This is a genomic window from Clostridium sp. AF32-12BH (genome assembly GCF_003477935.1).
Lineage (GTDB): Bacteria > Bacillota > Clostridia > Lachnospirales > Lachnospiraceae > Brotaphodocola.
The window spans coordinates 1-113803 of the sequence record NZ_QUEH01000003.1 but is presented as its reverse complement, the minus strand read 5'-3'; the positions used below and the strand labels follow the sequence as shown (position 1 = coordinate 113803).

The window sequence follows — 113803 nt, the reverse complement described above, 5'->3', positions numbered from 1 at the left end:
CTGGTGGCAGATGCAGAAGAAGCGAAGCAGATTTATGCGGAAAACTGCACCAAGCCGGTGTTTCAGAACGTGCATCTTGCGTATCTTTCCTGGCAGGATATTCTCCTTGGTCTGGACCAGCTACCTGTCGTGACCCCATACGAAAAGACGATGATCGGGGATTTGAAACAGCTGCTTACGGAAAAAGGATTTGTGGCCTTTGACGGCTTTACATGGTCCAAGACGGAAGTGGAGGAGACGTTGTATTATGACTTCGGGTGAAAATATACATAATGCGTTTTTGGTGGTATTCCAGACGTTAAAAAGTATTGAAAAGCTTATGAAAAAATGCAGGGCAGAGCTGGATGAAGAACGGTACTACATGCCGATGGAGCGCTTCATGCGCTACAGCTCTGATCTTACCTGGGAGGGCTGGATCTATTGGAGCTTTATTCTGTTATTCCAGAGAAAGGAAGACGGGCCAGTCATGGAAAATGGCTGGATCAACGGGCCGGTTTATGCAGTGGAGATTAATGTAGACCCGGATACCTGCGAAACTCCGCAGCTGATCGTGGCGAGAATGGATTTTGACGGTATCCCGTCCTGGTCGAAGGGCTGTTCCCCAGCGAACCATACGCTGTTTTACAATGCGATTCATGAGGAAGAACTGCAGTCTTTCTGGGGACTTTCCCGTGTGATAAAAAAGAATTATGAACTTACGGATGTGAAGCAGGGCAATTACAAAGAAATGATTTTTGGAACGATAGAAACTCTGAGTCAGGATACTTAAGAAAAGAAGGTGACAAGCCGTGGATACAGGTCAGAAAATGCGCCGTTTGCAGAGCCGGTTATATACAGGCGGATTCGGGATCATGCTGTTTTCCGTGTGGTCCGGCATCCGGGATATCCAGATTTTGTTTGAAAAATATGAGAAATTGTGAGGCATCTTATGATTATACAAACTGGAATGAGAACAGACATTCCGGCATTTTACAGCGAATGGTTTCTCAACCGGTTAAACGCTGGATATGTTCTGGTACGAAACCCATACAACGAGAACCAGGTGACAAGATACAGCCTGTCGCCGGATGTGGTCGATCTGATCGCGTTCTGCACAAAGAATCCGGCGCCGATGCTGCCGCACATGGATGCATTAAAACCATATGGGCAATACTGGTTTGTAACGATCACGGCTTATGGAACTGACATCGAACCGCATGTACCGTGCAAAGAGGCCGTGATGGAAGATTTCAAACGACTGTCAGAATGCGTGAGCGTGGACAGCATCGGCTGGCGGTACGATCCTGTTTTTCTCGATGAGGAACACACGGTGGCATGGCATATCTCTGAATTCGAAAAGATGGCAAGGACACTGGCTGGTTACACAAAAACCTGTGTGATCAGCTTCCTTGATCTTTACCGGAAAGTAGAGCGGAATTTCCCGGAAGCCAGGAATGTCCCCCAAAAAGACCGGATCGCGATCGGAAAAGAACTGATCCGGATTGCGGCGCAGTACGGAATGACGGTCAGACCCTGTGCTGAGGGAACGGAACTGACAACGTATGGGGCTGACTGTTCGGGCTGTATGACGATCCAGACCTTTGAGACGGCGTTGCATGCCAGTCTGGATGTGCCGAAGAAATATCAGAACCTGAAAAACCGGAACTGCGGATGCATGCTCACCGCGGATATTGGAGCTTATGATACCTGTGCACATCTGTGCCGTTACTGTTATGCCAATTCCAATCTGGCACTGGTACGGGAAAACAGGAAAAAACATGATCCGAACTCCCTGTTTCTGATCGGACATGCGATGCCGGGAGATGTGATTCATGAGGCAGAACAAAGAAGCTGGATTGACCGGCAGTTGAAACTGGAATGGTAGAGGAGAGGTTTGAAGAATGGATCGAAAGGAATTGATTAGCAAAATAAAGAAATATCAACCCTTCAATGAGCAGGAAGAGATGGATAAGGCGCTCATATTGAATTGGATTGAAACACAGGAAAATGCATTCTCAAGGGAAAACGCGGTGGCGCACATGACGGCTTCGGCTTGGGTGGTGAACAAAGAACGGAGTAAGGTCCTGATGATATACCACAATATTTACAACTCCTGGTCCTGGTTGGGCTGGCATGCAGATGGCGAGACAGATCTGCTTGCCGTTGCAGTCCGGGAAGTGAAGGAAGAAGCCGGAATCACGAATGTCCGCCCTGTGTCCGATGAAATCTTTTCCCTGGAGTCCCTTACGGTAGACGGACACGTAAAAAAGGGACGTTATGTATCCAGCCATCTGCACCTGAATGTAACCTATCTGCTGGAAGCAGATTCTGAAGAAGCTGTTTCGGTAAAGGCGGATGAGAACAGTGGTGTGGCATGGTTTACACCAGGAGAAGCTCTGAAAAAATCCACAGAGCCCTGGTTTGTAGAGCATGTATATGGGAAGCTTGTGAAAAAACTGAAGAACGAAGAAAAATATCAGAAATAAAGTCAGCCCAATCCTTTTTATGAACAAAAGGGTTGGGCTGTCTGCTATGCTTCCGGCTTCAACGAATCCGTTTGCGTAAAGCCAGGCACGGAGACTTTTCCGCATCAAACGATTTATCTGCAGGGCAGAAGATTTTTATGAAGAAAGATTCTGGATTGCCTTCCGGTTATAGACCAGATGCAGATACATGGCATCCTGTGCACGGAGCGGATCGTGGGCAGAAATCGCATCGGCGATTTCCCGGTGGGTTTCTATGGTTTCCGTATAGAGAGAATTTTCGGTTGTTTTTACAAAAAGAGGGATGGAACTGTTGATTACGGGAATGAGTCTTGGCACAACTAAATTTTTGCTGCTGAGTGCGATGGCAGTGTGAAACTCGATATCCTTTTGCGTGTGGTCCTTCTGTGCTGTCAACAGGTCCTCCACCTCATCGCACAGCCGGTTGATCTTTGTAATGTCAGTGTCATCTGCATGCGCGGCTGCCATGGCTGCAATGGAAGGTTCTAAGAGAAAGCGGACTTCCAACAGGTCGTGGATCAGCTTCTTTTTGTCTCCGATAAAGAGAAAACCAAGCGGATCCTCTACCATTCCGGGAGAAGTTGCAATGTAGGTACCGGATCCCTGGCGAATCGTAACAATATTTCGGGAGGCAAGCAGTTTCATGGCTTCACGGATGGAACTTCGCCCTGCATTCAGACGGTTAGAAAGAACCGTCTCATTAGGAAGTTTATCTCCAGGCTGTAGGTTTTCCTCCAGAATCAGTGAGATGATATCTTCAGATATTTTTTGCGGAAGATTTTTTTCTTCGAGATTCGTCATATGATTACTCCATTTCTGATCTTTTCGTTGCTGCGATTTCTAATCTTATTTATGATATCTTTTTTTTAATTCCATGTCAAAATGTTATTGTGCACGAAAACAAGAACGAAACTTTGGATATAATTACGGATTGCATAATTGAAGTTCAGCGTATATGATAAAAACATCAGATGATTTTGAAAGAGATAAGAACAAAATGAGTATTATGGAATCAATATAAATAAATAGGTCCGATGTATTTTGAATAAACGGGAGGAACAATATGAAACTAATCAGTCAGGAAATGAGAAAGCTTGCACCGGAATTGGACCCGCTTCGGATTGGGACAGGATGGAAAAAAGAAGATCTCGGCAAAGTTCAGATCATGGTTGAAAGCACCTACGGAGACAGTCATCCAGGCAGCGGACACTTAAACCAGCTTGCGGAGGAGGTGCGAAAAGGGATTGCAGAGGAAGGTGGATTTGGAGCCCGCTATTATTGTACGGATATCTGCGATGGAGAAAGCCAGGGTACGGATGGCATCAATTACAGTCTTGCCAGCCGTGAAATGATCGCAAATATGATTGAGATTCATGCCAATGCCACGCCGTTTGACGGGGCGGTATATCTTTCCAGCTGTGACAAGGGTGTACCTGGAAATCTGATCGGACTTGCCAGAGTGAATGTTCCGTCGGTCTTTGTGCCGGGCGGAACCATGAGTGCAGGTCCGGATATGCTGACCCTGGAGCAGCTTGGCATGTACAGCGCAAAATACGAACGTGGTGAAATCGATGAAGCAACGCTCGACTGGGCAAAATGCAATGCCTGTCCGAGCTGCGGAGCCTGCTCCTTTATCGGGACCGCTTCTTCCATGCAGATCATGGCAGAGGCATTGGGGCTAGCGCTTCCGGGCACTGCACTTATGCCTTCCACCAGTCCGGATCTGCTTTCTTTCGCAAGAGAAGCAGGACGCCAGGCTGTAAGACTTGCGAAGATGGAGCATATGCGCCCGTCGGATCTTGTGACCATGGACAGTTTTGAAAATGCGATCCTTGTGCATGCCGCGATTTCCGGAAGTACCAACTGCCTGCTCCATATTCCTGCCATTGCGCACGAACTTGGTTTTGAAATTACGGGAGAAACCTTTGACCGGCTGCACCGAAATGCGAGATATCTTCTGGATATCCGTCCGGCAGGACACTGGCCGGCAGAATGCTTTTACTATGCAGGCGGAGTTCCGGCTATTATGGAAGAAATCAAAGAACATCTGCATCTGGATGCAAGGACCGTTACTGGAAAGACACTGGGAGAGAATCTGGAAGAACTGAAACACAATGGTTTTTACGAGACGTGTGCGAAGTGGCTTCAGAAATTTAACGAGCGCTATCATACAGAACTGAAAAAAGAAGATATCATCCGTCCGTATGAGCATGCGATCGGAACCGACGGAAGCATTGCCGTACTTCGCGGCAATCTTGCACCGGAAGGCGCAGTCATCAAGCATACGGCATGTCCGAAAGAAATGTTTCGTTCGGTACTTCGTGCAAGACCGTTTGACAGTGAAGAAGAATGCCTGGATGCGGTATTGAAGCACAAAGTGCAAAAAGGAGATGCGGTGTTTATTCGTTATGAGGGACCAAAAGGAAGCGGAATGCCGGAGATGTTTTATACATCGGAGGCAATCAGCAGTGATCCGGAGCTTGGCAGGAGCATTGCCCTGATCACGGACGGTCGTTTTTCCGGCGCATCGACCGGACCGGTGATCGGACATTGCAGTCCGGAGGCTGTAGATGGAGGTCCTATCGCGTTGGTAGAAGAGGGAGATCTGATCGAAATTGATGTGATGGAACGGAAGCTGAACATCATCGGTGTTGCAGGAGAACGAAAATCGATGGAAGAAATCGATGCAATCCTTGCAAAACGCCGGGCAAACTGGAAACCGAGAGAACGGAAATACAAAAAGGGTGTTTTGCGTCTGTTCAGCGAGCATGCGGCAAGCCCGATGAAAGGTGCTTATCTGGAATATTGACGTACGAAAGCCCCATCTTTTGAGAAATGAAAAAGATGGGGCTTTGACTTTGCGATCAGCGAAGCAGTTTGCGGAAAGCCGGGCGCAGGGTTTCTTTCATAGCGCACCATTTGTCTGCCAGGCAGACCAGCCAGGCTTCCCTGCATCCTGGGGGAATGGGAGTAAGCGGAAACATGTGGCGTGCAATCATGTTTTCCTCCCGCTTATTGAGCTTGTAGTCACGAAGCGCATTTCGCAGCGCTGTGTTCGGATGATGAAAGCCGTGGAGACGGTGCGATGCATCGTTTTCGTGCCAGTCGTACAAAAAATAATCATGCAGCAGAGCGCCCTTTACGAGGGAAACTTCATCCAGCGGAATGTGCCATTTTTCCATGAGGAAGAGGCTGACATACGCAACGTGAATGCTGTGCTGGTAGATGGTCGTGCAGCCATGCTGCATGGCTTCTTTTTCTTCATAAAATCTTCCCTCGTGCGCAAGCTCCCGGATGGTGTCAGCCAGCAGCTTTTGCCGTCTTGGGGACAAAGAATTTCCTGTTTTCATGTGGTGCGGATCACCTCGTAAATTGATTTTGGCAACTGTTTCTGGTATATCCGTAAACAGTTACATGTTTCTTCGTTTTGTATTATACTGATTTTTATAAAAAATGCAATGAGGGGCAGATTGGCATTTCGGAAAAATAGAAAATGAAGTATAATGGAGATAATGAAGCAGAAATCAGGAGGACGCAGATGGGAAATTATTTGAATCCAGACAGCAGCAAATTTGAAGAAGCTGTGAATTCGGATATTTACGTTGATAAGACAGGGTTACTGGCTTACACCAATTCTGTTTTGCATACGATGCAGAAATATATTTGCATCAGCCGTCCGCGACGTTTTGGAAAATCCACTGCGGCAAATATGCTGACGGCATACTATAGCCGTGGATGCGACGCGGAGAAACTGTTTTCACAATTTGAGATTGCAAAAGATCCTGGATTCAAAAAACATCTGAATCAGTACAATACGATTTCGGTTAACATGCAGGAAATTTTAAGCAGAAGCCACAGCATTCATGAACTGACCGAGCGCTTCAGTAAGCTGGTTATCCGTGATCTGAAGCAGGAATACCCGGATGTGGACTATTTTGACGATACAGACATGATCGAATGCATGCAGGATGTGTATTCCCAGAAAAAACAGGCTTTTATCGTGATTCTGGATGAATGGGACTGTATTTTCCGGGAGTACAAGGAAGATAAAAAAGCACAGGAAAAGTATCTCGATTTCTTAAGAGATTTCTTAAAAGATAAAGCTTATATTCATCTTGCGTATATGACAGGAATCCTTCCGATCAAGAAGTACGGAACGCATTCGGCGTTAAATATGTTTGATGAATTTTCCATGATCAATCCGGGACCGTTGGCAAAGTATGTTGGCTTTACAGAAGATGAAGTGAAAAAGCTTTGCAAACAGTTTCAGATGGACATGGCAGAAATAAAATGCTGGTATGATGGCTATTCTTTTGAAAAAAACATTTCGATTTACAGTCCACGCTCTGTTGTAAGTGCTATGCGCTTTCGAAAAATAGGAAATTACTGGAATCAGACGGAAACGTTCGAAGCACTGAGAATCTATATTGACATGAACTTCGAAGGATTGAAGGATGATGTGTTAAGCATGATCGCTGGAAATGCGGTTCCCGTCAATATAGGAAATTTCTCGAATGATATGTCAACTTTTCATTCGGAGGACGATGTCCTGACACTTTTGATTCATTTGGGATATGTTTCTTATGATTATGACAGCAGGACAGTCAAAATTCCAAATGAAGAGGTGCGGGCAGAGTATGTGAACAGTGTATCCGCGTCGGCATGGGGTGAAGTATCCAAGTCGTTAAAAAATTCGGCAGATACGCTGGAAGCCATCTGGCAAAAGAGACCAAAGCAGGTGGCAGAGGCAATCAGTCAGGCTCATTTTGAGACATCACATATTCAGTACAATGATGAAAATGCACTGAGTTACACGATTTCACTTGCCCTGTATGCGGCGAGAAATTTTTATGTCACTTACAGAGAGTTTGCAGGTGGAAAAGGGTTTGCAGATCTTGTGTTTGTGCCAAGAAAAAAATTTCCGGAAAAACCGGCAATGGTGGTGGAATTGAAGTGGGATAAAGATGCGGCTGGTGCGATCGCCCAGATCAAAAAGAAAGAATATTGCAGGAGTTTAGAAGAATACAGAGGAAATGTACTGCTGGTTGGTATCAATTACAGCAGAAAAACAAAAGTTCATGAATGTATCATTGAGGAATGCGAAATGTAATCAAGAAAAGCCGTCCGAGGGTTCGAAACCTGGACGGCTTTTTGCGTAGCAATCATCTTTTATGCAACTGTTTTTATCCGGTCACTTCTGGCAGCACCAGCTTCGGCTCTGCCATCAGGGAGTAATTGGTATGATAAATGACAAATCCAGGAGCGCCTCCGGCGGCTTTTTTCACGTGTTTTCGTTGGATATAGTCGATCTCGACCTTATCGTTGTCCCGGCCTTTGGAGTACCAGGCAGCCAGTGCAGCAGCTTCTTCAAAGGTGCGGTCCGGCAGCTCTTTTCCTTCGGTGCGGACCACAACATGGGATCCCGGAATGCCTTTGGCGTGAAACCACCAGTCGTTGCCGTTTGCAATCTTGAAGGTAACTTCCTCATTCTGGTAGTTGTTTTTTCCAACATAAATATCGAAGCCGTCAGTGGAGCGGTAGTGGTACGGGCGGCTGGTGATCTTCGGCTTTTTCGCTCCGTACGGGCGCTTTTTCACAAAGCCAAATTCCATCAGCTCTTCCTTGATCTGCACCAGATCGTCTTCTTTCAATGCGATATCCAGAGCCGTGCTGATGGATTCCAGGTGATCGATTTCCTGTTTTGTTTCCAAAGTCAGGTCGCTTAACGCTTCGTAAGTACGCTTTAATTTATTGTACTTGGCGAAGAATTTCTGGGAGTTCTCTTGGGCGGAAAGCTGTGGGTCCAACGGGATTTTGACTTCCTCATTGGTGTAGTAATTCAGGCATTTCAGCTTTTTTTCCCCACCCTTTAATTCGTATCCGTAGGTGTTTAACAGCTCGCCGTATACCTTATATTTGTCGCGCTTTTCCGTGTCTTTTAACTGTTTTTCCTGCAGGTCATATTTCTTGTAGTTTCGCTCCAAGGCAGTCTGGACGATCTTACGGAGATCGACCGATTTCTGACGGATGCGGGTAACGGCGTTTTTCTCGGAATAGTAGCAGTCTAACAGATGGCTGATCGAGTCAAACTTCTTTTCCTGGTAATCGCCGGATTCATAGCAGGTCAGCGGGACAGAGGCAAATTCGACCGGTTCCTCGCCGCGGTAGATGATGTTCGGTGTGAAGGTTCCGGTTTTGACATCGTCCATCAGCAGTGTGAACATGTGGTACAAATGGGTCAGTTCTGCCGGAGTCAGTTCGTTAGCAGAGCGGTCACCGTCCACAGAAGCCATGTGGCAGATCTCCGTGCCGATGATCGGGCTGATGCCGGTGAGCTTCTGGTACAAGGCTTTCTGCACCGGAGCCGGGGTGGAACCGATCACACGGACAAAGTTCTCCTCCGAGATGGTAAGCGGGTCTTCCTTGTCTGTGGTGTGCGGGATGAAATACATCCGGCCTGGCAGTACCTCGCGCACAGAGCTGACCTGTGCAGAAACGTGTTTGATACTGTCTAAGATCGTGCCGTCTTCCTTGCAGAAGATGATATTGCTGTGCTTGCCCATCAGTTCCACGATGAGGCGTTTTCGCTGAAGGTCGCCAAGCTCATCTAAGTGCTCAATCTTCAATTCGATGATACGCTCCAGTCCCGGCTGGGAGACCTCAACGATGCGGCCGGTTCCGATGTGCTTGCGCAGCAGCATGCAGAAGTTCGGTGCGGTCAGGGGACTTGGTTTGTTCGTCTCTGTAAAATAGACCAGCGGCAGACTTGCGCTGGCGGAAATGGAGAGACGCAGGGTTTCCTTATTATTTTTTACCGTGAACAAAAGCTCATCTTTTTCCGGCTGGGCGATCTTGTTGATCTTGCCGCCCTCCAGTTTGTTGCGGATATCATGAACCAGGTTCGCGATTACGATTCCATCAAATGCCATATTAAATATAAAACTCCTTTCCATATAAAATGGAACTTGCCCTGTGCCGAAAACAGGGGCAGTTACGATTCTTCCAATTATACAGGAAGAAAACGAAATTTACAAGTTAGCGTTCAAAGACAGAGATTTTCAATTCAGAACCCCAAATTTCTGGGCACGCATGCGGGAACACCAGCTTTACAAGAACGTGGAAGTGGGGTGAAAAATTACAAATTGAGGTATTTCAGGCAGCATGATATAATCGAAAAAATGAAAGAAAAGATCCGAAAAATACAAAAATCTGGATTTATGATATATTTGTGAGTATGGAGGAAGGATAATGGAAAAATACGATTTCAAATATGAAACGAATGGGCAGACACGTATACAGCTCAGCGTAATAAAAGGCAGTTCTTATCGTTATCTGTGGCATGAAGAATTGGAACTTATGGCGGTTCTTTCCGGTGAACTGGAATATTTTGCCAGTCAGAAATCATACCATTTAAAGGCTGGTGACATGCTCTTTTTTCCTTACAATTGCGGACATTCTATCATTTCCAGGGAAGCGGAAAACCGGACGCTCAGTCTGAAACTTCATCCCAGAGTGCTTACGGAGTGGGGCGTTTACGGAGTGGGGCGTTTACGGTACATCAGAAACGCAGGCTATTTACATACCGGCAGAAACATCAGACTGCCTTATGAGGTACCGGGAGTGGATCGTGGACATCTATGAATGTTTCAAAAAACAAACTCCTGTCCGGTATAAAATGGCAGAATCCCTGGCGTGCCTTTTATTTGTTGATCTTTTGGAGCGACACGGACGGCTGGAAACAGAAAAAGCAGCAGATGTGGGAGGCGGAAACAGGAATCAGTATATGCCCCAGATCGATGCCTATATCCGGGAACATCTGACGGAAAACATTTCGTTGACCCAGCTGGCTGCACATGTGGGATATAACAAAACATATCTCAGCGGACAGTTTCGGCAATGGTTCGGCTTCCGGCTGTCTGATTATGTGAAACAAATGCGGCTTCAAAAAGCAATTCCGCTTCTGGAAGAACAGAAAAAGACCATTCTTGAGATTGCACTTGCGTTCTGGGAAACAGCAGTGATGCTGCCATGTCAGAAATCAATTTTGGAGATCATATCGTTGGAATGTTTACCGTAAGCGACTTTCCGGATCTTCTCTCCAGAAGTCATGTGCTCCCGCTGATCATCTTTGCGGTATTTCTTGGAAGTACGGTTTCCGCAATGGGGGATGAGGGAAAGCCAATTGCGGAAGGTCTTACTAAGATTGCATCCGTATTTTACAAAATGATCGGCATTCTGATGAAAGCAGCTCCGATTGGTTTGGCTGCGTATTTTGCAGATTTAACCGGTACCTATGGATCTTCTCTTATGGGAACCTATTTCCATGCGATCATCATGTATTACCCGACGTTGTTTTTGTATATGCTGGTGTTCTTTACGCTGTATACGTTTTTTGCAGGTGGAACGAAGGGGGGAAAAGCGTATTTTAAAAACATTCTGACTCCGGCTTTAACTGCACTGGGAACCAGAAGTTCTGCAGCAGCGATTCCGGGGCAGATGGAGGCATGCGACCGGATCGGAGTTCCGCGGGAAGTCAGCTCGGTTGTGATCCCGATGGGGGCAACCTGCCATATGGATGGTTCCTGCATGAGCAGTATTTTCAAAATTACGGTAATGTGCTATGTGTTTAACCGTCCACTGAATGGAATTTCAGATATTGCATTTGCATTTTTTGTGGCAGTATGCAGTTCCGTAGCCATGTCTTCCGTACCGGGAGGCGGAGCCATTGCGGAAACCATGATCATTTCCCTGTTTGGATTTCTGGCAGAAGGGTTACCGATCTGTATCATGCTGTCACAGCTGTGCGATGCGGCAACCACACTGGTAAACTCCAGTGGAGATACAGCAGCTTCCATGGTGGTTACCAGACTGCTGTACGGAAAAGACTGGTTGGAACAAAATTTATCTGGAAAACAGGAATGATGTATGGTATTCTAAATAGGATTTTTGTTTTAGTAAGATGAATCAATTACTAGGAAGAAAGAGGAAGTCAGCATGCATATCGGAGGATTGCTCGTTGGAATTTTTACATTTCTGATCATTGGAGCGTTTCACGGAGTTGTCGTGAAGACGGAATATTATTTCAGTAAGCGGGTATGGCCGGTTTTTCTGATACTTGGAATCTTTTTTCTGGTACTTTCCCTGCGGATTGCAAATACAGCAGCAGGAAGTATTGTGGCAGTACTTGGCGTGACGTTTCTCTGGAGTATTAAGGAGCTTTTCGAGCAGGAGGAGCGGGTGAAGAAAGGATGGTTCCCGGCAAATCCGAAACGGAAACAGAAAGATACCGATGCGTTTTGAGAGATTCCGGTATCAGTATCATAGGAAAAAGGTTTTTGAACCTAGCAGCATAACAGGAAAAAAGAAAAATGTCTTCTGACCAGATATGGAACAGATATCTGGCTTGAAGGCATTTTTTGATGTTCCATGCGGTCAAAAGGATGTCAAAACGAATTTCCGAATTTGAAATGCGAAGCCGTTGACTTGTTTTTCCATTTGAATTATAATGTAAGTTATCTATGGCAAAGGAGCAGACCACATCATGATAAAAAGCATGACCGGATTTGGTCGCTGCGAGATCGTTACCGCGGAATATAAAATCTCCGTAGAGATCAAGGCAGTCAACCACCGTTATCTTGACTTAAGCATCAAGCTGCCGAAAAAGTTCAACTATTTTGAGGCAGGCATCCGCAATCTGCTGAAGACTTACATTCAGCGTGGAAAAGTGGATGTATTTATCAACTACGAAGACTACACAGAAGAGAAAATGTGCTTAAAGTACAACAGTTCCCTTGCTGCAGAATATATGAACTGCTTCAAACAGATGGAAGAGCAGTTTGGCATCAAAAACGACATCACCGTGTCCGGACTTGCCCGCATGCCGGAGGTTCTGGTTATGGATCAGGTTGCGGAAGATGAGGACAAGATCTGGCAGGAACTTTCCGAGGCTGTGGAGGAGGCTGCAAAGAAATTTGTAGATTCCCGTGTTCAGGAAGGCGAAAAGTTAAAGACTGACCTGCTTGGCAAACTTGACTACATGGGCAGCCTTGTTGCTTTTATCGAGGAGCGTTCTCCGGTTATTTTAACAGAGTACCGCCAGAAACTGGAAGACAAGGTGAAGGAGCTTCTTGGCAGCACCCCGCTAGACGAGGGGCGCATTGCAACAGAGGTTACCATCTACGCGGACAAGATCTGTGTCGATGAGGAGATGGTCCGTCTTCACAGCCACATCGATGCGACCAGAAAGGAACTGGAAGCAGGCGGAAGCGTGGGAAGAAAACTGGACTTTATCGCCCAGGAGATGAACCGTGAGGCCAATACCACACTTTCCAAATCGAGTGATCTGGAAATCTGTGACAAGGCAATCGCCTTAAAGACAGAGATTGAAAAAGTCAGAGAGCAGATTCAGAATATTGAATGATATCAGGACCAAAAGGATTGTGAGAGCATGCAGTGTGAAACAATCTGGTATCATCCATCATGGAATAAGATAAGAATCGAGGATTGAGTATGAGCCGTAAGGGAATTTTAGCGGTTGTTTCCGGCTTTTCGGGAGCAGGAAAAGGAACTTTGATGAAAGCACTGCTTTCAGGGTATGCAGACCAGTATGCTTTATCCATTTCCGCGACCACACGCGGACCGCGTGAGGGCGAAGTGGACGGCAGAGAGTATTTCTTCAAGACAAAAGAGCAGTTTGAGCAGATGATCGCAGAAGACGCGCTGATCGAACATGCCTGCTATGTGGGAAACTACTACGGAACCCCGAAGAGCTATGTCATGGAGCAGCTGGAAGCCGGTAAAAATGTTATTTTGGAGATTGAAATCCAGGGTGCGCTTGCAGTCAAAGAGAAATTCCCGGACACTCTGCTTTTGTTTGTGACTCCGCCAAGTGCTGCGGAACTGGAGCACAGACTGCGCGGCCGCGGAACTGAGACCGAAGAGGTGATTAAAAACCGCTTAAAACGTGCCGTGGAAGAAGCTGAGTACATGGACCGTTACGATTACATTCTGGTAAATGACGATCTGGAAACCTGCGTAAAGGAAATGCATGAGCTGATCCAGGCACAGCGTCACAAAACCTCCCAGAATCAGGAGTTCATCGCAGAAATGAAAGAGGATTTAAAGCAGTTTTAATCAGTGAAAACTGTTTTTATCATAGAGTTTTACCGTTTCTATCCGGTAAAAATTTTAAAAGAAAACAAGATATCCCCCAGAAAGGAGTTTTATTATGTTACATCCATCTTATACAGATTTGATCAATGCAGTAAACAGCGAGGTTGAGCCGGGCGAGCAGCCAGTGGTACAGAGCCGTTATTCTATCGTGCTGGCAACTTCCAAGCGTGCAAGACAGATCATCGGAGGCGCTGAGCCGCTGATCGCAAAATCCGCAGGCAAGAAGCCGCTTTCCATCGCTGTGCAGGAGCTTTACGAGGGTAAGGTAAAGATCCTTGGTGAGAACGACGAGGATGAAGATGAGGTAAAAGCAGTAGAAGCTGCACCGGCAGAGGCAGTAGAAGCTGCAGAAAGTACCGAAGAGTAAGAATTTTGTCTGGAGACATTTTCCTCCGGAAAGCAGAAACAATGGCAGAAAACGGAAAACGAATTTTGCCGCGTAATACACAAAAAGAAAGGAGAAAGCCGTCTCATCGCACATGGAGATGGCTTTTTCCATAAAAACAGGAGTTATGAATTTATGAAAATATTATGTGTTTCCCTTGGCTGTGACAAAAACCTGGTCGATACCGAGATGATGCTCGGTCTTTTAAACCGGGATGGCCATACCTTCACGGACGATGAAAACGAGGCAGATATCATTGTGGTCAATACCTGCTGCTTCATCAATGATGCGAAGGAAGAGAGTGTCAATACCATTCTGGAGATGGCAGAGCTGAAAAAGACTGGAAAGTGCAAGGCACTGATCGTGACGGGATGCATGGCACAGCGTTACAAACAGGAAATCCTCGACGAGATCCCGGAGGTGGATGGTATTCTTGGTACTTCTACTTACGATGAAATTTCAAACGTATTAAAGCAGGCACTTGGCGGGGAAGAGCATATAAGCTGTTTCCACGATTTAAACGTACTTCCGGAGGTTGAGACCGAGCGTGTCATTACGACTGGCGGACATTATGCGTTTTTAAAGATCGCAGAGGGCTGCGACAAGCACTGCACTTACTGCATCATCCCGAGCCTGCGCGGCAATTACCGCAGTGTGCCGATGGAGCGTCTGTTAAAAGAGGCAAACCAGCTGGCTGACCAGGGCGTACGGGAACTGATCCTGGTGGCTCAGGAGACAACTCTTTACGGTGTTGATCTTTATGGAAAGAAAATGCTTCCGGAGCTGCTTCACAAGCTGGCAGAGATTCCGGGCATCTACTGGATCCGCATTCAGTACTGCTATCCGGAGGAGATCACCGATGAGCTGATCGAGGCGATCCGCACCGAAGAAAAGGTCTGCCATTACCTGGATGTCCCGATCCAGCATGCGAGCGACCGCATCTTAAAGCGCATGGGACGCCGCACCAACCAGGCACAGCTTCGCGAGATCATTGGAAAGCTTCGCGCGGCAGTTCCGGATATCGCACTCCGCACCACGATGATCGCTGGTTTCCCGGGTGAGACCCAGGAAGACCATGAAGAGGTTATGCGATTTGTCGATGAGATGGAGTTTGAGCGTCTGGGTGTATTTACCTATTCTGCGGAAGAGGATACTCCGGCAGCTACCTTCCCGGACCAGATCCCGAAGAAAGTGAAAGAGGAGCGCCGTGACGAGATCATGGAACTGCAGCAGGAGATTGCCTTTGAAAAATCCGAGTCTATGGTTGGACGTGTCCTGGATGTCATGATCGAGGGCAAGGTGGCCGATGAAGCTGCTTATGTGGGAAGAACCTACATGGATGCCCCGAATGTAGATGGATATATCTTTGTTAACAGTGGTGAACTTTTCATGTCCGGCGATTTTGTCCGGGTGAAGGTAACCGGTTCCAACGATTACGATCTGATTGGGGAGGTATACGATGAATCTGCCGAATAAACTGACGGTCATGCGGGTCATCATGATCCCGTTTTTTGTGATCAGCCTTCTTGCCTTTCATGGGGAAGTGCGTTTGCTCCGCAATCTTGCAGCGGCGATTTTTATCGTTGCGAGTCTGACCGATATGCTGGACGGAAAAATTGCCCGCAAGTACAATCTTGTTACGAACTTTGGAAAATTTATGGATCCGTTAGCGGATAAGCTGCTGGTCTGCTCTGCACTGATCTGTCTCATTGAACTGGGACAGCTTCCGGCGTGGATGGTCATCATCATCGTCAGCCGTGAATTTATCATCAGTGGGTTCCGCCTGATCGCGGCAGAGCAGGGCATTGTGATCGCTGCCAGCTACTGGGGCAAGTTTAAGACCACATTCCAGATGATCGCAGTCATTTTGATGATCGTGAATCTTCCGGTCCTGTATTTCTTAACGGTGATCTGCACCTGGGTTGCACTGGTGCTGACTGTCGTGTCGCTGGTTGATTATATTGCAAAGAATCATAAAGTGCTTACAGAGGGGGCAATCTAAATGGTAGTGGAACTGATTTCAGTCGGTACAGAGCTTTTACTTGGAAACATTGTAAATACCAATACCCAGTTTCTGGCAGAAAAATGTGCGCTTCTTGGCCTGACCATGTACCATCAGGTGACGGTGGGAGATAACCATGACCGTCTGGCGGAGGTGATCCGGACTGCGTTAAAGCGCTCGGATGTCATCATCCTGACCGGAGGCCTTGGACCAACGGAAGATGACCTGACCAAAGAGGTCTGCGCGGAGGTTATGGGATTTCCATTAGTGGAGGATCCGCACACCAGGGAGCGGATCGAGGAGTATTTCAAAAATAATATTTATAAGGTGATTTCAGAAAACAACTGGAAACAGGCGATCATTCCGGCCGGATGCATCGTCCTGGACAATGACAATGGAACGGCTCCCGGTCTGATCCTGGAGAAATACGGCAAGTCTGCGATCCTGCTTCCGGGACCGCCGAATGAGCTGTATCCGCTGTTTATGAATCAGGTTTATCCGTATTTACAGAAGCTTCAGCCGGAGGTGATCCGTTCCCAGATGGTAAAAATCTGCGGAGTCGGTGAGAGTCAGGTAGAAGATAAACTGCTGGATCTGATCGATAAGCAGCAGAATCCGACCATTGCAACCTATGCAAAGACTGGAGAGGTCCACATCCGCGTTACCGCAAAGGCAGTAAATGAGGAAGATGCCAAGAAATTGGTAAAACCGGTTGTAAAAGAAATCAAAAACCGTTTTGGTGACTGCGTTTACTCAACCAAGGAAGAAGAGACGCTGGAGCAGGCAGTAGTAAAGTTACTGAAAAAGTATGAACTGACCGTGACGACAGCAGAATCCTGCACCGGTGGACTGCTTGCAGGCCGCATCATCAATGTGCCGGGCGCATCTGAGGTGTATAACGAAGGCTTTATCACTTACTCAAACAAAGCAAAACGCAAATATCTGGATGTCAGCAAGAGCACGCTCAAAAAATATGGTGCAGTCAGCGAACAGACAGCACGGGAGATGGCAACCGGTGGTGTGTTTGCAACCGATTCCGATGCCTGTGTAGCCGTAACTGGTCTGGCAGGTCCGGATGGCGGAACCGAGGAAAAACCGGTTGGTCTGGTTTACATTGCGACCTACATGAAAGACAAAGTCAGCGTCGAGAAATACCAGTTTAAGGGCAACCGGGAGAAAATCCGGGAACAGGCGGTTGTAAAAGGACTGGATCTGTTACGCCGTTCCATTCTGGATAATTACCGGTAATATGTTAGCGCCGGACAGGAAATGACAGCCTGTTTCTTCGGAACACAGATGTGCAAACAAATCGTGCGGACGCGGAAACAGCGCAGTGCAGGAGGGATGCTATGCAGTGGTACGATCATTTATATGTGGGGAAGAAGGCACGCCGGCATCGCTATGCGATCATCCAGGGAATCCGGGAGGAAAAGCTGCAACCGGAGGTTTATGTGATTACATCCCCGCAAAATGGAGAAAATCTCTGTGATATCTATCCTTCTGCGATACTTCTTACCCCGGCAGAAAAGAAAAAAGAGCGCAAGATCCTGGGCATTGCCGTTACATACTGGGAAGCGCTGGAGGTAGTCCGCAGGATGGTAGATGATCTGTATCAGAAAACAGGAGAGGTATCGGCGGCATCCTTTGCCCGCTTTACAGGAAATGATGTATGATAGCGATTGTACTGGGAATCTTAAAACTGATCGGCATTCTGATTCTGATCGTACTGGGTCTGGTCCTGGCAGTCATTTTCAGCGTGCTGTTTGTGCCGGTCCGGTACCGGGCAGAGGGAAGCTGTCATGAATCCCTGAAAGGGAAGGCTTCCATAAGCTGGTTTCTTCACCTTATTTCGTTGACGGCTTCCTATGACGGAGACCTGCATGTGGATTTTCGGATCCTTTGGTTTCATCCGGGCCGGGAAAAGCCAGAGAAAGAAACGGCGGGAGAAATGCTGGAAGAAAACTCCCCACAAATTCCAGAAGAAAATTCAGAAAAAACTCTGGAAGAGAACGTGGCTTCTGCGAATACGAATCCGGAAGAACAAAAAAAGGATTCCGGGCAGGAATTGAAAGAACGGGTAGAGGCTGCGGAAGTGACGAAAACAGAACCGGATTTGCCGGATGTCCCAAAAGAAAACGAAACAGCATATTCTACGGAGAATGCTGGGAAAACAACGGAGCCCGAACAGAAAACAAAAGAGCATAAGTCGCGTCTGTCCATTCTGATGGAACGATTCCGCCGCTTCTGGATTAGCTGGAAAAAACGAATTTGCAGCATCCCCAGGAAGCTGCAAAGATTTGTGAAAAAGTTGAAACAAGGCAAACAACAGTGGGATGCCATCTGGAACTTTCTTCAGGACGAAGAAAATAAAGCGGCGTTTTGCCTGGCAAAGAAACAGATCTTTGGAATCATCCGGCATGTTTTGCCGCGGAAGATGGCAGGAAAACTTCGGTTCGGCTTCGGGGATCCGTATAGGACCGGACAGGTCCTTACCTGGATCAGTCCGTTTTACCCTCTGTATGGCCGGACAGTTCAGGTGACACCGGATTTTCTGGAAATCTGTCTGGAGGGAGAATTGAAACTGAAAGGATGTATCCGGCTTGCGACGCTTTTGTTTTTTGTATTCCGGATGCTTCAGAATAAAAATATCCGTTTATGGATTAAAAAATGGCGGGAGGCGTAAAGAAACAGCGCGCATTCCAAAAAGGAGGACAATACGATGGCAGAGAATCAATTTGTTTCAACAGTAGAAGCCCTGTTTAAGGGAATGGATCAGTTTGTGACAACCAAGACGGTGGTGGGAGATGCTGTAAAAGTAGATGATGCCATTATTCTGCCGTTAGTCGATGTGACCTGCGGTATGGCAGCGGGTTCTTTTGCGGATAACGCAAAGCACAATGGCGGAGGAGGCATGAGTGCCAAGATGAGCCCCAGCGCTGTCCTTGTGATCCAGAACGGTGTGACCAAGCTGGTCAACATCAAACAGCAGGATGCGGTGACCAAGGTTCTGGATATGGTTCCGGATTTTGTGAATAAATTTGTCGGTGGAAAACAGGAAACACCGGAGGTGTCAGAAAAGGCGATGGAGACTGCCAATGAGATGGCAGCTGCACAGGAAACTTCTGCCAAAGAGGAAGAAAATAAAAATGAAGTTCAGGCGGAGTAAAAATCAGGAGAGAACAGCCCTGCTGTCTGAAAATGTCTGTCGGAATTTCGTGTAAAAGACAATATGATAAGCCCTGGTTCATACCTTATGGAATCTGGCATATACTGATAAGGAAGAGCGGTTACTGTCTGCAAGGCATAGTTGCTGTTTGCACAATGCGTGTACAGCAGCCATATTTGCTGTGCAGACGGCAGCTATATCTTATCAGGAGGCCGCCATGAGGCGTGTTCTGGGGCTTATGCTTTTTTGTTTTGGAATCGGAATGACGCTTCTTTTGTTCATTCCGGAGACACTGTCGACGCTGATTTTTATTATCGGGTGTCTGACTTTGGGATATTATCTGTTCTGTTGCTAGATTGCAAAGGAAAACTACAAAAAGAACCGTTTTCGGAAGATGTATGTACAGAAGAGGGGGAAAAGAAAAAGCTGACAGAATGAACAACGAAAAAGAGGACATGTCAAACGACATGTCCTCAGCATTCAGTTCCAATTATGCTCTTTCAACTAAGCCAGAACGTAAGCAAGAAGTACATACATACATCTTCTTAGCTCCTCCATTAACTTTAACCTTAACGGATTTAACGTTTGCTTTCCAGATCGCGTTGGATCTTCTATGGGAGTGGCTCACGTTATTTCCGAAGTGAGCAGCCTTTTCACAGATTGCACATTTAGCCATGATTGCACCTCCTTAACCGGTACTTGGTCCCGTAAGGAACCACAACATAAAATATGATAGCAGAAAGTCATGGTTTTGGCAAGTGAAATTTTACATTTTTTGAGAAAATATTTTTTTATTTGTTCGATTTTCTGTTTTCGAGAAAACTCGTCATGGACAGCGGGAAAGATATATGGTATGATTAATTAGTTAAATCATGCCCTTTTTTATCCGGGCATTCAGAAAAATCATGTTGCCGGGCACGTATGTGTGAACAGCAACCATAAATTCAGATAGATATGGAGGGGTTTCTATGAAAGGACGCATCAATAACAAACTGGGCGAGATTCAGATTAGCTCCGATGTGATCGCCATGTATGCAGGCATGACGGCGGTAGAGTGTTTTGGTATTGTTGGTATGGCAGCTGTCAGCATGAAAGACGGTCTGGTTAAGTTGTTAAAGCGTGAGAGTCTGACTCACGGAATTACCGTAGAGGTGAAGGACAACCATATTTCCATCGATTTCCATGTGATCGTGGCTTATGGTGTCAGCATCTGCGCAGTATCTGACAATCTGATCGCAAGCGTAAAATACAAAGTAGAAGAATTCACCGGCATGGAAGTTGACAAGATCAACATTTATGTAGAAGGTGTACGAGTTATCGATTAAGGAGGACCTGACGGTGAGTGTAAAGGTAATTGACGCCCGTCTGATGCAGAAGGCATTTTTAGCCGGAGCAAAGGGATTAGAAGCAAAAAAAGAGTGGATCAACGAGTTAAACGTATTTCCGGTACCGGACGGCGACACCGGAACCAACATGACCATGACGATCATGTCCGCTGCAAGGGAAGTGGCAGCTGTACAGGAGCCGACCATGGATTCCCTGGCAAAAGCGATTTCTTCCGGTTCCCTGCGTGGTGCGAGAGGAAACTCTGGTGTTATCTTATCCCAGCTGTTCCGTGGATTTACCAAAGAGATCAAAGGAAAAGATGTAGTCGATGTAAAAACACTGGCCCAGGCATTTGTCCATGCAACGGAGACTGCCTATAAGGCAGTTATGAAGCCGAAAGAGGGTACCATCCTTACGGTGGCCAAGGGCATGGCAGATAAGGCTGTGGAAGTAGCAGAAGAGACAGAAGATGTTCTGGAATTTGGTGAGAAGGTTATCGAGCATGGTGACTATGTACTCAGCCAGACTCCGGAGATGCTTCCGGTCTTGAAGCAGGCTGGTGTGGTAGATTCCGGCGGACAGGGTCTGATGCAAGTATTGAAGGGCGCATTTGATGGTCTGAGCGGCAAAGAGGTCGATATCACCGTTCCGGGCGCAAAGGCAGCTGTGAACGTGCAGACAGAAGCGAAAGGCGCAGCAGCAACCGATATCGATACCGCACACATTAAGTATGGCTATTGTACGGAGTTTATCATCAATCTGGAAAAACATTACGACGAAAACAGCGAGCATGAGTTCAAGGCATATCTGGAATCCATTGGCGACTCCATCGTAGTCGTTTCTGACGATGATATCGTAAAGGTTCACGTTCACACGAACGATCCGGGTCTTGCAATCCAGAAAGCACTGACCTTTGGTTCCCTTTCCCGCATGAAGATCGACAACATGCGCGAAGAGCACCAGGAGCGTGTCATTCAGGATGCTGAGCGCAAGGCAGCAGAGCAGAAAGCGGAGGAAGAACAGAAAGAGACTGCAAAAGCTGAGCCGAGAAAACCGTATGGTTTCATTGCCGTATCCGTAGGCGAGGGTCTGGGCGAGATCTTTAAGGGCATTGGTGCAGATTACCTGATCGAGGGCGGTCAGACCATGAACCCGAGCACCGAGGACATGGTGAATGCCATCGAGCATGTAAATGCTGACACGGTTTATATTCTGCCGAATAACAAGAATATCATTCTGGCTGCAGAACAGGCAAAATATCTGGTAGCGGACAAGCAGATCATTGTGGTTCCGTCCAAGACGGTTCCGCAGGGAATCACGGCCCTCATCAACTTCATCCCGGACCAGACTCCGGAAGAAAATCTGGAGACCATGGTAGAGGAGATGGGGCGTGTGAAGACCGGTCAGATCACCTACGCCGTACGCAATACCGTGATCGATGACATGGAGATCCACGAGGGTGATATCATGGGAATCGGTGATCATGGCATGCTGGCAGTTGGTACCGATCTGGAGAAGACGACCGAGGATACTTTAAAGGCGATGCTGGATGAGGATTCTGAGCTGGTTACCGTTTACTATGGAAGTGATGTCACTGCAGAGGACGCAGAGGCTCTGATCGAAAAACTTCAGGCAAGCTGCCCGGATGTGGAGATTGAGCTTCAGGAGGGCGGTCAGCCGATCTATTATTATCTGATTTCCGTTGAGTAGTCAGAACAGGAACAACGCACAGCCGGAAGGAAAATCTAGGGTGTAAAGCGAATCTATAAGGGGAGTTGTCTTTGCGGATAACTCTCCTTTTATTTCAGAAATTAGGATCACAGAATGAGGAGAAGTGAACCATGAATCAGCAGCCGATTACAAGTCTGAAAGGAATCGGAGAAAAAACAGCAAAATTATTTTCCAAACTGGGTGTGGAAACAGTAGAAGAACTTTTGCATGACTATCCGCGTGCCTATGATGCCTATGAAGAGCCGGTTCCGATCGGAAACCTCCGGGAAAAAGGCGTGTTTGCGGTATCTGGGCAGCTGATGAAAACACCATCCGTGCGCCGCTTTAAAAATATTCAGGTCATCATTACGGATGTGCGGGATATGACGGGAACCCTGCAGTTGACCTGGTATAACATGGCGTATCTGCACAATGTCCTGCAGATGGGGCAGATTCTGGTATTTCGTGGCCGTGTGGTCAAAAAAAACGGGCGGCTGACCATGGAACAGCCGGAAGTATTCACACCGGAGCAGTACCGGGGCGTCATGCATTCCATGCAGCCGGTGTATGGACAGACAAAAGGGCTGGGCAATAAGGCAATCACCCGTGCGGTGCAGCAGGCTCTTTTGCAGCGGCAGATGGAGCGTGAGTATCTTCCGGAAGAACTTCGCAGCCGCTATGAACTGGCGGAATATAATTATGCCATTGAGCATATTCATTTTCCGGCAGATAAAAAAGAATTGCTGCATGCCAGAAAGCGCCTGGTGTTTGATGAGTTTTTGTTCTTCCTGCTTTCGGTGCGCCGGTTAAAGGAAAAGCGTCAGGATCTAAAGAGCCGTTATATCATCCCAAAATCACCGGAGGTTGACCGCCTTCTGGCAGCCTTGCCTTATGAACTGACCGGTGCCCAGAAAAAAGTGCTGGAAGAAGTGCGGAAGGATCTGGAGAGCGGTCTGGTCATGAACCGACTGGTCCAGGGTGACGTGGGATCTGGAAAGACCATTGTGGCGGTGCTGGCATTATTAGAGACTGCCATGAACGGATGCCAGGGAGCCATGATGGCACCGACTGAGGTGCTGGCAAAGCAGCATTACGAATCAGTCACGGAACTGTTTGAAATGTATGGCATTGGGAAACAGGTGGTTCTGGTCACCGGGTCCATGACGGCAAAGGAAAAACGTCTGGCCTACGAGAAAATTGCGTCTCATGAGGCGGATATCATCGTGGGGACCCATGCACTGATCCAGGAGAAAGTTCATTACGACCGTCTTGCCCTGGTCATTACCGACGAGCAGCACCGGTTTGGTGTGGGCCAGCGGGAAGCTTTGGGAAACAAGGGGAGTGAAACGGACCCGGAGCTGACACCTCATGTACTGGTCATGAGTGCGACCCCGATTCCACGGACACTTGCCATCATTCTTTATGGAGATCTGGACATTTCCATCATCGATGAGATGCCTGCGGAGCGTCTGCCCATCAAAAACTGTGTGGTAGATACCGGCTACCGGGACAAGGCTTACAAGTTTATTGCCCGCGAGGTGGCAGCCGGACGCCAGGCGTATGTGATCTGTCCGATGGTAGAGGAGAGCGAACTGATCGAGGCGGAAAATGTACTAGATTACACAAAAATTTTGCGGGAAAAGCTTCCGGCTGGCATTACCGTAGAGTATCTGCACGGCAAAATGAAAGGCAAAGAAAAGAATCAGATCATGGAGCGGTTTGCGTCTGGTGAGATTCAGGTGCTGGTTTCCACCACGGTTGTGGAGGTCGGTGTGAACGTGCCAAACGCAACGGTCATGATGATTGAAAATGCGGAACGTTTTGGACTGGCACAGCTTCACCAGCTGCGCGGACGCGTGGGCCGGGGCGCCCACCAGTCTTACTGTATCATGGTCAACTGCTCGGACCAGGACGGAACGCAGGAACGCCTGGATATTTTAAACCGCTCCAACGACGGCTTTTATATCGCTTCCGAGGATCTAAAGCTGCGCGGTCCCGGCGATTTTTTTGGCGTGCGTCAGAGCGGTGACATGGAATTTAAAATTGCGGATATCTTTACGGATGCAAATTTATTAAAAACCGTATCCGAAGAAGTAAATCGTATCCTGAAACAGGATCCAAATCTGGAGAGCGAAGAATATCAGCCACTGAAAGAACGGTTGGATATTTATCTGAGTAAGAGCTACGACAAACTAAATCTATAGCGTAGCCAGTAGCGTAGACTGTTGCAGGCTGGTCCCCGTCGGACTGTATTGTCAGAAAAAAGTAGTTGACAAATCTGAATTCGCGCATTATGATAAGTAGCAACAAAGACAAACCGATGAGAAAGAGGAGTAAGCACTTCGCTGATATCACAGAGAGCTGCAGGCGGTGGGATTGCAGTATGGAAGGGATTGCTGAATGGACTTTCGAGGGCAGATCTGAAACCGGGAAAACACGAAAACATTCGTAGCCATGGGAGTAGGAACTGACGGAAACCGCAACCGTTACCTGGCGGCGTATATGTTAGTATACGGGTGAGTGGGTGCAAACCAATTTGAGTGGTACCGCGGATTAAGTGATTCGTCTCAAATACAGAATGAAATCTGTATTTGGGACTTTTTTATTTTCCGGAAAGTGCGTCCTATGAAACTTTCAGGAAATACGATCCGGGAAAACACTTAGCAGGAACAGGCATCCGGCCTAAGGGTTGTCCTTGTAAAAAACAATGAAAAACCAGAACAGGCAAGGAGGATTTGATTATGAAAAAAAGTGTGAAAGTTATGGCAGCAGCAATGGCAGCAATGATGGCACTGGCAGGATGCGGCAGCAAGACCGCTGAGACAACTGCAGCAGATACCAAGGCAGCAGAAACCACGACACAGGCAGCAGAGGAAAGCAGTGCGGATGCAGCAGAGGCACCGGAAGTTGCAGAGGGTGAGTATACCGTAGGTATCGGACAGTTCGCGGAGCATGGTTCCCTGGATAACTGCCGCACCGGCTTTTTACAGGGCCTTGCAGATGAGGGAATCGTAGAGGGCAAGAACCTGACCGTCCTGTATGAAAACGCACAGGCAGACGGCGGAACCGCAAGCCAGATCATGAACAACTTTATTTCCAAGAAAGCCGATCTGATCTGTGCCATTGCAACCCCGATCGCGCAGAGTGCATACAGCGCAGCAAAAGATGCAGACATCCCGGTTATCTATACCGCAGTAACGGATCCGGTACTGGCAGAGCTTGCCAATGCAGATGGAACCCCGGTTGGTGAGATCACCGGTACCAGCGATAAACTTCCGGTAGAGAGCCAGTTAAAGATGATCCGCACCATGCTTCCGGATGCAAAGACCATCGGTATCATGTACAGCACCAGCGAGATCAATTCCGTTTCCGCAATTGAGGAATACAAGAAAGCAGCTCCGGAGTATGGCTTTGAGATCGTAGAGAGCGGCATTTCTTCCACGGCAGACATTCCGCTGGCAGCAGATGCACTGGTTGAGAAGGTTGACTGCATCAACAACTTAACCGATAACACCGTAGTCAGCTCCCTTCCGGTCATCCTGGATAAGGCTGCAAAGAAGAACATCCCGGTATTCGGAAGCGAGATCGAGCAGGTTAAGATTGGCTGTCTGGCAGCCGTCGGACTGGATTACGTCAGCCTTGGCGAGCAGACCGGCAAGATGGCAGCAAAGGTATTAAAGGGCGAGAAGAAAGCAAGCGAGATGAACTTTGAAGTCATTGAAGAGGCTGCTTTCTACGGCAACAACAAGGTGGCTGAAAACCTTGGCATCACCATTCCGGCAGAGCTTTCTGATAATGCGGCAGCACTGTTCGATGAAATCACAACAAACTAGGATGCAGAACATAACGGGGCAGACTCATCATCACACAAAGCAGGGCTGCCCCGTCCTGTGCGTTTAGAAATTCGGAGGAAACACATGTCTATCATCATTGGCGTCATTGAGGAGGGTCTGATCTACGCGATCATGGCACTCGGCTTATACATTACTTATAAAATCCTGGATTTTCCGGATCTGTCTGTGGACGGAACTTTCCCGATGGGAGCGGCTGTCACAGCGATGCTGATCCTAAAGGGCGTGCATCCGGTGCTTACACTTTTGATCAGCTTTGCGGCAGGACTCTTAGCCGGATGCATCACCGGCCTGATCCATGTAAAGCTGAAGGTGCGGGATCTTCTCTCAGGCATCATTATGATGACGGCACTGTATTCCATCAACTTAAGGATCGCGGGAAAGGCAAACCTGCCGATCTTCAGCAAGGAAACGATTTTTGAAAATGCATTTCTGGAAGCGGTTGTTTCGAAAGCCCTGGATCCGTATCTGGTCTGCATTATCCTGTTTGTGATCGTTCTGGTCTGCAAGGTTTTACTGGATCTGTTTTTAAAAACCCGCGCCGGGTATCTGCTCCGGGCGGTCGGCGATAATGAGGTGCTGGTTACTTCTCTTGCGAAAGATAAGGGAATGGTCAAGATTCTTGGCCTGGCCCTTGCAAATGGCTTTGTTGCCCTGGCTGGTTGTGTATACTGCCAGCAGAAAGGCTTTTTTGAGGTCAGCACCGGTACCGGAACCATGGTCATCGGCCTGGCGAGTGTGATCATCGGTACGAAGTTGCTGAAGCGCTTCCGTAGCGTGCAAGCAACGACGGCAGTTATTTTCGGTTCTATCGTGTACAAAGCCTGCGTATCCCTGGCAATCGCCCTGGGCATGGCAGCGTCGGATTTAAAGTTGATCACGGCAGTTCTGTTTTTGATCATTCTGGTTGCGAGCAACCGGAAAGAAAGGAAGGTAAAGGCACATGCTTGAGTTAAGCCATATCCACAAATACTATAACGCGGGCACGGTCAACGAGATGTGCCTTTTCCATGATTTTTCCCTCTCCATCGAGGATGGACAGTTTGTGTCGGTGGTGGGTTCCAATGGATCCGGCAAGACTTCCATGCTGAACCTGATCTGCGGCAGCATCCCATTGGATGATGGTCAGATCAGGATCGGCGGTCAGGACATCACCAATATGCCGGAGTTTAAGCGGCAGAGACGGATCGGCCGTGTGTACCAGAACCCGGCAATGGGAACCTGCCCGTCCATGACGATCCTGGAAAATATGGCACTGGCTGACAACAAGGGAAAACCGTTTAACTTACGCCCTGGCACGAACCGCCAGCGCATTGAATTTTACCGGGAACAGCTCCACATGCTGGGACTTGGCCTGGAAGATAAGATGGATGTGAAGGTCGGAGTGCTTTCCGGCGGCCAGCGTCAGGCTATGGCACTTTTAATGTCCACCATGACACCGATCGAGTTTCTGATTTTGGATGAGCACACGGCAGCGCTGGATCCGAAAACCGCAGACATCATTATGGAACTGACAGACAAGGTCGTAAAAGAAAAGCATCTGACAACCATCATGGTCACCCACAACCTGCGCTATGCGGTTGAGTACGGCAACCGCCTGCTGATGATGCATCAGGGCCATGTGATCATCGACAAGGCAGGAGAAGAAAAGAAACAGATTCAGATCGATCACATTCTGGAGAAGTTTAACGAGATCAGCATTGAATGCGGAAACTAACTGGATGTGTTGTGGAAGCTGCAATGTTGCGGTCCATGCGTTGCGTAAACGATCATAAATAATTGTTGGAAAATTTAGAATAGTTTTATAAACGGAATACACCTCTTTATGGTATACTGATACCAGTAGAAAGAGGTGTATTTTTATGAAATTAAAAACGCGTCTTGCCATTGCATTTGTCACGTTCAGTGTACTGCCTATTTTGTTTGTGGGGCTGATGCTGTCTGTGGGACGTCTGTTCATGGTTTACCGGATGGATCAGTTTGGTCCGGAGGTCAAGAGTATGATCGCCCAGCTTATGATCACAGCGGTACTCATGCTGATGTTTATCTGCGGTTCCCTGACAATCTGGGTTTACCGTTCTGTCCTGCGTCCGTTAAGTAAATTGCAGGAAGCGACCCGGAAAATCCGGGACGGCAATCTGGACTTTACCCTGGATATCGAGGAAGATGATGAAATTGGCGAGCTTTGCCAGGATTTTGAGGAGATGCGCATCCGGTTAAAGGAGAGTGCCGAGCAGAAAATCCAGTATGACAATGAAAATAAAGAGCTGATCAGTAACATTTCCCATGATCTGAAGACGCCGATCACGGCGATCAAGGGGTACGTGGAAGGCATTTTAGATGGTGTGGCATCGTCACCGGAAAAGCTGGACAAATACATCCGGACCATCTACAACAAGGCCAATGATATGGACCGTTTGATCGATGAGCTGACCTTTTATTCCAAGATCGATACCAATAAGATCCCGTACACCTTTTCCCGGATCAATGTAAATGGCTATTTTCGTGACTGCGCGGAAGAAGTCGGGCTGGATATGGAATCCCGGGGGATTGAGCTGGGATATTTCAACTATGTAAATGAAGACGTAGAGGTGATCGCGGATGCGGAGCAGATGAAGCGCGTCATCAATAACATCATCAGCAATTCGGTGAAATATTTAGATAAACCAAAGGGAATCATCAATATCCGCATCAAGGATGTGGGTGATTTTATCCAGGTTGAAATCGAAGATAATGGTAAGGGGATTGCGGCAAAGGATCTGCCGTATATTTTCGACCGGTTTTACCGCACGGATTCATCCCGGAATTCGTCCAAGGGTGGAAGCGGGATCGGACTTTCCATTGTCAAAAAGATCATTGAAGATCATGGCGGCCGCATCTGGGCGACCAGCAAAGAAGGAATCGGCACAGAGATGCATTTTGTGCTGAGAAAATATCAGGAGGTAATACAGAATGAGCAGCAGAATTCTGATCATTGAAGATGAAACCAGCATCGCAGAACTTGAGAAGGACTATCTGGAGTTAAGCGGATTTGAAGTAGAACTGGAGGAGCAGGGAGATGTAGGACTGGAGCGTGCCTTAAACGAAGATTTTGATCTTCTGATCCTGGATCTGATGCTTCCGGGCATGGACGGATTTGAAATCTGCAGACGGTTCCGCCAGGTGAAAAATACGCCGATTATCATGATTTCCGCAAAAAAAGACGACATCGACAAGATCCGTGGACTTGGACTTGGAGCCGATGATTACATGACCAAGCCATTTAGCCCGAGTGAGATGGTAGCGCGTGTAAAGGCGCATCTGGCCCGCTATGAGCGCCTGATCGGAAGTGGCAACCCGGGAAATGAGATTATTGAGATCCGTGGATTAAAGATCGATAAGACCGCCCGCAGAGTCTGGGTGAACGGAGAAGAGAAAAACTTTACTACAAAAGAATTTGATCTTTTAACCTTCCTTGCGCAGAATCCAAATCATGTATATACGAAGGAAGAGCTGTTCCGGGAAATCTGGGATATGGATTCCATCGGTGACATTGCTACGGTGACCGTGCACATTAAGAAGATCCGCGAGAAGATTGAGTTCAATACCGCAAAGCCGCAGTACATTGAGACGATCTGGGGCGTCGGGTATCGGTTTAAAGTATAAAAAGCGATATGTTATAACGATAGATCTATGGATTATGGATATAGAAGAAAAGCAGATATCGTTTTGGAAAAAAGGTATCTGAAAAAGAATGCAGAAGTACAGATGGAGGAAGAAACATGGGAATCCATGCGGGAATTTATATGGCTGCAGCCCTTTTGTCTGCGCCGGTTTTAACGGCAGGAAGTGGAGCAAACGCAGCAACAGGCACTATGCAGACTTCGGAAATGGCAGAACAGACTGATCATGAAGCAACGAAATTCGTGCAGGTAAGTTTTGACGCACCGGGCGGAAAAGAAAGCGGGGAGGCAGGAAATCAGATGGAAAATGAGACAGGTAGAAAAGCAGTGACCGTAGAAACTTCTGTTTCTGTGGGTGCGCAGGCAGCAGCTTCTGTCATGGCAGGAACAGCGGATGTATCCCGCTTCGTACTCCCGGAAGAAGCCCGGGTACTGGTCGTCGTGGAAGGAACCGGTGCTTCCAATTGCGATGTCTACGCATTTGAGCGGAGCAGCACAGCTGCGAACTGGGAAAAACGGGTGGAGACCACCGGTCATCTTGGCATGAACGGAATGAGCAATCACCGCCAGTCCGGCGATAAAACCACGCCGATCGGTGTGTTCAAAATGAACACGCCGTTTGGCCAGGCAAAGGCGGAAGCAGGCTTTCCGTCCGACTACATTCAGGTGGACACCTCCTATGTATGGGAAGACGATTCCAACCGTCTGATAAAAGGAAGCACGAAAGAGGGCGAACAGGTCGGAACCTCCGGTTATGCCGGATATTATGATTATGCCATTGACGCAGGCTTTAATCCAAATGGAATCAAAAACCATGGTTCCGCTTTGTTTTTACATTGCTCCGGAGAATTCAAGGATTCCACCTCAGGCTGTGTGGCCATTGACCGGGAACAGATGAAGCAGATCATGCAGCTTTATGGAAAATACGGCAGCGGCGCATCGTTCATTGCACAGGCACCAAAGGGAACGTTTGAGCAGATTTATAATACATACGGAGTGAATCAGGGGCTTTCACCGGAAGGGAACTTCTAGATTGCACGCGAAAAGAAAATTGACATTCCAATTTCCGTATGTTAGAATACAAAATTGTGCTGAAGAAGATTCAGAAACCATACTGAATCTTCTTTTTTTATGGAAATCGTATGCAAAAATCTGTCGGAGGCAGGTGGTTGCATGCCTGAGAACGCAGGATTCTCCCACAGGAATTGATCTGCGTGTTCCCCCCCCTGAAAACAGATTAGAATAGAATGAGGAAAATGAATGGAAACAGTAAAATTTGAAGAGTTACAGTTAGACGACCGCATCCTGCGTGCAGTGACCGATATGGGATTTGAGGAGGCTTCCCCGATTCAGGCAAAAGCCATCCCGGTAGAGATGGAAGGCCACGATATCATTGGACAGGCACAGACAGGAACCGGTAAGACAGCTGCGTTTGGTATCCCGCTTCTGCAGAAGATCGACCCGAAAAAGAAAAAACTGCAGGCGATCGCCCTTTGCCCGACCCGTGAGCTGGCTATCCAGGTGGCAGATGAGATCCGTAATCTTGCAAAATACATGCATGGAATCAAGATTCTTCCAATTTATGGAGGACAGGATATCGTGCGTCAGATCCGCGGTTTAAAGGACGGTACCCAGATCATCATCGGTACTCCGGGCCGTGTGATGGACCATATGCGCCGCAAGACCGTGAAATTTGACCAGGTACATACCGTTGTTCTGGATGAGGCAGATGAGATGCTGAACATGGGCTTCTTAGAGGACATGGAGACCATCTTAAGCCAGCTTCCGGAGGAGCGCCAGACGGTCATGTTTTCCGCTACCATGCCGGCAGCCATCCAGAAGATCGCGGAGAATTTCCAGAAGGATCCGCAGATTGTCAAGGTGGTAAAGAAAGAGCTTACCGTGCCGAAGGTAACCCAGTATTATTATGAAGTAAAACCGAAGACCAAAGTTGAGGTTATGTGCCGTCTGCTCGATATGTACGCTCCGAAGCTTTCCGTAGCATTCTGCAATACGAAGAAGCAGGTCGATGAGCTGGTGACTGAGCTGCAGGGACGTGGTTATTTTGCAGAGGGACTGCATGGAGACTTGAAGCAGGTACAGCGTGACCGTGTTATGAACAGCTTCCGCAACGGACGCACCGAGATCCTGGTTGCAACCGATGTGGCTGCCCGCGGTATCGATGTCGATGATGTTGAGGCGGTATTCAACTACGATATCCCGCAGGATGACGAGTACTATGTACATCGTATCGGACGTACCGGACGTGCAGGTCGCGAGGGTATCGCGTTTAACTTTGTGGTAGGCCGCGAGGTGTATAAGCTGCGCGATATCCAGCGTTACTGCAAGACCAAGATCATTCCGCAGGCAATCCCGTCTCTGGATGATATCACCGAGATCAAGGCAGAAAAGATCCTGGATCAGGCAAAGGAAGTCCTGACCGATATGGATTTAAGCCGTATTTCCCATATTCTGGAGAAAAAGCTGCTGGAGGAGGATTACACCTCGTTAGAGCTGGCTGCAGCACTGCTGCGTATGAACATGGGCGAAGAAAATGAAGACATCATTTTCGATAACCGTCCGGCAAGATCCTTAGATGATCTGGATTCCAGACGTGACCGCGGTGACCGTGGAAACGGACGCGGCAGAAGAGATGGTAAGGGCAAAGATGGAAGAAACAGCCGTGGCGGCAGAGGAAAGAATCAGGATGCCGATATGGCCCGTCTGTTTATCAACATTGGTAAGGATCAGAAAGTAAAACCGGGCGACATTCTGGGTGCCATTGCAGGCGAATCCGGTATTTCCGGACGTCTGGTAGGCAGCATCGATATGTATGATAAGTACACCTTTGTGGAAGTTCCGCAGGACTGCGCAGAGGAAGTGTTGGAGTGCATGAAGAATGCCCGCATCAAAGGAAAATCCATTCACATGGAACCGGCAAACGGCAGATAAAATTTCTGATATGGAATATAGAAACCGGATATTGACAAAGGCGCGTATGGAAAGTACGCGCCTTTTGTGGTAAAATATAACGAGCGCAAGAGAGCCAGGAACGTGCTTGCACGGTCATGGCGAACGGCGAGGCAAGCGAGTGACGTAAGTCACGAGAACGAGCGCAAGAGAGCCAGGAACGTGCTTGCACGGTCATGGCGAACGGCGAGGCAAGCGAGTGACGTAAGTCACGAGAACGAGCGCAAGAGAGCCAGGAACGTGCTTGCACGGTCATGGCGAACGGCGAGGCAAGCGAGTGACGTAAGTCACGAGAACGAGCGCAAGAGAGCCAGGAACGTGCTTGCACGGTCATGGCGAACGGCGAGGCAAGCGAGTGACGCAAGTCACGAGAACGACAGACAGGAGGAACGGACATGAAGCAGTTTGGATTTATCGGTATGGGCAACATGGGATACGCAATCTTAAAGGGACTTTTAAAGACAGTAGAGCCGGATCAACTTATCTTTTCCGCGCGGAACAAAGAGCATATGGAGCGTGTGTCTGCAGAAACGGGAGTTTCTTATGCAAAGGATAACGTAAGCTGCGCGAAAGAAAGTACCTGTCTGATCCTGGCGGTAAAACCGCAGCAGTTCGATCCTGTGATCGGCGAAATCCGCGATGTAGTCACTGAAAACCAGATCATCATTTCGATCGCACCGGGCATTTCTATTGCAAATCTCCAGGAGCGGTTTGGAAAAGCCTGCCGGATCGTTCGTGCCATGCCGAATACTCCGGCGTTGGTCGGGGAAGGCATGACGGGAGTCTGCTATGATAAAGCATTGTTTTCTGAAAAAGAGCAGCAGATGATTGAGACCCTGTTTACCTCTTTTGGGCGCATGACGGTTGTGGATGAAAAACTGATGGATGCTGTAGTCTGCGCCAGTGGCAGTTCTCCGGCTTATGTATACATGTTCATCGAGGCGCTGGCAGACAGTGCCGTAAAGTATGGGATCCCGCGTGCTGACGCATATAAACTGGTGGCGCAGACGGTGCTTGGCAGTGCAAAAATGGTTTTGGAGACCGGAGAACATCCGGGACTTTTGAAAGACAAGGTATGCTCACCGGGCGGAACGACCATTGCGGGTGTGGCAGCGCTGGAAGAATATGGTCTTCGAAATGCCCTGATGAAGGCAACGGATGCCTGCTATGCAAAGTGCAAGGGAATCCAGTAACCTGGAAGATCGGTGCAGATCGTGACACGGAACATAGAAAGATGACAGGAACCTGCTGAAAATGGCATGGAAAGGCTGAAAACAAAACTAGAAAAGAAAACAGGAAACAGAATCAGAAAAGACAATCAGATAACGAGAAGGAACGGAGGAAATCAGTATGAGCATGGATGAAAATAAGAGTCAGAATGCAGGACAGTCAAAAAATCAGGGAAAGATCGAACCAGTTATCCGTAAAGACCGCCAGCTGAAATATACCGGAACGATCTTAAAGATTTATGAGGATACGGTGATCGCGAACGGGCATGAAGCCCATTGGGATTTCATTCATCATGACGGGGCTGCTGCGGTAGTCGCAGTGGCAGATGACGGACAGCTTCTTATGGTTCGTCAGTACCGCAATGCGCTGGATCGGGAAACGCTGGAGATTCCGGCGGGCAAGCTGGATGCTCCGGATGAGCCAAAGATAGAGTGTGCTTACCGGGAACTGGAAGAAGAAACCGGATACCGCTGCGAAAACCTGGAATATCTGATGAGTTTGAATACAACGGTTGCGTTTTGCGATGAAGCAATCGATGTATTTGTAGCGCGAAACCTGATCCCGTCGAAACAGCATCTGGATGAGGATGAGGTGATCAATGTGGAACGCTGGAGTGTGGAAGATCTGCAGGAGCTTATTTATACAGGCAAGATGACGGATGCCAAAACTGTGGCAGCCATTATGGCGTATGCAGCAAAATATGGGAAGCAGGGAAAATAAGAATATTTGTAGCTGGGCACGCATGTGTGAACAGTAACGAATATTTTGTTCCCGTCTATGCATAGGTATAGAAAAAACAACGCAGCCCGGATGTTTCGAAGCAGATGGGCTGCATAGAAAAATGGTGGTGCCGCGGATGCGGACAGATCGTTCTGGAAGGATGTTTGCAGCGGCTGTGTTTTTTGGATGGCTGTTTGCTGTACTGTCATGCAATGGATTCTTTTATAAAAATATCATCAATTATGAGATACTATACAGGGGAATTACCGATTACTGGAGGCATGCGTCTATGCGCAACAGGACAGACCGGATTGTTCTGCTCCTGCTGCGTTTTCTGGAGATGACCGCTGTGTTTGCTGTTACCCAATGCCGTCATCGCAAAGCAGGAAGTCTGCTGCTTGCCGCGTTGTTCAGTTTTGCCGGTGGAATGAATTTTGTCATTTTCATCTGGAGCTGCGGATTGGCAGGAGGAATTTTGTTTCTGGTTTCCGGGTTTCCGCAGAATCTGGCATATCTGGTCTGCCTGTTTTTCCTTTTGTTCAGCGGATGGTCAGACCGGCCGGTGAAAAAAGACCGCCTGATCAGTATGACCGTGTTTTTGCTGGCTGTTGGAATCTGGATGGAACTTTATGTGAATCCTCTGCTGGTAAAATATCTGTAGGAGCCAGATGCCATTCCATTTGCAAATTGTTCAAAAAAAATACAAAGATTCGTTTACAACATGTTGAGATGAAAAAAATGCGTTCTCCAACATGTTGTATTTTTATGTTAATCTCATGAAAACAGGCAAAAATGTTGAAAATATGTGTTTGATTTTATAGGAAAATGCGGATATAATGATATTCATCATTTGGGGGAAATTGGGGTTTTAAGAACATGACGACAGAAATTGAGGCTTTTATCCATTATCTTGAGGATGTAAAACAGTCATCCAGAAATACGGTAGTATCTTACCAGAGAGACTTAAGACAGCTTAGGGAATATCTGGAACGGCAGGGAATCGAAGAACCATCCAGGGTGACGAAAACCAGCCTGAATTCCTATATTTCATACTTGCAGCGCAAGGGAAAGGCCACCACGACGATCTCCCGCATCCTTGCATCGACCAAGGCATTTTTCCATTATGAACTCATGGAAGGAAATATTCGCAGAGATCCGGCAGAACTCTTAAAGACACCCAAAATTGAAAAAAAAATTCCGGTGATCCTTTCGGTAGAAGAGGTAAACCGTTTGCTGGAGCAGCCGGAGGGATCGGGCGCAAAAGAAGTACGTGACAAGGCGATGCTGGAGCTTCTTTATGCAACGGGGATCCGGGTTTCTGAACTGATCGGCTTAAAACTCCAGGATGTGAATCTGTCTGTTGGATTCCTCACCTGCCGGGATGAGGAGAAGGAACGTGTGATTCCCTTTGACAGAAAGGTAAATCAGTATCTGCAGGCTTATCTTGACCGGGCAAGACCGGAACTTTTAAAGGGAAATGAGTCTTCCTGGCTTTTTACAAACTGTAGCGGAAAACAGATGTCCAGACAGGGATTTTGGAAAATTATAAAATATTATGGCGATAAGGCCGGTATTCAGGCAGATATCACCCCCCATACGCTGCGCCATTCTTTTGCTGCGCATTTGATCAGCAGCGGGGCAGATATCCAGGCGGTGCAGATCATGCTGGGGCATGCTGATCTGGCAACTACACTGGCTTATCAGAATTATATTCAGAAACAGCATTAAGCAATAATCAGTTACGGGCGCCGCGGATTGCGTGCGCCTGTTCTTGTTGCATTGCATATCGAGGAAGCGCCAGTGGCGCGTCTGCTGATTACATAGAAAGGAATCCTGATTTTATGGGAAAATCATTATATATCGCGGAAAAACCAAGTGTAGCCCAGCAGTTTGCGGATGCACTCAAGATTTCTGCGCGACGGTCGGACGGTTATATTGAGTCCGATACTGCGATTGTAACCTGGTGTGTGGGACATCTGGTTACAATGAGCTATCCGGAGGCTTATGACCCGGCGCTGAAACGGTGGAGTCTGCAGACACTGCCATTTTTGCCAAAGGAGTTTAAATATCAGGTGATCGATGGTGTGTCCAAACAGTTTTCAATCGTCAGCCGTCTGTTAAACCGGCCGGATGTGGATACCATTTATATCTGTACGGACTCTGGACGGGAAGGAGAGTACATTTACCGCCTGGTGGATCAGATGGCCGGTGTAAAGGGAAAAACCCGCAAACGCGTCTGGATCGATTCCCAGACAGAAGAGGAAATCCTGCGCGGCATTCGTGAGGCAAAGGATTGGAGCGAGTATGACAATCTGGCGGCTTCGGCGTATCTCCGTGCAAAGGAAGATTATCTGATGGGAATTAATTTTTCCCGCCTGCTGACGTTAAAGTATGGTCCGTCGATCTCTTCCTTTTTAAAGGCAGACCGGACGGTGCTTTCCGTCGGGCGTGTTATGACCTGTGTGCTTGGTATGGTGGTGCGCCGGGAACGGGAAATCCGGGACTTTGTCAAGACTCCATTTTACCGGGTGATCGGGACATTTTTGTCCCAGGATATGAAGTTTGATGCAGAGTGGAGAAGCGTGGATGGTTCCCGCTATTTTCAGTCTCCAAAGCTTTATAAGGAAAACGGATTCAAAAAGAGAGAGGATGCGGAATGCCTGATCGGTCAGTTGAAAGCAAACGATCCTCTTGTTGGCGTGTTAAGTAAAGTAGAGCGGAAGAAGGAGACCAAGAATCCGCCGCTTCTTTATAACCTGGCAGAGCTTCAGAACGACTGCTCCAAAATGTTTAAGATCAGTCCGGATGAGACGTTAAAGGTTGTGCAGGAGCTGTATGAGAAAAAACTGGTGACTTATCCGAGAACCGATGCCCGTGTCCTTTCTACCGCAGTGGCAAAGGAAATCACAAAAAACATCGGAGGACTGCGCAATTTTGAACCGGTAAAAGCCTTTGCCCAGGAAATTCTGGATCAGGGTTCTTATCAGGGAATTGCAAAGACACGTTATGTCAATGATAAACAGATCACAGACCATTATGCGATCGTGCCGACCGGACAGGGGTTTGGCGCTATGCGCAGCCTGTCTCCGTTGCCTCTGAAAATTTATGAAGTCATTGCGCGAAGATTTTTAAGTGTGTTTTATCCGGCGGCTGTTTACCAGAAATACGCGCTGGAGCTGACCTGCGGACAGGAACACTTTTTTACCAGCTTCCGGGTACTTACGGAACCAGGGTATTTGAAAGTGGCTGAGGTGGCAAAGCGGAAGAAGGCAGACGATACCTCTATATCGTCTGGTCAGAGTCCGGAAGGGGAAGGCGATGACAAAGAGGAATCCGAAACCAACAAAAAAGATCTGGAGAATCCGGCATTCATTGCTATGCTGGCATCCTTAAAGAAGGGGATGACACTCCCGGTAGAAGGATTTGCCATCAAGGAGGGAGAAACATCCCCGCCCAAGCGTTATTCTTCCGGATCCATGATTCTGGCGATGGAAAATGCAGGTCAGCTCATCGAAGATGAAGACCTCCGGGCGCAGATTAAGGGAAGCGGTATCGGCACCAGTGCGACCCGTGCGGAAATCCTGAAGAAACTGGTCAATATCAAATATCTGACTCTGAATGGGAAAACCCAGATCATTACCCCTACGCTTCTTGGCGAGCTGGTTTTTGATGTGGTAAGTGCATCCATTCGCCAGTTGTTAAATCCGGAACTGACGGCTAGCTGGGAAAAAGGTCTGACTTATGTGGCAGAAGGCTCGATTACGCCGGATGAATATATGGAAAAACTGGAACGCTTTGTGGCTGGCCGGACATACGGCGTGCTGCGTTTAAATAACCAGTATCAGCTGCGGGAATACTTTGAAGCAGCCGGGCAGAATTACAAAAAGAAGTAAAAAACGGAATTTTCCGTTCAGAAAATTTCTGTCTGCATGCAGGAACAAACAATCATCTTCCCTTACGGGGACAGGTGAAGATATATTAATAAAGAAAAGAGGAAATGATCATGAAAAAAGAAGAAATGAAGATCCGCGATCTGTATAGCCTGGAGAACACAATGGCAAGCGAATTGCTGGAACAGTTCACGTATCCATGGGAAGCTCTGGCGCATATTGGTGATTTTGTGGAACGTCTGGGCGCAACGCTGCCGAAAGAAGAGTATGCAAATCCGGCAGAGGGAATCTGGATCCACAAATCCGCTCACATTGCACCGACTGCAGGAATCATCGCTCCGACTATCATCGGACCGGAGGCAGAAGTACGTCACTGTGCATTTATCCGCGGTAAAGTTATTGTTGGTAAGGGTGCAGTCGTAGGAAACTCTACCGAGCTGAAAAATGTCATCCTGTTTGACGGTGTACAGGTACCGCATTACAATTACGTAGGGGATTCTATTTTAGGATATAAGGCGCATATGGGTGCCGGCTCCATTACCTCCAATGTCCGCTCTGACAAAGCTCTGGTGAAAGTACATGCCGAGGACGGTGACATCGAGACCGGTTTGAAGAAATTTGGTGCAATGATCGGTGACCATGTTGAGATCGGCTGCGGTTCCGTTCTGAATCCTGGAACCGTGATCGGAAAGAACAGCAGCGTTTACCCGCTTTCCAGCGTACGTATTGCAGTTGACGCAGATTCCATCTACAAACAGCAGGGTGAAGTTGCGAAAAGACAGTAAATAACAATATAAGTATATGACAAGGGCCGTGCGAGTTGCCGAAAGGCAACTCACACGGCCCTATTAAAGTGAATCAAATGGTTATTTGGTTCCGAAAATCCGGTCTCCGGCATCGCCGAGACCCGGGCAGATGTACGCGTTTTCATTTAAGCAGCGGTCTAAGTGTCCAACATAGATCTGAATATCCGGATGCGCTTCATGCAGGCGTTTTAATCCTTCCGGAGCTGCAATGACCGCCATGAATTTGATGTGTTTTCCTCCGTGTTGTTTGATGAAATCGACAGCAGCAACAGCGGAACCGCCGGTTGCCAGCATCGGGTCAGTGACAACGATCGTTCTCTGGTCGATCGGGGTTGGAAGCTTGCAGTAATATTCGTGAGGCTCGTGGGTTTCCTCGTCGCGGTAAAGACCGATGTGTCCGACTTTCGCGCTTGGAACCAGTGCCAGAATGCCGTTTACCATACCGAGACCGGCGCGGAGAATCGGGACAATTGCCAGTTTCTTTCCGGCAATCATAGGAGTCATGCAGGTTTCAATCGGTGTTTCGACTTCGACCTCTTCAGTAGGAAGATCGCGCAAGGCTTCGTAGCCCATGAGCATGGCAATTTCCTCAATAAGGGCGCGGAATTCGTTGGTTCCGGTGTTTTTATTCCGCAGAATTGAAATTTTGTGCTGGATCAGCGGGTGGGTAAAGATGGTTACGTTTTCCATAAGATAAAATCCTCGTCTTTCTTTTATTTATTTTCCGGGGTGTAAACCGCCAGAATATAATCTCCGATTGCATGGGCAACTGGAAGGGAGACATAGACAGAACCTTCAAACTCGTAACTGAAACATTCCGGGAATGTGCCGCTGTATGGGAAATCTGCATGCTGGAACAGATCGGTATAATAGGCCTGATCCATGGATGCAAGGAATTCTTTTGCGGCAGCTGCTATTTCAGCGTCTGCTTCCGGAAACGTACAGTCATCGGACAGAACGTAGGCAGCCAGAGTAGACGGATCGACCAGCTGGGACAGACCGATATCGGCGCCGGAAGACAGATTTACGGTATTGGTGTAGAATACGGCGGTTGGGTGCATACTGTCCGGACCTGCGCAGTCGCCTTCATAGCGGACCGTGATCCGGTTTTTGGTTGCGGAGAGAATTTTGCAGGTGATCGTTACGGTATCTTTGGTTTCATCGATTTCATAGGCTTTCAGGATGGAAAGCGCATTTTCTTTTAAGTGTGCGTTGATCTCTGCGTTTACCGAGGAGTCAGAAATGACCGGATATTGAATGGAGACATTTCCGTTCTGGTAGGTTTCTGTTTTGACTGACAGGGAAGAAGCTGTGGCCGAACCACCAGCCGAAGTTCCCTGGGACTGACCGGCGGCATGTTCGATTGCCGGTTCAATGGTGATTTCCTGTGCTGTTTGATTTTCACTGCTGTTCTCTTCGGAAGCAGTGGTGGCTGCAGGAGCAGTCTGTACGGTGGATTCTGCCGCCTGACTGCCTGACAGATCGATTTTATCGTGTTTCTTTTTACACCCGGTAGCCAGGCAAGCAGTGCCAAGAGCCAGAAGGGTGATGGTCATGGTGTATTTTAATTTCTTTGGTATCATAAGTCCTCCATTTTAGAAATGGATTCGCAGTCGTCGTGCGAGTCCTGTTTTTGTTTTATAGCAGAATGTACAGCAGACCGGACATTCTTCCATTCATTATAACGCAAAGTGGAGCGGAAATACAGGAGAAAAAAAGAAATAAGAATATTGTAAGAAGACGACAGGAAAATCAGCAGAAGAATTGCTGGCAGGTCTGGATATAAAAAGAAATAAAAAAGAAAGAGCCCTGAACAACTGAAAATCAACTGTTCAAAGCTCTTTGCCCCTGCCAAGGATGCCGGCAGCCGGACTCGAACCGGCACGAGGTCGCCCCCGTCAGATTTTGAGTCTGATGCGTCTGCCATTCCGCCACGCCGGCTTACTTACGCAAAAAATATTGTAGCATAAGTGCCGGAGCTTTGCAAGGGATTTTTAAAAATTTGTTGTTATTGGATATACAATTTAAATAAATAGCAATGCTTTCGCAGCTTTCCGATTAAAATAAATGTTCGAAACGTTTCATGGCTTCGATGGTGTTTTCATGATTGTTGAATGAAGTGAGGCGGAAGTAATGTTTGCCGTTTTCGCCAAAGCCTGCACCCGGGGTTCCGACTACCTGTGCATTTTCCAATAAGTAGTCAAAAAACTGCCAGGATTCCATACCATCCGGGCATTCAAACCAGATGTATGGGGAATGGATACCGCCAAAGAAACGGATATTTTTACGCTTTAAGGTATCTGCGATAATGAGTGCATTTTCCTGGTAATAGGCGATGTTTTCGCGGCACTGTGCCATGCCTTCTTCCGTGAAGACGGCAGCGGCGCCTTTCTGGATGATATAGGAGGTACCGTTAAATTTTGTGGACTGTCTGCGGTTCCACATAGCATGCAGGGACATCTCTTTTCCATTGGAAGCCGGGAAGACCAGTTCTCTCGGGACTACGGTGTAGCCGCAGCGGGTTCCGGTAAAGCCTGCAGTCTTGGACAGGGAGCAGAACTCAATCGCGCATTTTTTTGCACCTTCGATCGCATAGATGCTGCGTGGCAGCTCCGGGTCGGAGATGAATGCCTCGTATGCAGAGTCAAAGAGGATGACAGCGTTGTTAGCCAGGGCATAATCTACCCATTTCTTTAACTGTTCCTTATTGTATACAGCGCCGGTTGGGTTATTCGGGGAGCAGAGGTAGATGATATCTGCATGGACAGCCGGATCTGGCATTGGGAGAAAGTTGTTTTCTGCATTGCCGGATAAATAGGTAACTTTTTTTCCGTTCATGATGTTGGAATCCACGTAAACCGGGTAGACCGGATCCGGAATCAGAATCACGTTGTCGTTGTCAAACAATTCGGAAATGTTTCCGGTATCACTCTTGGCACCATCGGAAATGAAGATGTCAGCGGCATCGACAGAAACACCGTTACGGGCATAGTAAGCAGAAATCGCATCGCGCAGAAATTCGTAGCCCTGCTCCGGACCATAGCCTTTAAAGGTTTTGGCGGAAGCCATGGCATCGACTCCTTCATGAAGCCCTTTGATGGCAAGACTTCCAAGCGGAAGCGTAACATCGCCGATACCAAGGCGGATGATCTTTTTGTCTGGATGTGCTGCCTCGTAAGCAGCGACACGGTGAGCGATTTCCGCGAAGAGATAGCTTTCTTTTAAGTCCTGATAATGTTCATTTAATTTAGGCATGTGGGAACCTTCCTTTCGTATGACCGGCTGTATGTGGGGCATGCTCCTGCACGGCAATACGAAATTAGCAGCGGCAAACCGGTCTTCATAATGAAAGTAATTTTAACAAAGAATAAAAATCAAGTCAATCGGACGGAAAATAAATAGAGGAAGAAATTGAAAAATTAAGCGGAGTATTGTATGATGGTATGTATTCACAGGAACGAAAGTGAAGAAAATATGGTGGAATGCGGAAACAATGCATGAAATAGTATGGACTGGCGAAAACGTGCAGAACACCCAAAGGAAGAACAACAAAAACGATGGCAGGAGGTGACAGAATGTATTCATGCAGGGAAGCAGAAAAAATGGTCATGCCTTATATCAACCATCAGCTCGACGAGACGCAGCTGGAGCAGTTTTTGAAGCATGTAAAAAGTTGTCCGGCCTGCCGGGAAGAACTGGAAATCTATTATACGGTTTCCGTAGGCTTAAAGCAGCTGGATGAGGGAACCGGGGTTTACGACATTCCGGGTCTGCTGGAAGAAAGCATGGAGAATGCCTGGATTACAGTACGTACCGCGCGCTTGAGAAAGGTGATCTGTTATGCGGCGAATACGCTGAATGCAGCTTCTGTCCTGGTCATTTTACTGATGCAGCTTCGAATCTGGATTCAGCACTGAATTCGTTCTATATAAGGGAAAGGAAAAATCCATGGGAAAACTGGTTTTAATAGACGGGCACAGCATTTTAAACCGTGCGTTTTATGGTGTGCCGGAGCTGACAAATTCTGAGGGACTTCATACCAATGCGGTGTATGGGTTCCTCAATATTATGTTTAAGATACTGGAAGAGGAAAAAGCGGACCATCTCGCAGTGGCTTTTGACTTAAAAGAGCCGACCTTCCGCCACAAGATGTATGCAGATTACAAGGGCACCAGAAAGCCGATGCCGGAGGAATTAAGAGAACAGGTTCCGCTGATGAAAGAGGTACTGACGGCAATGGGAGTTCCGATTCTGACCATGGCCGGTTATGAGGCCGACGATATCCTGGGAACTGTGGCAAAGCGCTGCCAGGCAGAAGGTGAGGAGGTTTCCGTGGTATCAGGAGACCGTGATCTCTTACAGCTGGCCGATGCGCATATCAAGATCCGGATTCCGAAGACCAGCCGCGGTACCACGGAGATTCATGACTATTATCCGGAAGATGTAAAACGGGAGTATCAGGTAACCCCGATTGAATTTATCGATGTCAAAGCGCTTATGGGTGATACTTCCGACAATATCCCGGGTGTACCTTCAATCGGAGAAAAGACCGCCACGAATCTGATCGTGGCATATGGAAGCATTGAGAATGCGTACGCACATTTGGAAGAAGTAAAGCCGCCGCGTGCAAAAAAAGCACTGGAAGAGCATTTTGACATGGCGGTCATGAGCAAAAAACTGGCAGAGATCTGCATCACCTGCCCAATTGCCTTTGATTATGAGGATGCAAAACTGGAAAATCTGTATACGCCGGAAGCATACCAGTATATGAAGCGTCTGGAGTTTAAGTCTATTCTGGCGCGGTTCGATGTGCAGGAGATGGAAGGCAATTCGGTCGAAGAGCATTTCTGGAGTATAGAAGATCTATCCGGGGCAGAGCAGATTTTTGAAAAAGCTTTGACTGCAAAACAGGTGGGATGCCAGCTGATCCTTTCCGAAAGCGGAGTAGCAGGTCTTGCCATCTGCACGGGTGAGGAGGAGATCTATACCATTCCGGCAGCTGGCTTTTTAACCGGGAATTATCTGTGTGATCATGTGGAAACATTGATCGTAAACCGGGATCCGTCTTTGGAACCGGTAGCTGTGCTGGATTTAAAATCCCAGCTTCCGTATCTGAATCTGGATTATGGCAGTGCGGTTGTGGACATGGGTGTGGCAGGCTACTTATTAAATCCGTTAAAAGATACGTATGAGTACGATGATCTTGCGAGAGATTACCTTGGCATGACGGTGCCGTCCAGGGCAGACCTGCTTGGAAAGAAAACACTGGCAGCAGCGCTTGGGGAAGAACTGCCGGAGGCAGTGATCTGTGGCTGCTATATGGCTTATGTGGCATACAAAGCGTCCGGTGTTTTGCGGGACCGTCTGGAACAGGAGGGCATGTTAAAACTCTACCGGGAGATGGAGATGCCGCTGATCTACAGTCTGTATCATATGGAACAGGCCGGAGTCCGCGTGGACAAGGAACAGCTAAAGCAATACGGCGAGCAGCTGGAAGGGAAAATTGCCACGCTGGAGCAGGAAGTATATGAACTGGCCGGGGAGAAATTTAATATCAATTCCCCAAAACAGCTCGGGGAAATTCTTTTTGAGCGCATGCAGCTGCCGCATGGCAAGAAGACAAAAACCGGATATTCCACAGCGGCAGATGTGCTGGAAAAGCTGGCACCGGATTACCCGGTGGTACAGAAAATCCTGGAATACCGTCAGCTCACCAAGCTGAATTCGACTTATGCGCAGGGGCTGGCTGGTTTTATCCGGGAAGACGGCCGGATCCACGGGAAGTTTAATCAGACAATCACTGCAACGGGACGCATCAGCAGCACCGAGCCGAACCTTCAGAACATCCCGGTCCGTATGGAACTTGGACGTGCCATCCGCAAAGTATTTGTGCCGGAAGATGGATATGTGTTCGTGGATGCCGATTATTCCCAGATCGAACTTCGCATTCTGGCGCACATGTCGGGCGATGAACGTCTGATCAACGCCTACCGCGATGCCCAGGACATCCATGCCATCACGGCTTCCGAAGTATTCCATACACCGCTTGCTGAGGTAACGCCGCTTCAGCGCCGCAACGCGAAAGCAGTAAACTTTGGCATTGTATATGGAATCAGTGCATTCGGATTGAGCGAAGATTTAAGCATCAGCCGGAAAGAGGCGCTGGAATATATCAACAAGTATTTTGAGACGTATCCGGGCGTGAAAACATTTCTGGATGACCAGGTCAAACTTGGCAAAGAACAGGGATATGTCACCACCATGTATGGAAGAAAACGACCAATCCCGGAACTGAAATCCGGCAATTTCATGCAGCGTTCCTTTGGGGAGCGTGTTGCCATGAATTCCCCAATCCAGGGAACTGCCGCGGATATCATGAAACTGGCGATGATCGCGGTAGACCGGGAACTTCGGGAGAAGCATCTGCGTTCCCGCATTGTCCTGCAGGTCCACGATGAGCTTCTGGTAGAAGCCCATCAGGAAGAAGTGGAGCAGGTGGTACAGATTTTGACGGATAAAATGAAACATGCCGCGGACCTGAAGGTTTCCCTTGAGGTAGAAGCTCATGAAGGAAATAACTGGCTGGATGCAAAATAACGGGCAGTCTGGATCAGATGGCGGATACCGGCATTCTGCGGCTGACTGGTATTCCAGATCAGGTAAGTCTGAATCTGGGGCAGATCCGAAACCGGAATTTTTACAATGTCAGAATCCTCTTTTAAAACATGGTCGAATAAAAAAGAGCCTGCCGTTTTAAGACTAATTAGCTGGCGGATTGCTGCCAGCTGGTTTGTGTGGAGCAGTACATCGGGCGTTATTTGTTTTTTGGAAAACATTTTGTATAAAAACGTCGTGAGAAAAGAATCTTCTGCCAGCAGTGCAAGCGGAATTCCGGTGGTATCTGCCAGGGTTAGCGACGCCCGGTCCCTTAACGGATGGGTGGAAGAAAGATAAAGACAGATATGGACCGGAAGCAGTGGGCAGCTTCCATAAACAGAGGAAGGCGGCGAATCGGATGCAATGATCGCAGCATCGAGCATGCCATCCAAAACCATGGATTTGTTGGTTACAGAACCATTTTCAACCATCTGAATCCGGGCATCCGGGTACGCCTGATGGAACGATTGAACTAAAGCAGGAAAAAGCAGGATGGAAAGCATGGGGGAAACTCCGAGCCGGATATCCTGCTTTTTTGTACCCATTGCCATCATTTTTTCAGAAAAAAGGTCAGCGTGTTCCATCAGTGCAGCAGCTCCTTTTCGAAAAATTTCCCCTTCTTCGGTCAGAATCAGACCGCGGCTCTGGCGATGAAACAAGGTGATGCCGAATTCCTGCTCCAGGGATTTCATGGCAGCCGTGAGGCTGGGCTGGGAAACATGGAGTTTGCCGGCAGCCCGGGATATATTGCTGTATTCACATATGGTTAAAAAGTATTTCAGCTGAAGAAGTTTCATGGCAATTCTCCTTTTGATCATAACAAAAGTATAGTATACCGCGGTGGTGATTGCAAGATATGAAAAGATAAGATATAGAAAAAAACTATATCATGCAAAGATAAGGGTATTGGATTTTTTGGTACGCCTTGCCTACAATAAAGGCAGAAAACGAAAAGAAAAAGGGGGATGCGTAATGAGTGAAAAGAAAAAAGACAAGAGGATGCTCTGGACACTGTTTAAAACGTGTTTTCTGATCAGTGCCTGTACCTTTGGCGGCGGCATGGTCATTATCTCCATGCTCCAGAAAAAATTTGTGGAAGAACTGCATTGGATCAGCGAAGAAGAGGCAATGGACATGGTTGCGATCGCACAGTCCAGTCCGGGTGTTATGGCAGTCAATACTTCTATTATTATCGGGTATCATGTGGCAGGACTTACCGGCGCCATTTTGACTGTTTTTGGAACGGTACTGCCTCCAATGGTGATTCTGACCATTTTGTCAGCCTGCTATGTTCAGTTCCGCAGCAATTATCTGGTTGCACTGATCTTAAAAGGAATGCAGGCAGGCGTTGTCGCTGTTATGATGAATGTTTCCATCAGCATGCTGAAAAATGTGGTAAAGGATAAAAAAATGACATCCTGGATCATGCTGATCGGCGCAGCCATTGCAGCTGTCTGGTTCAAGGTGGATATCATTCTGATCATTCTGATATGCGGAGTTGCCGGAGGACTGCTTTCTTGGTGGGAATACCGGAATGTGACAAAAGAGGCATAAAGGAGGGGCGATATGTTATATTATAAACTGTTTGAAACATTTTTTCTGATTGGCTTGTTTAGTTTTGGAGGCGGCTATGCCTCCATGGAACTGATCCGCAGCCGTGTGGTTACCATGCAGCACTGGCTGACTGATACAGAATTTACCGATATCATTTCGATTGCCGAGATGACACCGGGACCGCTTGGAATCAACATTGCCTCGTTTGTGGGAACAAGAACGGCCGGGATTCCCGGAACCCTGATCGCGACACTTTCTTACGTTTTCCCTGCCATGGTGATTGTAATTCTGCTTGCGATCCTTTACGATAAATACCGCAGCTTAAGATATGTAAAAGGGGTTTTAAAAGGATTGCATCCGGCAGTAGCAGCTATGGTACTTGCGGCAGCTATTCGTCTTGCCGTCAATGCCTGGCTTGGCGGAGTACAGGCGCTGACCCGTGAGAATACCAACGTAGTTGCGGTCATTCTTTCCCTGATTTTTCTGTGCCTGCTGCAAAAGAAAAAACTTGGACCAATCCAGACAATTTTAGGCAGTGGAGTTGTCGGAGCAGTTATTTATGGATTACTGGGATCGGCTGTGTAAACAGCCGGTCTTTTTTCTTTGCGGGAAAAATGTTATGGAACACTCCCCAAAAGTATGCTATAATGTGACGAGCGCAAGAGAGCCATAAACGTGCGAGTACGTTGCCGGGCACGCTTGCGTGGACAGTAACGCACTCGCACGTTTATGGCGAACGGCGAGGAAATGAGAGACGAAGTCTCGAGGACGAGCGCAAGAGAGCCATTATAATTAAGAGAGGTTTTTTATATGAATAATACAAATCAGAATTCTGAAAATGTCAAGAATCCAAAGCTGGTAGCAGCACTCCAGGAAGTCTTAAAACACGACGATTTCCTGACCCGCAGCCATATGGCTGCAGCCTTAATGGAAGCACATCTGCTTTCTCCAATCCAGAAGCAGACGATCCTGACGGAGAAAAAAGGTCCGTCTACCTGGATCCGTTTTGAGGAGATCACGAATACACAGGGAGATAAATACTATCTTGCATTTACCGATATGGATGAATATTCCAAGTGGAATGAGGATGGCAGCCATGATCAGGCACTGATCATGACCATGGAAGATTTCGGAAATATCCTGATCCGCCAGGTGAATGATCTGAAGGGTTTTGTCATCAACCCGTATGGCGAAAATATCAGTATTTCCAAACAGCTTCTGTTATCCCTTCTGCAGCAGCATGAAACCAAAATGAGAGAGAAGATGGGCAACTAATATGATGGTACTTGGCCTCACCGGCGGAGTAGGAGCCGGAAAAAGCCGGATCCTTGAGCTGTTTTCCGAAGATTACGGCGCGCAGGTGATCCAGGCAGATCTTGTGGCGCGGGAACTGGAAGAACCCGGTCAACCCGGACTTACCGGACTGGTAAGTCTGTTTGGAAAAGAAATCTTAAATCCGGATGGGACGCTGGATAGGAAACGCTTTGCGGACCGGATCTTCGGAAATCCAGAAGCCTTAAAGCGGGTGAATGCCCTGATCCATCCGCTGACTTGGAACGAGATCCGGTGTCGGATCCGGGAAAGTCATGCAGATCTGGTAGTGGTTGAGGCAGCATTGTTCGATGAACGCAGCCGCAACATCTGCCAGTATCTTGTATACGTAGACACGGAGGACGAAGTCCGTATCCGGCGTCTGATGGAAAACCGCGGTTATTCCCGGAAAAAATGCCTGGATATCATGAAAAACCAGGCAGACCGGAGCCGCTTTGGAAAACTGGCAGATTTCGTGATCGACAACAGTGGGCCAATCGATGATGCCAGAAAACAGATCAGTCAGATGTTTGACCAGATCAAACAACAGGGAAAACAGATGCCGCCGGATGCCGCGGCAGAAAGATAAGGAAACATACCAATGAGATTAGTAAGTATTGCCAGCGGCAGCAGCGGAAACTGCATTTATGTGGGTTCTGAGAACACGCATATCCTGGTTGACGCAGGAATCAGCAACAAGCGTATTGAGCAGGGCTTAAATGAGATTGGCCTTAAGGGCTCCGAACTGAACGGCGTTGTGATCACGCATGAGCATTCCGACCACATTAAGGGACTTGGGGTGCTTGCACGGAAACATCATGTGCCGATCTATGGAACAGAAGAAACACTCAGAGAGGTAGCTGCCAATACCAAATTAGGGGAATATCCGAAGGAACTTCTGCATCCGGTCCTGCCAGATGCAGATTTTGAGATCGGTGACCTGACACTGGAACCGTTTTCCATCCACCACGATGCGGCAAATCCGGTAGCTTACCGGGTGAGCCATGAGAAAAAAAACGTGGCGGTGGCAACCGATATCGGACATTTTGACCAGTATACCATCGACCATTTAAAGGATCTGGATGTGCTTCTTTTAGAAGCCAACCACGATGTGAACATGCTGGAAACAGGGCCTTATCCATACTATTTAAAGCGCCGTATTTTGGGGGATCATGGGCACCTGTCCAATGAGAATGCGGGAAGGCTTTTGAACTATATTCTAAATGATAAATTAAAACATATTTTGCTTGGTCATTTAAGCAAGGAAAACAATTATGAGGCGCTCGCCTATGAGACGGTGCGCTTTGAAATTGATCAGGGGGATACTCCATACAAGGCGAAGGATTTTCCAATCGAGGTTGCAAAACGCGATGAAATGTCGCAGATTATCAATCTGTAGATCATAAATACTTTTATACAAACGGAGGATAGCCACATGAGCAAGGTAATTATCACAGTTGTAGGAAAAGACACCGTAGGAATCATTGCAAGAGTATGTACGTATCTGGCAGAAAAACAGGTCAATATCCTGGATATTTCCCAGACGATCGTACAGGATTATTTTAACATGATGATGATCGCAGATATGGAGCATGCAACAGGCTCTTTTGACGAGATTGCTTCAGAACTGGAAAAAGTCGGTGAGAAGATCGGCGTAGCCATCAAGTGCCAGCGCGAAGAAATCTTTACCAAGATGCACCGTATTTAATGAAATGCGGACAGTACCGGATGGATGTCAACAGAGCATCCCGGTGATTCCAAGACGGAAGAAAAGAGGATACAGCCATGCTGAATATGTTTGAAGTAATCGAAACCAACAATATGATCGAGCATGAGAAACTGGATGTTCGGACCATTACCATGGGAATCAGCCTGTTAGACTGCTGTGACGATGATCTGCAGGCTCTGAATGAGAAAATCTACAAGAAAATTACCACCTACGCGAAAAATCTGGTTTCTACCGGAGAAGAGATTGCGCGGGATTTCGGTGTACCGATCGTAAATAAGCGCATCTCGGTAACACCGATCGCTCTGGTTGGCGGCTGCGCCTGCAAAAAGCCGGAGGATTTTGTGACCATTGCAAAAACACTGGATAAAGCGGCAAAAGAAGTCGGCGTCAACTTTATCGGCGGCTACTCTGCACTGGTTTCCAAAGGTATGACCCCGGCTGAGGAAAACCTGATCCGCTCCATTCCGCAGGCACTGGCGCAGACAGAGCGCGTGTGCAGCTCCATTAATGTCGGCTCGACCAAGACTGGCTTAAACATGGATGCAGTGCGCCTGATGGGTGAGATCGTAAAAGAAACGGCCGAGGCAACCAGGGAAGATGACTCCCTGGGCTGCGCAAAGCTGGTCGTATTCTGCAATGCGCCAGACGATAACCCGTTCATGGCTGGCGCATTCCACGGTGTGACCGAGGCTGATGCGATCATCAACGTCGGCGTCAGCGGTCCTGGTGTTGTAAAAGTAGCACTGGAAAAGGCACGTGGCGAGAACTTTGAAGTGCTCTGTGAGACCATCAAAAAGACGGCATTTAAGATTACCCGTGTCGGGCAGCTGGTTGCACAGGAAGCTTCCAAGCGTCTTGGTGTTCCGTTTGGCATCATCGACCTTTCCCTGGCTCCGACCCCGGCGGTTGGTGACAGCGTTGCGGAAATCCTGGAGGAAATCGGTCTGGAGCGTGTAGGCGCACCGGGAACCACAGCAGCACTGGCGATGTTAAACGACCAGGTGAAAAAGGGCGGTGTCATGGCATCCTCCTATGTGGGAGGCTTAAGCGGTGCGTTTATCCCGGTCAGTGAGGACCAGGGCATGATCGATGCCGTATCCTTAGGTGCTTTAACGATTGAAAAGCTGGAGGCGATGACCTGTGTCTGCTCCGTAGGTCTTGACATGATCGCGATTCCGGGTGATACCCCGGCAACGACCATTGCAGGAATTATTGCAGATGAAGCAGCCATCGGCATGATCAACCAGAAGACTACTGCAGTCCGCCTGATCCCGGTCATCGGAAAGACCGTGGGCGATACGGTAGAGTTTGGCGGTCTTTTGGGCTATGCTCCGGTTATGCCGGTAAACAAATATTCCTGCGAGAAATTTGTAACCCGCGGCGGCCGTATCCCGGCTCCGATCCACAGCTTTAAGAACTAATAACAGAACCTGTCTATACCTGCAGGTGATTGACCTTGTGTGTGAGCAGCATTGGCTGCAGAAACACGGAATGATTTTAAATTATGGCAAAAGAAACGTTAACGTCCATGCTGGACTATTTTATCAATGAGCGGCTGAACCAGCTTGTCTTAAGCAATCCGGCCGAAAAAGATCATCTGCAGAAAGTAAAAGTGCGCCCTATGCTCATCAAGGGCGCACTGGTCTTTCAGGCAGAAGAATTTACAAAAACCCAGGCATTTCACAAAAATCTGGGTGCACAAGAACTGAAAAGCTATTTAGGCGACATGCTTTCCGGCACCTTTAAACAGGCGGAAGTTTTGTCGGAACTGGGAAGCGCCACGGTACTGGTCAGCAAAAAGGGCGCCATGACTGTGAAAACCAGAAAAAATCCTCCGGTAAAGATGCAGGCAGGAGAAACAAAGCTGCAGGCAGAAAAGGCGACGCTGCAGTCCGGAGAACGGAAGATACAGGCTGGAGAGGCGAACGGCAAGCCGGAAGCGGGGAAGGCCAAACCGGAAAATGCCAAGACCAAGCCGTCAGCTGCGAGCCTTCCGCCCGAACTGCTTGAAAAACTGCAGCACAACCGCCAGAAACGCTATGTGATCCCGGAGGGACATCCGGTGCCGTTTCTAGTCGATCTTGGTGTGCAGACGCAGGATGGAAAGATCGTAAAAAGCCGTTACGACAAATTCCGCCAGATCAACCGGTTCCTGGAGTTTATCGAGGATATCCTGCCAAAGCTGGATAAGACCAGGGAAAATGTCATCATCGATTTTGGATGCGGAAAGTCGTATCTGACCTTTGCCATGTATTACTATCTGCATGAGATGAAGGGCTATCCGATCCGCATCATCGGTCTGGATTTGAAAAAAGATGTCATCAGCCACTGCGGGAAGCTGGCCGAGCATTATGGGTATGACAATCTGAAGTTTTACCATGGCGACATTGCTTCCTATGAAGGAGTGGACCATGTTGATATGGTTGTGACTCTGCATGCGTGTGACACTGCGACTGATTATGCACTGGAGAAGGCCGTGCGCTGGGGCGCAAAGGTGATCCTGTCGGTGCCGTGTTGCCAGCACGAACTGAATAAGCAGATGAAAAACGATCTGATGGAGCCGGTGCTGCATTACGGGCTCATCAAAGAGCGGATGGCTGCACTCTATACCGATGCACTCCGTGCCGAACTGCTGGAGCAGCAGGGCTACCGGACGCAGATTCTGGAATTTATCGATATGGAGCACACGCCGAAGAATATCCTTCTGCGGGCCGTGTATGAGGGAAAACCAAAGCACAACGAAAAGGAAATTCAGCAGATTCTGGAGTTTTTGCAGATTGAACCGACGTTGTATCAAATTCTTGGCAAGTATAAGGACGAAAAGGCTGATGAAAGCTAAAAATAAACGATAACAATAAAGTGAAAAATCCGCTGCGGTTATGGGACTGCGGCGGATTTTTCATTTTACACGATAATCACCGATTTCGTGTATTCGTTGCGGATCTGACGCCCTTTACCAGCCAGTATTGCCTGATAGAGATGAGATGCAAAAAAGTCCGTTTCTAAAATGGCCAGGGCATCCGGTGTGAGAAGCTTTCCTGCATCGGCAGTTTTGGTGATCAGCGGAATCTGGCTCTTTTCACGCAGGTGGGACAGAAGCAAAGCAGAGGACTTTTGGAACCCCAGAATGCGGGCATACGGTGCATAATCCAGCGCACGTGCATGCGAAATCTGTTCACTGGTAATGCCAAGGAACAGATGCAGCAGCGCCCGGCTGATACGGGTGTAGGTGTAGCCTTTGGTTTTTAGGTGGTCGATTCGTTCTGTATAGGAACGAAACTGCAACACCTGCTTTGTGAGACGCGAAGCCAGCTCCGGGGACAGATCGGAAAATGTGCTGAACCCTTTTTGCTCCTGCGTCAGGGAAAGAAGACGGAAATTCAAAAGCGTTGTCAGATCGTCCGGAAAGACCGGGGCGTCCAGTGCGCCTTCGGAAATGAGGGCAGAGAGGGCGGCAGCAGGGATCTGGGAACGGAGCTTCTCTGTGATGGCGTCTGAATCAAAGTCGTTGTTCTGGATCAGACTTCGGATGGCAGAGGCAGATGCGAAAAAATGCGTGTCTGCCGGCGTTGCATCATTTTGTCTTGCTTTGGATATAGGAATCCGGTGAGAAGCAGAATCAGATGTGGAACTTTCTGGTGCGCTGCGGCGTGGTTCATCCTGCTCCAATTGTACGTCATGATATCCTGCTCCCTGTCTTTGTATGGTGACTGGTGTAACCAAACTGTTTCGTTTTTTCAACGCCTTTAAATACTCGATCGCGAGGATATTATTGGGGGAGGAAAGAAGCGCGGCAAGCTCCGGGTCTTTGGTGTATTCGGTTGTGGCAAGACTGCGAGCTGTGGGGTAGGTTTCTCCTTTTTTTAGATGCTCTTTGAAAAGCATTTTCCATGCCTCCGGCTCCTCAACCAGAATTTCCGCAGCATTCTGCAGCTTGTTTAAATTGCCGGATTCGCTTCCAAAACAAAGCAGATCGACGCCAAGTTTCTCTAACAGTGCCACGCCGCAGGAGGAAAAATCCTCCGCGCTGGAGGTGGCAAACAGGACCGGCAGTTCCACGACTAAGTCTGCGCCGCCGCATAAAGCCATGCGGGTACGGGTATATTTATCAAAGATGGCAGGTTCTCCCCGCTGGACAAAATCTCCGCTCATGGCAACGACCACGTAGTCTGCACCGGTCAGGCGGCGAAGCTCCTGAATCTGGTAATGGTGACCGTTGTGGAATGGGTTATATTCGGCAATGATGCCTGCGACTTTGACTGGAAACATGACTTCAGGATCCTTTCTGTTTTTTGGAGAAATTTTTCTACCGGTTAATACAAGCAATCATATCATAAGGCACTCTGATCTGCAACGGATGCAGATTCAGGTTTTTGAGAAGGACTTTGGAAAAATCCCCTTTCATTGTTTTACAAAAAGTGCAAAAAAATACAAAATACAGCTTGTCTTTTGCTTTTTAATCCGTATATAATAAGACTATATGCATTAAATCATGAAAGGGGTATTATTATGGGATTTATTGATGTAATCAAAGCCAAAGCAAAGGCAGATAAAAAAACAATTGTACTGCCTGAGTCCATGGACCGCAGAACCTGGGTCGCTGCAGAGAAGATTCTGAAAGAGGGTCTTGCAAACCTTGTTATCATCGGTACTCCGGAGGATATCGGCGCTCACAGCGAGGGACTGGATGTATCCGGTGCTACGATCATCAATCCGCAGACTTACGAGAAGACACAGGAGTATATCGACCTGTTCGTTGAGCTGAGAAAGTCCAAAGGCATGACTCCTGAGAAAGCAAAAGAGACCATCTTAAGCGACTACGCTTACTATGGCTGCCTTATGATCAAGAATGGCGATGCTGACGGTATGGTTTCCGGTGCCTGCCACTCTACCGCAAACACCCTTCGTCCGTGCCTGCAGGTGATCAAGACCAAACCGGGCACCAAGCTGGTATCCGCATTCTTCTTAATGGAAGTTCCGGACTGCGATCTTGGCAGCAACGGTACTTTCGTATTCGCAGACTGTGGTCTGAACCAGAATCCGAATCCGGAAGAGTTAGCAGCAATCGCAGTATCTTCTGCAGAGAGCTTCAAGATGCTGACCGGCGAGGAGCCGAAGGTTGCTATGCTGTCCCATTCTTCCAAGGGTTCCGCAAAGCATGCAGATGTTGACAAAGTTGTAGAGGCTACCAAGCTGGCTAAGGAGATGGCTCCGGAGCTTGCACTGGACGGCGAGCTTCAGCTTGATGCAGCAATCGTTCCGGAAGTTGGCGCTTCCAAAGCTCCAGACAGCAAGGTTGCAGGTCATGCAAACGTTCTGGTATTCCCGGATCTGGATGCAGGAAACATTGGTTACAAGCTGGTTCAGAGACTTGGCAAGGCAGAGGCTTATGGCCCGATGTGCCAGGGTATTGCAAAGCCGGTTAACGATCTGTCCAGAGGCTGCTCTGCTGACGATATCGTAGGCGTTGTTGCAATCACTGCAGTACAGTGCCAGAACCAGTAATTTAAGTTAAGTATTATAGGAGAATATCACATTATGAAGATTTTAGTTATCAACTGCGGAAGCTCTTCCTTAAAGTACCAGCTGATCGACATGACCGATGAGAGCGTAATCGCAAAAGGTCTGTGCGAGAGAATCGGTATCGAGGGCTCCAAGCTTACCCATCAGCCGGCTGGCAAGGACAAATATGTCGTAGAGAAAGACATGCCGACCCACACCGTTGCAATCGAGATGGTTATGGAAGCTCTTCAGGATGCCGAGCACGGCGTAATCAAGAGCACCGATGAGATCGCAGCAATCGGTCACCGCGTACTGCACGCTGGTACCAAGTACAGCGAGTCCATCGTTGTAAACGATGACGTTAAGAAAGTAATCCGTGAGTGCTTTGATCTTGGACCGCTGCACAACCCGGCTAACTTAATGGGTATCGAGGCAGCTGAGGCAGCTATGCCGGGCAAGCCAAACGTAGCAGTATGGGATACCGGTTTTGGTATGGCTATGCCGGAAAAGGCTTATCTGTACGCAATCCCGCACGAGTACTATGAGAAATACAGCATCCGTCGTTACGGCTTCCACGGCACCAGCCATATGTTCGTATCTGGCGAGGCTATCAAGTTCGGCGGACTGGATCCGAAGAATGCAAAGGTTATCGTTTGCCACTTAGGAAACGGCGCAAGCGTATCTGCTTCCATCGGCGGCAAGTGCGTAGATACCAGTATGGGTCTTACTCCTCTTGAGGGTCTGATCATGGGTACCAGAAGTGGTGACATCGATCCGGCTGTTGTACAGTTCATCTGCAACAAAGAGGGCAAGGACGTCAACGAGGTATTAAACATCCTCAACAAGAAGTCTGGTGTACTTGGCATGAGCGGCGGCATCTCCAGCGACTTCCGTGATATCGAGAAGGCAAAGGAAGAGGGCAACCACTTAGCAGCAGTGGCTTTGGATGCATTCGTTTATCGTGTAGCAAAATACATCGGTGCTTACACCGCAGCAATGAACGGCGTAGATGCAATCGCATTCACCGCAGGTGTTGGCGAGAACGATAAGGCAGGCAGAAAGGCTATCTGCGAGTACTTAGGCTACCTTGGCGTGAAGATCGATGACCAGGCTAACGATGTAAGAGGAAAGAACGCTGTTATTTCCGCAGCAGATTCCAAAGTCAAAGTAATGCTGATCCCGACCAACGAAGAGCTTGCAATCGCAAGAGAGACCAAGAGACTGGTAGAGGCATAATTTGGTTTTTGAAAAAATTAAAATATTTGTTGACAAAGCCGGCGCACCTGTGTATAATTACACAGGTGCGTATTAGGAGACTAATATGCTTATTAATTTGACAGAGCTGTTTTCCGTAGACGGAAAAGAGAAAGACTATACGTGCGATATCGATATAAACCAGCTTTGCACCAGCAAGGATGCATACGACATCGTATCCCGCAGTCCGGTTCAGCTGCATATCCGCAATCTTGGTGATAAGAAGCTTCTTCTCACCGGCAACGCGCAGGTAACCCTGCAGATGCCATGTGACAGATGCTTGGAGCCGGTCGACATTCTTTTTGAACTGGAATTCGACGAAGAACTGGATATGGCGAAGACCGAAAGCGAGCGTACAGAAGATCTCGATGAACAGCCCTATGTAAGCGGCTATAATCTGGATGTAGACCGGTTGCTCAGTAACGAACTATTGCTTAATCTGCCTATGAAGGTATTATGCAGGGAAGACTGCAAAGGAATTTGCAATAGATGTGGTGCGAACCTTAATCACACGGAATGTTCCTGTGACCGGAGTTCGCCTGACCCAAGAATGTCAGTAATCCAGGATTTATTTCAAAAGTTTAAGGAGGTGTAAACCATGTCTATCTGCCCAAAGAATAAATCTTCCAAAGCAAGACGTGACAAACGTAGAGCTAACTGGAAAATGAGCGCTATGAATTTAGTAAAGTGCAGCAAGTGCGGCGCTCTGATGATGCCTCACAGAGTCTGCAAGGCTTGTGGTTCTTACAACAAGAAAGAGATCGTTTCTGTAGAGAACTAATTAGAAATGGCTTAGAATCAAGGATTGAACAGTTTTGTTCAGTCCTTTTTTCATTTTTTAGGGGATTTGTAATCCAATCGTAACCCAATTCAAATGGGGATATGTGAATTGGAAGGTATGATATTGCAGGAAAGGGGAATCGTAATGTAATTATGATGTCAGAAGAAGCATATAATCGACTCATGAGAATTTGTGTTCTAAAATCGATAAATGCCGATTTGATGACGGCTGAAGAATTGCATGCAAAGCTTCAAAAAGGTTACGATGATGCGTTGGCGGGAAGAACACAGGATGCGGCAAGTGCATTTAGCAGATTCAGAGAAACTCAAGCTGAAAATAAATAATTTTTAAGAAAGAAAAGCATCAACAGAGACGATTTGTTGGTGCTTTTTCCTCGCATTTTTATATGGAATTTCGAGTAATGAAATATAGAATCACAGCAACCCCCGAATCCGGATCATAAGCCCCTGGTAAATTCCAACGGGTATATCGGAATCAAAGGAATACAAACACGGGTCGCTGTCGTGATCGTAGCAATATACAACAACCTTTTCTTTAGCTGGATCTACAATCCAGTATTCGCGGACACCAGACTGTGCGTAGATGACATTTTTGATTCCATAATCCAGTTTGCGGCTGGATGGGGACACAATTTCAAAAATCAGGTCTGGTGCACCGCAGCAGCCGCGGTCGGTCAGCTTATCTGGATCACAAATAACTGATATATCCACATGCGAAGAGTAATGAAAAATCATATTGATTTATAGAATGGAATCTAGTATATTTAATTACGAAATCAGTTTTTTAGCTGATGAAAAAAGGAGAAGTCATATGATTCATGTAGCTGTGGATGCTATGGGCGGTGACAATGCCCCGGGCGAGATCGTAAAAGGAGCCGTTCAGGCTGTCAATAAACGAAGCGACATTCATGTTCTTTTGGTCGGACAGGAAGAAGCGGTAAAAAAAGAGCTTGCTTCCCATACCTACCCGAAGGAGCAGATCACTCTGGTACAGGCTTCGGAAGTGATCGAGACGGAGGAGCCGCCGGTTAATGCAATTCGAAAAAAGAAGGATTCTTCCATTGTTGTTGGAATGAACCTGGTGAAGAACGGAGAGGCAGACGCGTTTGTATCAGCGGGCAGTTCCGGTGCCGTTCTGGTAGGCGGTCAGGTGCTGGTAGGCCGTATCAAGGGTGTGGAGCGTCCGCCGTTTGGTGCGCTGATTCCGACGGAAAAGGGTGTGTCCCTGCTGCTTGACTGCGGCGCGAACGTCGATTCCAGACCATCCCATCTGGTTCAGTTTGCACGTATGGGTTCTATTTATATGGAGCATGTAATAGGTATTAGCAAGCCGAGAGTCGGCATTGTCAATATCGGTGCGGAAGAGGAAAAGGGCAATGCCCTGGTAAAGGAAACCTTCCCGCTTTTAAAGGAGTGCAAGGACATCAACTTTACCGGAAGTATCGAGGCGCGGGAAATCCCGCATGGCGGAGCTGATGTCATCGTTTGCGAGGCCTTTACGGGCAATGTTATTTTGAAGCTTTATGAAGGAACCGGAGCAGCGCTGATTTCTATGGTTAAGAAGGGCATGATGAGCAGCCTGCGCAGCAAGATTGGTGCGCTGTTAGTAAAACCGGCGCTGAAGGAAACTCTGAAAGCGTTTGATGCAAGCCAGTATGGCGGTGCACCGATGCTTGGACTGAAAGGTCTGGTAGTTAAGACGCACGGAAGCTCCAAGGCAACCGAGGTCTGCAATTCGATCATTCAGTGTGTGACCTTCAAAGAGCAGCAGATCAACGAAAAGATCAAGGAATGTCTGGACCGCGAGGCACAGAGCGAGAAAAATGCAGAAGCGTAAAAATAAAGCAGCGCTGTCATGACAGAAACAAATTCAGTAAGTAAACAGTCCGGGCTTCGGGCAGTTACAATAAAAATTAAGAAAAGTTAGGAGAGGAATTATGGAGTTTGAGAAGTTACAGAACATCATTGCAGAGGTATTAAACATTGAGCCGGATGAGATTACCATGGATACTACATTCGTAGAGGATCTTGGTGCCGATTCTCTGGATATCTTCCAGATCATCATGGGTATCGAGGAAGAGTTTGACATCGAGATCCCGACTGAGGTTGCAGAGCAGATCGTCAGCGTTTCCGATGCGATCGAGCAGATTAAAAACGCACTGAATTAATTAATATAATAAAATGAAGGATGAAAGGGGCTGTGCATTCCTTGCGCGCCCCTTTCCCATAAATTTGCTCAAGGTATGGACCGCAGCAGATTGCGGTTACCATGGGCAGCAATATCAGACAAGGAGAAGCACATATGAATCGCGATCTAAACGAACTGGAGCAACGGTGCGGTTACACCTTTAAGGACAAAAACCTGTTTCACCGTGCCCTGACCCACAGCTCCTATGCCAATGAGCATAAAAAGGACAAGGCAGTCTGCAATGAGCGGCTGGAGTTTTTGGGAGATGCAGTGCTGGAAGTGGTTTCCAGTGATTTTCTGTATCACAAGTACCCGGAGAAGCCGGAGGGAGAACTTTCCAAGATCCGTGCGAGCCTGGTTTGTGAGCCGACGCTGGCTTACTGTGCGGCTGATCTGGAGCTGGGCAGCTACCTGCTCTTAGGAAAAGGTGAGGAAGCGACTGGCGGCAGAGAACGCAATTCCGTGGTTTCCGATGCTATGGAGGCGCTGATCGGTTCCATTTATCTGGATGGTGGTTTTGCTAATGCAAAAGAGTTCATTCACCGTTTCATTCTGAATGACATTGAGCACAAACAGCTCTTTTACGATAGCAAGACTATTCTGCAGGAGATGATCCAGGCCACTGCAGGGGCACATCTGGAATATGAGATTTTGCGTGAAGAGGGACCGGATCATCACAAGGTCTTTGAGGTGCGCGCACTGTCCGGCGGCGAAGAACTTGGCCGCGGAACCGGCCCGACCAAAAAGGCTGCGGAGGCTGTGGCCGCATACCACGGCATTTTGAAACTGAGAGGGAAAGCATGTATTTAAAGAGCATTGAGATACAGGGGTTTAAATCCTTTGCCAATAAGATCCTCTTTGAGTTCCACAACGGCATTACCGGCATTGTGGGACCGAACGGAAGTGGAAAGAGCAATGTTGCGGATGCGGTGCGCTGGGTTTTGGGTGAACAGCGTGCAAAGCAGCTGCGCGGCGGTTCCATGCAGGATGTCATCTTTGCCGGAACGGAAATCCGCAAGCCGCAGGGGTTCGCATACGTTGCCATCACGCTGGATAACTCCGACCACCAGCTTGCCATCGACTATGACGAGGTCACGGTTTCGAGACGTCTGTACCGTTCCGGTGAGAGTGAGTACAAGATCAACGGAAGTACCTGCCGTCTGAAAGATATCAGTGAGCTTTTCTATGATACCGGTATCGGCAAGGAGGGTTACTCCATCATCGGACAGGGTCAGATTGATAAGATCTTAAGCGGCAAGCCGGAGGAGCGCCGGGAACTGTTTGATGAGGCGGCTGGAATTGTAAAATTCAAGCGCCGCAAAGCCATTGCCCAGAAAAAACTGGAGGATGAAAAACAGAATCTGGTCCGGGTGAGCGATATTTTGTCGGAACTGGAAAAGCAGGTCGGGCCTCTGGCAAGACAGTCCGAGACGGCAAAAAAATATCTGTCGTTCAAAGAAGAGTTAAAGACGTATGATGTGAACCTGTTTTTGCTGGAGTCTGAGGAAAATGGAAAGCAGCTTCAGGAAATCAGCAAAAAGGAAGAAATCGTTTCCGGAGACTTGGAGGATGCGAATGCGCAGTCTGATCATCTGAAGGAAGCGTATGAACAGCTGGAGCAGGAGATTGCAGCATTAGACCAGGCGCTGACGGAGCAGAGAAACCAGGAAAACCAGGCGCAGATGTTAAAGGGAAATCTGGAGGGTCAGATCAACGTCTTAAAAGAGCAGATCAATACCGAGAAGATGAATGCGGAACATATCCGCTCCCGTATCGAAGCCATTGAGGCTTCCCTGGAAGAAAAAGAGAAGCAGATCCGGCAGTATCAGGAGGATAATGCCGGCATCACCGGGGCGGAGGAAAGCAGCAGGGAACAACAGGAGGCTGCGGAAACCGAGCTTCGCAATCTCGATGAATCCATGATGCTCATGGAGCAGCAGATCGAGGATGCCAGAACCCGTGTGATGAACGGCATGAATGAGAGTGCTTCGATCCATGCAAAGGACCAGCGTTTTGAGGCGATGTTAGAGCAGGTGCAGGTGCGCCGCTCTGAGGTATGCCAGAAGCTTTTGAAATTTAAGAGCGATGAGTCCGTGCAGGATGAACAGCTTGAGACAGAGCGTAAAAAGCTGTCTGAGACCATGGCGCACCTGGAAGAGCTGGAGCTGGCACAGACAGAGTGTGAGGGTCAGCTTACCCAGTGTGAAGAGGAGGTACGCCGGATTACGCGTTCCTTAAATGAAACACAGCAGGAGTACCGGACCGCTTACACAAAGCTGGAGTCGTTAAAGAACCTGGCAGAGCGCTACGAGGGTTACGGCGGCAGTATCCGCCGGGTCATGGAGGTTCGGGACCGGGTGCGCGGCATCCGCGGCGTTGTGGCTGACCTGATCACGACGGAGAAAAAGTATGAGACCGCGATCGAGACGGCTCTGGGCGGAAGCATCCAGAATGTGGTAACGGATTCCGAGCAGACAGCCAAGCAGCTCATTGAGTATTTAAAGAAGAACCGCTATGGACGTGTGACATTTCTTCCGTTGACCAGTATCGGCCAGAATGGCGGCTTTTCCAAACCGGAGGCATTGAAAGAGCCGGGCGTGATCGGTCTGGCGAGTGAACTGGTCCATGTGGAAAAAGAGTATCAGGTCCTTGCGAAATATCTGCTGGGGCGCGTGGTGGTGGCAGATACCATCGACCATGCCATTGCCCTGGCACGGAAATTCAAATATACCCTGCGTATTGTAACGCTGGAAGGCGAGCTTCTTAGCGCCGGCGGTTCCATGACAGGTGGTGCGTTCAAGAATTCCAGCAATCTTCTGGGACGCAAGAGAGAACTGGAAGAACTGGAAGCAGCATGCCAGAAGGCATTAAAGGCTTCGGACAAGCTGCAGCAGGAACTTGGCATGAATGAGGCACTCCTTGCGCAGAAGAAGGAAGATCTGGAAAGCTTAAAGACAGAGCACCATACCGTATCCCTCCAGGCAAACACCAGGCAGATGAATGTGAACCAGCTTGAGGATAAGCGGGAGGAAATCCGGGAATCCTATCAGGATCTGGCGCTGGAAAACAGCCAACTGGAAAGCCAGATCAGTGAGATCGAGGCAGGCAGAAAGAAGCTGGCGGTAGAAACTGAGTTTCTGAAAAAAGACAGCGAGCAGGAAAATGCCCGCATGGAAACGGTCACTGCAAAGCTGGAAGAACAAAAGAAGGTCCGCGAAGAAAAAGCGAAGGCGTTGGAGACGATCCGTCTGGAAACGGCGAACTTAAAGCAGCGCGTGGACTTCGTAAAAGAAAATATCGCGCGCGTGGAGCAGGAAATGAAGGTTCTCCAGGAAGAGCAGGCAGAGCTTCTGTCCCACGATACCGATTCCGGTTCTGTTGTGGAGGAAAAGAACCGGGAAATTGCAAAGCTGCAGGAACTGATTCTTCACACGGAGGAAGAAAAGCAGAAGCTGGCAGAGCAGGTTCAGGCCCAGGCAGCCTTGAAAGAGGAAAAAACAGGAAAACAGAAAGCGTTCTTTGGACAGCGGGAGGAATTATCCGGACGCATCGGGCGGCTGGATAAGGATCTGTTCCGTCTGCAGAGCCAGCGGGAAAAGCTGGAAGAGCGCCGGGAAAGCCAGATCAGCTACCTGTGGAATGAATACGAGCTGACGCCTGGAGCGGCAAAGGAGCTTCGCAGCACAGAGCCCGTTTCTCTTTCTGAGGTGAAAAAGCGCATTGAGGAATTGAAGAATTCGATCCGTGCCCTTGGCAGTGTCAATGTCAATGCGATCGAGGATTATAAAGAAATTTCGGAGCGCTATGAGTTCATGAAAACCCAGCACGATGACCTGGTAGAGGCCGAGGCAACGCTGCAGGGCATCATCGAAGAGCTGGATACCGGCATGCGCCGTCAGTTTGAGGAAAAGTTCCAGGAGATCCGCAAGGAATTTGACCGGGTATTCAAGGAACTGTTCGGCGGCGGACACGGAACCTTGTCCTTGCAGGAGGATGAGGACATTCTGGAGGCGGGCATTCAGATCATCGCCCAGCCGCCTGGAAAGAAGCTGCAGAATATGATGCAGTTATCCGGTGGCGAGAAAGCACTGACGGCAATCTCACTGCTGTTTGCGATCCAGAACTTAAAACCGTCCCCGTTCTGTCTGTTAGATGAGATCGAGGCGGCGCTGGATGACTCGAACGTAGACCGCTATGCGAATTACTTACATAAATTGACGAAAAACACGCAGTTTATTGTCATTACGCACCGGCGTGGTACCATGGTGGCATCGGACCGCCTGTATGGTATCACCATGCAGGAAAAGGGCGTGTCAACCCTGGTGTCGGTCAATCTGATCGAAGACCAGCTGGATGCGTAAGGGGCTATATTCCTAAGTATCGAAGCAAAAGGATGCGAGGAACATGTGCAAAAGGAAAAACATCGAAAGATTTGTTTCCTGAATATAAAAGAAGCAAGGAGGAGTGCGCGTGGAAGAAAAGAAGAAGGGCTTTTTCAGCCGTCTGGTTGAAGGCTTAAACAAAACACGTGAGAATATCGTTTCCGGCATGGATTCCATTTTCAGTGGCTTTTCCGCCATTGATGAGGATTTCTATGAGGAGCTGGAGGAAACCCTGATCATGGGCGATCTGGGAATCCAGACCACCATGTCCGTGCTGGATGATTTAAGAAAAAAGGTAAAGGAGCAGCACATCAAGGAACCGGCAGAGTGCAAGCAGCTTTTGATCGATTCCATCCGGGAGCAGATGGATTTGGGCGAGAATGCCTACGAGTTTGAAAACCGCAAATCCGTTGTCCTGGTCATTGGTGTCAATGGAGTTGGTAAGACAACCTCTGTTGGTAAGCTGGCAGGCCAGTTAAAGGATGAGGGCAAGAAGGTCATCCTTGCGGCAGCCGATACCTTCCGTGCGGCAGCGATCGAGCAGCTCACGGAGTGGGCAAACCGCGCCGGCGTAGAGATCATTGCCCAGCAGGAGGGTTCTGACCCGGCAGCCGTCATTTACGATGCCGTTGCAGCGGCGAAGTCCCGCCAGGCAGATGTGCTGATCTGCGACACTGCAGGCCGTCTTCACAACAAAAAGAACCTGATGGAGGAGTTAAAAAAGATCAACCGTATCATCGACAAGGAATACCCGGATGCATACCGCGAGACGCTGGTCGTGCTGGACGGAACTACCGGTCAGAATGCCATGGCCCAGGCAAAGCAGTTTATGGAGGTTGCGGACATCACCGGCATCATCCTGACCAAATTGGACGGTACAGCGAAGGGCGGCATTGCAGTTGCGATCCAGTCCGAACTGGGCATCCCGGTAAAATACGTGGGAGTGGGCGAGAAGATCGACGATCTCCAGAAGTTCAATTCCCAGGATTTTGTGACAGCACTGTTTGATGTAAAGAAAGAAGATTAAACGCAAACAGGAAGCAATACCGTTGCCATAAGAAACAAAAAAGCAATACAGGATTTTGATACCACACCAGACGAAAAGGAGATTACAGACGTGGAAAACGAAAAGGTATTAGAAGAGCAGAAGGAAGAGGACTTAACCCTCGAAAAATTTGAGGAGGCTTCTGAGGAAGTCAAGAAAGTGACCCAGGAGACCAAACTGGTTTACAGTGAGTATTTCTCCGCAGCAACCGGAAACAAGGTTTACTTCAAACCGGAGAACATGCAGTATACCGGTGCTTATAAGGTGCGCGGCGCATATTACAAGATCAGCACCCTTACGGAGGAGGAGAAGCAGCGCGGCCTGATCACCGCATCTGCAGGAAACCATGCACAGGGTGTTGCATACGCAGCAAAGCTGGCTGGCATTCCGGCAACCATTGTGATGCCGACCACCACACCGCTTATGAAGGTAAACCGCACCAGAAGCTACGGCGCAGATGTTGTCCTTTACGGAGATGTGTTCGATGAGGCATGCGACCACGCTTACGAGCTGGCAGCAGAGCACGGCTACACCTTCGTGCATCCGTTCAATGACCTGGATGTGGCAACCGGACAGGGAACCATCGCCATGGAAATCATCAAGGAGCTGCCGACCGTAGATTACATTCTGGTTCCGATTGGCGGAGGCGGTCTGTGCACCGGTGTTTCCACCCTTGCAAAATTATTAAATCCGAAGATTAAAGTCATCGGCGTGGAGCCGGCTGGCGCAAACTGCATGCAGGAGTCCTTAAAGGCAGGCCATGTCCTGACCCTTCCGACCGTAAACACCATCGCAGACGGTACCGCTGTGAAGCGCCCGGGCGAGAAGCTGTTCCCGTACATCCAGAAAAATGTGGATGACATCATCACCGTGGAAGATTCCGAGCTGATCGTAGCTTTCCTCGATATGGTGGAGAACCATAAAATGATCGTCGAGAACTCCGGCCTCTTAACCGTAGCAGCCCTGAAGCACTTAAACGTACAGAAAAAGAAGATCGTTTCTATTTTGAGCGGCGGCAACATGGATGTCATCACCATGTCTTCTGTAGTACAGCATGGCCTGATCCAGAGAGACCGTATCTTCACCGTATCCGTTCTGCTTCCAGACAAGCCAGGCGAGCTGGCAAAGGTTTCTTCCCTGCTTGCAGAGCAGCGCGGCAATGTCATCAAGCTGGAGCATAACCAGTTCATCAGCATCAACCGCAATGCGGCTGTAGAGCTGCGCATTACCCTGGAGGCTGAGGGAACCGATCATAAGAACCGTATCGTGCAGGCATTAAACGATGCCGGATACCGTCCGAAGCTGGTGAAGTCCAAGGGCACCTACAGCGACTGAGTGGTGAACGATTATGACAGAACATACAAATGAGACAATTCAGGCACTCCGTCAGAATATACGTTATTTTTTGAAATGGACCTTTATTTCTGCAATTTCCGGTGTGACGATCGGTCTGGCCGGAACCCTGTTTGGCCTTGGTATCCAGAAAGCAACTGCTTTCTGGAAGAGCCACAGCTGGACGTTGTATCTGCTTCCGCTTGTCGGACTCCTGATCGTATGGCTGTACCGGTTTGCACATGAAGAAAAAAACCGCGGTACGGATATGGTCCTGGATTCTATTTCCTCTACAGAGGAGGTTACGCCGGCAACTGCTCCGCTGATCTTTATTTCAACTCTGCTGAGCCATCTGGCAACGGCTTCCGTCGGCCGGGAGGGAGCAGCACTGCAGCTTGGCGGAAGCCTGGGAAACCTGATCGGTAAGGCTTTTCGACTGGATGAGAAGGACAGAAAGATTGCCATTATGTGCGGCATGAGTGCCGGGTTCTCCGCTATCTTCGGAACTCCGCTTGCGGCAGCCGTGTTTGCCATGGAGGTCATCAGCATTGGCGTTATGTACTATGCGGCTCTGGTTCCATGCGTTTTTTCGGCGTTTGTCGGTGTGTCAGTGGCAAAATTCCTGGGTCTGGCTCCGGAGCATTATGAGATCGGCCTGGTGCCGGAGTTTGGCGCCTCATCTGCGCTTCTGACAGTGCTCATCGGAATTTTGTGTGCCTGTGTCGGAATCTTCCTTTGTGTCAGCCTGCATCAGTGTGGTCATGCTTACCGGAAGGTTTTTCCGAATCCCTATATCCGCGTGCTGGCGGGATCCGCGATCTTTATTGTCCTGACCCTCCTGTTTCCGGCGCGGCTTTACAACGGAAGTGGTGCTCAGATCATCGAAATGGTATTTGAAGGTGAAAGAATTCCGGTTTATGCATTTTTGATGAAGATCCTGTTTACCGGAGTAGCGCTTGGCGCAGGCTTTAAGGGCGGAGAGATCGTGCCGACGCTGACGGTCGGCGCCGCGTTTGGCTACTTGATGAGCCTGGTGACCGGACTGCCGGTCGGACTGTGCGCATCGGTTGGAATGGCATGCCTGTTCGTAAGCGTAACAAACTGTCCGGTGTCCACGATGTTCATGGCATTTGAACTTTTTGGATTTGCCGCAATGCCATATTATGCCATTGCCGTGGCAGTGTGCTTTACCCTGTCTGGATATTATGGGCTCTACCACAGCCAGAAGTTCGTTTATTCCAAGATCCGGACAGAATTCATTAACCGAAAATCAAACGAGTAAATATTGCAGGTGCCAGTATGCATCGGAACGATACCGGCACCTGTTCCTGCAATAGTGAGGTTCATCCTATGACAAAAAAACAGAAGACCCTGGAAATTATCCAAAGACTGAAGGAAGCCTACCCGGATGCAGACTGTACGCTGGATTATGAAGAGGCGTGGAAGCTTTTAGTGAGTGTGCGTCTGGCAGCACAGTGTACCGATGAGCGGGTAAATAAAGTCGTTCCGGCTCTTTACGAGAAATTTCCGGATGTAAACGCACTCGCGGACGCACCGGTGGAAGAGATCGAAGAGATCGTAAAGCCGTGCGGACTGGGAAAGAGCAAAGCCCGCGACATCAGCGCCTGCATGAAAATGCTGCGCGATGAGTACGGCGGAAAGGTCCCGGAGGATTTTGACGCGCTGTTAAAGCTTCCGGGCGTGGGAAGAAAGAGCGCCAACCTCATTATGGGCGATGTGTTTCACAAACCGGCGATCGTTACCGATACCCACTGCATCCGCCTGGTGAACCGCATGGGACTGGTGGACGGCATCAAAGAGCCAAAAAAAGTAGAAATGGCACTTTGGAAGCTGGTTCCGCCGGAAGAGGGGAGCGATTTCTGCCACCGTCTGGTGTGGCACGGACGCGAGGTCTGCACGGCCCGCACAAAGCCGTACTGCGACCGGTGCTGCTTAAACGACATCTGCCCGAAAAACGGGGTATAGAAAAGTTATAGAAAATTTTTTTGCGGTGTCAAGAAAAAATACTTGACAGCAACATCACTTTCGTGTATGATAGCCAAGGTGATGTTATGGAAAGCATTGTAAAACAAAGTTTACTTTATGATTTTTATGGAGAACTGCTCACAGATCATCAGCGCAGCATCTACGAGGATGTGGTATACAATGACATGTCCTTGAGCGAGATCGCAGAAGAGAACGGGATCAGCCGTCAGGGAGTTCACGACCTCATCAAGCGCTGTGACAAAACTTTGAGCGCGTATGAAGAAAAGCTGCATCTGATCAGCAAATTCCAGACTACACGCCGCATGGTAGAGGAAATCCATAAGAAGACCCGGATTTTCAAAGAAACAAAAGATGAAAATCTGATCGACGAGATTGAACAGATTTCCAACGACATCATGGAACTTTGATTTCGGCAGACGCCGTGATCGGTTCTGAACAGGAGGTTACCTATGGCGTTTGAAAGCTTATCCGATAAACTGCAGAACGTGTTTAAAAACCTGCGCGGCAAAGGCCGTTTAAGCGAAGCGGATGTAAAGACTGCTCTTAAGGAAGTAAAAATGGCTCTCTTAGAGGCAGACGTAAGCTTCAAGGTTGTAAAACAGTTCATAAGCTCCGTTCAGGAACGCGCCGTTGGCGAAGAAGTGCTTGGTTCCTTACAGCCGGGCCAGATGGTGATCAAGATCGTTAACGAAGAACTGATCCGCCTCATGGGCTCCGAGACAACGGAAATCGCATTAAAGCCTGGCAATGAGATTACCGTCATCATGATGGCAGGTCTTCAGGGTGCAGGTAAAACGACAACGACAGCGAAGATCGCAGGAAAGCTGAAGGCGAAGGGCCGCAAGCCGGTTCTGGTTGCCTGTGACGTATACCGTCCGGCAGCAATCCAGCAGCTCCAGATCAACGGAGACAAACAGGGTGTTCCGGTCTTCTCCATGGGAGAGAATCAGAACCCGGTCAACATTGCAAAGGCCGCTATGGAGCACGCGGCAAAGAATGGCTACAATGTGGTGATCTTAGATACCGCCGGACGTCTTCACGTCGATGAAGGCATGATGGAGGAACTTCAGAACATCAAAGAGGCTGTGAACGTAGACCAGACGATTTTGGTAGTAGACGCCATGACCGGTCAGGACGCAGTCAATGTAGCATCCAATTTCCAGGATAAAGTCGGTATCGACGGAGTCATCCTCACCAAACTGGATGGCGATACCCGAGGCGGTGCAGCCCTTTCCATCCGGGCCGTAACCGGAAAGCCGATTTTATATATAGGTATGGGCGAAAAACTTTCCGATCTGGAACAGTTTTACCCGGACCGCATGGCATCCCGTATTCTGGGCATGGGAGATATCCTCACCCTGATCGAGAAAGCCGAGATGGAGGTTGACGAGGAAAAGGCAAAGGAAATGAGCCAGAAGCTGCGCAAAGCAGAGTTTGACTACAACGATTTCCTGGACCAGATGCGTCAGATCAAAAAAATGGGCGGACTGACCAGTATCATGAGCATGATGCCGGGCATGTCACAGATGAAAGGCGGAATCCCGGAGGTGGACGAAAAGTCCATGGACCGCGTGGAGGCCATCATCCTGTCCATGACAAAAGAAGAGCGCGCGAATCCGGGCCTCTTAAATCCTTCCCGCAAACAGCGTATCGCAAAGGGCGCAGGAGTGGATATCAGCGAGGTAAACCGCATTGCCAAGCAGTTTGATCAGATGAAAAAGATGATGAAGCAGCTTCCTGGCATGATGGGCGGCAAGCGTGGACGCGGCGGACTGGGCGGTATGCTCGGAAAGCTGAAAATGCCTTTCTAATCTAAGGCAGCTTACATGGTGACAGTACAGAGCATTTCTGTATTTGTTGATAAATGAACAGTATAATTTTAAGGAGGTGAAATTGACATGGCAGTAAAGATGAGATTAAGAAGAATGGGTGCTAAGAAGAAACCTTTCTATAGAGTCATCGTTGCAGATTCCAGATCCCCAAGAGATGGCAGATTCATCGCTGAGGTTGGTACTTACGATCCGAACCAGGAGCCGAGCGTTATCAAGTTTGACGAGGAGGCTACCAAGGAGTGGTTAGCAAACGGCGCACAGCCGACCGACCGTGTAGCAAAGCTTCTGAAGACCGCTGGTATTCAGTAATCTGAGAGGTGATCGCTATGAAAGAACTGGTTGAGGTTATTGCAAAAGCATTAGTTGACAATCCGGACGAGGTGGTTGTTACCGAGACCGAAAAGGAAAGCGGCACTTTTATTGAGTTAAAGGTTGCCCCATCTGATATGGGAAAGGTGATTGGCAAACAGGGACGCATCGCGAAAGCAATCCGCTCCGTTGTCAAGGCAGCCGCTTCCAAAGAAGAAAAAAAGGTTGTTGTAGATATACAGTAACCATTAGAAACTGTCGTCGGGTTTTCCTGCGGCAGTTTTTCTTTTTGTATAGGAGGAACAAAATGATGGAGGATACCTTAAGAGTTGGTGTGATCTCATCCACCCACGGTGTACGCGGTGAGGTCAAAGTGTACCCTACAACCGACGATGTGAATCGTTTTAAAAAATTGAAAACAGTCATCCTTGATACTGGCAGAGAGCAGATGACATTATCCATCGAGAGCGTAAAGTTCTTTAAAAACATGGTCATCTTAAAGTTCAAGGAGTTTCATAATATCAACGACATCGAGAAATACAAAGGAAAGGATCTGTTGATCCGCCGCGACCAGGCAGTCAAACTGGCTCCGAACGAAAACTTTATCACGGATCTGATCGGCTTGAAGGTCGTGACCGATGAGGGAGAGGAGTTTGGTACCTTGACCGATGTCCTGCAGACCGGCGCAAACGATGTCTACGTGATCAAGAGCCTGGAAGGCAAGGAATATCTGTTCCCGGCTATTCCGCAGTGCATTCTGGACGTCAATCTGGAGACCCAGACCGTTACCGTTCACATTTTAGATGGTCTTCTGGATCTGTAAGAAACTGGCAGGAGGAAACCAGAACGATGAATTATCATATTTTAACCCTGTTCCCGGAGATGGTGTTAAATGGTCTGAACACCAGCATCATCGGCCGGGCAGCCGGAAAAGGCCTGCTCTCCATTGAGGCAGTCAATATCCGGGATTATACAAAAGAAAAGCACGGTCATGTGGACGATACCCCATACGGCGGCGGTGCAGGCATGGTCATGCAGGCTGCACCGGTCTGCGATGCTTATGAGGCGTTGTGTGAGCGCATCGGCAAGCGGCCGCGTGTGCTTTACATGACCCCGCAGGGCCAGACCTTCAACCAGAAGATCGCGGAAGAACTGGCGCAGGAAGAAGACCTGGTATTTTTATGCGGACATTATGAAGGCATCGACGAACGCGCCCTGGAACTGATCGTAACCGATTATCTGTCCGTGGGCGATTATGTGCTGACCGGCGGCGAGCTTCCGGCCATGGTTATGATCGACTGCATTTCCCGCCTGGTGCCAGGTGTCTTAAACAACGATGTATCCGCAGAGATCGAGTCCTTCCACGACAATCTGTTAGAGTACCCGCAGTACACCCGCCCGGAGGTTTATGAGGGCATGCGCGTGCCGGAGGTGCTTCTTTCCGGACACCACAAGAATATCGAGACCTGGAGACGGCAGCAGTCCATCAAGCGGACGCTGGAACGCCGACCGGATCTTCTGGAAAACGCCAATCTGTCGAAGAAAGAGCGGCAGTATCTGGCGGAGCTGATGGCGGAGAAGGAAGAAAATCCTTCCTGCTAAATTAGAACTTCGCCAAAACCAGCACATCTCCTTCATACACGATGGTATTCCCTGTGGGTATCATCGTTTCTTTTTGCCGTGAAACCATGACGACCAGAGTCCCTTCCGGCATTGGAATGTGACTTAAGGATTTTCCATTCCACTTGTGCTTTTTGTCTACGGTGATTTCCCGAAGTGTCATATTTTTCCTGTCGCGGAATTCTTCTGCTGCCGCAACCATGAGGTCTCCGGCTTTCAGGCAGGTGTCTCCGTTAGGAACCAAAATTTCATTCCCGCGGATCAGGACCACGACGAGCAGCTTAGGCGGCAGCGTGATTTCTTTTAAGCATTTCCCAACGTAGGGATGCTGGGAAAGCAGATGAAATTTCACGAAGCTGATGTTTTCTTCTTCTTGATAATCATTGAAGGTACGGCGCACGTCGGCATGTTCATCGATCATGCGGAGTTTTTTTGACATCCAGGGAAGAAGGGTACCCTGAATGGAAATCGATAACAGCACAATGCAAAAGACCAGGTTGAACAGGTTATAGCCGAGCGGCACCTGGCGCAAAACGACATAGATGGCAAACACAATGGATGCGACGCCCCGCAAGCCGGCCCAGGATACCAATCCGATCTGCCCGAATGAAGATTTGAAACCAGATAAAAGTATCGCTGCAGATAACGGACGTCCGATCAGTGTTAAGAATGCCATGATCACAAAAGAGGGCAGGATCACCTGCGGCAGCTGGCTTGGTGTGACGAGCAGTCCCAACAGGAAAAAGATCATCATCTGCGCAACGCCGGTCAGAACATCGAAAAACCGCACCATATCCCGCTTGTGGGGAAGATAGGAATTCCCCAGAATGATCCCGCACAGGTACACGCTCAAATATCCGTTCCCGCCGATCAGATCAGGAATGGTGTAGGCGAGTATGGCTGCTGCAAAGACAAGGATCGTCTTGCCCTGGGCAATATCGAATTCTGCTTTATTTAAGAGAAGGGCAGTGAGTTTTCCAATGCACACGCCGCAGCCTATGCCGAATGCAACCTGGAAAAACAGCATGGATGGCACGTGAACCGAATGTCCGGTAAGGATGGAGGTTAAGATCACCGTCAGCATATAGGAGACAGGATCGTTGGATCCCGACTCAATTTCCAGGAGAGAAGCAGTGTTGTCTTTTAAGTTCAGGCTCTTGGAACGCAGGATATTGAATACAGAGGCAGCATCGGTAGAGCCGATGACAGAGGCCACCAGAAAGCTTTCCAGAAGCGGGCGTTTGAATGCCAGGTGGATAAACAGGCCTGTAATTCCGGCTGTGAGCAGAACTCCTATTGTGGAAAGCAGAATAGCCTGGGGAATGACCGGCTTTGCCTCTTTGATGTTGCTGCCGAAGCCGCCGTAAAACATGATGAAAATAAGGCTGACGGAACAGATCAGCTCACTGAACTGATAATCATCGAAGGATATTTTAAAGATACCGTCCACTCCAAAGCACATGCCCAACAGGATAAACGCAAGAAGGGAAGGGACGCCCAGTTTATCGATGAGACGGCCGGATAAAATGCAGATTACGATCACAATTCCGGTGAGCAGCAGGATCTGGTTCATAAAGCGCTCCTTTCCAGCGGTAATGCAAAGAGTTGCATGACGTGTTGTGTATTTTTATAAGTAGAGATGTAAGGTATTATAACGATGAAAAAAGTAGTTCGTCAAACCATTTTCGGATGTGTGCTTGCTTTTTAACAGGATCTTTATGGCATTGAAATTTTGGCTTCCTGTCAGATAGCTGGTTAGTTCTGGTCTGGGTCGAATCCAGGATAAATGCAAGCCGGATTCAATCCAAATTCGCAAAAATAGTGCTTGCAATTTATCTGGCTATATGCTATCATAGCACTGTTGTGACGAGAAAAAGAGATGTTCCTCTGTTGCGGAAGAAGCATTAAAGAACATCAAACATATGAAGGAGGATCACACAAATGAACGAAATTATTAAGAACATTGAAGCAGCACAGTTAAAGGCTTCCGTACCGGAGTTTTCCGTAGGCGATACCGTTAAGGTCTACAACAAGATCAAAGAGGGTAACCGTGAGAGAATCCAGGTATTCGAGGGTACCGTAATCAAGAGACAGAACGGCGGCGCAAGAGAGACTTTCACCGTTCGTAAGAACTCCAACGGCATCGGCGTTGAGAAGACCTGGCCAGTTCATTCCCCATTCGTAGACAACATCGAGGTTGTTAGAAGAGGTAAAGTAAGACGTGCAAAACTGAACTACTTAAGAGACAGAGTAGGTAAAGCTGCTAAGGTTAAAGAGTTAGTAAAATAATTTTGCGTGGATGAGGGGGACAATGAAAATTGTCCCTTTCTGCGTAGTTGTGCATGGAAAAACTGGAAAGACCCGGCTTTTCTTTGCGTAATTGGAAAAGGGGAGGTTGCTTGCAACTTCCTATTTTTTTACACGCATATCGTAAAGGAGCTGTTACGTGGATTTTTATCAGAATGAAGAACAGAATCTGATCCGGAAAATATGTGGTTGGATTGTGGATGTGGTAGTCGTGCTGGCGTTTGCCTGGTTCTGCCTGGTATTTTTCGGAACGCAGGTTACCGTAAATGGCCAGTCCATGCATCCGCTTTTAAGCTCCAGCGACATTGTTTTGATGAACCGCCTGACCTACGAGATTGGAAAACCGGATCGTATGGATGTGGTGGTGTTTGAGCGGGAAGACCAGAAGACGAATGTAAAGCGCGTGGTCGGAATTCCGGGAGACGAGATTCAGATCATAGATGGGGAACTCTATGTGAACCAGGAAAAGGTTGCACTCCCGGAAGACCGCAAGATTTCCCTTGCCGGACTGGCAGAAAAACCGGTTAAATTGGAAGAACAGGAATATTTTCTTCTCGGGGATAACCCGGACAGCAGTGAAGACAGCCGCTTCGCAAACATCGGCAATGTGCGGGAGGACCAGATCATCGGAAAGGTGTGGCTGCGTTTGTTCCCGCTGATCCGGATCGGCCTGATCCGGTCCTGACGGAAAACAGAAAGCCGTTTGAAAAAGTGGAAAAACGGAAATGGAAATTGTCTTTGTGCGGGAACAGGAAAGCTGCAAAAAAGAACACAGCAGAGACACACAGAATATGAAACAGAATAGAAAACAGATTATACAGGAGGAAAATCCGTGAATATACAGTGGTATCCAGGGCACATGACCAAAGCAAAACGTGCCATGAAAGAAGACATCAAACTCATTGACCTGATCATTGAAGTGGTGGACGCCCGTGTGCCGTTAGCCAGCCGCAATCCGGATATTGATGAACTTGGAAAGGGCAAGGCAAGACTGATCCTTTTAAATAAGTCCGATCTGTCCAGCGAGCGCTATAACGAGGCCTGGACTGCATGGTTCAAGGAAAAGGGTTACTATGTGGTGAAGATCAATTCCCGCAGCGGGGCAGGATTAAAACAGATTCATGGTGTCGTACAGGAAGCGTGCAAAGAGAAGATTGAACGCGACCGCCGCAGAGGCATCATGAACCGACCAATCCGTGCCATGGTAGTGGGAATCCCGAATGTAGGAAAATCTACCTTTATCAATTCCTTTGCCGGAAAAGCCTGCGCGAAGACTGGGAATAAGCCTGGTGTGACCAAAGGCAACCAGTGGATCCGTTTGAACAAGACACTGGAACTTTTAGACACTCCTGGGATTCTCTGGCCGAAGTTTGAGGATCAGAGAGTGGGACTGCTGCTGGCGTTCATCGGTTCCATCAACGATGAAATCTTAAACAAAGATGAGCTGGCTCTGGAACTTTTAAAACTGCTTCAGAAACATTATCCGGATGTCTTAAAAGACCGTTATAAGATTGATGAATCTTCCGACGAAAACCTGCTGATTCAGGTGGCCAAGGTACGCGGATGCCTGGCAAAGGGCGGCGAGCCGGATTACAGCCGTGCGGCAGCGCTGGTAATTGACGATTACCGCAGCGGAAAACTGGGACGCATTACCCTGGAGTTCCCGCCGGTGAAGAAGGCAGAGGAGGCGTAACCATGGCACTTCGGACATTAAAGGGAGAAAAGCTGGAGGCAGAGCGTGCCCGTCTGGCCCTGATGCGGGAGTACGAGGACACTTATGCAGCCTGCAGCGCAATCTGTGGGATCGATGAGGCAGGACGTGGACCATTGGCAGGCCCGGTGGTAGCCGGTGCGGCAATCCTGCCGGTGGATTGTGAAATCCTGTTTTTGAATGATTCCAAAAAGCTTTCCGAGAAGCGCAGGGAAGTGCTGTTTGAGGAAATCAAGGAAAAGGCCGTTGCGTGGAGTGTCGGCATTGTGGGGCCGGATGTGATCGATGAGATCAACATTCTGCAGGCAACCTACGAGGCGATGCGTCAGGCCATTGCCGGACTTGTGGTACAGCCGGATCTGCTATTGAATGATGCCGTGACGATCCCGGGCGTGGCAATCAATCAGGTGCCGATCATCAAGGGTGACGCCAAGAGCGTTTCCATTGCGGCAGCCAGCATCCTGGCCAAAGTGACCAGGGACCATATGATGCTGGAGTACGACACCTTATTCCCGGAATATGGATTTGCCAAGCATAAGGGATACGGAACCGCCGCGCATATTGCGGCGCTGAAGGAATTTGGACCGACGCCGATTCACCGCAGGAGCTTTATTAAGAATTTTGTGCAGTGAGGAAAAAATTCCGGGGAATATGAATGGAAAACAAAGAAAATAAACGGGAGACCGGAAGCATCAAGGAGAATCTGGCGGCACAGTATCTGACGCGTCAGGGTGTGAAGATTCTGGAACACAATTTCCGCTGCCGTCAGGGAGAGATTGATCTGATTGGGCGGGACGGGCGTTATCTGGTGTTTTTTGAGGTAAAGTACCGGAAAACAGCCCGGAATGGAATGCCTGCAGAGGCAGTTGGTTATGCCAAACAGCAGAAAATCCGCTATACAGCGCAGTTTTATCTGTACAGTCGCCGTTACCGGGAAAACATGCCATGCCGCTTTGATGTTGTGAGTATTCTGGGAGATCAGATTAGCTGGATCCGGGATGCATTTGAATGAAAGAATACGATATAGGAGATGAGAAGATGGAACAGCAAGCGTGGATCCGTAAGCGGAACAGCAACCATCCGGAAATCGAAATCCGTGAGAAAAACGGCGTCACCTATCTGGCATTTCCTGCTCTGGACGAAACCGGTCTGGTGAGTCATGCTTTTTCTACCCGTCATGGCGGTGTCAGCGAAGGCGTTTTCTCCACAATGAATTTTAGCTTCACCCGGAACGATGACCCCGCGTATGTGATGGAAAATTACCGCCGCATGGCATCGATTCTGGGTACCGATGTGGATCGTATGGTACTTTCCTATCAGACACATACGACAAACGTGCGGACCGTGACAGAAGCAGACGCAGGAAAAGGCATCGGGAAAGAGCGGGATTACCAGGATGTGGACGGACTGATCACCAACATTCCGGGTATTACGCTGGTGACGTTTTATGCGGACTGTGTCCCGCTGTACTTTGTGGACCCGGTTCATAAGGCAATCGGCCTGTCCCATTCCGGCTGGCGCGGAACCGTGCACCGCATGGGAAAAGCGACCCTGGAGGCCATGAACCGTGAGTACGGAACGGATCCTGTGGATGTGGTCGCATGCATCGGGCCAAGCATCTGCCAGGACTGCTTTGAGGTAGGACCGGAGGTGGCTGAGGAATTTGCAGGAAACTTCGCAAAGAAATATCATGCAGAATTGTTTTACCGGAAAGAAAATGGAAAATACCAGGTGGATCTGTGGCGGGCAAACCAGATCATATTAAACGAGGCAGGAATCCCCAAAGACCAGATTCACACGACGGACATATGCACGCGCTGCAATCCGGAACATCTCTTTTCCCACCGGATCATGGGAACGGAGCGGGGAAATCTGGCAGCTTTTCTGGTACTCAAAGAGTGAGCGCCAGGAACCATTACTATTTTCTAAAAAAAGAACTTCACACAGCAGATGGTATACTGTGTAAAGTTCTTTTTTCATGCTTAAAGTATTTTGCTTAAAGTATTTTGGTGTCTGCCAGTCTACTCCAGAGGAAAAACCGGACAGGGCGGATCTGATTCCACGTAAATTTACTGGATCGTTTGGAAGTAATCGTAGCCATCGTTGTGATACCGCTTTATCAGCTTCTGGATCTTCTCGGTCGGGGAAAGTGCAGCGCCGATGGAAACGTCGTGGTTGAAGGAGTTGATGATGGCTGCAAGATACTTGCTCATATCAGCTTCCAGATACCACTCGCGGTCTAACAGCTCTTTCGGGCGGTAGTTTAAGTTGGTGGTGATGACGTAGTCAATGTAGCCGTTCTGGTAATACTGGTCAAATTTCTCCAGTCCGCTGGTGAACAGACCGAAGGTGCAGCAGATGATGACCTTTTCTGCCTTGCGGTCCTTCAATTCCCTTGCGGTATCCAGCATGCTCTCACCGGATGCGATCATATCATCGATGATGAGAACGGTCTTGCCTTCTACGGAAGTACCCAGGAACTCATGAGCCACGATCGGGTTGCGGCCGTTGATGACTCTGGAATAGTCACGGCGCTTGTAGAACATACCCATGTCAACGCCCAGGTTGTTAGCCAGGTAAACGGCACGGTTCATGGCGCCCTCATCCGGGCTGATGATCATCAGATGGTCTTTGTCGATTTTTAAGGATTTGTCATGGCTGAACAGGGCTTTTACGAACTGGTAAGTCGGCATGAAGTTATCAAAGCCGCTAAGCGGGATTGCGTTCTGGACACGCGGGTCGTGGGCGTCAAAGGTGATGATGTTGGAGACACCCATGGAGATCAGCTCTTCGAGCGCCATAGCGCAGTCTAAGGATTCACGTTTGGTGCGCTTGTGCTGGCGTCCTTCATATAAAAATGGCATAACAACGTTGACACGGTGTGCGGTGGCAACAGAAGCACCGATCAGTCGTTTCAGATCCTGGAAATGGTCATCCGGGGACATATGGTTGGTGTAACCGCAGACACTGTACGGGATGCTGTAGTTGGTGACATCCACCATGGCGAAAAGGTCAACGCCGCGGACCGATTCATTGATGACAGCTTTCGCCTCGCCGGAACCAAAACGCGGACATTTGTAGTCCAGAAGATAGGAATCGACATCGTAGCCGCGGTAGTTTAAGTCCTGCTTTCGGCGAAGCAGTTCCTCGGTGTCGTTGCGGCGGAAGGTAACAATGTGGTCGTTTACCTTGGTTGCCAGATCCTTACAGCTTTCCAGGGCAGCGAGCTTTAACGGCGCTACCGGCAGAATGTCATTAAACACATAGTTGTTAGGCATTGGTACATACTCCTTCAGGTAGAATATTGTGGTTTTGGTTACTGTACACAGAATGCGGACAGCAACAGAATTCATCCTATTTATATCCTTAAAAAATGGGTGCGTCAAGAGTTCACGGGTATTTTATAAAAAAATACACAAAAATCCGGCGTTTGGGTGGAAGGTATGCGCGGATAGCTTTGACAAAGAACGGGAATCTTGTTATGATGAAAAGAGTGCAATACAGAAAGGATATTATATGAAGAAACAAAAAGGTCATCTGATAAAATCCGTCGATCCGGGTTCCATCGCAGAGGAGCTGGAGTTAGAGCCGGGCGACCGCCTGCTCACGATCAACGGAAATGAAGTAGAAGATATCTTTGATTATGAATATTATGTAGACAGTGAAAGCATGGTCATGTTGGTGGAAAAGGCAGACGGAGAGCAGTGGGAGCTGGAGATCGAAAATGAGTACCAGGATCTGGGTATTACCTTTGAGAATGGACTTATGAGTGATTACAAGTCCTGCAGCAACAAGTGCATTTTCTGTTTCATCGACCAAATGCCGCCGGGCATGCGGGAAACACTTTATTTCAAGGACGATGACTCCCGCCTCTCGTTCCTGCAGGGAAACTATGTGACCCTGACCAATATGAAGGAGCACGACATCCAGCGTATCATTGATTTTAAACTGGCACCGATCAACATTTCGGTCCATACGACCAATCCGAAGCTGCGCTGTGAGATGCTGCACAACCGGTTTGCCGGAGACGCGTTAAAGAAGATCGACCGCCTCTGCGAAGCCGGGATTCCCATGAACGGGCAGATCGTTTTGTGCAAGGGGGTCAATGACCGGGAAGAACTAGACCATACCATCCGGGATATGACAAAGTATCTTCCATATATGCAGAGTGCTTCGGTCGTGCCGGTCGGACTTTCCAAATACCGGGATGGGTTGTATCCGTTAAAGCCATTTGAGAAGGAAGATGCGGAGAGTGCCATTGACATCATTGAAAAATGGCAGAAGATCGTATACGAGCAGTATGGCTTCCATTTTATCCATGCCAGTGATGAGTTTTATATTCTGGCAGAGCGGGAACTCCCGGAGACAGAACGGTATGACGGATTCCCACAGCTGGAAAACGGCGTGGGTATGCTGCGGCTTCTGGACAGCGAAGTGACGGAAGCCCTGGAGGCACTTCCGGAAAACCTGCAGGTAAAGCCGGAGGTATTGTCCATTGCAACCGGACGTCTGGCTTATCCGTATCTGCGTAAACAGCTGGATAAGATCGAGGCGAAGTTCCCACAGAAAAAGGTGAATCTGTATGCGATCCGCAATGACTTTTTTGGAGAGAGCATTACCGTAGCCGGACTGATTACCGGTCAGGATCTGGAAAAACAGCTTTCTGTGGTTCCACTGGGTGAGAGACTGCTGCTTCCAATCTGTATGTTCCGGAGCGGAGAGGAAACACTCCTCGACGACCTTACCCGTACGGATGTGCAAAATGCTTTACAAGTCCCGGTGAATATTGTAAAATCAAGCGGTCAGGATCTGGTGGATGCCGTTCTTGGCCTGGAAGAAGAACAAGATACCGTTTATGACGGATATGAATTAAAGGAGATCACATATGAGTAAACCAATCGTTGCCATTGTAGGGCGCCCGAACGTGGGAAAGTCCACCCTGTTCAATGTACTGGCAGGTGAGACCATCTCCATCGTAAAGGATACCCCTGGAGTAACCCGAGACAGAATCTATGCGGACTGCACCTGGCTGAACATGAACTTTACCCTGGTTGATACCGGCGGTATTGAGCCGGACAGCCGTGACATCATTCTTGCGCAGATGCGTGAGCAGGCGCAGATCGCGATCGACACTGCAGACGTCATCATCTTCATTGTGGATGTGCGTCAGGGTCTGCAGGATTCCGACTCCAAAGTAGCGGACATGCTCCGCAAATCCGGAAAGCCGGTTGTTTTGGCAGTCAATAAAGTAGACAGCATCCAGAAATTTGGAAACGATGTCTACGAGTTCTATAACCTGGGAATCGGTGACCCGATCCCGGTATCCGCAGCTTCCCGTCTGGGAATCGGTGACCTGCTGGATGAAGTATCCAAGCACTTCACCTTAGACCAGTTAGAGGAAGAGGAGGATGAGCGCCCGCGTGTTGCCATCATCGGAAAGCCGAACGTAGGAAAATCTTCTATTATTAATAAGCTGCTTGGCGAAAACCGCGTGATCGTTTCCAACATCGCAGGAACAACCCGTGATGCAGTTGATACCGAGGTTGTCTACAACGGAACTGAGTATATCTTCATCGATACGGCAGGACTCCGCCGCAAGAGCAAGATCAAGGAGGATTTGGAGCGCTACAGCATCATCCGTACCGTATCTGCCGTAGAGCGTGCCGATGTGGTCATTCTGGTCATCGATGCGACCGAGGGTGTGACCGAGCAGGATGCGAAGATCGCCGGTATTGCCCATGACCGCGGCAAGGGCATCATCGTGGCTGTGAACAAGTGGGATGCAGTCGAGAAGAACGACAAGACCATCTACGAGTTTACCAGAAAGATCAAGGACACCCTGTCCTTCATGCAGTATGCAGAGATGGTATTCATTTCCGCAGTGACCGGACAGCGTATGAATAAGATGTTCGAGCTGATCGATATGGTCCGCGAGAACCAGACCCTGCGCATTGCGACCGGTGTGCTCAACGAGATCATGACCGAGGCCGTTGCCATGCAGCAGCCGCCGTCTGACAAGGGCAAGCGCTTAAAGCTCTACTACATGACCCAGGTAGCGGTAAAACCGCCGACCTTTGTAATTTTTGTAAACGACAAAGAACTGATGCATTTCTCCTATGTGAGATACTTGGAGAACCGGATCCGCGAATCCTTCGGATTTAAGGGTACCGCTCTGAAATTCCTGATCCGTGAAAGAAATGGAAAGGAGAACTAAATGGAACGGGCAGTCTGTCTGATCATGGGTTATGTGTTCGGTCTGTTTCAGACCGGTTATCTTTACAGCCGATCCAAACATATGGATATCCGCAACTATGGAAGCGGAAACTCCGGCAGCACCAACGTCCTTCGTGTGATGGGCAAAAAAGCGGGACTGATCGTATTCTTGGGCGATGCAGGCAAGATGATCGTTGCCTGCCTGCTAACCCGGTTTTTATTCCGCAGCCAGCCGGAAATGCTGTATGTATACTTACTTTACACCGGATTTGGTGTGATCCTGGGACACAATTTTCCGTTTTACATGGGCTTTAAGGGCGGAAAGGGCATTGCGGCATCCGCAGGTCTCCTTGCATCCACGGACTGGCGGGTTATGCTGGTCTGCCTGGCGGTATTTGTGGCGGCAGTAGCCATCACCCGCTATGTTTCCTTAGGATCGATCCTGGTGATGATCTGTTTCTTTATCGGTATGATAATCTGCGGCGCACGCGGTGACTTTGGCATTGCGGCGGCGCATTTGACAGAATTTTATGTGCTGGCAGGTCTGATTTCTGTTATGGGAATCTGGCGCCATCACGCAAACATCAAACGACTGTTAAACGGCACAGAGAATAAACTGGGTGCCAGAAAGGAATCGTGACTATGGCAAGAATCGGTGTGATCGGAGCCGGAAGCTGGGGTATCGCGTTATCGTCCCTGCTTTCTGCGAACGGACATCAGGTAACCGTATGGTCCGCTTTTGAAAAAGAGGTGGAAAGCCTGAAAGAAACCAGAGGCTTAAAAACACTTCCGGACCTGGTGCTTCCGGATGACATGGAATTTACGGCAGATTTAGCGTCAGCTATGAAAGATAAGGATCTTCTGGTGACTGCGGTTCCTTCCATCTATGTGCGGGAGACTGCAAAAAAGATGAAACCGTTTTTGGCAGAGGGACAGCTTGTGGTCAATGTGGCGAAGGGAATAGAGGAAGCAACCCTGATGACGCTGACGGACATTCTCGAAGAAGAACTTCCGGGAGCGGATGTGGCCGTCCTTTCCGGACCAAGCCATGCGGAGGAAGTAAGCCGCGGCCTTCCGACCACCTGTGTGGCAGGTGCAAAGACCCGTGAAACGGCAGAAAAGATCCAGAATATCTTTATGAGTCCGGTATTCCGTGTCTATATCAGCCCGGACATCCTGGGAATCGAGATTGGCGGTGCATTAAAGAATGTCATTGCCCTGGCAGCCGGAATCGCAGACGGCCTTGGCTATGGTGACAACACCAAGGCAGCGCTCATTACGCGCGGTGTGGCTGAGATCAGCCGTCTCGGCATCGCGATGGGCGGAAAAGCAGAGACCTTTGGCGGTCTGACCGGGATCGGCGACCTGATTGTAACCTGTGCCAGCATGCACAGCCGCAACCGTCGCGCCGGTATCCTCATCGGAAAAGGCTATACCATGAAGGAAGCCATGGATGAGGTCCAGATGGTGGTTGAAGGCGTCTATTCCGCAAAGGCGGGATTGGCCCTTGCACGTAAATACCAGGTTTCCATGCCGATCATCGAGTCGGTCAATGAAGTGCTCTTTGATGGAAAATCCGCAAAAGAAGCAGTGGCAGACCTGATGCTGCGGGATAAAACAGTGGAAAGTAAAAATATTCCGTGGTAGGAATTTTCTGAACGGAAATCCCGCAATATTTTACTTTATTTTCACTTTAACGTAAGAAAGTTCTTGACAAGTGTTTTTCGGACTACTATAATTAGTTCAACTTTAAGGGCACGGCTTCCTGAAGGTTCAGGAAGCCTGTTTTCATTAAGAGGAGGAAATATTATGAAGAAAAAACTGCTTAGTTTTGGTATGGCAGCTATGATGGCAGCATCTTTAGCAGCATGTGGCGGCAGCAAGCCGGCAGAGACTACCGCGGCAGCAGGCGATGCTGAGACCACTGCAGCAAAGGGTGCAGAGACTGAGGCAGCAGCAGAAGGCGGCACCTTAAAAGTTGGTGTCATCGGACCGTTAACCGGTGCAGGCGCAGCTTACGGTAATGCAGTAGCAAACGGCGCAGAGCTGGCAGCAAAGGAGATCAACGAGGCTGGCGGTATCAACGGTATGATGATCGAGACCAAGGCTGAGGATGACGAGAACGATCCGGAGAAATCCATCAACGCATATAACACCTTAAAAGACTGGGGTATGCAGGTATTAGACGGTCCGACCACTTCCAAACCGTGTATCGCTGTAGGTGCAGAGGCAGAGGCTGACAACATGTTCCTGATCACTCCGTCCGGTTCCGCAGTTGAGTGCGTAGCAACCGATAACGCATTCCGCGTATGCTTCGCTGACCCGGATCAGGGTACTGCTTCCGCTAAGTACATTGGCGAGAACAAGCTGGCTACCAAGATCGCGATCATCTACGACAGCTCTACCGAGTATTCTTCTGGTATCCGTGAGGCATTTGTTGCAGAGGCAGCAAACCAGGGTCTGGAGATCGTAGCTGACGAGGCATTTACCGCAGACAGCAATACCGACTTCTCCGTACAGCTCGACAAGGCAAAAGACGCTGGCGCAGAGCTGGTATTCCTTCCGATCTATTATCAGGAGGCTTCCATCATCTTAAAGCAGGCACACGACAAAGAGTTCGCTCCGATCTTCTTTGGCTGTGACGGTATGGATGGTATCCTTTCTGTAACGAACTTCGATACTTCCCTGGCAGAGGGTCTGATGCTCTTAACCCCGTTCTCCACCACTGAGGAGAGCAGTAAGGCATTCACCGAGGCTTATGTAGCAGCTTACGGCATCGAGCCGAACCAGTTCGCTGCAGATTCCTACGATGCAATTTACGCAATCAAGGCAGCAGTTGAGCAGGCTGGCGTTACCGCCGATATGAGCGCTTCCGATATTTGTGATGCATTAAAGTCAGCTATGACCGAGATCTCTATTGATGGTCTGACTGGTGTAGGCATGGTTTGGAATGCAAACGGCGAGCCGAACAAGGCACCGAAGGCTGTTAAGATCGTAAACGGCGAGTACGAGATGCAGTAATTGGCGGTTTACGCGATGTGAAAAAACAATGTGAAAAAATGAAATCACGTTGTCAGGCACGCATATGTGAACAGCAACGCAATATCCAAAAGGGGATCGTCTTACGTGGGCGGTCCTCTTTTTTGCTTTACACAGTACAAAGTCGCAAATAACATACCAACTGATTGAAGCTCAAATTTTCCTTTGTATGTCCTGACCTGCGATGTTTTGCAGGTTTGTCTTTGGTTAACGGACAAATGGTGCAGTTTCACGAACTTCTGCTTGAACTTCAAATATGACTATGTTATAATTCCAGTTATGTTTTATTCTATAGGAAAAAAGTAAAGAGGTGGTAGGTACATGAGTTTTCTGTCTTATTTGATCAATGGAATCAGCCTGGGCAGTGTCTACGCGATCATTGCGCTGGGTTATACCATGGTTTATGGTATTGCGAGAATGCTGAATTTCGCTCATGGTGATATTATTATGGTTGGTGGCTTTGTGATCTTTACCATGGTCAGCACCCTGGGACTTCCGCCGCTTGCAGGCGTGCTGGTCGCAGTTATCGCCTGCACGGTGCTTGGCGTTGTGATCGAGCGTGTGGCTTATAAACCGCTGCGCGGTGCATCTTCCCTTGCGGTCTTAATTACAGCCATCGGTGTCAGCTATCTGCTGCAGAATGTGGCACTGCTGATCTTTGGCTCCAACGCGCGCCAGTTTACATCCGTTGTGAACGTGCCAAGCTTAAAGCTGGCCGGTGGTGCGCTGTCTATTTCCGGTGTTACCATGGTTACAATCATTACCTGTATTGTCATCATGGTGGCTCTGACAACCTTTATCAACAAGACCAAGGTTGGTCAGGCTATGCTGGCGGTATCTGAGGATACCGGCGCTGCAACACTGATGGGTATCAATGTAAACAGCACCATTGCGATCACCTTTGCAATCGGTTCTGCACTGGCAGCAGTTGCAGGTGCACTGCTTTGCTCCGCATATCCGTCCCTGACTCCGTATACTGGCTCCATGCCTGGTATTAAGGCATTCGTAGCAGCTGTATTCGGTGGAATCGGTTCGATTCCGGGCGCACTCATCGGCGGCGTGCTGTTAGGTGTGATCGAGAACCTTTCCAAAGCATATATTTCTTCCCAGCTTTCCGATGCGATCGTATTTACCGTACTGATCGTGGTGCTTCTGGTACGTCCTACCGGAATCCTGGGCAAAAAGATTACGGAGAAAGTGTAGGTGAATGGAATGAGGAAGAACAGTATATTTGTCCAGAACGGCATCACCTATGCAATCGTGATCGCCTGCTGGATCCTGGTGCAGATCTTAACTGCGACCGGAAATATGACAAGTTTGTTAAAGGGACTTCTGGTTCCGCTTTGTATTTATGTGATCCTGGCTGTATCGTTAAACTTAACGGTTGGTATTCTGGGTGAGTTAAGCCTTGGACATGCAGGCTTCATGTGTGTCGGTGCGTTTACCGGCGCATTTTTCACAAAATGCATGGAAAATGTGATCCCGTCTGTGGGCATGCGTTTCTTCCTGGCACTCATCATCGGTGCAGCAGTTGCTGGCGTATTCGGAATTATCATCGGTATTCCGGTACTGCGTCTGAAGGGTGACTATCTTGCAATCGTAACGCTTGCGTTTGGCGAGATCATTAAAAACCTGATCAACGTAATGTATGTAGGACTGGATTCCAACGGATTCCATTTCTCCATCAAGGATACCACTTCCCTTGGCATGGGAGCAGATGGCGTTGTCATCATCAAGGGTGCACAGGGTATTACCGGTACCCCGAAGGCAGCAACTTTCACGGTAGGTATCATTCTGGTACTTTTGACTCTGTTTATCGTACTGAACTTGATCAATTCCCGTACCGGCCGTGCGATCATGTCCATCCGTGACAACCGCATTGCGGCAGAGTCTGTGGGAATCAATATCACCAAATATAAGCTGATGGCATTTGCAATCTCAGCAGCACTGGCTGGCGTGGCAGGTGTGTTATATGCACATAACTTATCCTCCCTGGCAGCAACCCCGAAGAACTTCGGCTACAACATGTCCATCATGATCCTGGTATTCGTGGTTCTGGGCGGACTGGGCAACATCCGCGGCTCCATGATCGCAGCGATCATTTTGACCATGCTCCCGGAGCTTTTACGCGGACTGAACGATTACCGTATGCTGATCTATGCGATCGTGCTGATCGTTATGATGATCTTTACATCCAGCCCGAAAGTAATCGAGATGCGTTCCGTATTTATGGACCGGTTTAAACATAAGAAATCTGCAAAGGAGGCTGCATAATATGGCTATGCTGGAAGTAAAAAATATCGGCATTTCATTCGGTGGCTTAAAGGCAGTCGACAATTTCAGCCTGACCATCGAAAAGGGACAGCTTTACGGCCTCATTGGACCAAACGGAGCAGGTAAGACCACAGTGTTCAACCTGCTGACCGGTGTCTATAAGGCAGATCACGGTTCTATTTTCCTGGACGGAAAAGAGCTGACTGGCAAGAATACTATCGAGATCAACCAGGCAGGAATCGCGAGAACCTTCCAGAACATCCGTCTGTTCAAGGAATTAAGTGTTCTGGACAACGTAAAGGTCGGACTGCACAACCATCATCCGTATTCCACGATCGAAGGAATCTTTCGCCTTCCGCATTACTATAAGGTAGAGAAAGAGATGAATGCCCGTGCCATGGAATTGTTAAAGGTGTTTGACCTGGACAAGGAGTGTAATTATAAAGCATCCAACCTTCCTTATGGTAAGCAGAGAAAGCTGGAGATCGCGCGTGCCCTCGCAACGGATCCGAAGCTTCTTCTTCTGGACGAGCCAGCTGCCGGCATGAACCCGAACGAGACTGCAGAGCTGATGGATACCATCCGCTTTGTGCGCGACCATTTCGATATGACGGTGCTTCTGATCGAGCATGACATGAAGCTGGTTTCTGGTATCTGCGAGAAGCTGACTGTATTAAATTTCGGCCAGGTACTGACCCAGGGCCAGACATCGGAAGTACTGAACGATAAGCGCGTCATCACGGCTTATCTTGGAGAGTAGGAGGTTGGAGCGATGGCAATACTTGAGGTAAAAGACCTGGAAGTCTACTATGGTGTGATCCAGGCAATCAAGGGAATCTCATTTGAGGTAAACCAGGGAGAGATCATCGCCCTGATCGGAGCAAACGGTGCAGGAAAGACAACGACTCTGCAGACCATTACCGGCCTGATCCCGTCGAAAGCGGGTACCATTACCTATGAGGGACAGGATATTACAAAGATTCCGGGTTACAAACTGGTTGGCATGGGAATCGCCCATGTGCCGGAGGGACGCCGCGTATTTGCAGAGCTTTCCGTACTCCAGAACTTAAAGCTGGGGGCTTATACCAGAAACGACAAAAACGAGATGGAAGAAACCCTGAAGATGATCTACGAGCGTTTTCCGCGTCTGGAAGAGCGTAAAAACCAGATGGCAGGAACCCTGTCCGGTGGTGAGCAGCAGATGCTGGCTATGGGCCGTGCGCTGATGTCCCATCCGAAGCTGATCGTTATGGACGAGCCGTCCATGGGTCTGTCCCCGCTCTATGTAAATGAAATCTTCGATATCATCCAGAAAATCAACGCAGACGGTGTGACGGTACTTCTGGTTGAGCAGAACGCGAAGAAAGCGCTTTCCATTGCGAACCGCGCATATGTTCTGGAAACCGGTAAGATTGCGCTCAGTGGAGATGCCAAAGACCTGATGAACGACGATTCCGTCAAGAAGGCATATTTAAGCGAGTAAAAGTAAAAGATTGTGCGAAACGCAACAAAAAGTGAAACAGACGAGGTAATTTGACAAAAAAAGAGAATTTGTTTCAAAATTATAAACTGTCTGAAAATAAAAGAAAAAGGAGTGAAAAGTCCTAGACTTTTCGCTCCTTTTTGTGGTATTATTGCATTACATAGCATTGGGGAAAATTTGATAAGGAGGGTTTACTATGAAGGGCAATGTAATCGTTGGACAGTCCGGAGGGCCGACTGCCGTCATCAATTCCAGTCTTGCAGGTGTTTACCGCACGGCGATCGACCGCGGTGCAAAAAAGGTATATGGAATGCTTTTCGGCATTCAGGGGCTGATGGATGAGCAGTATGTGGATCTGTCCAAATATATCCGCAGTGATCTGGACGTGGAAATCTTAAAGCGCACACCATCTGCATTTTTGGGAACGTGCCGTTACAAGCTGCCGGATATCCATGAGAATCAGGAAATCTACGTGAAGATTTTTGAAATCTTAAATAAATTGAATATCGAATGTTTTATCTATATCGGCGGAAATGATTCCATGGATACCATCAAGAAGCTTTCGGATTACGCAATCTTAACCGGGCAGTCCCAGAAGTTTGTCGGTGTTCCGAAAACCATCGACAACGATCTGGCGCTGACAGATCACACTCCGGGTTACGGAAGTGCGGCGAAGTACATTGCAACCTCCACCAAGGAAGTCATTCGGGATGGACTTGGCTTTTCCTATAAAAAGAAACAGGTGATCATCATCGAGATCATGGGCCGCAATGCAGGCTGGCTGACCGGAGCTGCAGCGCTCTCGCGTGGCGAGGACTGCGACGGACCGGACCTGATCTATCTGCCGGAGCTGACGTTCGATATTGAAAAGTTTACCGGAAGGGTAAAAAAGCTTCTGGAGAAGAAAGACGTCGTGGTTGTGGCGGTTTCCGAGGGAATCCGCATCAAAGACGGACGCTATGTCAGTGAGCTTGGAAGCGCATCCGATTATGTAGATGCTTTCGGACACAAGCAGCTGGCGGGAACGGCCACCTATCTGTCGAATGTGATCCATGCAGAGCTTGGCTGCAAGACCCGTGCGGTAGAATTTTCAACCCTGCAGCGAAGCGCAGCCCACCTGGCATCCCGCGTTGATGTAAACGAAGCCTTTATGGTAGGCGGTGCCGCAGTGAAGGCGGCAGATGAGGGCGATTCCGGAAAGATGGTAGTCATCGACCGCGTTTCGGACGACCCGTACCAGTGTGCAACCGGTATTTACGATGTCCATAAGATCGCCAATGGTGAAAAGATGGTCCCGAGAGAATGGATCACCAAGGATGGTACTTATGTGACCGAAGAATTTATCGATTATGTCAGACCGCTGATCCAGGGCGATTCCCCGTCGGTCATGGTAGACGGAATTCCGCGCCATCTTTACATGGGAAAACGGTAGTTTCTACGATAAAAGTGCATGATTCCCGGACACTCCTGCATATAGTGTTAACAACAGCAAAAAATGTTACTGCTCACAGCAACAAATAAATCTGTTTTTGGCGGGGGAGTGTCTATATGGATCAGTACAGTGTATACCGGGATATCCAGGCCAGGACCGGCGGCGAGATCTATCTTGGCGTGGTCGGACCGGTGCGGACCGGAAAATCAACGTTTATCAAGCGGTTTATGGAGCAGATGGTTTTACCGGGGATCACCGATGAACACCAGAAAAACCGCACGCGGGATGAACTGCCGCAGAGTGCGGCGGGAAAAACCATCATGACGACAGAACCGAAATTTGTGCCCAAGGAAGCAGCTAAGATTGATCTTGGGGAAGACACTCAGGTCCGTGTCCGGCTGGTGGACTGTGTAGGCTTTATGACGGATGGCGCCAGCGGACACATGGAAAACGAAAAGGAGCGCCTGGTGAAGACCCCGTGGTTTGAGGAGAGCATTCCGTTTACCATGGCTGCAGAGATCGGAACGCGGAAAGTCATCCGTGATCATTCCACGATCGGTCTCGTAATCACGACCGATGGCTCGTTTGGCGAACTGGAACGGGAAGCCTACATAAAACCAGAAGAAACGGCAATCCGGGAATTAAAAGAGATCGGAAAGCCGTTTCTGGTACTTTTAAACTCCAGCCGCCCGTATTCAGAGGAAACAAGAACGCTTGCAAAGGATATGGAAGCACAGTATGAGGTCTGTGTCATGCCAGTCAACTGCGAGCAGTTAAAAACCACGGATATTTACCAGATTTTAAAGCAGATCCTGTTTGAATTTCCGGTGACGGAGGTGGATTTCCAGATCCCGAAGTGGCTGGAAATCCTGCCATCCTCCCACTGGTTAAAGCAGCAGGCAGTAAAAGCAGCGAAAAACGCCATGAGCCACATCCGCCGGATGAAAGATTTAAAGCCATCCTGGAAAGATGAAGAGGCAGAGGCGGTAAGCGGTATGGAAACCGGGCGTATGGAACTGTCCGATGGCAAAGTCCAGGTGCGGATGCTGTTTGATGAAGGCTATTATTATCAGATTCTCAGTGATTTTTCCGGACTCCAGATCGCAGATGAATACCAGCTGATGCAGCAGCTAAAAGAGCTGGCAGCGAAGCGCACGGAGTACGATAAGATCCAGAACGCGCTGGAACAGGTGCGGGCAAGGGGCTATGGCGTGGTGACACCGGAGCGGTCAGAGATTGTTTTGGATGAACCGGCGGTGATCCGTCACGGAAACCGTTACGGCGTCAAAATGAAAGCCGAAGCGCCGTCTATCAACCTGATCCGCGCCCAGATCCAGACGGAGATCGCGCCCATTGTGGGGAGCGAGCAGCAGGCGCAGGATCTGATCGCGTATATGAAGGAAAATGCAAACCGGGAAGAAAACGGGATCTGGGAGACAAATATATTTGGAAAATCCATAGAACAGATTGTAGAAGATGGGATTCAGGCTAAAGTGAACCAGATGACGGAGGAGTGTCAGGCAAAGCTTCAGGATGCGCTCCAGAAGATCATCAACGACAGCAACGGAGGCTTGATCTGCATCATCATTTAAACATGTACCCTCGGACTCCGAGAGCACATAGATACAAAAGGAGGGTGCCATATGAGACTAGTTTTCAGCGGAGCAGCACATGAGGTAACAGGCAGCTGTCATTATCTGGAAGTGGGAACAACAAAATTTCTGGTTGACTGTGGTATGGAGCAGGGTGTTAACATTTATGAAAATGTAGAACCGCCGGTGCCGTGGTCGGATATCCAGTTCGTACTTCTGACCCATGCGCATATTGACCATGTAGGTATGCTGCCTTACATTTATGCGAGAGGATTTAAAGGCAGGGTCATCGCAACCAATGCGACCTGTGACCTGTGCAACATCATGTTAAAGGACAGTGCGCACATTCAGGAGATGGATGCGGAGTGGAAGAACCGGAAGGCAAGACGTGCCGGACGCCCGGAGGTTCCGCCGTTATATGAGATGAATGATGCGCTGGGCGTTTTGGAGCATTTTGAAGGCTATAATTATGGAGAGATTGTGGAAGTCAACGATGAGGTTTCCATCCGGTTTACGGATATCGGCCATCTTCTTGGTTCTGCCTCGATCGAGATCTGGATGAAGGAAGACGGTGTGGAGAAGAAGATTGTCTTTTCCGGTGATATTGGCAACTTCAACAAACCGCTGATCCGCGATCCGATCTACACAGCGGAAGCAGATTATGCGGTGATGGAGTCCACCTACGGGGACCGGTTCCACCAGAAAGGAAAAGACCATATTTCCGAGCTGGTGCGGATCGTCCAGGAAACGCTGGACCGCGGCGGCAATGTGGTGATTCCTGCTTTTGCGGTAGGTCGTACCCAGGAGCTGCTTTACTATTTCCGTCAGATCAAATCCCAGCATCTGATCCGGGGACACGATAATTTTGAAGTTTATGTCGATAGCCCGCTGGCCGTGGAGGCCACCCACGTATTCAAGGAAAACCAGGTGGAGTGCTACGATGAGGAAACAAAGGAACTGGTTGAGGAGGGCATCAACCCGATCTCGTTCCCGGGCTTAAAGCTTTCCGTAACCAGCGACGAATCCATTAACATCAACTTCGATGCCAAACCAAAGGTTATCATCTCTGCTTCCGGTATGTGCGATGCAGGCCGTATCCGCCACCATTTAAAACACAATTTGTGGCGCAAGGAATGTACGGTGGTCTTTGCCGGTTACCAGGCAGTGGGTACCATCGGAAGGGCACTGGTGGATGGAAGCAAGGAAGTAAAGCTTTTTGGTGAGAGTATCGATGTGGAGGCACACATTGAGGTGCTTCACGATATCAGCGGTCATGCGGACCAGAATGGACTTTTGGCCTGGGCCCTGGCATTTGAGAAGAAGCCGCAGCAGTTCTTCGTGGTTCATGGCAATGACGAGGTCTGCGACCGCTTTGCGGAGCTTTTAACCGAAAAGACCGGCGTGCCGGCCAAGGCACCGTATTCTGGTGCGGAATTTGATCTGATCAAAGGCATCTGGGTACGCGAGACTGCCGGAATCCCGATCCCGGCCAAGAGCGCACCGGCGAAGAAAGCGAGTGGAGTCTTTGCGAGACTTCTGGCTGCAGGCGAGCGCCTGATGGGCGTCATCCGCCGCAACGAGGGCGGAGCCAACAAGGATCTGGGAAAATTCGCAGACCAGATCAATGCATTATGCGATAAATGGGACAGATAGGAGAAATTAGATTATGTCAAAAGTACAGATTTACACAGATGGTTCGGCGAGAGGCAACCCAGACGGACCGGGCGGATACGGAGCCGTGCTGCATTTTACGGACAGCAAGGGCGTGCTCCACGAGCGGGAATTGTCTGCCGGCTACAAAAAGACCACCAACAACCGGATGGAGCTGATGGCGGCAATCATGGCTCTGGAGGCATTAAACCGCCCCTGCGAGGTAGATCTGTACTCAGATTCCAAATATCTGACGGATGCCTTCAACCAGCGCTGGATCGACAACTGGGTGAAGAACAACTGGAAACGCGGAAAGAGCGGTCCTGTGAAGAATATTGACCTCTGGGAGCGTTTATTAAAGGCAAAAGCACCACACCGTGTGAACTTTATCTGGGTGAAGGGACATGCCGGGCACCCGCAGAATGAGCGGTGCGACCAGCTGGCTACAACGGCAGCAGACGGAACGGATCTTCTGGTGGATGAAGGACTGGATGCGTAGAAGTGCTGGAAGCCGCTGATTTGTTGTGGAAGCGGTAACTGTTAAGGCTTTCTTACAATTTTTTACTTCTTTTGAACTTATATTTTCATTTCGTCCTGTTTGTGGTATGTTAAGTTCAGCAATAAACAGCCGGTACCGGGTCTCTGACTGGTGCAGGCGGTGTATTTATATGGAACAGACAGAATCATACCACAGACAGGATTGAAGAAATTTATGAAATTAAAAGGAATCTGGGTAGCCATTGCAGTGATCTGCGTGGCTGGGATTGGCGTAACGAATTATTCCGTCCGGCATTTGGTAGCTGGTGGGAACGAATATGTTTCGGAACTCTCAGAAGGAAGCAAGGAATCCGAAACCACGACCATAGCGGAAGAAGCTGTGGCACAGGCACAGGGCATGCAGGAGGCACAAGAAAAAGCACAGGTATTGTCCGGGGCTGTGCAGGCGGAAAAAGGACAGGCAAAAGCTGGACAAACAGAATCCGGACAGACGTCGGCTGGTGCTGGGCAGACAAAAAGCGGTCAGACATGGACTGGTGTAGGGCAAACAGAAGAAGCACAGATAGCAGCAGGCAATGCCGGGGCATCAGAGTCGCAGCCGCTTCTTAAAGCGGCACCGTCGTCCGAAGTGCAGAGATCACCGGAAGCCGGGGCTGCAGTACAGGCACAGGCAATGGATGAGTCCATGTATCCATCAGAGACTGCACAGGCAGAAAAAAACGGGATTATGTCCCAACTTGCCAAACTGGACGAGCAGGCACAGAGCCGGCGTGAGGCAGCTGCGGACGGAAGTGCCAATGCCATGAAGGCAGCAGCAGACTCGGAACGGAAAATCTGGGAAAACAAGCTTCAAGGGATTCTGGAAGTGCTGGAACAGCAGCTGTCCGGTGAGGAAAAGAACACGTTTTTTGCAGAACAGCGAAGCTGGGTGCGAGATCGTGAGAGTACTGCGGTATCAAACTCAAAAAGACAGAATGGCAGTGCATTGGAAGAACTGGAATATATCCGTTTCCTGCGGGACATCACAAGAGAGCGGGTCTATGAACTGGCAGAGCGTTATGAAGCGATTCTGGACGGAAAAAATGAATAATCGCTTCCTGTTTGTATGGCGTGAACAGGAATGAAGGATCAGAGCAGGCAGGAACCAGATGTTCCTGCCTGTTTGGGTCTTGATAATTGTCTTTTCCTATGGTAAGATACAAAGATGAATTGATATATTTTCTGAACAATAAGGAGGAATTTACTATGGCAGCAATCGCAACAAGTCTGATTGGATATACCGTAAAAGCCGTTATCTTTGCAGCAGTCGCGTACGCGGGCATTATCTGCGGCAAGAAGTTCAGAGACAAGAAAGATGCAGACCGCGCATAAAGGGCGGTCTGGCAAAATCCAGCTGTTTCCTGTTTCATACAGCAAACAGTGATAATACGGAGGAAGTAGTAAAGTGAAGAAGTATGGAGTAAATGAACTGAGAAGAATGTTCCTGGAGTTCTTTGAGAGCAAGGGACATCTGGCAATGAAGAGCTTTTCCCTGGTGCCGCACAACGACAACAGTCTGCTCCTCATCAACTCCGGTATGGCACCGTTAAAGCCTTATTTCACCGGACAGGAGATCCCGCCAAGAAGACGTGTGACCACCTGCCAGAAGTGTATCCGTACCGGTGATATCGAAAACATCGGTAAGACTGCACGCCACGGCACCTTCTTTGAGATGCTGGGCAACTTCTCATTCGGCGATTATTTTAAGGACGAGGCAATCCACTGGTCCTGGGAGTTCTTAACTGAGGTTGTAGGACTGGAAAAAGACCGTCTGTATCCGTCTGTATACCTGGACGATGATGAGGCATTCAACATCTGGAATAAGGAGATCGGTGTTCCGGCAGAGAAGATCTTCCGCTTCGGCAAAGAGGATAACTTCTGGGAGCATGGCGCTGGTCCGTGCGGTCCGTGTTCTGAGATCTACTATGACCGTGGTGAGAAGTACGGCTGTGGTAAGCCGGGCTGTACCGTAGGCTGTGAGTGTGACCGTTACATCGAGGTATGGAATAACGTATTCACCCAGTTCGAGAACGACGGACATGGCAACTATACCGAGTTAAAGCAGAAGAATATTGATACCGGTATGGGTCTGGAGCGTCTGGCCGTGGTTGTTCAGGATGTAGATTCCCTGTTCACCGTAGATACCAACAAGGCACTTCTGGATGAGGTTTGTGCCCTGGCACACACCGAGTATCAGGTAGACTATAAGAAAGATGTTTCCCTGCGTATCATCGCTGACCATGTGAAGTCCTGTACTTTCATGATCTCCGACGGCATCATGCCGTCCAACGAGGGCCGTGGCTATGTTTTGCGCCGTCTGATCCGCCGTGCGGCACGTCATGGACGTCTGCTTGGCATTGAGGGCAGATTCATGCCGGAGCTTTCCAAGACGGTCATCGAGCTTTCCAAGGATGGTTATCCGGAACTGGAAGAGAAGAAAGCTATGATCTTAAAGGTTCTTGCAGAAGAGGAAGAAAAGTTCAACAAGACCATCGACCAGGGTCTTGCAATCCTTGCAGATATGGAGAGCGAGATGTCCGCAAAGAACGAGACCGTACTTTCCGGCGAGAATGCATTCAAGCTGTACGATACCTACGGATTCCCGTTAGACTTAACCATCGAGATTCTGGAAGAGAAGAACCTGACGGTAGACGAGGACGGCTTCCAGGCAGCGATGAAAGATCAGCGTGAGAAAGCAAGAAAAGCACGTAAGACAACCAACTACATGGGTGCAGATGTTACCGTATACCAGTCTATCCCGGCTGAGATCACTTCCAAGTTCGTTGGCTACGACAGACTGCAGCATGAGTCCAAGATCACGGTTCTGACGACCGATACCGAGATCGTGGAAGCTTTAACCGACGGTCAGCGCGGAACCATCATCGTGGATGAGACGCCGTTCTACGGAACCATGGGCGGTCAGTGCGGCGATACCGGCGTGATCACCGGAGAAAACAATGGCACCTTTGTTGTAGAAGATACCATTCACTTACAGGGCGGAAAGATCGGCCATGTAGGACATATGACCAGCGGCATGCTGGCAGTGGGCGAGACCGTTACCTTACAGGTAAATGAGGCTTCCCGCCGTTCTACCGAGAAGAACCACAGTGCAACCCATCTGCTTCAGAAGGCACTGCGCAGCGTTCTCGGTGACCATGTAGAGCAGGCCGGTTCCCTGGTAACTCCGGACAGACTCCGTTTTGACTTTACTCATTTCTCTGCCATGACTCCGGAGGAGATCAAAAAGGTTGAAGATCTGGTAAATGAAAAGATTCAGGAGAATCTGACTGTTGTAACTCAGGAGATGAGTCTGGATGAAGCGAAGAAGACCGGTGCTATGGCACTGTTTGGTGAAAAATATGGTGAGAAGGTCCGTGTGGTTAAGATGGGCGACTTCTCCACGGAGCTTTGCGGCGGTACTCATGTGGCTTCTACTGGCACGATCCATGCGTTCAAGATCTTCTCTGAGGCAGGCATCGCAGCAGGTGTCCGCAGAATCGAAGCACTGACCGGTGACGGTCTGATGCGCTACTATGAGAACATGGAGCAGGAGTTAGCAGAGGCGGCGAAGGCAGCAAAGACCACCCCGGCTGATTTAAAGAGCAAGATCGAATCCATGCTGGAGGAGATGAAAGCACTGCACGCTGAGAACGAGAAATTAAAGAGCAAACTGGCAAATGAAGCGTTAGGCGATGTCATGAACCAGGTTCGCGATGTCAAAGGCGTGAAGGTTCTGGCTGCAAAGGTTGCAGATGTCGACATGAACGGCCTGCGCGGACTGGGTGACCAGCTGAAAGAGAAGCTCGGTGAGGGCGTGATCGTTCTGGCATCCGTTCAGGGCGATAAGGTCAACCTGATGGTAACCGCAACCGATGAGGCTCAGAAGAAGGGCGCTCATGCTGGCAACTTAGTCAAGGCCATTGCCGGACTTGTAGGCGGTGGCGGCGGCGGACGTCCGAATATGGCACAGGCAGGCGGTAAGAACCCGGCCGGTGTGGACGCTGCACTTGAGAAGGCTTACGAGACTGCAGCAGAGCAGATCCAGTAAAATATGTTGTAATACACAGACAGCCGGGATACGTTACTGTTTGCGCGATGCGTAAATAGCAGCGTGTTCCGGCTGTCCTGCAAAAAAATACGAAAATCCGCAAAAAAACTTAAAAAAACAGTTGACGAATAGAGATTTTGTGCTATAATCATACCAGTGCTATAAAATACCCAAACAGTTGTATTATGCACAAGTACACAACTGGAGGGAGGTTAGGTGTGAGCTATGTCAAACGTTATCGTTAAAGAGAACGAGAGTCTGGACAGCGCATTACGCAGATTCAAAAGAAACTGCGCAAAGGCTGGTATTCAGCAGGAAATTCGTAAGAGAGAGCATTACGAGAAGCCAAGCGTAAGACGCAAGAAAAAGTCTGAAGCTGCAAGAAAACGCAAATTTAATTAAGTATTTCTCTGATCCCTGGTCTATGGCCAGGGATTTTTTCATATCTTATTTGCAAAGGCTTTGCAGACAGAGACTGGGAGCGATATCGTGTTTGATCAGGCAAAACAGGCTGCAACAGAGCATTTGAAGCTTCCGGGAGATGTAGTTCTTGGAGAAATCCTGTTGTCTTTTTCTGGGAGGTACAGCGTTACCGTGGAAAATTACCGGGGGATCCTGTGGTTTGATGATTCCTGCATTCGTCTGAAAGGGAAAGACTGCAGGCTTCAGATCTGTGGAAAACGATTGAAGATTGAATATTACGACCGGGATGCCATGAAAATATCCGGGCAGATCCAGAGTATGGAATTTTGTGACTGAAAAGAGCAGGACAGGGAGGCGCACCTGTTTTGGAAAAAAGAAAACTGCGACGAAGCGGAAGCGACACAAAAAAGGGAACGGGATGAGTCTGGAACAGTCGGGAGGCGGTATGCAGCGTGCGGTGGCTGAAACAATGCTACACCGGATATGTAAAGGTACGCATGACAGGAGGCTCGCCGGAACGTTTTTTGAATCTGTGCCGGGGAAACGGGATTTTGTTATGGAATCTGACTTTTGAAAAGGAACAGTACCAGTTTTTTCTGCTGCTTTCTGATTTTTTCCGGATCCGACCGTTCGTGCGCAAGGCAGGTGTCAGGGTCCGTGTTCAGGAAAAACTGGGACTGCCCTTTTTTTTATACCGGAACCGGAAACGAAAATTGTTTGCAGCAGGGATCGCGGGCTTTTTTCTCCTTTTATTTGTGATGTCCCGGTTTATCTGGAATATCAGCTTTGACGGGAACCTTCGTTTTTCCAATGATACCCTGAGCAGGGAGCTTCAGGAAATCGGAATAATTTATGGAATGCGAAAGTCCCAGGTGGACTGTGACCGGATCGAGGAGGAGCTTCGGAGTCGCTGTCCCCAGATTGTCTGGGTATCTGCCCATGTAGCCGGTACCAGGCTGCAGATCCGGATCCGGGAAAATGAAACAGCCGGAAAAATTCCATTAAAGGATGAGACACCGCGCAATCTGGTGACCGAAAAGGCAGGAACAGTCGTTTCTATGGTTGTAAGGGCAGGAAAAGCAGCTGTGCAGCCGGGAGATGAGGTGGAAGAGGGACAGCTTCTGGTGGAGGGCATAATTCCGATTACCGATGATTCCGGCGAGGTGGTGCGCAATCTGTTTGTGCGTGCAGATGCAGATATCCTGCTGCAGACCCAGGAAAGCTACCGCGAAACCGTACCTCGTTTTGAACAGATCCAAAGTTATACAGGAAAAGAACAGACCGGATTCCGGCTGCGCATAGGCAGAATAGATCTTCTTGCCATGCTCCCTATACCAAAGAAGAAGCTGTGGGAAGTTACGCGTGCCGGAAAGCAGCTGGTCTTGTTTGAGGACTTTTATCTGCCTGTGTGGGCGGAGAAGATCACGGCCAGGGAATATGAAGTTGTGGAGCGGAAACGTACGAAAACAGAGCTAGATGCCTTAACAAAAGCAGTTCATGAAAGGAAATTACAAGATTTTATACAAAAAGGGGTACAAATAATCGAAAATGATGTTAAAATATTAGATAACAGTACCGGCTGGACCATCTGCGGAAGCATGACTGTGGAGGAGCCTGCCGGGACCGGTCAAAAGCTAGAATAGTTCACAGGTAGAAATTTTCGGAACTGAAAATTTCGTATGATACAGTAATGGCAGCAGATTTTTCCGATTTGGAATGCGAAGCATCGGCAAAATCTCCTTACTGTTCACATACCACGTGAACAGTAAGGAGCAAATAATACAGAATGAGTGTAATTGAGACAATAATTGATATTCCGGCAGAGCATGAGAAAAATGTATGCGGCCAGTTTGACGGCTATTTAAAAAAGATTGAGCGGACGCTGCATGTGACGATCGTGGCAAGAGACGGTGCCATCAAGCTGATCGGACCGGAACTGATGATCCGCCGGGCAAAGAGCGTGTTCAACAATCTGGTTGAGCTGTCAAAGCGCGGCAATGCCATTACCGAGCAGAATGTAGACTATGCATTATCTCTTTGCTTTACCGAGTCAGACGATGCGATCCTGGAGATCGATAAAGATATCATCTGCCGGACCATCAACGGAAAGCCGGTAAAACCGAAAACCGTAGGACAGAAACAGTATGTGGATACCATCCGCAAGAAAATGATCGTATTCGGCATCGGACCTGCCGGAACCGGTAAAACTTACCTTGCCATGGCCATGGCGATCTCCGCCTTTAAAAATGGCGATGTAAACCGTATCATTTTGACGCGTCCGGCCATTGAGGCAGGCGAGAAGCTTGGATTTTTGCCGGGTGACTTACAGAGCAAGATCGACCCGTACCTGCGCCCGCTCTACGATGCCCTGTACCAGATCATGGGTGCAGAGAGCTTTTTGCATAACCAGGAGAAGGGACTGATCGAGGTGGCACCGCTTGCGTACATGAGAGGCCGTACCCTGGACAATGCCTATATCATCCTGGATGAGGCGCAGAATACGACACCTGCGCAGATGAAGATGTTCTTAACCCGAATCGGCTTTGGTTCCAAGGTCATCATCACCGGAGATAAGACCCAGAAGGACCTGCCAAGCGGCGCGGTATCCGGTCTTGACGTTGCCATGAAGGTGCTTGGAAAGATTGACGATATCGGTTTCTGCAACCTGACCAGCAATGATGTAGTACGTCATCCGCTGGTTCAGAAGATCGTACAGGCTTACGACGATTACGAAAAGAAAACCACGCCAAAACAGCCTGCAAAGGAGAAAACGCATCGGCTGAGGGATTTCAAATATCATAAATAGAAACAAAGCTGCGATGCAAAACGTGCGGTGACGACACAGAATCGTTTCGATAAAACAGGACCGGAAGACTTGGTGTGCCGGTCAGAAAGGCGGAAGATACCATGACCATTAATATCGAATATGAGACAGACAAGCCCCTGGATGTGGACTATGAAAAGGTGGCAAACGACATCATCCCGGCGGCGCTGGATTATGAGAAATGCCCTTACGAGGCAGAAGTAAACCTGATCCTGACGGACAATGACGCAATTCAGGAAATCAACCGCGATTACCGCCAGATCGACCGTCCGACGGATGTCCTTTCTTTCCCAATGATCGATTTTGAGAAAGAATCCGATTTCAGCCATGTGGAGGAAGCGGTGGAGGATTATTTTAATCCGGAGACCGGAGAGCTGATCCTGGGTGACATCATTGTTTCGGTGGAAAAGGTGATCGAGCAGGCAGAAAAATATGGCCATTCCAGGGAGCGCGAACTTGCTTTTCTGATCGCGCACAGCATGCTTCATCTGTGTGGTTATGACCACATGGAAGATGCAGAGCGGGAAGTTATGGAAACCAGACAACGGGAAATACTGGCAGGAGAGGGCTATCATAGATGAGAAAAAACAAGGGGAAGAAGTATGCGTTAGGGGTTATGGCAGCGTGGTGTCTCACGGTGGGGGCTGTGGCACTGACCGGCTGCCAGGCAAAGGAAGCAGAGAATAAGATATCCGTAGAATCGGCAGTGCCGGAACCGGAGACAAAGCCAATCGAGATTGAAACCGAGGCACCGGAAACCGAAGCGCCTGTGCAGGAGACCGATCTGGCTGATCCGGATGAGCAGGAGCCAAGAGTCGAAAAGGATGGCATGATCCGCAGTTATCTGACTGGGGAAATGGTGCCGGTATCCCAGGGAAACCGGCGTCCGCTGGCAATCATGATGAGCAATGACAAGGCGGCTTTGCCGCAGTATGGCATCAACCGGGCCGGGGTGGTTTATGAGGCTCCGGTTGAGGCAACCATGAACCGTTACCTGGCGATCATGGAAAATTATGATGACCTGACCCGGATCGGTTCAGTGCGCAGCTGCCGTACTTATTATGTATATTTTGCAAGAGAATTTGATGCAATCTATGCGCATTTTGGCCAGAGTACCTTTGCAAAGCCATATTTAAAATTCATTGATAACATCAATGGAATCGAAGGACAGGGAAGTACCGCATATTTCCGCTCCAAAGATAAAAAATCTCCGCACAATGCCTATGCAAGCTTTGCCGGGATCCAGCGTGCGATCGAAAAGCTGGGATACAGCCAGGAATACGACGCAGACTATGACGGGCATTTCCGATTTGCAAAAGAAGGAACGGAAGCAGTTATGCATGGAGCCGATGTGCGCGATGCCTATAAGGTAACGCCTGGCTACAAATTAAACAATCCGTGGTTTGAATATCATGAGGATGATGGTTTGTATTACCGGTTCCAGTACGGAGGCCCGCATATGGGAGACGAAGGGCAGATCGCAGTGAAAAACATCATCATCCAGTACTGTCCGGCGGCTTATTACGCATCGACAGAGTACCGCAATATCAACGTGCAGGCCGATACCTGGGGATATTATATTTCCAATGGTAAGGTGGAAGACATCACCTGTGAAAAAGACGGAGAGTTTGGTGTGACCCATTACTACGATGCTTCCGGCAATGAGATCACCTTAAATCCTGGCAAGACCTGGATCTGCATCTGCACCACGAATGATATGCAGCCGGCGAAGATTGAATGAAAGTATAATCACTTGTTGAGCGTATCGAGGACGGTAAGTTGTCTGTAGCAAAGGTGACTTTTGGTGCAGAACCAAAAGATTATGAGGTGCAGGAATATATTCAAAAATATTATGCCAGTTTGAAATTCAGTCCGGCTGTTGATACTGTTGGAAAGGATATAAAAAGAAATCCCAAAAGGATGCAGCGTGAAGTGAGAAGGCAAATGCAGGAAACCGGTATTGGAACAAAATCGCAGCAGGCATTGAAATTACAACAGGAACAAAACAAACAGGAACGCAAGATTAGAAGCAAAGAGAAAAAAGAAGTGGAAGAACTGCGAATGTTTGAAATCAAACAGCAAAAGAAAAGAGAAAAGCATAAGGGGCATTAGCCCCTTGCTTTACTCGTTCAAATCGGAAGTTACAGAGGTAAAGAGCAATGAAAAAAGCTATTATTACGATGATTGTGGTATTCGCATTAGTTGTTTGGCCGTTCAGTGGTGTGTGGCAACTCTTGTCTGGTATCATTGGCGGTGGAGTCCAAGAATCTTTTATTTATCCGATTTACGGTGGAATTATTCTTCTTTCAGGTCTTTTAGTCGTTTGTACTGAACTCATTCTGGAAGAAATTAAAGCGTTAAAAGACGATATAAAAGATAAAAAAGAAGGTTGCTGATAAAATTCCAGTTTTCTTAACTGGATAAATCGGAATTTGTGGAGAGATTTCCTGAACTTTCCTTATTTTACAGGCTTTTCAGCCCATTAAATAGTGAAATGATATGTATTTTCCCTTATTTTTGCCCTTATGCGGAATCCGCAAGGGAAATAAGGGAAATTTTTAGTTAAGCATTGCTCGCTACTTTATCAAGAAGTCTTGCGGAATCCCGTTTTGCTTTTCTTGTTGAGTGAGCGTAAATATTCATTGTGGTACTGACATCAGAGTGTCCTAACAGTTCCTGTACATCTTTCGGTGCAGCTCCATTGGAAAGCAGATTGCTGGTATAAGTGTGACGCAACTGGTGAAAATGGAAATCTTCAAATCCTTCCAGCTTCTTTGCCACTGATCTGCATACAATGCTGAGTGTACTCGGCAGTTCCAAAGAGCCATCTGGTCGCAGGCAGACAAAGGAGATTTCTTTGTAATCTGTCGGGACTTCCTGTGTTCCGTCAAGATGATAGTATTCATAATATACCCTGTTTTTCACATGCACTTCTTTGTAGTAATTGCGGTGATATAATTCGCCATACTGCATCCGGTTTTTGAGCTGTTCTTTTCTGGCAGCTTTCAGTATTTCAGTCAGCGTATCTCCAAAATCAACAATCCTTACTTTTTTCCGTTTCGTTGGTCCGATAATATTTTTGTGTTTCATGCCGTCGTAGCGGATACTGCGTTTTATGGTCAGGCATTGTTCCTCAAGGTTAATGTCCTGCCATGTAAGACCACAGGTTTCCCCGATACGGAGCCCGGCATAATACGCAATTTGAATCGGAAGAATAGCAGGTGGATTTTTCTTTTCCAGATATTGGATAAGCCGTTCATAATCCTCATGTGAAATCGGCTGTGTACCTTCTTCCACTTCATCATCGGAAAAGAGGTCAACTTCCTCTGCCTGCTTTTTCAGCTTAATATACTGCATCGGATTGAAACTGATTAACTGTTTTGGAAATACTGCAAAACGGAATGACTGCTGTAACACTGCGGAAAAAGAATGGATATAATCTTTGCTGTATCCCTTTTTTACTTTCCCGTCTGGAAACTCACCACCGAATGTAAGCAGATCAAGAAATGCCTGTAAATGTTCGGCAGTAACTGTTTTCAGTTTGCGGTCTGCAATCGGGTGTTTTTTGATACATCGGATTGCACCAAGATAATTTTCCACTGTACCGTTGCTGAGTGTCCCAGTTTTCAGTTCTTCTTCTGCCCACATATCCAGAAGTTCCCCTACGGTAAGATTATCTGCCTTTGCAACAAACTTCTTATCTTCGTAGTCTTCCAGTGCCTTGCGGAGAAGCTTTTCCGTCTCACTTTTACTTTCGGTTCCGGCGTATTCTTTCTGAACCATTTTACCGCTTGCATCTTCTACATAGAAACGATAGTACCATTTTTTTCCTTTTTTTCTAACAGATCCTTTTGCCATAATCGTATGTCTCCTTTCGATATCAGACAATCGGAACTGCTGAAATGCTTCTTGCGTGTAGGCATCTTATGGACAAGTCCATAAGCCAATTCGCCGCTCGTCAAATCTGTAAACAGCTTGACTCGCTTGCGCTCATTGTATCATAACTCCGATTATCTTACTATACCGATTCAGAATCGTCATACATAACTTCGGATAAAAGATTTGCAAGCCTTTGTTCTGCCGCTTCCGGTTTCTTTGAATAGAGCCTTACAACATCTGCCATATCATTAAATGCGTTGACAGTATGTGTGATCTCCCTGAGAAACATAATCTCATTATATTCATCTTTCGATTCAAATCCCATTACTTTGGCAATGTCCGCATCTTTGGTACTGCCTTTGTAATTTTTACAGGCGAACTGAAACGAATCCAGAAACAGTTCATATTGCTTTAACATTAACAGCAGTAAGTCTTTAGAAAAAGCGTCTTCTGTTTTATTGAGGTCAAGAGGAAACTGTTTGAGAATGTCGCCCATCGCATCACGAATCTGCAATTCTTTCTTATCCGTAATATCAGTTTCATATTCATCGGTTTCCCCTTTGAGCCATTCAATCGATACATGAAGTGCTTCCGAAAGACCTTCCAGTACCATCTTTTTGGTATTGTCAATCGAACCATTCTCATAACGCAGGATTGTGGAAGCGGTAACTCCCATCTTCTCTGCGACATAAGGCTGTGTCAGATTTAATTCCAGACGGCGCTGTTTTGCCCTGCTGCCAATCAGCTTGCGTAGTTCTTTATCTTTCATGCTGATGTGCCTCCTTTTTCGGTATGTCATTACTATACCACGCAACAAAATATATTGCAATATGCAATTTTAAGAAAAGCAGAAAAATTTCATAATGCTTGACAAAGCAATATAAACACGCTATACTGACAGCACAAATGAAATTGCATAATGCAATTCGAAAGGAGGTGGTCATATGACGCAAAGAAAGATTGCCTTATCTATTGAGGAAGCTGCTGATTATACGGGAATTGGCAGGAACACCCTGCGAAAGTTGGTAGAGTGGAAGAAACTTCCGGTATTGAAGGTTGGGAGAAAAGTCCTGATCAAAACGGATATGCTGGAACTTTTTATGGAAGCCAACGAGGGCAGGGACTTGAGGGATAAGGGAAATGTGAAAGCAGTCACAAGAAACGGTTCAACTTAAAAAAGCGGTTCCCGAAGAAACCGCCAAAGGTTCTATCAGACCGGAGTCATGATATACCTACACGCAAGCAGATTATACCATGTACTTCGTCTGACAGACAACAGGAAACTTATGTTTGGAAAAAAAGAAAGGACGATGATATTTATGGCAAGATCAACAAAGAGTTATGAGGAGCGTATGCTCCAGTTGGAAAAGAAAGAACAGGAAAGCCTTGAGAAAGCAAAACAGTATGCAGCACAGAAACGGGAACTGAAGAAACGTCAGAAAGATGTGGAAACCAAAAAACGGACACACAGGCTCTGCCAGATTGGCGGTGCAGTGGAATCGGTACTGGGTTCTGCGATTGAGGAAGATGATATCCCAAAGCTGATCGGCTTCTTAAAAAGGCAGGAAGCAAATGGGAAATTCTTCTCAAAGGCAATGCAGAAAGAGCCAGTTGCAAATACGGAGGAAGTGTAATGCCGGAGGGAGTGGAGTTTCCATTCCCTTCATTGCTTTTTTATGAAGGGCGCACTTATGGACAACCAGAGGTCGTCCGTATAAGTTTGCCACAGGTGGCAACCGGTCTGCGCTTACGCTTGCCGGGCTCGTTCCGTCGGCGGGGCTTTCAGCCAGACCTGCTCATGCCGCAGGAGGCACTCTTCGCCAGAGGGGCACATTCCATGCAGGCTGTTATGCACAGGGCACTCTTACGCAGAGGGTGCTCCGGCAGATACCATTTTCTTTTAGGAAAAACGTTACCTGCCGGAAATCAAAGCCGGATACGGCAGAATGGAGGAAACGGAGCATGGCGATTTTTCATTATACAGTAAAGATTGTTGGACGCAGCAAAGGAAAATCCATCATATCGGCGTCTGCTTATCTCAATGGCGATGTGATGAAAAATGAAGAAACAGGCAGGATCAGCTACTATACTTCAAAAAAAGAAGTCGTTTATACCAGCCTGCTGATGTGTGAAAATGCACCACAGGAATGGCAGAATGTACCTGCTGAAAATATCAGACGGTTCCAGAAATCTGTCCGATATAAAAGGGCAGATAACCAAAATGCTGCACTGGAAAAATTCAAACTTACTTTTCAGAAGCAGCGTTTATGGAATGAAGTCTTGAGGATAGAAAAAAGTTCAGATGCACAACTCGGCAGGTCATTTGAGTTCTCACTTCCGAAAGAATGGAGCCGACAGGAACAGATTGATTATACAACTGAATATATTCAAAAGACCTTTGTAGATAAGGGAATGTGTGCGGATTGGAGTATCCACGATAAAGGAGATGGTAATCCCCATGTGCATTTATTGGTGACGTTGCGACCATTCAATTCAGACCACTCATGGGGTAACAAAGAAATCAAGGATTGGGAGTTTGTCAGAGATGAAAATGGAAATATTGTGGTGGATGAATCCCATCCGGACTGGTGGCAGGATAAAAAGAACCCTGACCGTCATGGAATCCGAATCCCCGTACTTGATGAAAATGGAGTCCAGAAAGTCGGGACAAGGAACCGCAAACAGTGGAAACGTGTATTAACCGATGCTACCGGGTGGAACAATCCGAAAAATTGTGAGCTATGGCGGAGCGAATGGGCAAACGTCTGTAATGCACATTTGAAAACGGAAAATCACATTGACCATCGTTCTTATGCAAGGCAGGGAAAATTAGAGATACCGACGATCCATGAGGGCGCAGATGCCAGAAAAATTGACGAGAAATTTCAAAACGGACAGACATCCTCTACTTCATGGAAAGTAGAGGAAAACCAGATCATAAAAAGACAAAATGCACTGCTGGATAAAATACAGATTTCTTTTGGAAAAGTATCCAGTGCATTAACACAATGGAAGGAGCGATTGCGTGACATTAGAAGAAAGCCGGGAAGTCATTCCCATGATGGAGACAATGATAAACCAGATCGAGGAACAGCAGAATCTTATGGCAGAGATGGTACAGGAATTGCAGGAACGGGACAGGCAGCTCCTGTCTTTTCAGGAGCAGAACCAGAGTTTAAAAAGCTTAAACAGCGAATTATCCAGGCTGCTAAATCTTTTGCCAGATACAGAAGAACTGCTCTCACAGATCGAGCAACAGAAAACCAGAATCGAACAGTTGGAAAACGAGAATCAGCAATGGCAGGAATTAACGCAGAAGCTGAACAACGAGAACAGCTTATTGCAGAAACAGAACAGCGAATTGCTGACCTTAAACAGCAGATAGAGAAAGCGAGGGAGATCGATGAGCGAATGCAGAAACTTAGAGAACGTCGGGCAGGTGGAAGAACTTCTGCTGATGACCGAACAGATGCAGGACGAACTGGATCAGAAAGACCAGACAATCCAGGAACTAAACAGGCAGCTAAGCGAATCGCTGACCTTGAACGAGAAATTGAACAGCGAAAACAGAGCCGAGAATATCGAAGCATTGCGGACAAGATTAAGGCAAACAGAGGAACGATTGACCAGCGAGACAGACAGCAGGAAAAGAGCCGACGCAGAAGCCGTGGCATGGAAATTTAAGTATGAAAAAGCAGAGCAGGAAAAACTTTATGCACAGACACACCAAAAGACGGTAGAGGTAGCTGTTGAGAAAAAAGTGCCTTATGAGAAATGTGAAAAATGTGACCGTACTGCTTACCGGAAAGCAAAAGAAAAATGCGATAGCCGTAAAAGCCAGTTAGAAAAGAAATATAAAAATATGACGATTGGTTATGAAAGTATCTTGTTTCTACTGGCATGGTACAGCATAACAACAACACTGTTTACTGCGATTCTTTCGCCGGTTTTCCTTAACGACTGTATCGTCTTTTTCGGTGCGTTAGGAAAAGGAATGGGAAGTTTATTTCGGGAGTTTGTGACAGGTGCAGACTCTTTCGGACAGTTAAGCAGTGGAATACCTAACAGTATTCTTTCCGGGATTGTGTACTGGCTGATTGCCGGTACTGTCATGGCAATTTTATTCGTAATAACCGGGTGGCTGATAATCGGGATTGGTTATCAGGTAGGAAAAATCTACCGGAAATATTGTTGGGATATCATCAGTATCGTGGTAGCGATAACGAGTACAGCTGTTGTAATTTACTTTGGAGAATGGATTAAAAACGCTAATCCGATAAATCTTATTGTATTGCTATTACTGTCGCATATTATTTATATTGGAATCAGATGTTATGTGAAAGACTGGATGGAAGAACGAGGATATTATTAAAAGAGGACAGGGAAATTTCATAATCTTCCTGTCCTTAGTAAGGGACTATTGATTGTTTATATAAAGAAAAAGTATATAAATAAATCTTGACAATTAGCACGAACTCGGACTATAATACAAAAGTCCGGATTCGTACTAATTTAAGGAGGAAAAAGATGAGAAAAGATAATAATATGATAATACAGTTGCAACGATATTATGCTTTATGGAAAGAATGTACAGCAATGTATGAGGAATGGTCAAAGGATCAGGGACTGTCTTCAAATGGAGTTTTTGCTTTGCATTCATTTTATGAAAGTAATGGAAGATGCACGCAGAAAATGATAAGTGAAAAATGGAATATACCTAAGCAAACGGTAAATACGATACTAAAAGATTTTCAGAAAAAAGGATACATCAATATGGTATCTGATGATTCAGACAAGAGAAATAAGCTGATATGCCTCACAGAATCAGGAATGGAATATACGAAAGATATCATAGAAAAACTGCACTCAAAAGAAATATATGTAATCGAAAAAATGGGATTAGAGAATATAGAAAGTCTTAATGATAATACAGAGCTGTTTATCAGACTTTTCAAGGAAGGAGATTGTAAGAAAAATGAATCATAAATCATTATTTTTTAAATATGTTATTCCATCTATTATAGCATTTGCATTATCAGGAATATATGCGATAGTGGATGGATATTTTGTAGGCAATACCATAGGAGATGCTGGACTTTCGGCTATTAATATTGCATATCCGATTGAGGCTTTGATTCAGGCTCTTGGAACAGGAATTGGTATGGGAGGAGCTGTTTATTACTCAATTAATGCAGCAGAAAAGAAAGGAAAACGGGCAGAAGAATTTATTGCTACAAGCTGGTGGCTTCTTGTAATAGTAAGTGTTATCAGTACCATAATTATTTACTCCTTTTCGTCTAAAATTTTAGGATTGCTTGGAGCAGATGGAATTATATTAACAAATGCGACAGATTATATCAAAATTATAGCACTTGGAGCAATATTGCAGATTCTTGGAACTGGAATGATGCCATTCATTAGAAATTATGGAAACTCTTTCTGGTCAATGTTTGCGATGGTTGGTGGATTCATAACCAATATTGTTCTGGATTTTATCTTTGTATGGATATATGAAATGGGCATGAAAGGTGCAGCCACAGCTACAATAGCCGGACAGGGTGTGACTGCAGCAATTGCAATCATATACGCATTATATAATAAAAAGTTTTATGTGTATGTATCCTTAAAAAATGTAAAAGAAATGTGTGGCGCTATATTCAGAGTAGGTCTTGCACCATTTGGGCTAGCATTGACTCCTAATATTTCATTGGTGTTTATAAACCGATTCTCCGCTTCTTATGGGGGAGAAAAAGCTATTGCAACTTATGCATGTGTATCCTATATTATCTGTATCATATATCTCATATTGCAGGGCGTAGGTGATGGAAGTCAACCTTTAATGAGCCGTTTTTATGGTGAGAAGGATCAAGAAAGCCTGAGAGGAGTTCAGAGAATGGCATACATTTTTGCAATAATTCTTGCTGTTTGTGGTGGAATTATCATGTATGTAAACAGAGCAAATATTGGAGGGGTTTTCGGAGCTTCTTATGAAGTAAGTATTGAGATTTCTAAAATTGTACCTATATTTTTAGTGTCATTACCATTTGTTGCGATTACCAGAATAGCGACAGCTGGATTTTATGCTACTGAAAAAAGTGGATTGTCATACATTCTTACATTCATTGAACCAGTATTGATGCTGATATTTATGCTTGTTTTACCACCTTTATTTGGTGGACAGATTATGATATGGTGGAGTACGGTATTGGCACGTGTTTTTTCAGCGATTCTGGCATTCATACTAATAAAATATTGCGAAAAGGGAGATTTGCAATATGGAATACAGAAAATTTAACAATCAGATAGTAGCAAGAATAATCTAGGTTTATCTATTGTATTTTTAAGGACAGCCTCATAGCAATAGGGCTGTCCTTTTAAAATTATGAAGCTAATTTTTAATAAATTCTAGTAGATTTTGATTGGAATAATCATAACTCTAATGAATCTTCAGCATCTACCCACATCTGTAAATTCCCATCAAGATATAACCTTGCATATTCTAATGGCTCATCGATTGCAAGCGATGTCAAAGCACAATCAGATCCAGGTGTGGTTCTTAAATTTTTTTCTGCTTCCCAACAATCAATACGGAGTATATAGCCCGTATTAGTATATACATCAATGCTGTTGCACTGTGGATTGTATTCTGCAAATATTGTTCTCATCGTATCCCATCTCCTTATCATTTAATCAATCAGTAGTAGCAAAAATTAAGAAGCATTTCAATCAGTTCACCATGTCACTTTTATTTTGTGTTATACTGTCTTATAGATTTTTCTTGCCCTTGTATTTGCCCTTATCAGAGTGCATAAACACTGATGGGACGATATAACACAAGGGAAATAATAAGGGAAAGCTCACCTGCGACAAATCCAGTGTTTTCAAGGGGTTGCGAAGAATTTAATAATAAAATATAACAGTTATTAAATTTCTTAAAACAGGTGAAATCTCAATCGGAATTTAGGGAGCAAGTTGATATGAAAATTAAAGAAATCAAGGAGAATAAAAAACAATTTCTTCCGTTGCTGCTATTAGCAGATGAGCAAGAGGATATGATAGACAGGTATCTTAATAAGGGGACAATATATGTTTTGGACGATGATGGAGTTAAGTGCGAATGTGTGATAACAGACGAGGGGAACGGTGTCCTTGAAATCAAAAACATTGCAACTGAACCAGAATATCAGGGAAAGGGTTATGGTAAAGCACTAATTGACTTCGTTGCTACGACATACAAAGGGAAGTATTCTATATTGCAAGTTGGCACAGGGGATAGTCCGTTGACAATTCCTTTTTATGAGAAGTGTGGATTTATTCGTTCGCATAGCATTAAGAACTTCTTCACGGATAATTATGACCATTCAATATATGAAGCAGGTACTCAACTGGTAGATATGATTTATTTGCAGAAAAAAATATAAATTCAAGTTTTTGAAACTGAGAAATTGGAATTTACTTCTACTTAGACATACAAACTGTTGACAGTAAAACTCCT

Annotated in this window: 115 protein-coding genes, 1 tRNA gene, 2 pseudogenes and 1 other annotated feature (1 of these 119 cut by a window edge); of the genes and pseudogenes, 102 read left to right on the top strand and 16 right to left on the bottom strand. The window is 48.0% G+C overall.

All coding sequences use genetic code 11. The features are described 5' to 3' along the window. The 4 genes from DWZ40_RS03705 to DWZ40_RS03690 all read left to right on the top strand — a co-directional run. Positions 1-261, top strand: the 3' portion of a protein-coding gene (locus DWZ40_RS03705) for a hypothetical protein (protein WP_118540900.1). The gene continues 369 nt to the left of window position 1, outside the view; only the last 261 of its 630 coding nucleotides appear in the window; its start codon lies off the left edge, out of view; its stop codon occupies positions 259-261. Continuing rightward, on the top strand, positions 248-769 hold the full coding sequence (locus DWZ40_RS03700; protein ID WP_118540898.1) for a hypothetical protein: 522 nt from the start codon (positions 248-250) through the stop codon (positions 767-769). The genes DWZ40_RS03705 and DWZ40_RS03700 overlap by 14 nt, the downstream gene beginning before the upstream one ends. Before the next feature lie 159 nt (positions 770-928). Then, positions 929-1864, top strand: coding sequence for a DUF1848 domain-containing protein (locus DWZ40_RS03695; RefSeq protein ID WP_118540896.1), 936 nt, complete (start codon positions 929-931; stop codon positions 1862-1864). A 16-nt stretch (positions 1865-1880) separates the two neighbouring features. Next, positions 1881-2465, top strand: a complete 585-nt coding sequence (locus DWZ40_RS03690) for an NUDIX hydrolase (RefSeq protein ID WP_118540894.1) — start codon at positions 1881-1883, stop codon at positions 2463-2465. A gap of 135 nt (positions 2466-2600) precedes the next feature. On the opposite strand, the gene DWZ40_RS03685 is transcribed toward DWZ40_RS03690, so the two are convergent. Beyond that, entirely contained in the window at positions 2601-3284 is a 684-nt protein-coding gene (locus tag DWZ40_RS03685; protein WP_118540892.1) for a FadR/GntR family transcriptional regulator, read from the bottom strand. Positions 3285-3546: 262 nt separating this feature from the next. On the opposite strand from DWZ40_RS03685, the gene ilvD reads away from it, so the two are divergent. Further along, positions 3547-5292 carry a dihydroxy-acid dehydratase gene (gene ilvD / locus DWZ40_RS03680; RefSeq protein ID WP_118540890.1) on the top strand — a complete coding sequence of 582 codons (1746 nt, stop codon included), beginning with the start codon at positions 3547-3549 and terminating at the stop codon, positions 5290-5292. Between the two features lie 55 nt (positions 5293-5347). On the opposite strand, the gene DWZ40_RS03675 is transcribed toward ilvD, so the two are convergent. Further along, positions 5348-5833, bottom strand: coding sequence for an HD domain-containing protein (locus DWZ40_RS03675; RefSeq protein ID WP_118540888.1), 486 nt, complete (start codon positions 5831-5833; stop codon positions 5348-5350). 188 nt (positions 5834-6021) lie between these two features. Between DWZ40_RS03675 and DWZ40_RS03670 the strand changes: the two genes are divergently transcribed. Continuing rightward, positions 6022-7593, top strand: coding sequence for an AAA family ATPase (locus DWZ40_RS03670; RefSeq protein ID WP_118540886.1), 1572 nt, complete (start codon positions 6022-6024; stop codon positions 7591-7593). Between the two features lie 73 nt (positions 7594-7666). Here the strand turns inward: DWZ40_RS03670 and DWZ40_RS03665 are convergent, their stop codons facing one another. Next, positions 7667-9412 (bottom strand): NFACT RNA binding domain-containing protein, encoded by a 1746-nt coding sequence (locus DWZ40_RS03665; RefSeq protein WP_118540884.1) that lies wholly within the window; start codon positions 9410-9412, stop codon positions 7667-7669. Between the two features lie 319 nt (positions 9413-9731). Here DWZ40_RS03665 and DWZ40_RS03660 point away from each other — a divergent pair, with 319 nt between their 5' ends. From DWZ40_RS03660 to DWZ40_RS03600, 13 genes are all read left to right on the top strand, one after another. Next, the gene (locus DWZ40_RS03660) at positions 9732-10124 is read left to right on the top strand and encodes a cupin domain-containing protein (protein ID WP_118540882.1); all 393 of its coding nucleotides are present in this window, start codon (positions 9732-9734) and stop codon (positions 10122-10124) included. A gap of 34 nt (positions 10125-10158) precedes the next feature. After that, positions 10159-10560 (top strand): AraC family transcriptional regulator, encoded by a 402-nt coding sequence (locus DWZ40_RS03655; protein WP_195715049.1) that lies wholly within the window; start codon positions 10159-10161, stop codon positions 10558-10560. Then, complete coding sequence (locus tag DWZ40_RS03650; protein ID WP_118540879.1) at positions 10512-11405, top strand: cation:dicarboxylase symporter family transporter; 894 nt, start codon at positions 10512-10514, stop codon at positions 11403-11405. Before DWZ40_RS03655 ends, DWZ40_RS03650 begins: the two co-directional genes overlap by 49 nt. A 72-nt stretch (positions 11406-11477) precedes the next feature. Next, a complete protein-coding gene (locus tag DWZ40_RS03645) occupies positions 11478-11783 on the top strand; it encodes a DUF4491 family protein (RefSeq protein WP_118540877.1) in 306 nt (101 codons plus the stop codon). Between the two features lie 241 nt (positions 11784-12024). Then, entirely contained in the window at positions 12025-12903 is an 879-nt protein-coding gene (locus DWZ40_RS03640) for a YicC/YloC family endoribonuclease (protein WP_118540875.1), read from the top strand. Between the two features lie 89 nt (positions 12904-12992). Beyond that, complete coding sequence (gene gmk, locus DWZ40_RS03635; protein WP_118540873.1) at positions 12993-13616, top strand: guanylate kinase; 624 nt, start codon at positions 12993-12995, stop codon at positions 13614-13616. Positions 13617-13710: 94 nt separating this feature from the next. Further along, positions 13711-14022, top strand: coding sequence for a DNA-directed RNA polymerase subunit omega (gene rpoZ, locus DWZ40_RS03630; protein WP_118540871.1), 312 nt, complete (start codon positions 13711-13713; stop codon positions 14020-14022). Positions 14023-14175: 153 nt separating this feature from the next. Next, on the top strand, positions 14176-15516 hold the full coding sequence (gene rimO / locus DWZ40_RS03625; RefSeq protein ID WP_118540869.1) for a 30S ribosomal protein S12 methylthiotransferase RimO: 1341 nt from the start codon (positions 14176-14178) through the stop codon (positions 15514-15516). Further along, positions 15500-16042: a CDP-diacylglycerol--glycerol-3-phosphate 3-phosphatidyltransferase gene (pgsA, locus tag DWZ40_RS03620; RefSeq protein WP_118540867.1), complete on the top strand. Its 543-nt coding sequence runs from the start codon at positions 15500-15502 to the stop codon at positions 16040-16042. The genes rimO and pgsA overlap by 17 nt, the downstream gene beginning before the upstream one ends. Continuing rightward, positions 16043-17290: a competence/damage-inducible protein A gene (locus DWZ40_RS03615; protein WP_118540865.1), complete on the top strand. Its 1248-nt coding sequence runs from the start codon at positions 16043-16045 to the stop codon at positions 17288-17290. Between the two features lie 101 nt (positions 17291-17391). After that, positions 17392-17715, top strand: a complete 324-nt coding sequence (locus tag DWZ40_RS03610; RefSeq protein ID WP_182430603.1) for a hypothetical protein — start codon at positions 17392-17394, stop codon at positions 17713-17715. Next, complete coding sequence (locus DWZ40_RS03605; protein ID WP_118540863.1) at positions 17712-18725, top strand: DUF2953 domain-containing protein; 1014 nt, start codon at positions 17712-17714, stop codon at positions 18723-18725. The genes DWZ40_RS03610 and DWZ40_RS03605 overlap by 4 nt, the downstream gene beginning before the upstream one ends. A 36-nt stretch (positions 18726-18761) precedes the next feature. Then, a complete protein-coding gene (locus DWZ40_RS03600; RefSeq protein WP_118540861.1) occupies positions 18762-19208 on the top strand; it encodes a GerW family sporulation protein in 447 nt (148 codons plus the stop codon). A 490-nt stretch (positions 19209-19698) separates the two neighbouring features. Here DWZ40_RS03600 and rpmB read toward each other — a convergent pair whose 3' ends face one another. Further along, positions 19699-19884 (bottom strand): 50S ribosomal protein L28, encoded by a 186-nt coding sequence (gene rpmB / locus DWZ40_RS03595; RefSeq protein WP_118533668.1) that lies wholly within the window; start codon positions 19882-19884, stop codon positions 19699-19701. A 292-nt stretch (positions 19885-20176) separates the two neighbouring features. Here rpmB and DWZ40_RS03590 point away from each other — a divergent pair, with 292 nt between their 5' ends. The 16 genes and pseudogenes from DWZ40_RS03590 to DWZ40_RS03510 all read left to right on the top strand — a co-directional run bounded on the left by DWZ40_RS03590 (position 20177) and on the right by DWZ40_RS03510 (position 39352). Further along, complete coding sequence (locus tag DWZ40_RS03590) at positions 20177-20533, top strand: Asp23/Gls24 family envelope stress response protein (protein WP_118540859.1); 357 nt, start codon at positions 20177-20179, stop codon at positions 20531-20533. A 13-nt stretch (positions 20534-20546) separates the two neighbouring features. Further along, complete coding sequence (locus DWZ40_RS03585) at positions 20547-22244, top strand: DAK2 domain-containing protein (protein WP_118540857.1); 1698 nt, start codon at positions 20547-20549, stop codon at positions 22242-22244. Between the two features lie 131 nt (positions 22245-22375). Continuing rightward, a complete protein-coding gene (gene recG, locus DWZ40_RS03580) occupies positions 22376-24448 on the top strand; it encodes an ATP-dependent DNA helicase RecG (protein ID WP_118540855.1) in 2073 nt (690 codons plus the stop codon). A 107-nt stretch (positions 24449-24555) separates the two neighbouring features. Then, positions 24556-24817: a binding site (T-box leader), on the top strand. A gap of 168 nt (positions 24818-24985) precedes the next feature. Beyond that, entirely contained in the window at positions 24986-26077 is a 1092-nt protein-coding gene (locus DWZ40_RS03575; RefSeq protein ID WP_118540853.1) for an ABC transporter substrate-binding protein, read from the top strand. Positions 26078-26161: 84 nt separating this feature from the next. Continuing rightward, entirely contained in the window at positions 26162-27046 is an 885-nt protein-coding gene (locus DWZ40_RS03570) for an ABC transporter permease (RefSeq protein ID WP_118540851.1), read from the top strand. Further along, the gene (locus DWZ40_RS03565; protein WP_118540849.1) at positions 27039-27812 is read left to right on the top strand and encodes an ATP-binding cassette domain-containing protein; all 774 of its coding nucleotides are present in this window, start codon (positions 27039-27041) and stop codon (positions 27810-27812) included. The genes DWZ40_RS03570 and DWZ40_RS03565 overlap by 8 nt, the downstream gene beginning before the upstream one ends. 238 nt (positions 27813-28050) lie before the next feature. Continuing rightward, positions 28051-29073, top strand: a pseudogene (locus DWZ40_RS03560) (HAMP domain-containing sensor histidine kinase); the annotation flags it as partial. Continuing rightward, positions 29048-29740, top strand: a complete 693-nt coding sequence (locus DWZ40_RS03555) for a response regulator transcription factor (RefSeq protein WP_118540845.1) — start codon at positions 29048-29050, stop codon at positions 29738-29740. The pseudogene DWZ40_RS03560 and the gene DWZ40_RS03555, both read left to right, overlap by 26 nt. A gap of 116 nt (positions 29741-29856) precedes the next feature. Then, positions 29857-30789: a L,D-transpeptidase family protein gene (locus tag DWZ40_RS03550; protein WP_118540843.1), complete on the top strand. Its 933-nt coding sequence runs from the start codon at positions 29857-29859 to the stop codon at positions 30787-30789. Between the two features lie 228 nt (positions 30790-31017). Beyond that, positions 31018-32709 (top strand): DEAD/DEAH box helicase, encoded by a 1692-nt coding sequence (locus tag DWZ40_RS03545; RefSeq protein ID WP_118540841.1) that lies wholly within the window; start codon positions 31018-31020, stop codon positions 32707-32709. Between the two features lie 413 nt (positions 32710-33122). Further along, the gene (proC, locus tag DWZ40_RS03535; protein WP_118540837.1) at positions 33123-33920 is read left to right on the top strand and encodes a pyrroline-5-carboxylate reductase; all 798 of its coding nucleotides are present in this window, start codon (positions 33123-33125) and stop codon (positions 33918-33920) included. 163 nt (positions 33921-34083) lie between these two features. Beyond that, the gene (locus DWZ40_RS03530) at positions 34084-34677 is read left to right on the top strand and encodes an NUDIX hydrolase (RefSeq protein WP_243035198.1); all 594 of its coding nucleotides are present in this window, start codon (positions 34084-34086) and stop codon (positions 34675-34677) included. Between the two features lie 289 nt (positions 34678-34966). Then, complete coding sequence (locus DWZ40_RS03525) at positions 34967-35338, top strand: hypothetical protein (RefSeq protein WP_147354128.1); 372 nt, start codon at positions 34967-34969, stop codon at positions 35336-35338. A gap of 215 nt (positions 35339-35553) precedes the next feature. Next, positions 35554-36405 carry a site-specific tyrosine recombinase/integron integrase gene (gene xerA, locus DWZ40_RS03520; protein WP_118540831.1) on the top strand — a complete coding sequence of 284 codons (852 nt, stop codon included), beginning with the start codon at positions 35554-35556 and terminating at the stop codon, positions 36403-36405. Positions 36406-36518: 113 nt separating this feature from the next. Further along, positions 36519-38570, top strand: a complete 2052-nt coding sequence (locus tag DWZ40_RS03515) for a DNA topoisomerase (RefSeq protein WP_118540829.1) — start codon at positions 36519-36521, stop codon at positions 38568-38570. 110 nt (positions 38571-38680) lie between these two features. Beyond that, positions 38681-39352 carry a UDP-N-acetylglucosamine pyrophosphorylase gene (locus DWZ40_RS03510; protein ID WP_118540827.1) on the top strand — a complete coding sequence of 224 codons (672 nt, stop codon included), beginning with the start codon at positions 38681-38683 and terminating at the stop codon, positions 39350-39352. Between the two features lie 81 nt (positions 39353-39433). Here the strand turns inward: DWZ40_RS03510 and upp are convergent, their stop codons facing one another. The 4 genes from upp to DWZ40_RS03485 all read right to left on the bottom strand — a co-directional run bounded on the left by upp (position 39434) and on the right by DWZ40_RS03485 (position 42628). Then, positions 39434-40063: a uracil phosphoribosyltransferase gene (gene upp / locus DWZ40_RS03505; RefSeq protein ID WP_118540825.1), complete on the bottom strand. Its 630-nt coding sequence runs from the start codon at positions 40061-40063 to the stop codon at positions 39434-39436. Between the two features lie 23 nt (positions 40064-40086). Next, entirely contained in the window at positions 40087-40956 is an 870-nt protein-coding gene (locus tag DWZ40_RS03500) for a hypothetical protein (protein ID WP_118540823.1), read from the bottom strand. A 275-nt stretch (positions 40957-41231) separates the two neighbouring features. Continuing rightward, a tRNA-Leu gene (locus tag DWZ40_RS03490) sits at positions 41232-41314 on the bottom strand. Positions 41315-41431: 117 nt separating this feature from the next. Beyond that, on the bottom strand, positions 41432-42628 hold the full coding sequence (locus DWZ40_RS03485) for an LL-diaminopimelate aminotransferase (RefSeq protein ID WP_118540819.1): 1197 nt from the start codon (positions 42626-42628) through the stop codon (positions 41432-41434). 320 nt (positions 42629-42948) lie between these two features. Between DWZ40_RS03485 and DWZ40_RS03480 the strand changes: the two genes are divergently transcribed. Both DWZ40_RS03480 and polA read left to right on the top strand, forming a co-directional pair. Then, positions 42949-43290 (top strand): zf-HC2 domain-containing protein, encoded by a 342-nt coding sequence (locus DWZ40_RS03480; RefSeq protein ID WP_118540817.1) that lies wholly within the window; start codon positions 42949-42951, stop codon positions 43288-43290. 31 nt (positions 43291-43321) lie between these two features. Beyond that, a complete protein-coding gene (gene polA, locus DWZ40_RS03475) occupies positions 43322-45970 on the top strand; it encodes a DNA polymerase I (protein ID WP_118540815.1) in 2649 nt (882 codons plus the stop codon). Here the strand turns inward: polA and DWZ40_RS03470 are convergent. After that, positions 45937-46827, bottom strand: coding sequence for a LysR family transcriptional regulator (locus DWZ40_RS03470; protein WP_182431608.1), 891 nt, complete (start codon positions 46825-46827; stop codon positions 45937-45939). The genes polA and DWZ40_RS03470 overlap by 34 nt on opposite strands. A 175-nt stretch (positions 46828-47002) precedes the next feature. Between DWZ40_RS03470 and DWZ40_RS03465 the strand changes: the two genes are divergently transcribed. The 8 genes from DWZ40_RS03465 (at position 47003) to DWZ40_RS03430 (ending at position 53463) form a co-directional block, all read left to right on the top strand. After that, on the top strand, positions 47003-47584 hold the full coding sequence (locus tag DWZ40_RS03465; RefSeq protein ID WP_118540811.1) for a chromate transporter: 582 nt from the start codon (positions 47003-47005) through the stop codon (positions 47582-47584). Positions 47585-47596: 12 nt separating this feature from the next. Next, positions 47597-48169 (top strand): chromate transporter, encoded by a 573-nt coding sequence (locus DWZ40_RS03460; RefSeq protein WP_118540809.1) that lies wholly within the window; start codon positions 47597-47599, stop codon positions 48167-48169. A 225-nt stretch (positions 48170-48394) separates the two neighbouring features. After that, the gene (locus tag DWZ40_RS03455; protein WP_118540807.1) at positions 48395-48859 is read left to right on the top strand and encodes an SseB family protein; all 465 of its coding nucleotides are present in this window, start codon (positions 48395-48397) and stop codon (positions 48857-48859) included. A 1-nt stretch (position 48860) separates the two neighbouring features. Further along, positions 48861-49484, top strand: coding sequence for a dephospho-CoA kinase (gene coaE / locus DWZ40_RS03450; protein WP_118540805.1), 624 nt, complete (start codon positions 48861-48863; stop codon positions 49482-49484). A 12-nt stretch (positions 49485-49496) separates the two neighbouring features. Further along, positions 49497-50294: an MBL fold metallo-hydrolase gene (locus DWZ40_RS03445; protein WP_118540803.1), complete on the top strand. Its 798-nt coding sequence runs from the start codon at positions 49497-49499 to the stop codon at positions 50292-50294. Between the two features lie 36 nt (positions 50295-50330). Then, positions 50331-50603, top strand: coding sequence for an ACT domain-containing protein (locus DWZ40_RS03440; protein WP_118540801.1), 273 nt, complete (start codon positions 50331-50333; stop codon positions 50601-50603). Positions 50604-50680: 77 nt separating this feature from the next. After that, positions 50681-52045, top strand: coding sequence for a PFL family protein (locus DWZ40_RS03435; RefSeq protein WP_118540799.1), 1365 nt, complete (start codon positions 50681-50683; stop codon positions 52043-52045). 83 nt (positions 52046-52128) lie between these two features. Next, on the top strand, positions 52129-53463 hold the full coding sequence (locus DWZ40_RS03430; RefSeq protein ID WP_118540797.1) for an SAM-dependent methyltransferase: 1335 nt from the start codon (positions 52129-52131) through the stop codon (positions 53461-53463). A gap of 65 nt (positions 53464-53528) precedes the next feature. Here the strand turns inward: DWZ40_RS03430 and DWZ40_RS03425 are convergent, their stop codons facing one another. After that, complete coding sequence (locus DWZ40_RS03425; protein ID WP_118540795.1) at positions 53529-54893, bottom strand: nucleotidyltransferase family protein; 1365 nt, start codon at positions 54891-54893, stop codon at positions 53529-53531. Between the two features lie 240 nt (positions 54894-55133). Here DWZ40_RS03425 and pta point away from each other — a divergent pair, with 240 nt between their 5' ends. The 5 genes from pta (at position 55134) to DWZ40_RS03400 (ending at position 58505) form a co-directional block, all read left to right on the top strand. Continuing rightward, complete coding sequence (gene pta / locus DWZ40_RS03420) at positions 55134-56129, top strand: phosphate acetyltransferase (RefSeq protein WP_118540793.1); 996 nt, start codon at positions 55134-55136, stop codon at positions 56127-56129. Between the two features lie 33 nt (positions 56130-56162). Continuing rightward, positions 56163-57362, top strand: coding sequence for an acetate kinase (locus tag DWZ40_RS03415; RefSeq protein WP_118540791.1), 1200 nt, complete (start codon positions 56163-56165; stop codon positions 57360-57362). A gap of 85 nt (positions 57363-57447) precedes the next feature. Then, complete coding sequence (locus DWZ40_RS03410; protein ID WP_118540790.1) at positions 57448-57975, top strand: DUF177 domain-containing protein; 528 nt, start codon at positions 57448-57450, stop codon at positions 57973-57975. A 3-nt stretch (positions 57976-57978) separates the two neighbouring features. Continuing rightward, positions 57979-58161, top strand: coding sequence for a 50S ribosomal protein L32 (gene rpmF / locus DWZ40_RS03405; RefSeq protein ID WP_118540788.1), 183 nt, complete (start codon positions 57979-57981; stop codon positions 58159-58161). Between the two features lie 152 nt (positions 58162-58313). After that, a complete protein-coding gene (locus DWZ40_RS03400; protein ID WP_182431607.1) occupies positions 58314-58505 on the top strand; it encodes a hypothetical protein in 192 nt (63 codons plus the stop codon). 90 nt (positions 58506-58595) lie between these two features. Here DWZ40_RS03400 and DWZ40_RS03395 read toward each other — a convergent pair whose 3' ends face one another. Next, the gene (locus tag DWZ40_RS03395) at positions 58596-58892 is read right to left on the bottom strand and encodes a Uma2 family endonuclease (RefSeq protein ID WP_243035183.1); all 297 of its coding nucleotides are present in this window, start codon (positions 58890-58892) and stop codon (positions 58596-58598) included. Between the two features lie 100 nt (positions 58893-58992). Here DWZ40_RS03395 and plsX point away from each other — a divergent pair, with 100 nt between their 5' ends. From plsX to trmD, 14 genes are all read left to right on the top strand, one after another. Further along, positions 58993-60018, top strand: a complete 1026-nt coding sequence (gene plsX, locus DWZ40_RS03390; protein WP_118540784.1) for a phosphate acyltransferase PlsX — start codon at positions 58993-58995, stop codon at positions 60016-60018. Between the two features lie 100 nt (positions 60019-60118). Then, the gene (gene acpP, locus DWZ40_RS03385) at positions 60119-60349 is read left to right on the top strand and encodes an acyl carrier protein (protein WP_118540782.1); all 231 of its coding nucleotides are present in this window, start codon (positions 60119-60121) and stop codon (positions 60347-60349) included. A 134-nt stretch (positions 60350-60483) separates the two neighbouring features. After that, positions 60484-61179: a ribonuclease III gene (rnc, locus tag DWZ40_RS03380; protein WP_118540780.1), complete on the top strand. Its 696-nt coding sequence runs from the start codon at positions 60484-60486 to the stop codon at positions 61177-61179. Further along, positions 61170-64730 carry a chromosome segregation protein SMC gene (smc, locus tag DWZ40_RS03375; protein WP_118540778.1) on the top strand — a complete coding sequence of 1187 codons (3561 nt, stop codon included), beginning with the start codon at positions 61170-61172 and terminating at the stop codon, positions 64728-64730. Before rnc ends, smc begins: the two co-directional genes overlap by 10 nt. A gap of 109 nt (positions 64731-64839) precedes the next feature. Beyond that, positions 64840-65778 carry a signal recognition particle-docking protein FtsY gene (gene ftsY / locus DWZ40_RS03370; protein WP_118540776.1) on the top strand — a complete coding sequence of 313 codons (939 nt, stop codon included), beginning with the start codon at positions 64840-64842 and terminating at the stop codon, positions 65776-65778. A gap of 90 nt (positions 65779-65868) precedes the next feature. After that, positions 65869-67131 carry a threonine ammonia-lyase gene (gene ilvA, locus DWZ40_RS03365; RefSeq protein ID WP_118540774.1) on the top strand — a complete coding sequence of 421 codons (1263 nt, stop codon included), beginning with the start codon at positions 65869-65871 and terminating at the stop codon, positions 67129-67131. Between the two features lie 13 nt (positions 67132-67144). Beyond that, the gene (locus tag DWZ40_RS03360; RefSeq protein ID WP_118540772.1) at positions 67145-68410 is read left to right on the top strand and encodes a chloride channel protein; all 1266 of its coding nucleotides are present in this window, start codon (positions 67145-67147) and stop codon (positions 68408-68410) included. A gap of 68 nt (positions 68411-68478) precedes the next feature. Beyond that, positions 68479-69114, top strand: a complete 636-nt coding sequence (gene nth, locus DWZ40_RS03355; RefSeq protein WP_118541213.1) for an endonuclease III — start codon at positions 68479-68481, stop codon at positions 69112-69114. A gap of 86 nt (positions 69115-69200) precedes the next feature. Next, positions 69201-69542 carry a YlxM family DNA-binding protein gene (gene ylxM / locus DWZ40_RS03350; protein ID WP_118540770.1) on the top strand — a complete coding sequence of 114 codons (342 nt, stop codon included), beginning with the start codon at positions 69201-69203 and terminating at the stop codon, positions 69540-69542. A gap of 42 nt (positions 69543-69584) precedes the next feature. Then, positions 69585-70946 (top strand): signal recognition particle protein, encoded by a 1362-nt coding sequence (gene ffh, locus DWZ40_RS03345; protein WP_118540768.1) that lies wholly within the window; start codon positions 69585-69587, stop codon positions 70944-70946. A gap of 87 nt (positions 70947-71033) precedes the next feature. Next, the gene (rpsP, locus tag DWZ40_RS03340; RefSeq protein WP_118532608.1) at positions 71034-71276 is read left to right on the top strand and encodes a 30S ribosomal protein S16; all 243 of its coding nucleotides are present in this window, start codon (positions 71034-71036) and stop codon (positions 71274-71276) included. 17 nt (positions 71277-71293) lie between these two features. After that, the gene (locus DWZ40_RS03335) at positions 71294-71521 is read left to right on the top strand and encodes a KH domain-containing protein (protein ID WP_118532606.1); all 228 of its coding nucleotides are present in this window, start codon (positions 71294-71296) and stop codon (positions 71519-71521) included. 65 nt (positions 71522-71586) lie between these two features. Beyond that, the gene (gene rimM, locus DWZ40_RS03330) at positions 71587-72099 is read left to right on the top strand and encodes a ribosome maturation factor RimM (protein ID WP_118541211.1); all 513 of its coding nucleotides are present in this window, start codon (positions 71587-71589) and stop codon (positions 72097-72099) included. 26 nt (positions 72100-72125) lie between these two features. After that, entirely contained in the window at positions 72126-72878 is a 753-nt protein-coding gene (gene trmD / locus DWZ40_RS03325; RefSeq protein ID WP_118540766.1) for a tRNA (guanosine(37)-N1)-methyltransferase TrmD, read from the top strand. A 1-nt stretch (position 72879) separates the two neighbouring features. Here the strand turns inward: trmD and DWZ40_RS03320 are convergent, their stop codons facing one another. Further along, positions 72880-74469, bottom strand: a complete 1590-nt coding sequence (locus DWZ40_RS03320) for a potassium/proton antiporter (RefSeq protein WP_118540764.1) — start codon at positions 74467-74469, stop codon at positions 72880-72882. A gap of 368 nt (positions 74470-74837) precedes the next feature. Between DWZ40_RS03320 and rplS the strand changes: the two genes are divergently transcribed. From rplS to pgeF, 6 genes are all read left to right on the top strand, one after another. Then, positions 74838-75185, top strand: coding sequence for a 50S ribosomal protein L19 (rplS, locus tag DWZ40_RS03315; RefSeq protein ID WP_118532592.1), 348 nt, complete (start codon positions 74838-74840; stop codon positions 75183-75185). Positions 75186-75342: 157 nt separating this feature from the next. Continuing rightward, a complete protein-coding gene (gene lepB / locus DWZ40_RS03310) occupies positions 75343-75888 on the top strand; it encodes a signal peptidase I (protein WP_118540762.1) in 546 nt (181 codons plus the stop codon). A gap of 147 nt (positions 75889-76035) precedes the next feature. Beyond that, positions 76036-76896: a ribosome biogenesis GTPase YlqF gene (gene ylqF, locus DWZ40_RS03305; protein ID WP_118540760.1), complete on the top strand. Its 861-nt coding sequence runs from the start codon at positions 76036-76038 to the stop codon at positions 76894-76896. A gap of 2 nt (positions 76897-76898) precedes the next feature. Next, the gene (locus DWZ40_RS03300; protein WP_118540758.1) at positions 76899-77546 is read left to right on the top strand and encodes a ribonuclease HII; all 648 of its coding nucleotides are present in this window, start codon (positions 76899-76901) and stop codon (positions 77544-77546) included. A 23-nt stretch (positions 77547-77569) separates the two neighbouring features. Next, the gene (locus tag DWZ40_RS03295; RefSeq protein WP_118540756.1) at positions 77570-77926 is read left to right on the top strand and encodes a YraN family protein; all 357 of its coding nucleotides are present in this window, start codon (positions 77570-77572) and stop codon (positions 77924-77926) included. Between the two features lie 26 nt (positions 77927-77952). Beyond that, positions 77953-78816, top strand: a complete 864-nt coding sequence (pgeF, locus tag DWZ40_RS03290) for a peptidoglycan editing factor PgeF (protein ID WP_118540754.1) — start codon at positions 77953-77955, stop codon at positions 78814-78816. 167 nt (positions 78817-78983) lie between these two features. Here pgeF and DWZ40_RS03285 read toward each other — a convergent pair whose 3' ends face one another. Next, the gene (locus tag DWZ40_RS03285) at positions 78984-80192 is read right to left on the bottom strand and encodes a ribose-phosphate pyrophosphokinase (protein WP_118541209.1); all 1209 of its coding nucleotides are present in this window, start codon (positions 80190-80192) and stop codon (positions 78984-78986) included. Positions 80193-80430: 238 nt separating this feature from the next. Here DWZ40_RS03285 and DWZ40_RS03280 point away from each other — a divergent pair, with 238 nt between their 5' ends. From DWZ40_RS03280 to DWZ40_RS03170, 24 genes and pseudogenes are all read left to right on the top strand, one after another. Continuing rightward, positions 80431-81807 (top strand): DUF512 domain-containing protein, encoded by a 1377-nt coding sequence (locus tag DWZ40_RS03280; protein WP_118540752.1) that lies wholly within the window; start codon positions 80431-80433, stop codon positions 81805-81807. Further along, positions 81800-83128, top strand: a complete 1329-nt coding sequence (gene der / locus DWZ40_RS03275) for a ribosome biogenesis GTPase Der (RefSeq protein WP_118540750.1) — start codon at positions 81800-81802, stop codon at positions 83126-83128. The genes DWZ40_RS03280 and der overlap by 8 nt, the downstream gene beginning before the upstream one ends. Continuing rightward, positions 83129-83767 (top strand): glycerol-3-phosphate 1-O-acyltransferase PlsY, encoded by a 639-nt coding sequence (gene plsY, locus DWZ40_RS03270; RefSeq protein ID WP_118540748.1) that lies wholly within the window; start codon positions 83129-83131, stop codon positions 83765-83767. It abuts the gene before it with no gap. A gap of 2 nt (positions 83768-83769) precedes the next feature. Continuing rightward, the gene (locus DWZ40_RS03265) at positions 83770-84774 is read left to right on the top strand and encodes an NAD(P)H-dependent glycerol-3-phosphate dehydrogenase (protein WP_118540746.1); all 1005 of its coding nucleotides are present in this window, start codon (positions 83770-83772) and stop codon (positions 84772-84774) included. 162 nt (positions 84775-84936) lie between these two features. Further along, positions 84937-86148, top strand: coding sequence for an ABC transporter substrate-binding protein (locus DWZ40_RS03260; RefSeq protein ID WP_118540744.1), 1212 nt, complete (start codon positions 84937-84939; stop codon positions 86146-86148). A gap of 339 nt (positions 86149-86487) precedes the next feature. Beyond that, complete coding sequence (locus DWZ40_RS03255; protein ID WP_118540742.1) at positions 86488-87369, top strand: branched-chain amino acid ABC transporter permease; 882 nt, start codon at positions 86488-86490, stop codon at positions 87367-87369. Between the two features lie 9 nt (positions 87370-87378). Continuing rightward, a complete protein-coding gene (locus DWZ40_RS03250) occupies positions 87379-88440 on the top strand; it encodes a branched-chain amino acid ABC transporter permease (protein WP_118541207.1) in 1062 nt (353 codons plus the stop codon). A gap of 1 nt (position 88441) precedes the next feature. Then, a complete protein-coding gene (locus DWZ40_RS03245; protein ID WP_118540740.1) occupies positions 88442-89200 on the top strand; it encodes an ABC transporter ATP-binding protein in 759 nt (252 codons plus the stop codon). A gap of 12 nt (positions 89201-89212) precedes the next feature. Continuing rightward, on the top strand, positions 89213-89923 hold the full coding sequence (locus DWZ40_RS03240) for an ABC transporter ATP-binding protein (RefSeq protein WP_118540738.1): 711 nt from the start codon (positions 89213-89215) through the stop codon (positions 89921-89923). Positions 89924-90119: 196 nt separating this feature from the next. After that, a complete protein-coding gene (locus DWZ40_RS03235) occupies positions 90120-91355 on the top strand; it encodes a 6-phosphofructokinase (RefSeq protein ID WP_118540736.1) in 1236 nt (411 codons plus the stop codon). 116 nt (positions 91356-91471) lie between these two features. Next, positions 91472-92947, top strand: coding sequence for a stage IV sporulation protein A (gene spoIVA, locus DWZ40_RS03230; protein ID WP_118540734.1), 1476 nt, complete (start codon positions 91472-91474; stop codon positions 92945-92947). A 51-nt stretch (positions 92948-92998) separates the two neighbouring features. Next, entirely contained in the window at positions 92999-94600 is a 1602-nt protein-coding gene (locus DWZ40_RS03225; RefSeq protein WP_118540732.1) for an MBL fold metallo-hydrolase, read from the top strand. Positions 94601-94613: 13 nt separating this feature from the next. Beyond that, entirely contained in the window at positions 94614-95096 is a 483-nt protein-coding gene (rnhA, locus tag DWZ40_RS03220; protein ID WP_118540730.1) for a ribonuclease HI, read from the top strand. Between the two features lie 213 nt (positions 95097-95309). Continuing rightward, positions 95310-96185 (top strand): lysozyme inhibitor LprI family protein, encoded by an 876-nt coding sequence (locus DWZ40_RS03215; RefSeq protein WP_118540728.1) that lies wholly within the window; start codon positions 95310-95312, stop codon positions 96183-96185. Positions 96186-96340: 155 nt separating this feature from the next. Further along, positions 96341-96466 (top strand): hypothetical protein, encoded by a 126-nt coding sequence (locus DWZ40_RS20275; RefSeq protein WP_279220621.1) that lies wholly within the window; start codon positions 96341-96343, stop codon positions 96464-96466. A 106-nt stretch (positions 96467-96572) separates the two neighbouring features. Then, positions 96573-99182, top strand: coding sequence for an alanine--tRNA ligase (gene alaS, locus DWZ40_RS03210; protein WP_243035196.1), 2610 nt, complete (start codon positions 96573-96575; stop codon positions 99180-99182). Between the two features lie 225 nt (positions 99183-99407). Continuing rightward, on the top strand, positions 99408-99584 hold the full coding sequence (gene rpsU / locus DWZ40_RS03205; RefSeq protein WP_005539624.1) for a 30S ribosomal protein S21: 177 nt from the start codon (positions 99408-99410) through the stop codon (positions 99582-99584). 60 nt (positions 99585-99644) lie between these two features. Then, entirely contained in the window at positions 99645-99941 is a 297-nt protein-coding gene (locus DWZ40_RS03200) for a YabP/YqfC family sporulation protein (protein WP_243035182.1), read from the top strand. A 116-nt stretch (positions 99942-100057) separates the two neighbouring features. Further along, positions 100058-101248, top strand: a complete 1191-nt coding sequence (locus DWZ40_RS03195) for a sporulation protein YqfD (protein ID WP_118540722.1) — start codon at positions 100058-100060, stop codon at positions 101246-101248. 143 nt (positions 101249-101391) lie between these two features. After that, positions 101392-102411 carry a PhoH family protein gene (locus DWZ40_RS03190; RefSeq protein WP_118540720.1) on the top strand — a complete coding sequence of 340 codons (1020 nt, stop codon included), beginning with the start codon at positions 101392-101394 and terminating at the stop codon, positions 102409-102411. Between the two features lie 101 nt (positions 102412-102512). Then, entirely contained in the window at positions 102513-103010 is a 498-nt protein-coding gene (ybeY, locus tag DWZ40_RS03185; RefSeq protein ID WP_118532552.1) for an rRNA maturation RNase YbeY, read from the top strand. After that, on the top strand, positions 103007-104170 hold the full coding sequence (locus tag DWZ40_RS03180; RefSeq protein ID WP_347560037.1) for a DUF3048 domain-containing protein: 1164 nt from the start codon (positions 103007-103009) through the stop codon (positions 104168-104170). Before ybeY ends, DWZ40_RS03180 begins: the two co-directional genes overlap by 4 nt. Positions 104171-104187: 17 nt before the next feature. Continuing rightward, a pseudogene (locus DWZ40_RS03175) lies at positions 104188-104541 on the top strand (YjdF family protein); the annotation flags it as partial. A gap of 47 nt (positions 104542-104588) precedes the next feature. Further along, positions 104589-104825 carry a hypothetical protein gene (locus DWZ40_RS03170; RefSeq protein ID WP_118540716.1) on the top strand — a complete coding sequence of 79 codons (237 nt, stop codon included), beginning with the start codon at positions 104589-104591 and terminating at the stop codon, positions 104823-104825. 166 nt (positions 104826-104991) lie between these two features. Here the strand turns inward: DWZ40_RS03170 and DWZ40_RS03165 are convergent, their stop codons facing one another. Together DWZ40_RS03165 and DWZ40_RS03160 are read right to left on the bottom strand one after the other, a co-directional pair. Further along, the gene (locus DWZ40_RS03165; RefSeq protein WP_009321335.1) at positions 104992-106287 is read right to left on the bottom strand and encodes a tyrosine-type recombinase/integrase; all 1296 of its coding nucleotides are present in this window, start codon (positions 106285-106287) and stop codon (positions 104992-104994) included. 160 nt (positions 106288-106447) lie between these two features. Next, complete coding sequence (locus DWZ40_RS03160) at positions 106448-107077, bottom strand: helix-turn-helix transcriptional regulator (RefSeq protein ID WP_009243739.1); 630 nt, start codon at positions 107075-107077, stop codon at positions 106448-106450. A 175-nt stretch (positions 107078-107252) separates the two neighbouring features. Here DWZ40_RS03160 and DWZ40_RS03155 point away from each other — a divergent pair, with 175 nt between their 5' ends. The 7 genes from DWZ40_RS03155 (at position 107253) to DWZ40_RS03125 (ending at position 112603) form a co-directional block, all read left to right on the top strand. Then, complete coding sequence (locus DWZ40_RS03155; protein WP_002578307.1) at positions 107253-107483, top strand: helix-turn-helix domain-containing protein; 231 nt, start codon at positions 107253-107255, stop codon at positions 107481-107483. A 144-nt stretch (positions 107484-107627) separates the two neighbouring features. Beyond that, positions 107628-107942, top strand: a complete 315-nt coding sequence (locus DWZ40_RS03150) for a DUF3847 domain-containing protein (RefSeq protein ID WP_002578306.1) — start codon at positions 107628-107630, stop codon at positions 107940-107942. Then, the gene (locus DWZ40_RS20430; RefSeq protein WP_058692446.1) at positions 107942-108295 is read left to right on the top strand and encodes a hypothetical protein; all 354 of its coding nucleotides are present in this window, start codon (positions 107942-107944) and stop codon (positions 108293-108295) included. Before DWZ40_RS03150 ends, DWZ40_RS20430 begins: the two co-directional genes overlap by 1 nt. Beyond that, complete coding sequence (locus DWZ40_RS03140) at positions 108271-109992, top strand: MobA/MobL family protein (RefSeq protein WP_109214826.1); 1722 nt, start codon at positions 108271-108273, stop codon at positions 109990-109992. Before DWZ40_RS20430 ends, DWZ40_RS03140 begins: the two co-directional genes overlap by 25 nt. Then, complete coding sequence (locus tag DWZ40_RS03135) at positions 109976-110680, top strand: DUF6040 family protein (RefSeq protein ID WP_021369328.1); 705 nt, start codon at positions 109976-109978, stop codon at positions 110678-110680. The genes DWZ40_RS03140 and DWZ40_RS03135 overlap by 17 nt, the downstream gene beginning before the upstream one ends. 155 nt (positions 110681-110835) lie before the next feature. Further along, positions 110836-111294 (top strand): MarR family transcriptional regulator, encoded by a 459-nt coding sequence (locus DWZ40_RS03130; RefSeq protein ID WP_009243743.1) that lies wholly within the window; start codon positions 110836-110838, stop codon positions 111292-111294. Then, positions 111284-112603, top strand: coding sequence for an MATE family efflux transporter (locus tag DWZ40_RS03125; RefSeq protein WP_002595210.1), 1320 nt, complete (start codon positions 111284-111286; stop codon positions 112601-112603). Before DWZ40_RS03130 ends, DWZ40_RS03125 begins: the two co-directional genes overlap by 11 nt. Before the next feature lie 133 nt (positions 112604-112736). On the opposite strand, the gene DWZ40_RS03120 is transcribed toward DWZ40_RS03125, so the two are convergent. Further along, a complete protein-coding gene (locus DWZ40_RS03120; RefSeq protein ID WP_002578301.1) occupies positions 112737-112973 on the bottom strand; it encodes a DUF6061 family protein in 237 nt (78 codons plus the stop codon). 312 nt (positions 112974-113285) lie between these two features. Between DWZ40_RS03120 and DWZ40_RS03115 the strand changes: the two genes are divergently transcribed. Beyond that, positions 113286-113729: a GNAT family N-acetyltransferase gene (locus DWZ40_RS03115; protein WP_118540714.1), complete on the top strand. Its 444-nt coding sequence runs from the start codon at positions 113286-113288 to the stop codon at positions 113727-113729. Positions 113730-113803 lie beyond the last annotated feature (74 nt).

What these genes read in the sequence shown, in the direction of transcription:
- DWZ40_RS03700 (WP_118540898.1), top strand. Translation starts at nt 248, where the DNA reads ATGACTTCGGGTGAAAATATACATAATGCGTTTTTGGTGGTATTCCAG.
- DWZ40_RS03695 (WP_118540896.1), top strand. Translation starts at nt 929, where the DNA reads ATGATTATACAAACTGGAATGAGAACAGACATTCCGGCATTTTACAGC.
- DWZ40_RS03690 (WP_118540894.1), top strand. Translation starts at nt 1,881, where the DNA reads ATGGATCGAAAGGAATTGATTAGCAAAATAAAGAAATATCAACCCTTC.
- DWZ40_RS03685 (WP_118540892.1), bottom strand. Translation starts at nt 3,284, where the DNA reads ATGACGAATCTCGAAGAAAAAAATCTTCCGCAAAAAATATCTGAAGAT.
- ilvD (WP_118540890.1), top strand. Translation starts at nt 3,547, where the DNA reads ATGAAACTAATCAGTCAGGAAATGAGAAAGCTTGCACCGGAATTGGAC.
- DWZ40_RS03675 (WP_118540888.1), bottom strand. Translation starts at nt 5,833, where the DNA reads ATGAAAACAGGAAATTCTTTGTCCCCAAGACGGCAAAAGCTGCTGGCT.
- DWZ40_RS03670 (WP_118540886.1), top strand. Translation starts at nt 6,022, where the DNA reads ATGGGAAATTATTTGAATCCAGACAGCAGCAAATTTGAAGAAGCTGTG.
- DWZ40_RS03665 (WP_118540884.1), bottom strand. Translation starts at nt 9,412, where the DNA reads ATGGCATTTGATGGAATCGTAATCGCGAACCTGGTTCATGATATCCGC.
- DWZ40_RS03660 (WP_118540882.1), top strand. Translation starts at nt 9,732, where the DNA reads ATGGAAAAATACGATTTCAAATATGAAACGAATGGGCAGACACGTATA.
- DWZ40_RS03655 (WP_195715049.1), top strand. Translation starts at nt 10,159, where the DNA reads ATGGCAGAATCCCTGGCGTGCCTTTTATTTGTTGATCTTTTGGAGCGA.
- DWZ40_RS03650 (WP_118540879.1), top strand. Translation starts at nt 10,512, where the DNA reads ATGTCAGAAATCAATTTTGGAGATCATATCGTTGGAATGTTTACCGTA.
- DWZ40_RS03645 (WP_118540877.1), top strand. Translation starts at nt 11,478, where the DNA reads ATGCATATCGGAGGATTGCTCGTTGGAATTTTTACATTTCTGATCATT.
- DWZ40_RS03640 (WP_118540875.1), top strand. Translation starts at nt 12,025, where the DNA reads ATGATAAAAAGCATGACCGGATTTGGTCGCTGCGAGATCGTTACCGCG.
- gmk (WP_118540873.1), top strand. Translation starts at nt 12,993, where the DNA reads ATGAGCCGTAAGGGAATTTTAGCGGTTGTTTCCGGCTTTTCGGGAGCA.
- rpoZ (WP_118540871.1), top strand. Translation starts at nt 13,711, where the DNA reads ATGTTACATCCATCTTATACAGATTTGATCAATGCAGTAAACAGCGAG.
- rimO (WP_118540869.1), top strand. Translation starts at nt 14,176, where the DNA reads ATGAAAATATTATGTGTTTCCCTTGGCTGTGACAAAAACCTGGTCGAT.
- pgsA (WP_118540867.1), top strand. Translation starts at nt 15,500, where the DNA reads ATGAATCTGCCGAATAAACTGACGGTCATGCGGGTCATCATGATCCCG.
- DWZ40_RS03615 (WP_118540865.1), top strand. Translation starts at nt 16,043, where the DNA reads ATGGTAGTGGAACTGATTTCAGTCGGTACAGAGCTTTTACTTGGAAAC.
- DWZ40_RS03610 (WP_182430603.1), top strand. Translation starts at nt 17,392, where the DNA reads ATGCAGTGGTACGATCATTTATATGTGGGGAAGAAGGCACGCCGGCAT.
- DWZ40_RS03605 (WP_118540863.1), top strand. Translation starts at nt 17,712, where the DNA reads ATGATAGCGATTGTACTGGGAATCTTAAAACTGATCGGCATTCTGATT.
- DWZ40_RS03600 (WP_118540861.1), top strand. Translation starts at nt 18,762, where the DNA reads ATGGCAGAGAATCAATTTGTTTCAACAGTAGAAGCCCTGTTTAAGGGA.
- rpmB (WP_118533668.1), bottom strand. Translation starts at nt 19,884, where the DNA reads ATGGCTAAATGTGCAATCTGTGAAAAGGCTGCTCACTTCGGAAATAAC.
- DWZ40_RS03590 (WP_118540859.1), top strand. Translation starts at nt 20,177, where the DNA reads ATGAAAGGACGCATCAATAACAAACTGGGCGAGATTCAGATTAGCTCC.
- recG (WP_118540855.1), top strand. Translation starts at nt 22,376, where the DNA reads ATGAATCAGCAGCCGATTACAAGTCTGAAAGGAATCGGAGAAAAAACA.
- DWZ40_RS03575 (WP_118540853.1), top strand. Translation starts at nt 24,986, where the DNA reads ATGAAAAAAAGTGTGAAAGTTATGGCAGCAGCAATGGCAGCAATGATG.
- DWZ40_RS03570 (WP_118540851.1), top strand. Translation starts at nt 26,162, where the DNA reads ATGTCTATCATCATTGGCGTCATTGAGGAGGGTCTGATCTACGCGATC.
- DWZ40_RS03565 (WP_118540849.1), top strand. Translation starts at nt 27,039, where the DNA reads ATGCTTGAGTTAAGCCATATCCACAAATACTATAACGCGGGCACGGTC.
- DWZ40_RS03555 (WP_118540845.1), top strand. Translation starts at nt 29,048, where the DNA reads ATGAGCAGCAGAATTCTGATCATTGAAGATGAAACCAGCATCGCAGAA.
- DWZ40_RS03550 (WP_118540843.1), top strand. Translation starts at nt 29,857, where the DNA reads ATGGGAATCCATGCGGGAATTTATATGGCTGCAGCCCTTTTGTCTGCG.
- DWZ40_RS03545 (WP_118540841.1), top strand. Translation starts at nt 31,018, where the DNA reads ATGGAAACAGTAAAATTTGAAGAGTTACAGTTAGACGACCGCATCCTG.
- proC (WP_118540837.1), top strand. Translation starts at nt 33,123, where the DNA reads ATGAAGCAGTTTGGATTTATCGGTATGGGCAACATGGGATACGCAATC.
- DWZ40_RS03530 (WP_243035198.1), top strand. Translation starts at nt 34,084, where the DNA reads ATGGATGAAAATAAGAGTCAGAATGCAGGACAGTCAAAAAATCAGGGA.
- DWZ40_RS03525 (WP_147354128.1), top strand. Translation starts at nt 34,967, where the DNA reads ATGCGCAACAGGACAGACCGGATTGTTCTGCTCCTGCTGCGTTTTCTG.
- xerA (WP_118540831.1), top strand. Translation starts at nt 35,554, where the DNA reads ATGACGACAGAAATTGAGGCTTTTATCCATTATCTTGAGGATGTAAAA.
- DWZ40_RS03515 (WP_118540829.1), top strand. Translation starts at nt 36,519, where the DNA reads ATGGGAAAATCATTATATATCGCGGAAAAACCAAGTGTAGCCCAGCAG.
- DWZ40_RS03510 (WP_118540827.1), top strand. Translation starts at nt 38,681, where the DNA reads ATGAAAAAAGAAGAAATGAAGATCCGCGATCTGTATAGCCTGGAGAAC.
- upp (WP_118540825.1), bottom strand. Translation starts at nt 40,063, where the DNA reads ATGGAAAACGTAACCATCTTTACCCACCCGCTGATCCAGCACAAAATT.
- DWZ40_RS03500 (WP_118540823.1), bottom strand. Translation starts at nt 40,956, where the DNA reads ATGATACCAAAGAAATTAAAATACACCATGACCATCACCCTTCTGGCT.
- DWZ40_RS03485 (WP_118540819.1), bottom strand. Translation starts at nt 42,628, where the DNA reads ATGCCTAAATTAAATGAACATTATCAGGACTTAAAAGAAAGCTATCTC.
- DWZ40_RS03480 (WP_118540817.1), top strand. Translation starts at nt 42,949, where the DNA reads ATGTATTCATGCAGGGAAGCAGAAAAAATGGTCATGCCTTATATCAAC.
- polA (WP_118540815.1), top strand. Translation starts at nt 43,322, where the DNA reads ATGGGAAAACTGGTTTTAATAGACGGGCACAGCATTTTAAACCGTGCG.
- DWZ40_RS03470 (WP_182431608.1), bottom strand. Translation starts at nt 46,827, where the DNA reads ATGAAACTTCTTCAGCTGAAATACTTTTTAACCATATGTGAATACAGC.
- DWZ40_RS03465 (WP_118540811.1), top strand. Translation starts at nt 47,003, where the DNA reads ATGAGTGAAAAGAAAAAAGACAAGAGGATGCTCTGGACACTGTTTAAA.
- DWZ40_RS03460 (WP_118540809.1), top strand. Translation starts at nt 47,597, where the DNA reads ATGTTATATTATAAACTGTTTGAAACATTTTTTCTGATTGGCTTGTTT.
- DWZ40_RS03455 (WP_118540807.1), top strand. Translation starts at nt 48,395, where the DNA reads ATGAATAATACAAATCAGAATTCTGAAAATGTCAAGAATCCAAAGCTG.
- coaE (WP_118540805.1), top strand. Translation starts at nt 48,861, where the DNA reads ATGATGGTACTTGGCCTCACCGGCGGAGTAGGAGCCGGAAAAAGCCGG.
- DWZ40_RS03445 (WP_118540803.1), top strand. Translation starts at nt 49,497, where the DNA reads ATGAGATTAGTAAGTATTGCCAGCGGCAGCAGCGGAAACTGCATTTAT.
- DWZ40_RS03440 (WP_118540801.1), top strand. Translation starts at nt 50,331, where the DNA reads ATGAGCAAGGTAATTATCACAGTTGTAGGAAAAGACACCGTAGGAATC.
- DWZ40_RS03435 (WP_118540799.1), top strand. Translation starts at nt 50,681, where the DNA reads ATGCTGAATATGTTTGAAGTAATCGAAACCAACAATATGATCGAGCAT.
- DWZ40_RS03430 (WP_118540797.1), top strand. Translation starts at nt 52,129, where the DNA reads ATGGCAAAAGAAACGTTAACGTCCATGCTGGACTATTTTATCAATGAG.
- DWZ40_RS03425 (WP_118540795.1), bottom strand. Translation starts at nt 54,893, where the DNA reads ATGTTTCCAGTCAAAGTCGCAGGCATCATTGCCGAATATAACCCATTC.
- pta (WP_118540793.1), top strand. Translation starts at nt 55,134, where the DNA reads ATGGGATTTATTGATGTAATCAAAGCCAAAGCAAAGGCAGATAAAAAA.
- DWZ40_RS03415 (WP_118540791.1), top strand. Translation starts at nt 56,163, where the DNA reads ATGAAGATTTTAGTTATCAACTGCGGAAGCTCTTCCTTAAAGTACCAG.
- DWZ40_RS03410 (WP_118540790.1), top strand. Translation starts at nt 57,448, where the DNA reads ATGCTTATTAATTTGACAGAGCTGTTTTCCGTAGACGGAAAAGAGAAA.
- rpmF (WP_118540788.1), top strand. Translation starts at nt 57,979, where the DNA reads ATGTCTATCTGCCCAAAGAATAAATCTTCCAAAGCAAGACGTGACAAA.
- DWZ40_RS03400 (WP_182431607.1), top strand. Translation starts at nt 58,314, where the DNA reads ATGATGTCAGAAGAAGCATATAATCGACTCATGAGAATTTGTGTTCTA.
- plsX (WP_118540784.1), top strand. Translation starts at nt 58,993, where the DNA reads ATGATTCATGTAGCTGTGGATGCTATGGGCGGTGACAATGCCCCGGGC.
- acpP (WP_118540782.1), top strand. Translation starts at nt 60,119, where the DNA reads ATGGAGTTTGAGAAGTTACAGAACATCATTGCAGAGGTATTAAACATT.
- rnc (WP_118540780.1), top strand. Translation starts at nt 60,484, where the DNA reads ATGAATCGCGATCTAAACGAACTGGAGCAACGGTGCGGTTACACCTTT.
- smc (WP_118540778.1), top strand. Translation starts at nt 61,170, where the DNA reads ATGTATTTAAAGAGCATTGAGATACAGGGGTTTAAATCCTTTGCCAAT.
- DWZ40_RS03360 (WP_118540772.1), top strand. Translation starts at nt 67,145, where the DNA reads ATGACAGAACATACAAATGAGACAATTCAGGCACTCCGTCAGAATATA.
- nth (WP_118541213.1), top strand. Translation starts at nt 68,479, where the DNA reads ATGACAAAAAAACAGAAGACCCTGGAAATTATCCAAAGACTGAAGGAA.
- ylxM (WP_118540770.1), top strand. Translation starts at nt 69,201, where the DNA reads ATGGAAAGCATTGTAAAACAAAGTTTACTTTATGATTTTTATGGAGAA.
- ffh (WP_118540768.1), top strand. Translation starts at nt 69,585, where the DNA reads ATGGCGTTTGAAAGCTTATCCGATAAACTGCAGAACGTGTTTAAAAAC.
- rpsP (WP_118532608.1), top strand. Translation starts at nt 71,034, where the DNA reads ATGGCAGTAAAGATGAGATTAAGAAGAATGGGTGCTAAGAAGAAACCT.
- DWZ40_RS03335 (WP_118532606.1), top strand. Translation starts at nt 71,294, where the DNA reads ATGAAAGAACTGGTTGAGGTTATTGCAAAAGCATTAGTTGACAATCCG.
- rimM (WP_118541211.1), top strand. Translation starts at nt 71,587, where the DNA reads ATGGAGGATACCTTAAGAGTTGGTGTGATCTCATCCACCCACGGTGTA.
- trmD (WP_118540766.1), top strand. Translation starts at nt 72,126, where the DNA reads ATGAATTATCATATTTTAACCCTGTTCCCGGAGATGGTGTTAAATGGT.
- DWZ40_RS03320 (WP_118540764.1), bottom strand. Translation starts at nt 74,469, where the DNA reads ATGAACCAGATCCTGCTGCTCACCGGAATTGTGATCGTAATCTGCATT.
- rplS (WP_118532592.1), top strand. Translation starts at nt 74,838, where the DNA reads ATGAACGAAATTATTAAGAACATTGAAGCAGCACAGTTAAAGGCTTCC.
- DWZ40_RS03300 (WP_118540758.1), top strand. Translation starts at nt 76,899, where the DNA reads ATGGCACTTCGGACATTAAAGGGAGAAAAGCTGGAGGCAGAGCGTGCC.
- DWZ40_RS03295 (WP_118540756.1), top strand. Translation starts at nt 77,570, where the DNA reads ATGGAAAACAAAGAAAATAAACGGGAGACCGGAAGCATCAAGGAGAAT.
- pgeF (WP_118540754.1), top strand. Translation starts at nt 77,953, where the DNA reads ATGGAACAGCAAGCGTGGATCCGTAAGCGGAACAGCAACCATCCGGAA.
- DWZ40_RS03285 (WP_118541209.1), bottom strand. Translation starts at nt 80,192, where the DNA reads ATGCCTAACAACTATGTGTTTAATGACATTCTGCCGGTAGCGCCGTTA.
- DWZ40_RS03280 (WP_118540752.1), top strand. Translation starts at nt 80,431, where the DNA reads ATGAAGAAACAAAAAGGTCATCTGATAAAATCCGTCGATCCGGGTTCC.
- der (WP_118540750.1), top strand. Translation starts at nt 81,800, where the DNA reads ATGAGTAAACCAATCGTTGCCATTGTAGGGCGCCCGAACGTGGGAAAG.
- plsY (WP_118540748.1), top strand. Translation starts at nt 83,129, where the DNA reads ATGGAACGGGCAGTCTGTCTGATCATGGGTTATGTGTTCGGTCTGTTT.
- DWZ40_RS03265 (WP_118540746.1), top strand. Translation starts at nt 83,770, where the DNA reads ATGGCAAGAATCGGTGTGATCGGAGCCGGAAGCTGGGGTATCGCGTTA.
- DWZ40_RS03260 (WP_118540744.1), top strand. Translation starts at nt 84,937, where the DNA reads ATGAAGAAAAAACTGCTTAGTTTTGGTATGGCAGCTATGATGGCAGCA.
- DWZ40_RS03255 (WP_118540742.1), top strand. Translation starts at nt 86,488, where the DNA reads ATGAGTTTTCTGTCTTATTTGATCAATGGAATCAGCCTGGGCAGTGTC.
- DWZ40_RS03250 (WP_118541207.1), top strand. Translation starts at nt 87,379, where the DNA reads ATGAGGAAGAACAGTATATTTGTCCAGAACGGCATCACCTATGCAATC.
- DWZ40_RS03245 (WP_118540740.1), top strand. Translation starts at nt 88,442, where the DNA reads ATGGCTATGCTGGAAGTAAAAAATATCGGCATTTCATTCGGTGGCTTA.
- DWZ40_RS03240 (WP_118540738.1), top strand. Translation starts at nt 89,213, where the DNA reads ATGGCAATACTTGAGGTAAAAGACCTGGAAGTCTACTATGGTGTGATC.
- DWZ40_RS03235 (WP_118540736.1), top strand. Translation starts at nt 90,120, where the DNA reads ATGAAGGGCAATGTAATCGTTGGACAGTCCGGAGGGCCGACTGCCGTC.
- spoIVA (WP_118540734.1), top strand. Translation starts at nt 91,472, where the DNA reads ATGGATCAGTACAGTGTATACCGGGATATCCAGGCCAGGACCGGCGGC.
- DWZ40_RS03225 (WP_118540732.1), top strand. Translation starts at nt 92,999, where the DNA reads ATGAGACTAGTTTTCAGCGGAGCAGCACATGAGGTAACAGGCAGCTGT.
- rnhA (WP_118540730.1), top strand. Translation starts at nt 94,614, where the DNA reads ATGTCAAAAGTACAGATTTACACAGATGGTTCGGCGAGAGGCAACCCA.
- DWZ40_RS03215 (WP_118540728.1), top strand. Translation starts at nt 95,310, where the DNA reads ATGAAATTAAAAGGAATCTGGGTAGCCATTGCAGTGATCTGCGTGGCT.
- DWZ40_RS20275 (WP_279220621.1), top strand. Translation starts at nt 96,341, where the DNA reads ATGGCAGCAATCGCAACAAGTCTGATTGGATATACCGTAAAAGCCGTT.
- alaS (WP_243035196.1), top strand. Translation starts at nt 96,573, where the DNA reads ATGTTCCTGGAGTTCTTTGAGAGCAAGGGACATCTGGCAATGAAGAGC.
- rpsU (WP_005539624.1), top strand. Translation starts at nt 99,408, where the DNA reads ATGTCAAACGTTATCGTTAAAGAGAACGAGAGTCTGGACAGCGCATTA.
- DWZ40_RS03190 (WP_118540720.1), top strand. Translation starts at nt 101,392, where the DNA reads ATGAGTGTAATTGAGACAATAATTGATATTCCGGCAGAGCATGAGAAA.
- ybeY (WP_118532552.1), top strand. Translation starts at nt 102,513, where the DNA reads ATGACCATTAATATCGAATATGAGACAGACAAGCCCCTGGATGTGGAC.
- DWZ40_RS03180 (WP_347560037.1), top strand. Translation starts at nt 103,007, where the DNA reads ATGAGAAAAAACAAGGGGAAGAAGTATGCGTTAGGGGTTATGGCAGCG.
- DWZ40_RS03170 (WP_118540716.1), top strand. Translation starts at nt 104,589, where the DNA reads ATGAAAAAAGCTATTATTACGATGATTGTGGTATTCGCATTAGTTGTT.
- DWZ40_RS03165 (WP_009321335.1), bottom strand. Translation starts at nt 106,287, where the DNA reads ATGGCAAAAGGATCTGTTAGAAAAAAAGGAAAAAAATGGTACTATCGT.
- DWZ40_RS03160 (WP_009243739.1), bottom strand. Translation starts at nt 107,077, where the DNA reads ATGAAAGATAAAGAACTACGCAAGCTGATTGGCAGCAGGGCAAAACAG.
- DWZ40_RS03155 (WP_002578307.1), top strand. Translation starts at nt 107,253, where the DNA reads ATGACGCAAAGAAAGATTGCCTTATCTATTGAGGAAGCTGCTGATTAT.
- DWZ40_RS03150 (WP_002578306.1), top strand. Translation starts at nt 107,628, where the DNA reads ATGGCAAGATCAACAAAGAGTTATGAGGAGCGTATGCTCCAGTTGGAA.
- DWZ40_RS20430 (WP_058692446.1), top strand. Translation starts at nt 107,942, where the DNA reads ATGCCGGAGGGAGTGGAGTTTCCATTCCCTTCATTGCTTTTTTATGAA.
- DWZ40_RS03140 (WP_109214826.1), top strand. Translation starts at nt 108,271, where the DNA reads ATGGCGATTTTTCATTATACAGTAAAGATTGTTGGACGCAGCAAAGGA.
- DWZ40_RS03130 (WP_009243743.1), top strand. Translation starts at nt 110,836, where the DNA reads ATGAGAAAAGATAATAATATGATAATACAGTTGCAACGATATTATGCT.
- DWZ40_RS03125 (WP_002595210.1), top strand. Translation starts at nt 111,284, where the DNA reads ATGAATCATAAATCATTATTTTTTAAATATGTTATTCCATCTATTATA.
- DWZ40_RS03120 (WP_002578301.1), bottom strand. Translation starts at nt 112,973, where the DNA reads ATGAGAACAATATTTGCAGAATACAATCCACAGTGCAACAGCATTGAT.
- DWZ40_RS03115 (WP_118540714.1), top strand. Translation starts at nt 113,286, where the DNA reads ATGAAAATTAAAGAAATCAAGGAGAATAAAAAACAATTTCTTCCGTTG.